The following is a 115,343-nucleotide window of genomic DNA, read 5'->3' on the forward strand; positions in this document are numbered from 1 at the left end:
CTTCACAAGCGCTCGACTGGTAAGTCCTTCTATATCTTGGATGAGCCGACCACGGGTCTGCATTCTGAAGACATTGCCAAGCTCCTTCAAGTGCTATCACGCTTTGTGGACGATGGCAATACAGTACTCGTTATCGAGCACAATCTGGATGTTATCAAGACAGCTGACCATATCATCGACTTAGGACCAGAAGGCGGTGTCGGTGGCGGTACGATTATTGCGACGGGTACACCGGAAGAAGTCGCTGCTAATCCAGCCAGCTATACCGGCCAGTACTTGAAAGGCAAGCTGCATGTAAAATAGTACATCAAATCCCTGTTTGATATTAAAAACAGGGATTTTTCGTGTCAGAGAATGCTCGTTGGATTCTAAGACCTAGATAAGATTTGTCAAAAAATGTCCTATTTGACTGGTTTTTTGATATAATAAGCTTAGTTATTTCATGGAGGTGGCTCATGTTATCAAGAGTTGAAAAGTTTGAAGCAGCATTGGCTCAGACAGAATGCGACGCTGTTTTAGTAACCAATCTGAAAAATATTTACTATCTGACTGGTTTCAGCGGGACAGAAGCGACAGTTTTTATCAGTAAGACTCGTCGAATTTTCCTGACAGATGCGCGCTATACGCTGATTGCCAAGGGAGTTGTCCAAGGTTTTGATATTGTCGAAACCCGCGACGCGATTAGAGAGATTGTCAAGATTATTGCAGACGACAAGCTGCAAAAAATTGGTTTTGACGATGAAATTTCCTATGCCTACTTCAAAATGCTGGAAAGTGTCTTCTCGGCCTACGAACTGGTTCCCATGACAGCCTTTATTGAAAATCTGCGCATGATTAAAGATGAGCACGAAATCGCGACTATTCGCAAGGCCTGTCAGATTTCGGATCAAGCTTTCCTAGATGTGCTGGATTTTATCAAGCCTGGTGAGACGACAGAGCTGGCTGTTATGAACTTTTTAGATGCCCGTATGCGCCAGTTAGGTGCTTCAGGTGCCTCTTTTGACTTCATCATCGCTTCAGGCTACCGCTCTGCAATGCCGCATGGTGTGGCTAGTGACAAGGTCATTCAAAAAGGTGAAACCCTGACCATGGATTTTGGCTGCTACTACAATCACTATGTCAGCGATATGACGCGGACTGTTCATGTGGGGCAGGTGACAGATGAGGAGCGGGAGATTTATGATATTGTCCTGCGCAGCAATCAAGTCCTGATAGAAGCAGCCAAGGCTGGTCTTAGCCGGATTGATTTTGACCGGATTCCGCGCCAGATTATTAACGATGCTGGCTACGGTCCTTACTTTAGCCATGGGATTGGCCACGGTATCGGCCTGGACATCCATGAGATTCCTTACTTTGGCAAGTCAAAAGAGCCGATTGAGGCGGGCATGGTCTTGACTGATGAGCCGGGTATTTATCTGGACGGCAAATACGGCGTTCGCATCGAAGACGATCTCCTCATCACAGAAACAGGCTGCGAAGTCCTAACTCTTGCGCCGAAAGAATTGATTGTTATTTGAGAATTATCAGGCTTTATGATAGAATAAGTAGAAATATAATTTTAAAAAGAGGTAATATAGAATGATTGAAGCAAGTAAGCTGAAAGCTGGGATGACCTTCGAAACAGCTGATGGGAAACTCATCCGCGTTTTGGAAGCGAGCCACCACAAGCCAGGTAAGGGAAATACGATTATGCGTATGAAGCTGCGCGATGTTCGTACTGGATCTACCTTTGATACCAGCTACCGTCCAGAAGAAAAATTTGAACAAGCCATTATTGAAACTGTTCCAGCTCAATACTTGTACCAAATGGATGACACTGCTTATTTCATGAATACTGAGACTTATGATCAATATGAAATTCCAGTAGTCAATGTAGAAGAAGAATTGAAATTCATCCTTGAAAACTCTGATGTGAAAATCCAGTTCTACGGAACAGAAGTGATTGGTGTGACTGTGCCAACAACAGTTGAATTGGTCGTAACAGATACTCAGCCATCTATCAAGGGAGCTACTGTTACCGGATCTGGTAAGCCAGCGACACTAGAGACAGGTCTTGTTGTTAACGTACCAGACTTCATCGAAGTTGGACAAAAATTAATCATCAACACTGCAGAAGGAACTTACGTTTCTCGTGCATAATATAGAAGAGGTAATAACTATGGCAGCTGAACAATTAGGTGAAATCGTCATTGCGCCACGTGTTTTGGAAAAAATCATTGCCATTGCAACGGCAAAGGTAGAAGGTGTTTATTCCTTCGCAAATAAGAGTATGTCAGACAGTCTTTCTATGCGTTCACTCGGTCGTGGAGTATCGCTCCATACAGATGAGACAGGTGATGTGACTGTAGACATCTACCTGTATTTGGAATATGGTGTCAGCGTTCCGACTGTTGCAGTAGCAATCCAGAAGGCAGTAAAAAGCGCTGTTTTTGATATGGCTGAGGTAGAACTGTCTGCTGTCAATATCCATGTGGCAGGCATTGTTCCAGAAAAGGCACCGAAGCCAGACTTGAAAGATCTATTTGATGAGGACTTCCTCAATGACTGATATACTGTTGGAATCCAGAAGAGGTCTGCGCCAGCGGGCTTTTCAGGCCCTGATGAGCCTAGAGTATGAAGGGGATCTTGTAGAAGCTTGTCGCTTTGCCTATTCTTATGATAAGGACGAAGAGGCAGACAAAGTGGCGGAAGCTGATATTCCAGCCTTCTTGCTCAATCTGGTCTCCGGTGTGGTCCAGTCCAAGGACGACTTGGACAAGAAAATTGCCCAGCACCTCAAAAAGGGCTGGACAGTGGATCGTCTGACGCTAGTCGAAAAAAATATCCTGCGCCTGGGTATTTTTGAGATTACAGAGTTTGATACCCCACAGCTGGTAGCAGTCAACGAAGCCATTGAGCTTTCCAAGCAATTCTCTGACGAAAAGTCCAGTAAGTTCATTAATGGGATTTTGAGTCAATTTATCGTTGAATAAAATGAAGGTCGAGATAAGTGTCTTGGCCTTTTTGTTTGCCTATTGTTGTTTGAATCGCAAATAGCTTATCGAATTATTAAAATCCGCTCAGAGAACATGAAATATCCGAGTGAGAAAAACTCTTATTGAAAGCCTTTACAACTTGAAAAAGAATCGGTATAATAAATACAGAAAACGTTTGCATAGATGTTCTCTATAAGAAAAAATAAAGGAGTTTTCTGTTTATGAAAAATAACGATTACCTACAGTCTCGGATGGGCGAAAAGCGTCATTATTTTGGCATCCGTCGCTTAAAAGTAGGAGTAGCCTCTGTTGTCATTGCCTCAGGTTTCCTACTGGGAAATGCCCAATTAGTCCAAGCGGACGAGGCGAGCACAACTACCAGCCCTGCAACAGAAGCAGTCTCTGACGCAAATGCGGCAGACATACCTAAGTCAGCAGATGAAGAAAAAACAGGAGAGGCAGATAGTTCAGGAGCGGGGGCTTCAGAGCAGGCAGCTCCAACTGGTGTGCTAGCAGATCAAGCTCCAGCTAGTGCAGGTTCAGTAGCAGGTCAAGAAACTGCGAATCCAAGTGAAAAAGACAAGCATGAAGTAGTTAGTCAGCCGCAAGCTTCCGCGAAAGATGCTATTGAAGAAGGCAATATTCGCTTTCATTTCAAAACCTTGCCGTCACAAAATCTAGAGAGCTTGGGCCTGTGGACTTGGGATGATGTTGAGACGCCTTCCAGCCAAAAGGGAGCTTGGCCGACTGGAGCGACTGGCTTTGCGACTGCCAAAGAAGATAACTACGGTTATTACCTTGATGTTAAAATGGCTGAGAAAAGAAGCAAAATCAGCCTTCTAATCAATAATACAGCAGGTCAGAATATTACGGGTGACAAGACAGTTGAACTGCTCAGTCCTCAGATGAATGAGGTTTGGTTTGACACAGACTATCAATCTCATACTTATGAGCCTTTGAAAAAAGGGATGGTTCGAATCAACTACTATCGTACAGATGGCCAGTATGATAAGAAGTCGCTCTGGCTCTGGGGAGATGTCCAAAATCCAAGCAAGAATTGGCCTGACGGAGTGGATTTTGAAAATACTGGGAAATACGGCCGCTATGTAGATGTTCCCCTGAAAGATGCTGCTAAGATGATTGGCTTTTTGCTTCTAGACGAAAGCAAATCAGGAGATGATGTGAAGATTCAAAATCAGGATTATAATTTCGCTAATTTGGAGAAAAACAGCCAGATTTTCTTGCGTGATGCGGATCCGACAGTTTATACCAACCCTTACTTTGTCAATGATATTCGTATGACGGGTGCCCAGCATGTAGGATTGGCCGAGATTGAAGCCAGCTTTTCTACCTTAGAAAATGCTAAAAAAGAGGACATTTTAAAGAACTTAAAGATTACAGACAAAGATGGCAATGAAGTTGCTGTTAAAGATGTGGTTCTGGATCCTAAGACTAAAAGCGCTAAATTCATAGGTGATTTTAACCAAGCTCAGTCACCTTATCTTATCAAATATGGCAATGATCAATTCAAAACTAGCATGAACTGGCAACTGAAGGATAGTATTTACAAGTATGATGGTGATTTGGGAGCGCGTGTTTCTCAAGCGGGCAAACAAGTAGATGTAACTTTCTGGTCACCAAGTGCGGACCAAGTCGATTTGGTAGTCTATGACAAAGAAGATCAGAACAAGGTCATTGGACGCCTGGCTATGCAAAAAGGCGAAGCTGGCACATGGACCAGTAGCTTGACACCTGAGAGCGGTCTAGGTATTTCAGACTATCGAGGGTTTTTCTATCATTATGAAATTACTCGCGGTGGCAAAAAGGTTCTTGTGCTGGATCCCTATGCCAAGTCTTTAGCTGCTTGGAACAGTGAAGATGCGGACAAGGGGGATGCCTACAAGATTGCCAAGGCAGCCTTTGTAGATCCAAGTGAATATGGACCGAAAGACCTGACCTATGCTACTATTCCGAACTTTAAGAAGCGGGAAGATGCCTTGATTTATGAGGCGCACGTTCGTGATTTTACTTCTGATCCAGCTATTTCAAAGGATTTGAAATCTCAATTTGGAACTTTCTCAGCTTTCATTGAGAAATTAGATTATTTGAAAGACTTGGGAGTGACCCACGTTCAGCTCTTGCCAGTTCTAAGTTATTACTTTGTAAATGAGCTGAAAAATGCTGAGCGCATGGACAAGTACTCTTCCAGCAACAGCAACTATAACTGGGGCTATGATCCGCAAAACTACTTCTCGCTGACAGGTATGTACTCCAGCGCGCCGAAAGATCCAGCCAAGCGCATTGAGGAATTCAAAAATCTTGTCAACGAAATTCATAAGCGCGGCATGGGCGTTATCCTGGATGTGGTCTATAATCATACGGCTAAGACCTCTATCTTTGAAGACTTGGAGCCCAATTACTACCACTTTATGGATGCGGATGGTACACCGAGATCAAGCTTTGGTGGCGGCCGCTTGGGCACTACTCACTATATGAGCAGACGGGTCTTGGTGGATTCGATCAAGTACCTGACAGACCAGTACAAGGTAGACGGTTTCCGCTTTGATATGATGGGAGATCATGATGCTGAGTCCATTCAAAAAGCCTATGAAGAAGCCAAGAAGCTCAACCCAAATCTCATTATGCTGGGTGAGGGCTGGAAGACTTATGCAGGTGATGAAAATAAAGCTGTCCAGCCTGCTGACCAATCTTGGATGAAGTCAACAGACACGGTAGCGGTCTTCTCAGATGATATTCGCAATACCTTGAAATCGGGTTATCCAAATGAGGGAACACCAGCCTTTATCACGAATGGCAAGCGCAACATAGAAAATGTCTTCAAAAACATCAAGGCGCAGCCAACCAATTTTGAGGCAGATAGTCCAGGGGACGTGATCCAATACATCGCTGCTCATGATAATCTGACACTCTTTGATATCATTGCCCAGTCGATCAAGAAAGATCCGGCACTAGCTGCCAATTATCAGGAGATTCATCGCCGCCTGCGTCTGGGAAATCTGATGATTCTGACTTCGCAAGGGACACCATTTATCCACTCTGGTCAAGAGTACGGCCGGACCAAGCAATTCCGCGATCCTGCCTATAAATATCCGGTATCCGAAGACAAGGTTCCTAATAAAGCGCATTTGTTGACCAATGAAGACGGCACGCCGTTTGACTATCCCTATTTCATTCATGATTCTTATGATTCGAGCGACGCGGTCAACCACTTTGACTGGACCAAAGCGACTGATTCGGAGAAGTTCCCTGAAAATGCTAAGAGTCGTGCCTATATGAAAGGCCTGATTGCCTTGCGGAAATCAACGGATGCCTTTACACGCAGCTCCAAAGATGAAGTGGAGCAAAATGTAACCCTTATCACCCAGCCTGGCAAAGATGGTGTTGAGAAAGAAGACCTGGTCCTTGGCTACCAAGTGGTTGCGTCAAATGGCGATATTTATGCAGTCTTTGTCAATGCAGACACCAAGGAACGACAATTCAACTTTGGTGAAGCTTACAAGCATCTAGCAGGTGCAGAGATTGTGGCAGATGGCAATACGGCAGGAGTGACAGCCATTTCTGATCCGGCAGGTGTCACCAGAAACAGCAATGGTTTAGCCCTGGCTCCGCTAACAGCGACTATTTTGCGACTTCGAAAAGCGAACCCAGCTCAGGAAGAAAAATCCCAAGATCCAACAGCTCAAGAAGAGCAGCTATCTGTCCCTTCTGTATCCAGTGCTCAGCCTCAGGCTTTATCCTTGGATGGGCAAAAACTTCAGGATTCAGCAGTAAAAGAAGCGACTAGCCAAACAGAAAAAGCTTTGCCAAAAACGGGAACAAGCGCTTCCCTACTGGCACTTTTAGGCGGCTTCCTTGCTTTCCTAGCTGGCTTACTAACCTTTAGAAAGAAGCAGTAATCATTTGATGAATGCCCTGTGAGAAATTTTTTAGACTATGGCTAAATAAAGACGACTTCCAATAATGGAGGTCGTCTTTGCTTGTTTATATCTGTGTTAAACACTCTTGCCTGGTAAGAGACTGACTGGCAGGAAATAGCCAGTCGTTTGGACTTCTTGGCCAGCTATTTTTTTGAGGAGCAGGTCCACAGAGAGGCAGGCAATATCTTTCAGTGGCTGCTTGATTGTTGCCAGCTGTGGGTAGTAGTTCTCCACAAAGTAAGTGCCATCGTAGCCGATGATTTTCAAATCTTCGGGAATCTGGATGTCTAGCTCCTGAGCGACTTTCATAATTAAGATGGCTGTCAAATCATCTGAAGCAAAAATAGCATCGGGCTTAGTTTGACTCAGGATTTGCTTGATTTCCATTTCCTTTCGGACTGGAGAAAAATCACTGGACACATTGATAATCGGTGCGTCCGGCAGGACGGAAGCAAATCCAGCATGGCGCAGGCCGGTCGGTGAGTTGGAATTGTCATTGCCAGTAATCATGATGATGTTTTGCGCTCCAGCCTTGACCAAGGTCTGAGCCGCCAGCACTCCGCCGCCATAGTTGTCTGAGGAGACAACTGGGATATCCGGCGAAAGATTGCGGTCAAAGGCAATGATTGGTGCGGTCACACGATTGTAGTCCTCGATGCCTAGATTGTGGCTGCCAGAAATGATGCCGTCCACCTGATTGGCTTCCAGCATCTCAAGGTATTCACGCTCCTTGTCAGAGTCATGTTCACTATTGCAGATAATGGTTTTATAGCCTTGTTTAAAGAGCTCATGCTCCAGCTTGTCAATCAATTCTGCATAAAAGACATTGCTGATATTAGGGAAAATGAGTCCAATTAACTTGGCTGATTTTCCTTGGAGACTGCGCGCCAGATTGTTAGGCTTGTAGGCCAATTCTCGCATGGCTGCCTCAACCTTGGAAATCGTTTTGTCAGACAAGTAGCCTTTTCTGTTGATGACGCGGGAAACAGTTGTGGGGCTGACTCCTGCTAGTTTTGCTACATCAGTTAGCTTTGCGACCATATTCTAATTCATAGTAAGTACCGGTTGGATTGCCCTTAGTAATGGCAATGCCTGTCTGGTCTTCTCTCGGGAAGACACGGCCGGAAAATACTTTTTCTCCTTTATTGATGAAAATTTCAAAAATTGATTTATCTATAAATATACTAGCATTTGTAGTTTCTTTGTCAATATTGCAGCTTCGGCTGGTTCCAAAGTCTAGAGCAAATGGCTCACCCGCTTGACTGCGGTCAACGGTCACTTGACCTACCTTGAGGTCGAAGTTGATGCGTAACCCCTTGCCATCCTTGTCTGCAAAGAGGACGATTTCATGCTCAGTGTCCGCAGCGAGATTCAGTTCTAGTTCATAGCTATTCTTACTGTCTGTCCTAGAGGTGAAAGGCTCTTCTTCTGCTCGCAAATTCTTGATAGCAGGCACTGGGTACTGGTAGAGCTTGCCGTCTTTCAGGGTTAATTCCTTGACGAGGGAGAAGGCCCCTTGATGGTCGAAGCGGTCAGATGGGTATTCCACATCAGGCAAGCCTAGCCAGCTGACAGTCAGTGCACGACCGTCAGGTGCGTTAAAGGCTTGGGTCGCGTAGCACTCAAAGCCGTAGTCCAGATTTTGGATAGGGCTAGGATCAATCATAGCAGCTTTGCTTGTGTCAAACGATTGACCTATTTTATACATGTTTGGATAAATGTTGCCATAATCCAGTAGGTCCTTAGACAAACCTTGAGGGCAATAGAGCAGGACTGGTTGGTCGTTGATAAAGACTAGATTAGGGCACTCCATCATATAGGCTGTCTTGTCATTTCCAAAGTCTAAATCGCCGACGGCTTCCCAGTTGGTATAGTCATTATCAAGAGCCTTGTACAGCTTGACATAGCCTTGTTTGTCTAGATTTTGCCCACCAACAATGGCATAGAATTGCCCTTTGTAGTTGAAAATTTGTGGATCGCGGAAGTGGTCGGTCGCTTCAGCAGGCTGCTCAATCAAGACCTTGTCAATTTTTTCCAGCTTACCTGATTTATCTAACAAGGCACCGATTTGATAGGGGTGACGCACCCAGTTCTCATCACGTACATTGCCAGTATAGAAGAGAAAGAGCTTGTCGTCAAACTGCATGGCAGAGCCCGAGTAGGCGCCGTGGCTGTCCAGAGGAGTATCTGGCAGCACCCGAAGACCAGTTTCCGTGAAGTGAACTAGGTCATCGCTTTCCAACTGTATCCAGCACTTGAGACCGTGAGCTGCTCCGAAAGGAAAGTTTTGGTAGAAAACCACCCACTTGCCGTCAAAATAAGAAAAGCCATTGGGGTCATTGAGCAGACCTGTCTGAGGCTCCACATGGTAGTTAGCCCGCCAAGGAGATTTAGCGATGTTTTCTTTGATCTGCTGTAGCTCTTCCTGAGTCCAGTCTTCATAGCGTTTGTAGCGTTTTTCAGTCGTCCAAGCCAATCTTTTGTCCTCCGAATCATATTATTTCTTATTACTATAGTAAACGTTTTCTGCCGAAAAATCAACATTTAAAAGCAAAAAAATATTTTTTCTGCAAAACGCTTGACATATTTTTGAATCATGGTAAAATAATATTCGTAAAGGTGATAAAATCGCTTTCAAAAGTTAAAAATATTTATAAGGAGATTTTTGCAAATGAATAATACTGAAATTGCAAAAAAAGTCATCGAAGCCCTTGGCGGACGTGAGAATGTCAACAGTGTGGCTCACTGTGCGACTCGCTTGCGCGTCATGGTAAAAGATGAAGGTAAAATCGACAAAAATACTGTCGAAAATCTGGAAAAAGTTCAGGGTGCCTTCTTTAACTCAGGCCAGTACCAGATTATCTTTGGTACCGGTACGGTTAATAAAATCTATGACGAAGTTGTAGCCTTAGGATTGCCAACTTCATCAAAAGATGACATGAAAGCAGAAGCTGCCAAGCAAGGAAATTGGTTCCAACGTGCTATCCGTACGTTTGGTGACGTATTTGTACCAATTCTTCCGGCTATTGTTGCGACAGGACTTTTCATGGGAGTTCGTGGAGCAATTGCTCAGGATCAAGTTTTATCTTTATTTGGTACCACAGCAGATGCATTTAAAGCAACTGATTTCTACACCTATACAGTAGTATTAACTGATACAGCATTCGCTTTCTTCCCAGCTTTGATTTGCTGGTCAGCTTTTAGAGTCTTTGGCGGGAACCCAATCATTGGTTTGGTTCTTGGTCTAATGATGGTTAACTCAGCACTTCCAAATGCTTGGGATGTAGCTGGTCAGGCAACTAAATTTGCTGTTGATCCTTCTAAGGATATTTTAGACAAAATTGCTAATATGGATGTTCTTGGAAGTTTGAAATTCACTAGCGAAGTTACAGCAACAAAAGTCCATCCGATTTATTTCTTTGGTTTTATTCCAGTAGTTGGCTACCAAAACTCTGTGCTTCCAGCCTTCTTTGTAGGTTTGTTTGGTGCTAAATTTGAAAAATGGTTGCACAAGAAAATTCCAGACGTTTTGGATCTTCTTCTTGTTCCATTCCTTACATTCCTTGTAATGTCTATTTTAGGACTTTTTGTTATTGGTCCTGTCTTCCACATTGTTGAGACATATGTTTTGAATGGTACAGAGTTCCTTCTTAGCCTTCCGTTTGGTCTTGCTGGTTTGATTATCGGTGCAGTTCATCAACTGATTGTCGTAACTGGTGTTCATCACATCTTCAACTTACTAGAATCTCAGTTGGTATCTCAAACCGGGAAAGATCCATTTAATGCGATTATCACTGCTGCTATGACAGCTCAGGCTGGTGCGACTTTGGCTGTAGCTGTGAAGACAAAATCTAAAAAACTCAAGGCTCTTGCATTTCCTGCGGCACTATCTGCGGGATTGGGAATTACTGAACCAGCTATCTTCGGGGTTAACTTGCGTTTTGTTAAACCGTTTGTAATTGGACTGGGTGCTGGTGCTGTTGGTGGTTGGTTAGCTTCTATTATGGGGCTTGCAGGTACAAGTTTCGGTATCACAATTATTCCAGGTACACTCCTTTACCTGAATGGTCAATTGTTGCAATATATCTTTATGGTTGTTTTAACAACTGGTTTGAGTTTTGTACTGACTTATATGTTCGGTTATAAAGATGAAGACACTGTTGAAGAAAAAGCTGTAACTGAAAAACTAGTCGAAGAAGAAACAACTGGTAATGTGCCAGCTGCCCTCCAAGACGAAACAATTATTTCTCCAATCGTTGGTCAGGTAGTGGCTTTGAGCGATGTGAATGATCCTGTTTTCTCTAGCGGAGCGATGGGAAGAGGAATTGCCATAAAACCTAGTGAGGGTGTGGTTTATGCACCGGCTGATGCTGAAGTGACGATTGCTTTTGCAACAGGTCACGCTTATGGTTTGAAGACAGCTAATGGTGCTGAAATTCTGATTCACGTCGGAATTGATACAGTATCTATGGGCGGCGAAGGTTTTGACCAAAAGGTTGCTCAAGGCGACAAGGTCAAAGCAGGCGATGTTCTGGGAACATTTGAAGCTGAGAAAATTGCGGCCGCTGGTCTGGATGATACGACTATGGTCATCGTTACCAACACAGCTGACTACGCTTCTGTGACTCCAGTAGCAGAAGGAGCTCTTGCTAAGGGCGACGCAGTTATCGAAGTGAAAGCCTAATGGAATTTAGAAAACGAACAAAAGTTGATTTGTTCGTTTTTTATGTCATAAGTACAGTCTTGTTGAAAAAGATTTAAAAAGACTACTTTTGGCAAGAAGTCTGCAAGAGATATGCTATAATGAATAGAGTAGAAATCAAATTTTAAAAGAGGATTTATAATGACAAAATTGTATGGAAGTTTGGAAGCTGGTGGCACTAAGTTTGTCTGTGCTGTAGGCGATGAACGGTTTGAAGTTGTTGAAAAGACACAGTTTCCAACGACCACGCCTATTGAAACGCTAGACAAGACGATTGAGTTTTTTTCTCATTTTGACAATCTAGCTGGTCTGGCTGTTGGATCTTTTGGGCCAATTGATATTGACCCTAACTCAAAGACTTACGGCTTTATCACGACGACGCCTAAGCCGCATTGGGCTAATGTGGATATTGTCGGAGCTCTGCGCCGGGCCCTCAATGTGCCCATTTACTTCACGACGGATGTCAATAGCTCAGCTTACGGTGAAGTAGTAGCCCGCAACAATGCTGGAGGCCGCATTGAAAATCTGGTCTATTATACGATTGGGACAGGAATCGGTGCCGGTGCTATCCAGCGGGGCGAATTTGTAGGGGGGACAGGTCACCCAGAGATGGGACACTATTATGTAGCTAAACACCCTATGGATGTGGAAAAAGAGTTCAATGGCGTTTGTCCTTTCCACAATGGCTGTTTGGAAGGATTGGCGGCTGGGCCAAGCTTAGAGGCAAGGACTGGAGTTCGTGGGGAAAATATTAAACTCAATAGTTCCGTCTGGGATATTCAAGCTTACTATATCGCTCAGGCGGCTATTCAGGCGACAGTGACTTTCCGTCCGGATGTCATCGTCTTTGGTGGCGGGGTTATGGCTCAGCAGCACATGCTGGATCGGGTTCGTGAGAAATTCACAGTTCTGCTGAACGGCTATTTGCCGGTTCCTGATGTTCGTGACTATATCGTGACACCGGCTGTGGCTGGAAATGGCTCCGCAACGCTGGGGAACTTTGTACTGGCTAAAGAAGTTAGCGAGCGCCACGCAAAATAAGCCTATAGGGTCTGATTTATCAGGCCCTTCTCTATGAGGAAAAGCAATGGAAAAAGCAATTGTCAAAGATATTTTCTTCCTGCAGCAACCATCAGAGCAGGCTAGTAGAGAAGACCTTTATCTGGCTCAAGACTTGCAAGATACTCTGCAGGCAAATCAAGAAAACTGTCTGGGACTCGCAGCCAATATGATTGGGGTGCCTAAGCGGGTCATTATCTTTCTGTATGGCATGGTACCGGTAGTCATGTTTAATCCGGTGCTGCGCTCTAAATCAGAGCCTTATCAGACAGAAGAGGGCTGCCTGTCTTTGACTGGAAGCCGTCCTACCCAACGTTATCAGGAAATTACAATCGATTATCTGGATAAAAATTGGCAGCAGCAGACCATGACCTTGAAAGGGCTACCTGCCCAAATCTGCCAGCACGAATTGGACCATTTGGAAGGAATCTTGATTTAAGGAAGTCATTCAGCCTGAGAAGGGCTGAATTTTTTAATCGAAAAAATGGTTCTCATAGAAACTTTTTTCTTGACATCTTTCTTCCATGTGTTAAAATAGTTCTCATGAAAACTAATTGGTTCTCACGAGAACCAATCTAGGAAGGAAGTTTTGATGGAAAAGCCTTTATTAGAAATGAAGCGTTTTGGACGAAAGATTCATCTCATAGTGGAAAAGCTTGCCAAGGAGCAAGGGATTGAGTCCATGGCTGGGCCGCAGGGGCAGGTCTTGCATATTGTCGCCTGTCGTACGGAAGAGGGGAAGGATACCCTTATTAAGGATATTGAGCAGGAGTTGGATATTTCCAAATCGGTGGCCTCTAACTTAATGAAAAGGATGGAGAAAAATGGCTTTATCCAGCTGGAAATCAGCAAGACAGACAAACGGGCCAAATATATCCGTCTCACTCCGCAGTCGCAGGAAAGAATGAAAAAAATCCGTGACTTTTTTGATGAAATGGATCGTTCTATTTTGAATGGTGTTTCTGAGCAGGAACTACTGATTTTTTCTCAAGTCATGGCCAAGTTTTATCAGAATATCGAAAGTTTAGAAAATGGAGGCAAAGATGTTTAAGTTATTTAAACGGCTGACGGCAAGGGAAGTGAGCATGATTGTTCTCAGTGTGCTCTTTACCTTCCTAACGGTATATTTGGAATTAGAAGTTCCAACCTATATTTCGACGATTACAGAGCTATTGCAAACACCGGGGACAGGCTTGGCGGATCTGTGGGAGCCAGGTTTGAAAATGATTGGCCTATCTTTTGCTAGCTTGCTGTCAGCTATTGTGGTTGGCTTTTTTGCCGCTCGTATAGCAGCCAGCTTTACCCAAAGCTTGCGGAGCGATATTTTCAACCGTGTGCTAGACTATTCACAGACGGAGATTAAGAAATTTTCAATCCCTAGTCTGCTGACTCGGACGACGAATGACATTACCCAGGTACAGACCTTAATTACCATGGGGCTTCAGGTAGTGACCAGGGGACCGATTATGGCGATTTGGGCCATGACCAAGATTATTGGCAAGTCCGAGAACTGGCTAACTGCAGTTCTTATTGCTGTTATAGTCAATATCCTGCTGACAGTAGTTTTGGTGACATTGGCCTTTCCCAAGCAGTCAGTGGCGCAGCGCTTGGTCGATAAGCTAAACAGCGTCACTAGAGAGAGTCTGACTGGGATTCGCGTGGTCCGGGCTTACAATGCTGAGGACTATCAGGATGAGAAGTTTGCGGCGGCCAATGATGAAGTAACCCGACTCAATCTTTTCATCGGTCGTCTGATGGCTATGATGAATCCAGTTATGATGGGGATTTCCAGCGGCTTGACACTGGCGATTTACTGGATTGGTGCTTATTTGATCCAGGAGGCTGGGCTGCAGGAGCGTCTCCCGCTCTTCAGTGATATGGTCGTCTTTATGTCCTATGCTATGCAGATTGTGATTGGATTCTTGCTCATGGGTGCCCTCTTCATCGTCCTGCCTCGGACCATTGTATCCGCTGGCCGGATTAATGAAGTTCTGGACCTGCATTCTTCTATCACCAGTCCGGAACAGCCTAAGGCAGCAGCGGATAGCAAGGGAGAGGTGGTCTTTCGAGACGTGTCCTTCCGCTATTCCAAGAATTCAGAAGCGGTCATTGAGCATGTCAGCTTTACAGCGCAGGCTGGTGATACCGTGGCCTTTATCGGTTCAACTGGTTCAGGGAAATCCACGCTAGTCAATCTCATTCCTCGTTTCTACGATGTAACTGAAGGAGAGATTCTGGTAGATGGTGTCAATGTTCAGGATTACCAGCTGGAAGACCTGCATAATAAGGTCGGCTACATCCCGCAAAAGGCGGTGCTTTTCTCTGGCGATATCGAGAGCAATCTGGACTTGGGTCAAAGCAAAGAAAGCCCGCTGGATGAGCAGAAAATGTGGGAGGCTCTTGACCTAGCACAGGCTAAGCCCTTTGTCCAAGAGAAGGAAAAGGGGCTGAAAGCTGAAGTGGCTCAAAGCGGAACCAACTTCTCTGGTGGCCAGCGTCAGCGTTTGGCCATTGCCAGAGCTTTGGCTCGTAAGCCAGAAATCCTCATCTTTGACGACTCCTTCTCAGCGCTGGACTATAAGACAGACCGCATTTTGCGCAAGGGACTGGCTGAGCGGACGCGGGATATGACCAAGCTGATTGTGGCGCAGCGGATTTCTACTATCATGGATGCGGATCAAATCTTGGTCTTGGATGCTGGTAAGGTGGTTGGTCAAGGTACTCACAGAGAGCTTTTGGCCAGCAACGAAGTCTATCAAGAAATTGCCTACTCACAATTATCCAAGGAGGAATTAGAAAATGGAAAATAAGAAGCCTTCATTATTTAGCCAGATACGGCCTTATCTCAAAGGCTTCCAGCTTCCTCTTGCTTTGGCATTTGTGGGAGCTGTCTTGTCAAATATTATCACGGTCTATGGGCCAAATAAACTAAAAGAAATTACCAATCTCATCTCTGAAGGTTTGGCTACCAATATTGATTTAAAAGCTGTGTCTGAGATTGCCCTTCTGCTGACCGTGCTCTATGCAGTCGGAGCTCTGCTCAACTACGGGCAGTCCTTTATCATCAGTACGGTTATCCAGTATTTCTCCAAGCGGCTGCGGAAGGCCATTGCAGAGAAGATTAACAAGCTGCCGCTGGGCTATTTCGATGGTCATTCTCAGGGGGATACTCTGTCGCGCGTGACTAATGACGTAGATACGGTCGGCCAATCCCTCAACCAGAGTCTGGGGAATGTTATCTCTGCCAGCCTGCTCTTGGTGGCTGTGGTTTTGACCATGTTCTTCATGAACTGGATCTTGGCCTTGGTAACCATCTTGGCTACTGTAGTCGGCTTTGTCTTTGTCGGCTTCATCATGGGCAAGTCTCAGGGCTATTTCACCGCCCAGCAAAACGATCTGGCTGCAGTAAACGGTTATGTGGAGGAGATGTACTCCGGTCATAATGTTGTTACCAGCTATAATGCCATTGATCAGTCTAAGGAGCGCTTTGCAGTTCTCAATCATAATCTCTATAACAGTATTTGGAAGTCTCAATTTATTTCTAGCATGATGATGCCGCTCATGTTCTTTACGGGGAATTTTGCCTATGTGCTGGTTATTTTGGTCGGTGCTGCTCTGGCCATTAATGGCTCTATTAGCATCGGAATTATCGTCGCCTTTATGGTTTATGTGCGGACCTTCTCTCAGCCTTTGTCACAGATTGCCCAAGGTATCGCCGTCTTGCAGCAGGCTGGTGCTGCACTGGTTCGTGTCTTTGAATTTCTAGCTGAGCCTGATATGGAAGACGACCAGCATAAAGAGCAGCAGCTTACTGCTGTCAAGGGAAATGTTGCCTTTGAAGAAGTCTTCTTTGGCTACAAGCCGGACCAGACCATCATCCATGATTTCTCAGCCCAGGCCAAAGCCGGACAGAAGATTGCTATTGTCGGTCCGACGGGTGCCGGTAAGACGACTATCGTTAATCTCCTTATGAAGTTCTATGAAATTGACAAGGGACGTATCAGCATTGATGGTATAGATATTAAGGATATGAAACGCTCCGAGGTTCACGATGCCTTTTCAATGGTCTTGCAGGATACCTGGCTCTTTGAGGGAACTATCCGAGAGAACTTGATTTATAATCAGGAGCATGTGACGGATGAAGCAGTTGTTGCTGCAGCGAAGGCGGTCGGTGTTCATCACTTTATCATGACGCTGCCGCAAGCCTACAATACGGTGCTGGATGATACAGTCAACCTGTCGGTCGGTCAGAAGCAGCTGCTTACCATCGCTCGTGCTCTGCTGAAAGATGCGCCGCTCTTGATCTTGGATGAGGCCACTTCGTCAGTCGATACGCGGACGGAGGAGCTGATTCAAAAGGCGATGGACAAACTCATGGAAGGCCGGACTTCCTTTGTCATTGCCCACCGCCTGTCCACTATCCGAAATGCAGATCTTATCTTGGTCATGCGTGATGGAAATATCATCGAGCAGGGCAACCACGATGAACTCATGGATCAGAATGGCTTCTATGCGGACCTCTATAATAGTCAATTTGTAGAGGAAGATGCAGGTTGATGCTCAAATAAAACATCAGGAATGTTCCTTTTCCTGATGTTTTTTTAAATTTAACAGAATTTTAAAAAATGCTCAGTTTTCAGTAAGGACGCTCTAGAATCTTGACTTTTTTCAGAGGTGCTCTAGGAAAAACTTGACAGCTTTTCTTGTTTATATTAAAATAAATTTAATATACGAACTGAAAACGAACACAACGGCGTGTTTGGACGACATATATGTGAGCAACGGTGCTACAAAAAATAAAACTTCTTTATTTTTTGTAGTACTTTTTTTATCAGCAAATCTGGAGTAAAGTAATGAAGCAATTTATGCTGGCTGGTGTTTCCAGCGGTGTCGGAAAGACAACAGTTACCCTAGGGATTTTGAAAGCTCTGGCAGACAGAGGCTATCAGGTTCAGCCTTATAAGGTAGGACCTGATTATATTGATACGGCTTACCATAGTCGGATTACCAAGCGGCCGTCGCGGAATGTGGACAGCTTTATGATTCCTGATGATCAGAGTTTGGCTTGGTCCTACTATAAATGGCATGGAGACGCGGATGTGGCAGTGGTTGAAGGCGTCATGGGCCTCTTTGATGGTCTGGGTACGGACAAGGACTGTGCGTCCTCTGCTTCTGTTGCTAAGAAGTTGGGTATTCCAGTTGTTCTCATCATCGATGGGAAGGCGACATCCACCTCGGCAGCAGCTATGGTCCATGGCTTTGCGACTTTTGATCCGGATTTGGATATTGCTGGGGTCATTATCAATCGGGTGGCTTCACAGAACCACTATGAACTCATCAAGGGTGCCATAGAGCGGTATACGGATGTTGAAGTTCTGGGTTATCTGCCTAAGAATGCGACAGCAGAGCTGCCATCGCGTCATCTGGGTCTCATCCCTGACGTAGAAATGGATGATTTGGACCGTCGATTTGAGGAATTGGGAGCGGCAGCAGCCAAGCATATTAATCTAGACAGGCTGCTGGAAAAGGCAGAACTTCCCGATAAGCGGATGACCAATCCTTTTCATATCCATAATGATCAGTCCTTGACTTTGGCTTATGCTTTGGATGATGCTTTCCACTTTTACTACGAAGATAATCTAGACTTTTTAAGAGAGCTCAATGTCCAGCTAGTGCCTTTCAGCCCTCTGAAAGATAAGGAACTGCCAGCTGCAGATGCTTATTATTTTGGCGGTGGTTTTCCAGAAGTCTACGCTCAGGAGCTAATGGCAAATGCTGACTTTCGGGCTTCGGTTCAGAAAGCGCACGAGCAGGGCCGGCCAATCTACGCAGAATGCGGTGGCCTCATGTATCTGGGAGAGCTGCTGGAAGTAGAGGGTCAGGTCTATGAAATGGTTGGCATTTTCAAGGGCAAGAGCCTGATGACCCCTGGCTTGAAAAGCTTTGGTTATTGCCAAGCAGAAACGCAGGTAGACAGTCTTTTTGGTCCTAAAGGTACGGCAGTCAGAGGACATGAGTTTCACCATTCAATATTTGAGACGGAGGAAGATACGGTCCTCAAGCTAGAGAAGGTTAGAGACGGTCAGGTCGTAGCTGCCTGGACAGGCGGTTATCAAAAGGACCGGACCTTTGCTAGCTACCTGCATGTTCATTTTTATCAGGATGAGCAGCTGCTGGCCAACTGGCTGAATTATATCAAAGAGGCGAACTGATATGACACTCATTGCAATTTTTTTGGCCGTTTTACTGGACTGGCTGATTGGCGACCCCTATAGCTGGCCTCATCCAGTTAAGTGGATGGGTTCCTATATTTATCTATGTATGCGTTTGCAGGAGAAAAGGCAGTTTTCGCCCTATCTATTTGGCTTTTTCCTCTGGTTGACAACGGTTGGTTTGGCTCTGGTAGTGACCTACGGGCTGCTCTGGCTGGCTGGTCTGGTTCATCCCGTTCTTTATTGGATAGTCTGGATCTACTTGGCCTATGCTAGTCTGGCAGCTAAAAGTCTGGCCTTCGAGGCCCAGAAGGTTTACCAAACCCTCAAGTTTGGTAGTTTGGAAGAAGCTAGAAAGCAAGTTGGCATGATTGTCGGCCGTGAAACTTCCCAGCTGACACCAGAGGAAATCAGCAAGGCGACAATTGAGACGGTGGCTGAAAATACCAGTGACGGGGTTATCGGTCCACTGCTCTGCCTCTTTCTAGGTGGCCCCATCTTAGCCATGACATACAAGGCCATCAATACCTTGGACTCCATGGTGGGCTATAAGACGGAGAAATACCGCAAAATCGGCTTGATATCTGCCAAGATGGATGATCTGGCCAATCTGATTCCTGCGCGTTTGACTTGGCTTTTCTTGATTCTCAGCAGTCAGATTTTACTGCTAGATTTCAAGGGGGCTCTGCGGATTGGCTGGCGGGATCGCTATCAGCATGCCAGTCCCAATAGTGCTTTTTCGGAGGCAGTTGTGGCTGGGGCTTTGGGCATTCAGCTGGGCGGACCGCACGTCTATCACGGAGAGCTGATTGAGAAGCCGACCATTGGAGAGGCTTCCAGAGCGGTTGAGGCGGATGATATTCAGACAGCTATCTCTCTCCTTTATACAAGCACCATGACAGGTTTAATCTTGTTCACTCTTTTTTATTTAGTAAAGCAAGCATATTTCTAGGAGTATACTATGACCTATATCCAAAATCCTTCCTCTATCGAGGAAAAGAGCTTTCAGATTATTCAGTCTACGATTACTGAAAAAGATCCTGATTATGTCTTCCATTCGGAAATGGAAGAATCCATTATCAAGAGGGCTATCCATACGACAGGAGATTTCGATTATCTCTATACCATGCGCTTTGAGCATGACGTCCTTAAAAAAATAGAAGAAGTAATTAGAGCTAAGGGAACCATTCTACTGGACTCTAATATCTCTCTCAATGGGATTAACAAGCGCGTACTTGACCAGCTGGGTGTGAGCTATCGCTGTTTGATAAGCGATGAAGAAGTGGTTGAACTGGCCAAGGAAAAGCAGATTACCAGAGCCATGGCGGCTGTTGAGATAGCAGCCAAGATTGAAGGGCCTAAAGTATTCGCCTTTGGTGGTGCTCCGACTGCCTTGTCTTATCTGATTGAGCTAGCAGAGCAGGGACTGGTAGAACCAGACGCTGTGATTGGGGTTCCGGTCGGTTTTATCAATGTTGAAGAATCTAAAGAAGAGCTGCTTCAGTCAGGTCTTCCTGCCCTTGTCAATGTCGGCAGAAAAGGCGGCAGTACGATTGTTGTAGCCATTATCAATGCCATTATCTACCAGCTGAGAGAAGTGGTGACGGATGACTATGTCCGCTACTCTACGCCATCCAGTAAAGAAGGAGGAAAGAACTAGATGTCCTATCTAAAAGCAGCGCACAAAATTGAAGAAGCTAGTTTCAGCAAGATTCAGGAAATTATTGACCAAGAGCATCCGGATATTCATTTTTCAGATCCTTTTGAAGAGGCAGTGCTCAAGCGGGTTGTCTTTACCAGTGCAGACTTTGACTACCTCTACAATATCAAATTTTCCAATCAGGTTATTGAGAAAATTCTCTACGTCCTCCGAAACAAGGGCACCATTTTTACGGATACGACTATGGTCTTGGGTGGTTTTAATAAAAAACTGCTGGATGACTTAGGTGTTTCCTATCGCTGTCTGGTCAATGAGCCAGCAATCTTTAAGGAAGCTAAGGAGAAAGGAATCACTCGCTCCATGGCTGCTGTGGAATATTCGGCTAAAGTGGATGGTCCAAAGCTATTTGTCTTTGGGAATGCTCCAACGTCCATCTTTAAGGTTTTAGATATGGTCGAAGAGGGAAGCTTGCAGCCGGATGCGGTTGTCGGGGTTCCAGTTGGCTTTGTCGGAGCGGCAGAATCCAAGCTCAAGCTACATGAAAGTTCTGTGCCTTCTATTGCGGCACTGGGTCAAAAGGGCGGCAGTACCATCGCAGCAGCGGTCATCAATGCTATCCTCTACCAGCTCAAGCTCGACACTACAGACTATGAGCGTTACAGTGTTTCAGATAAAAAGCAGGCTCCGGGGAAAGGAGAAGGCTAATGATGGATGAATACGCTTATGTCAATGGAAAGAAATTAAGAAAAGGTTTTACAACTGGCACTTGTGCGACAGCAGCGACTGTTGCAGCCTTGAGCATGATTTTAAATCAGGAAAGAGAAGAAAAGGTTACTGTTCATACGGCTTCAGGTGTGGAAGTGACCATGGATGTTCACAATCCTTCCTTCGGACCAGAAGAAGCGACCGCGGCCATTGAAAAAGATGGCGGCGATGATGCGGATGCGACGCATGGCCTCTTGATTTATTCGACCGTGACTCTTTTGCCAGATCAGACGGAAATCGAGATTGACGGTGGTCAGGGAGTCGGGCGCGTGACTGAGAAAGGACTGGCCTGCGATGTCGGCATGGCAGCCATCAATCCGACTCCTAGACGGATGATTGAGCAGCATGTCCGTGAGATTATCGGTCCCAACTGTGGGGCGCGGATCATCATTTCCGTTCCTGGAGGAGAAGAAACGGCCAAGCTGACCTACAATTCCAGACTAGGTATTGTCGGTGGCATTTCAATTTTGGGAACGACAGGGATTGTCAATCCTATGTCCGAGGATAGCTGGAAGGCGTCCATAACGATCGAGTTAACCATGCTCTATAATCAAGGACATCGCTCAGTCGTCTTGGTGCCAGGGAATTACGGTGAAGATTTTGCTACTAATACTGTGGGAATTCCAGGCGGGCGTATCGTCAATATGAGTAACTTTGTCGGCCATGTCCTCAAAGAAGTGCAGCGGATTGGCTTTACCAAGGTTTTGATGATTGGCCACATGGGCAAGTTTGTCAAAGTGGCGGCTGGGATTTTCTCTACCCACAGTAAGGACTCGGATGCCCGTATGGAAACGCTGGTGGCTAATCTAGCCCTGATGGGGGCGCCCATGGAGCTGTTGGAAAAGGTTGACAAGTGCTTGACGACCGAGGCAGCTGGGACAGCCATTAAAGAATTTTCTTATGAGGGTGTCTATCAGGTCTTGGCGGATAAGATTAAGGCTAGAAGTGAGCGTCTGCTCCGCTATCGTAAGCCAGAAGTCAGTATTGAAGTGGTCGTCTTTGGGACTGAGGAAGGCTATCTGGCATCAACTCAGCCTTTAGAGCAGATAAAGGAGGAATGGACATGATTTATGTTATCGGAATTGGTCCGGGAGATCCGAGCTATGGTCTTCTGGGACAGGAAGCCTATTTTGAAAAGGCTGACCGCATTTTGGGTAGTGAACGCCATCTGGAAATTTTACCGCCGGCTTACCGGGATAAGGGTCTGGTCCCTCCTAAAAAATTAGCTGCGCTGGCGGAGTTGCTGGCGAGCTTTGGTGAGGATGAAGAAATTCTATATCTGGCCTCAGGCGACCCGCTGATTTATGGCTTGGGCAAATGGCTATCAGAGAAGTTTAAGGGACGCGTGGTCATCTCGCCGGGTATCAGCGCTATGCAGTATCTGGCCAGCAGAATTGCCCTCCCCATGAACGATGCTTATCTGACCAGCAGTCACGCTAAGGCACCAAACTTTGACTTGATTATGAGTCTGTCAAAAGTCTTTATGGTGACAGATCAGAAAGTTGGCCCCTACGAGATTGCTCAAGAGGCTGTTAAAAGAGGCTTAGATAAGGTGCTGGTCATCGGTGAGCAGCTGAGTTATGAAGACGAGCGTATTACCATTCTGCCTGCGAATGAGGTAGAAGACAGAGAATATGAAATGAATGTGGTGGTGGTGTTAGATGAGGGATTCGGAATTTATCAGGGCTAAAGTCCCTATGACTAAGGAAGAAGTCAGAGCCATCAGTTTGGATAAGTTGGAGCTGCATCGGGCCAAGCGCATGCTGGATGTCGGCTCTGGAACTGGCAGTGTTACGATTCAGGCAGCCCGAACCTATCCAGAACTGGAAGTGGTGGCAGTGGAGCGAAATGAAGATGCGGTGGCCTTGACGCAGGAGAATATCCAGCACTTTGGCTGCCACAATGTCCGTCTCTATCAAGGACTGGCTCCGATTGAGCTGGAAGGCAGCTTTGATGCCATTTTTGTCGGAGGGACTGGGGGCAATATGCAGGAGATTTTCGACTGGTGTGCCGAACTCATGGAGCCGGGAGGTCGGCTGGTCTTGAACTTTATCCTGCTGGAAAACGCTCTGGAAGCAGCTCAAATAGCAGAACAGATGGACTGGGAGGATTTAGAGATTGTTTCAGTTCAGGCTAGCCGCTGGACAGGTATAGGCAAGGGGCACTACTTTAAGCCTCAGAATCCGACCATTATCGTTTCTTGTAAGAAAAAAGAAAGAGAGGCTAATTGATGTCTAAAGTACATTTTGTTGGAGCCGGACCAGGTGACGTGGAGCTGATTACACTCAAAGGTTACAAGCAGCTGTCTGAGGCTGATGTGGTCATTTACGCAGGATCCTTGGTCAATCCAGACCTTCTGAACTACTGTAAGGAAGGAGCTGAGGTTCATGACAGCGCCAGCATGCACTTGATGGAAATCATCGATGTCATGGAAGCTGGAGTCAAGGCTGGTAAAGATGTAGTCCGCCTGCAGACGGGAGATTTCTCCATTTATGGCTCCATTCGAGAGCAGATTGAAGAGATGAAGAAGCGGGATATAGAGTTTGACTGTACGCCGGGCGTCAGCTCTTTTCTGGGAGCTTCTTCCAGTATCGGGGCAGAGTATACCGTACCAGAGGTTTCTCAAAGCCTCATCATCACTCGGATGGCTGGTCGGACGCCTGTGCCAGACCGGGAATCCCTGAAAAGTTATGCTCAGCATCGGACCTCTATGGCCATTTTCCTGTCGGTTCAAGGTATTGAAAAGGTCGTCAGCGAGCTGATCGAGGGCGGCTATCCTCCAGAAACGCCTGTGGCTGTCATTTACAAGGCTACTTGGCCGGATGAAAAGAAGGTCTTTGGCGATTTGACAAATATTGCTGAGAAGGTCAAGGAAGCTAAGATTAGAAAGACAGCTTTGATTTTGGTCGGTGACTTTTTAGGTCAGGAATTCTACTATTCCAAGCTCTACCATGCGGATTTCCAGCATGAGTTCAGACGGGGGAAGAGCAGCCATGCTAAGTAATTCTCAACCTCGCTACGCAATCGCAACAGTGACAGCAGTCGGCAAGGACTTGGCTCTGACTCTGCGAGAAAAGCTAGGCAAGGAAATTCCTATCTATACGACCCCTCGCTTGGCAGATGACAGGGTCATTGCCATCGAAGGACGAGTGATTGAGGCACTTGGTCAGCTCTTTCAGGAAGTGGATGTTCTCATTTGTATCATGGCTATCGGTGCAGTTGTGCGAGCTATTGCTCCGGTCTTGAAAGACAAGGCGACTGACCCAGCAGTGGTAGTCATGGATGAGAAAGCGACCAATGTCATCAGCCTGCTGAGCGGACATCTAGGCGGAGCCAATCAAGTGACGCTAGACATCGCAGAATTGCTCGGTTCCAATCCTGTTATCACGACAGCAACGGATGTGCAGAATGTAACAGCCTTGGACAATCTGGCTCAGTCGGTCAATGGCTGGCGGCCGGAATTGCGAGAGTTCATCAAACCTTTCAACAGCTATCTAGGCAGCGGCCGAACCGTCTATTTCTATCAGGAAAAGGACTGGGTTACGGACCTTCGCGGTCTGACTCTGGTGGATGAGGAAGGACTTGCGGCTGTTCTCAAGGGAAATGAACCGCTGATTCTATTGACTACTGAAAAAAAGGACATTCAAAGAGAAAACCTGGCTCTCATCTATCCTCAACCTTATATCTTAGGAGTTGGTGCTAGGAAAGATGTGGCTCCTGCTGTCTTCCGAGAAGGCTTTGAGGAATTTTGTCAGCAGCAGGGGATTTCTGCCAGTGAGATTTCCAAAATCGTCAGCATTGATGTCAAGAAGGATGAAGCTGCTATTCTGGCCTTGGCTGAGGAATTGGGCTGTCCCTTTGAGACTTTTAGTAAGGAGGAGCTGTCTGTTGTTGCAGACCGCTATCCTCAGTCAGAATTTGTCAAAAAGACAGTCGGAGTCGGCAGTGTCGCCTTGGCCAGCGCAGATCTGGCTAGTCAGGGTCAAGTCCTGACAGAGCGCTTTGCCAAGAACGGCTGTACCTACGCGCTTGCAAAAGCAATAACCAAAAAGTAAATCAAAAAGAGCAGACGGTCTTATGAACCAACTGCCATTATAGAATTTTATCATACCCATAAAGGAGAAAAAATATATGTTATACGTTATCGGATTAGGCCCAGGTAAAGAAGAATTGATGTCACAAGAAGCATTGGCTGCTATAGCCGATTGTGAAATTATCGTCGGCTACTCAACTTATATGCGGTTGATTCTTGATTTAGTCAAGGACAAGGAGCTCGTAGCGAATGGTATGCGCCAGGAAATCGATCGTTGCCAAAAGGCTATTGATTTGGCTAGAGAGACTGGCAAAAATGTCGGAGTTGTTTCTAGTGGAGATGCCGGAGTTTATGGAATGGCTGGCTTGATTTTAGAATTGCTGGGAGATGCCAGTGATGTAGAAGTTAAGGTGGTTCCAGGTATTACAGCTAGTCTGGGTGCTGCTGCAGTTATGGGAGCTCCCCTCATGAACGACTTTTGTCATATCAGTCTGAGTGACTTGATGACGCCTTGGGAAATGATTGAGAAGCGTCTGCATGCCGCAGCTCAAGGTGACTTTGTAGTCTGCCTCTACAACCCTCGGAGTAAGGGACGTCCAGACCATCTAGCAAAAGCACTTTCTATCATGTCTGAGTACAAGTCAGAGGATACGATTGTCGGTATCGGTAAGGACATTGGCCGTAAGGATGAGGAAATCATCTTGACGACTATCAAAGACTTGGATGAAACTTTGGTAGATATGACGACAATCGTTATCGTTGGTAACAAAGAAACTTATGTTAAAAACGGACGCATGATTACACCTCGAGGATATACTTTATGATGAAATTACTGCTGGGAGGGACATCTGACAGCACCGCTATTTTAGAAGTGCTTGACCGCTTGAAAATCAATGTGACCAGCTCTGTTGTCACAGACTACGGCCGGCACTTGGCTTCCAAATTCGGCCAGCCTGTCATTCAGGGCCGGCTGACAGCCGAGGACATGGTTGCCTTTATCAAAGAGAATGATGTGGATGAAATCATTGATGCAACCCATCCTTTTGCGGACATTGTGTCCAAGGAAGCCATTCGGGCGGCAGAGATGGCCGGTGTGTCTTATCTGCGCTTTGAGCGTCAGGCGACCTTGGATTTGAGCGGAGCCATCGTGGTGCACTCGACCCAAGAAGCAATTGATGAGATTGCCAAGCGCGGCTACAAGACAGTCTATCTGGGAACAGGCAGCAAGACCTTGCCGCTCTTTGTCAAGGGTCTGCCAGAGCAGCGGATTGTTGTTCGCGTTCTGCCGACTTCGGAAGTGCTTCTGGCTTGTGAGCAGCTGGGACTGGTAGCGGATCAGATTGATGCAATCAAGGCTCCATTTTCCAAAGAGTGCAATAAAGAGCTCTTGCTGCGCTCGGGAGCAGACGTCTTTGTTTCCAAGGAAAGCGGTACTGTTGGCGGTATTCGTGAAAAGATTGACGGCTGCCAAGAGCTGGGGATGGACTGCATTATCATCTCTCGGCCAATTGTGTCCTATCCGCAGATGGTTTCTAGTTTAGAAGAGCTAGAAGCTTATCTGACAAAATAGCTAAAAAAAGGAGAAAAAATGTCCGGTTTAGTAACATTACTGGGAGCAGGTCCAGGCGATGCGGAGTTGTTGAGTCTCAAAGGCAAGAGACGGCTTCAAGAAGCAGATGTCTTGGTCTTTGACCGCTTGGTCAATCAAGAGCTCTTTCAGCATCTAAAGTCTGACTGCGAAAAGATAGATGTGGGTAAAAAGCCAGGCCAGCCCTGCATCCGACAGGAAGAAATTGAAAAAATTCTCATCGAAAAAGCCCGTCAGGGCAAGCGGGTAGTCCGCCTCAAGAGCGGTGATCCCTATATCTTTGGCCGAGGCGGAGAAGAAGGAGTCAAGCTGGTGGAAGCTGGTGTGGACTTTGAAGTGGTGCCAGGCATCACTTCTGCTGTGGCTGGTCTGACCTATGCAGGAATTCCTATGACTTATCGGGATGTAGCGACTAGCTTCCATGTCTTTACAGCCCATCTCAAGGATGAGACAGAAATGCTCAACTGGGAAGCAATTTCTAAGCTCAAAGGAACCTTGGTCTTCCTCATGGGCATGAAAAATCTGCCTACCATCGTCCAAGAGCTGACGGCTAGAGGCTATGGCAAGGACAAGCCAGCCGCCATCGTTGAATGGGGAACCCATCCTCAGCAGCGCTCGGTAGACGGAACCTTGGGCAACATAGTCGAACTAGCAGAAGCTAAGGACTTTAAGGCACCGAGTGTCATCGTGGTAGGTGATGTCGTAGCCTATAGACAGCAGCTGAATTTCCATGAGAATCTGCCGCTTTTCGGTCGGAAAATCCTTATCCAACAGTCAGAGACTGGCAGACTTCCTCGCTTGCTCAAGGATGCTGGAGCTGCGCTGACCACTTTCCCAGCTCGAGATTTGGTTGAAGAGTTAGAATTGCCTCTGCCGGATTTGGAGCAGGTAGATGGCCTCCTCTTTGCAGATATGCAGAGCTGGCCGCTCTTCTTGAAAGCCCTCCGCAAGGCAGGCAAAGATTTGCGCAGTCTGCCGCACATCCGCTTTGCAGCTATTGGTCATCATACGGCTAAATCTATCGAAGCGAGCGGCATTGTGCTGGATCGGATGACGCCACAGCAGTCGGATACGGATTTTGCAGCTGCCCTTGAAAAAGAAGGCGGCAACTGGTATATTCTGACTGCTGAGCATAAGAAAGCCAGTCTGGCAGAACTCTATTCGTTGCCGATTATTGCTAGCCACAGGCTGGCCTTTGACAGTCAGATTAGCAGTGACAATTGGTCAGAGATTGAAGTAGTCTGTCTTCCGAACTCTGCTGCAGCCATGAACTTTGTGGCAGCTAGTCAGGAAGCTGGATTTGACTGGAAGGATGTTCCAATCGTTGTCATGGGTGCCAGCACGCGGGCTGTTTTAGCGGAAGCAGGCTTTAGCAAGATTGTTGAGACGGATGAAGCGACTATTGCTTCCATCGTTGACAAATGTCGGGAAATTCTCTGAAAGGAGGTGAATCATGAGTAAAGCTATAGTAGTAGTCAGTTTCGGAACGACCTATCCCGAGACCAGACGCAAAACAATCGAGGCCTGTGAGCAGGCTATTCAGGAGCGTTTTCCAGACTATCCGGTCCACCGAGCTTTTACATCCAATGTCGTTAGACGGCGGATTAAGAAGCAGGAAGGGCTAGATATTCCTACGGTCAAAGAGGTTTTGGAGCAGCTCCTGGAAGCGGGTACTGAAGAGGTCTATATCCAGCCTCTCCATGTCATTTTGGGCAGCGAGTATGAGAAGATTCTTACCCAAGCCAAAGAGTTTGAATCGGCTTTTAAAAAGCTAGTCGTTGCCAAGCCTCTGCTCAACAGTCAGGAAGACTATGAGGCTGTCAAGGATATTCTGCTGGAACGGTATGGCCATGAGGGTCAGGATGCAGCAACAGTTTTGATGGGCCACGGCAGCCAGCATTATGCTTTTACAGCTTATGCAGCCTTGGATCATATGCTGAAGGGAAGCTCAGTCTATGTCGGCTGTGTAGAGAGCTATCCTCCGGTTGAGCTGATTGAGCAGGAACTGAAGAAAGATGGCGTCCGAGAAGTGCATCTGGCACCCTTCATGCTGGTAGCAGGCGACCATGCGACCAATGATATGAGCTCAGATGAGGAAGGTTCTTGGTATCGCTTCTTTAAGGAGCAGGGATATGAGGTCAAGGCCCATCTGGTTGGTCTAGGGGAATACCCTGAAGTTCAGCAGCTCTACATCCAGCATTTAGAAGAAATCATCCAATAGGAGGAAGGAATGGCGAAATTTTACGGAATTGGTGTGGGACCAGGTGATAGCGAGCTAGTAACTGTCAAGGCCAGTCGGCTTTTGGAAGACTTAGATATTCTCTATACACCAGAGGCTAAGAAGGGAAGCAAGAGCTTTGCATTAGGCATTGCGGAGCCCTATCTGAAAGAGCATCTGGAAATCAAGCAGCGGCATTTCCCTATGGTCCGTTCCAATTCGACCAAGGAAGTCCAGTGGCAGGCTATCTCTGCTGAAATCGCAGAGGATGTGAGGTCTGGCAAGAATGTTGGCTTTGTCACATTGGGAGACCCCATGGTCTACAGCACTTACAGCTATCTGCTGGCCCTGTTGGAAAAGGAAATCGACTGTCAGACCATCCCTGGCATTACCTCTTTTTGCAGCATGGCTTCTGAGCTAGGTCAGCCCCTGACCATGGATGAGGAGTCTCTAGCGGTCATGCCGGCTACGGCTTCTGCTGAGAAGATTGAGGCGGCGCTTGAGCTGCATGACTCGATTGTGATCATGAAGGTGGCCAATCACCTGGATACAGTCCTGCCTCTGCTTGAAAAGCTCGGTCTCTTGCAGCAGACTTTCATGGTTAGCAATTCTTCGACAGATAAGCAGCAGACTCTGCTGGGCCTCGATGGAATCACACCAGAAACCAAGCTGCCTTATTTTACTACCTTCCTCGTGAAAAAGAAGATTTTTTAAAATCAGAGTCTATGTTCAAGGATGAAGATTCATTCTTGTGAGCTCAGGCTCTTAGAAAAGGAAAAAAACATGAAACTATTAAAAAATAAAAAAGTAACTTTTGTTGCCTTGCTGGCTATTTTGGCGGTACTGAGTACCCAGTCTGTGTCAGCTATGCATATCATGGAAGGTTATCTTCCACTCTTTTGGTGTATCTTCTGGTTCGCCGTATTCCTGCCTTTCTTTGTAGTAGGCTTGATGCGCATCAAGAAAATCGTTGCAGAGGATCCAAATTCCAAGACTATGCTGGCCTTGTCCGGTGCCTTTATCTTTATTCTGTCTTCTTTGAAGATTCCGTCTGTTACAGGATCTAGTTCGCATCCGACTGGGGTTGGTCTGGGGACAGCTATGTTTGGCCCATCCGTTATCAGCGTTTTGGGAACCATCTGCTTGCTCTTCCAAGCCCTTCTCTTGGCTCACGGCGGCTTGACAACTCTGGGTGCCAATGCATTCTCGATGGCAGTGGTTGGTCCATTTGTTGGTTATTTCGTCTACAAGTTTGCTAAATCCATCAAGCTTTCTACACCGGTTTCTATTTTTATCTGTGCTGTGATTGCGGACTTGGCAACTTATGCGACAACTTCTATCCAGCTCGGTTTGGTCTTCCCAGATGCTAACAGCGGCTTTGTTGGTTCTGCACTGAAATTCATGGGTGTCTTCTTGACTACTCAAATCCCAATCGCTATCGTAGAAGGATTGCTGACAGTTGTCCTCTATAACTTAATCTCAGAAAATGTCAAAGAAAGAGCAGGTCTGTTCAAATGAAAAAATACAAGAATATCATCTTAATCTTGGCTGCAGTAGCAGTCACTCTAGCTGCCTTTATCTTTGCACCTAAGGGTGTGGAATACAGTGGAACAGATGACGCTGCTGAAAAAACCATTAGCTCTATCCAAAAGGACTATGAGCCTTGGTTTTCACCAATTTTTGAGCCAGCAGGTCCGGAAGTAGAAAGTCTGCTCTTCACCCTGCAAGGCAGTATCGGAGCGGGTATCATCTTCTATGTTATTGGCTACCACAAAGGGAAAAAGCAAGGCCAACAAAAGGAAAACTCTGAACATAAATAAAAGCCTTCAACAGTATGAGAGAGCTCTGGTTCTTGATAGCGATTCAGCTTGTTTGGGACCGGAGCTGCTCTGTACTGGGGGTATGGTAAAAACAAAGCTAGAAAGGAGTACCTCCACTTGTTTGCGATTGATAAATACGCCTATCAAAATCGGCTGAAAAATCTACCGGTTGCTTATAAATTTGTCATCTATCTGCTCTTGTTAGCTGTCAGCTTTTCTGGTGTCAGGATTCTGCAGCTAGGACTTATCGTCTTGATGGCGCCTCTGACTTGCTATGTGGCTCGGCTTCCGTGGCTGCGCTATCTGAAGTGGTATCTGCATGCCAGTATCTTTATCCTGATTAGTCTCTTGACCTTTGTCTTGACCTATCAGAACAGTCAGGAGCAGCTCTTGCTGGCCTTGCCTTTGGGTCAGGGCTATCTGGGCATCAGCCAATCCTCTGTCCAGCAGACCATTTTTATCCTCTTGCGCATCTATTCATCCTTGGTTTCGACTTATTTCTTTGTCCTGACGGTGCCTTTTGCTCAGATGCTGCGGCTGTTTAAAGCTATGCATGTTCCACGGGTACTGCTAGACTTGATTGTCCTCATGTATCGCTTCATTTTCCTGGTCTTCTATGAGTTTGTGACCATTCGGGATACCTTGGACTTGAAATTCTCCTTTTACAATAAAAGGAAGCAACACCAAGCTTGGGGCAGATTAGCCAATACTCTTTTTGTTAAATTGCTAGATGATAATCAGCATTTAAATGAAGTACTGACGCTAAGATTTGATGCAGAGCACAGTGAATAATGAAAGCGCATTTACAATAAGACTGCTTTTATACTATAATGGAAAGTAGATAGGAAACATAGATGTTACAAGTAAAGAATATTTCTTTTTCGTATGACGAAAATCCAACGCTGCACGATATTTCTATGGACTTCGAAGAGGGCCGGATTACTGGCATTCTGGGAGTCAACGGTTCAGGTAAGTCTACCATCATGAAAATCATCACCCGACTGCTCCAACCGCAGAAGGGCAGTGTTTTATATGATGGTCAGCCTGTAGGCGACTCTAAGAAGGCCTTGTTCCAGTATCGGCAGCATGTCAATATGGTCTTTCAGAATCCAGAGCAGCAGCTCTTTTATACCATTGTGAAGGACGATATTGGCATGGCCTTGGAAAACTTAGGCTATGAAGAAGACGAGATAACCAGCAGAGTGGCGACGGCTTTAGAGATGATGGACATTTCTCATCTGCAGGACAGACCGCTGCAGTATCTGAGCTATGGCCAGAAAAAGCGGGTGGCTATTGCTGGCATGCTGGCCCTGCAGCCCAAGTATCTGCTGCTTGATGAGCCTACGGCAGGATTGGATCCCAAAGGGCGGGACCAGATGGCAGCGACCATGAAAAAGCTGGTCCAGGCTGGGACCAACATCATCGTATCCAGCCATGACATGGATCTGATGTATGACTGCTGTGACTATGCCTACCTGCTGCAGAAGGGGCATTTGATTGCGGAGGGCAGCAAGTTTGATTTCTTCCAGCAGGGAAATCTGCTAGTAGAGGCAGGCTTGGCTGTGCCTTGGATTGTCAAGCTTCATCAGACTATCCAGACGCCACTGGCAGAAAATGAAGCTGCTTTCTTTGAGCAGCTAGGAGGACATGTAAAATGGTCAAATCATTGATGGTACAGGGAACTGCCTCAGATGCTGGAAAGAGCATTATTGCGGCGGGTCTCTGCCGGATTTTCAAGCAGGATGGCCTGGAAGTGGTGCCTTTTAAGTCGCAGAATATGGCGCTTAATTCCTTTATCACCAAAAAAGGAGATGAAATGGGCCGGGCTCAGGTCGTTCAGGCTGAGGCAGCTGGCAAAGAGCCGGATGTCCGCATGAATCCAGTCCTGCTCAAGCCCACCTCTGACCGCAAGTCCCAGGTTGTTTTTCTAGGCCGGGTACTGCGGGATATGGATGCTGTCGAATACCATGAATACAAGCAGCAGCTCCTGCCTAAGATTAAGGAAGTCTATGATGAGCTAGGTGCTGAGAATGATATCATCGTCATTGAGGGCGCTGGCAGTCCAGCTGAAATCAATCTCAATGACCGAGACATTGTCAATATGGGCATGGCCAAGCTGGTTGATGCGCCAGTGATTTTAGTGGCGGATATTGATAAGGGAGGCGTCTTTGCCTCTATCTACGGAACGATTGAGCTCATGCCGCCTGAGGACCGCAAGCGGATCAAGGGTGTTATTATCAATAAATTCCGTGGCGATGTGGCCCTGCTGCAATCCGGCATTGATATGATTGAGGAGCTGACCCAGGTGCCGGTTATCGGAGTCGTGCCTTATGCCCAGCTGGATATTGACAGCGAAGACAGTGTGGCATTGGTGCAGAAGAGCCGGCGCTTTGATAGCAGAAAGAGTCTGGATATCGCAGTTGTCAGCCTCAAGCGTCTGTCCAACTTTACGGATTTTCATAGTCTAGAAATCCAACCAGATGTTTCTGTCCGCTATGTCCAGCCTGGGGATGCAATCGGTCGGCCAGATCTCTTGATTCTGCCGGGCAGTAAAAACACCATCGAAGACATGAACTATCTGAGAGAGTCTGGTCTTGAAGCCGAGATTCTCGAGTGTCTGGAGCAGGGCGTGCGAATCTTTGGAATCTGCGGCGGCTATCAGCTGCTGGGGCAGAAGATTAGCGACCCGCTGCACCTTGAGTCTGACTTAGAGGAGATTAGCGGGCTGGGTATTTTAGAGACAGAGACGGTGCTTCAGCCGGTCAAACGGACGACACAGGTCAGAGCCCTGCATGAGGGGCAAGAGCTAGAGGGCTACGAGATTCACATGGGAGAAACCCAGCTTGCGGATAGTCTGGATCCATTTTCCATCATCAAGGAGCAAAATGGTGAGGCAACCGAGCGTCCAGATGGAGCTGTGGCTTATGGCGGGCAGGTGCAAGGGACCTACCTTCATGGAGTCTTTGACAATCTAGAATGGACTCGTCAGTACCTGAATGAACTTCGGCTGGCTAAGGGCTTAGAGCCGCTAGAGGACCAGCTTGTCAGTATCAAAGACTTTAAAGATAGAGAGTATGATAAGTTGGCAGACGTCCTGCGCCAGTCTTTGGATATGGAGCAGATTTATCAAATCATCAACAGAGAAGAAAAATGAGAATTTATACGAAATACGGTGACAAGGGCTTTACTCGGCTCTACGGTGGGGACCGAGTATCCAAGACCCATATTCGGGTCGAAGCTTATGGAACGATGGATGAGCTATGCTCTCATCTAGGCTATGTCGTATCTGAGATGCGTGACTATCCCATCTTGGATGACCTGCGTCTGGAATGCGAGGAAATCCAGCAGCATCTCTTTGACTGTGGCAGCGACTTGGCTACACCGAGGGAATTGCGTCCCTACAAGCAAGAGCCAGCCAATGTCAGCTGGCTGGAGGAGCGGATGGATGAGTATATGCACATCCCTCCGAAAATCGACCGCTTTATCATTCCGGGCGGCCATCGGATTGCGAGTCTTCTGCATGTGGCTCGTACCATGACCAGACGCCTGGAGCGCCGGATGGTGGCTGTTATAGAGGCAGAAGAAGCGGTCAATGAGATTGGCTTGATCTATATCAACCGCCTGTCGGATTACTTTTTTGTGCTGGCTCGATTGGTCAATGACCGTCTAGAGGAGCCAGATACAGTCTACAAACGCAGCGCGAAAATCTTTCGGGAAAAGAAATAGGAGAAGCTAGCATGTATCCAGTCATGATTAATATCAGAGAGAAGAAAGTCGTGGTAGTGGGAGGCGGCAAGGTCGCAGCGCGGAAGATTAAGACCCTGCTGGCTGAGCAGGCTGCTGTGACGGTGGTCAGTCCGACTCTGCATGCTGACATTCCGCAGTCGGAGATCCAATGGCTAGCTAGACCCTACCAGACAGGTGATTTGGAAGGCGCAAAGCTAGTCTTTGCCTGTACAGATCAGGCGGAAGTCAACCGCCAGATTATGGAGGATGCGGCACCCAGTCAGCTGGTAAACAATACGGGCGACAAGACCTTTTCTGACTTCTACAATGTAGCCATTGCGAGAAAGAAGGACGTATCTGTTATGATTTCGACCAACGGCCTCTCGCCCAGCCGTTCCAAGGAGATTCGCAAGAAGATAGAAGCAATTTTAGACCAACTTTAAAAGAAGGAAAGAAGCATGCACCTATTATATGTGGGTTTGACCCATCGGGAAACGCCGCTGCCAATTTTGGAAAAAGTACATTTTTCAGATCAGGAGGGGCTGAAAGCTCTGAAGCTCCTGAAAAGAGAAAAAAGTATCTTGGAAAATATCATCCTGTCTACCTGCAATCGGACCGAGCTCTATCTGGTGGTGGACCAGCTGCACACTGGCCGCTACTATTCCAAGCATTTTTTGGCGGACTGGTTTCAGATTCCTGTCAAGGAGCTGGAAGAGTATTTAGTCTTTCGTGAGGGGGATGAGGCCTTGCGGCATCTGCTGCGGGTCTCCATCGGCCTGGAATCCAAGATTGTCGGTGAAAGTCAGGTCTTGGGCCAGCTCAAGCAGGCTTTCTTGACAGCGCAAGATGCTGGTACGACTGGAATTGTCCTCAATCAGGCTTTCAAGCAGGCGCTGACCTTTGCCAAGCGCATGCATGATACTTATCGAATCAATGACCGGCCTATTTCTATCGGCCTGACGGCTATCCAAGAATTGGACCGAATGGGGCTGGATTACAGCACTAAAAAGATAGCTGTTATCGGTTTGGGAGAGATTGGTCAGCTGGTGACCAAGTATGCTCTGCAGCGGCCATTCGAATCAGTCATGCTGCTCAATCGGACGGTCAGCAAGGCTCAAGCATTTCTGACAGAGGACAGGGTGTCTGCCCATGGCTGGGATGAATTGGAAGCGGTGCTGGCGGATGCGGATGTGGTCTTTTCAGCGGTTAAAACGGAAGAATACATTATCTTTCCTTCCATGCTTAAGGCGGATGCAATCGTGTTTGACCTCTGTCTGCCTCGTTCCTGCCATCCGAGCTCGTCTCTCAAGCTCTATAATATCGAAAATCTAACCAATCAACTGGAGCAATACAAAGCGGAGCGGCAGGAGATTGCCGGTCGGATTGCTTTGGAGATTGATGAGGAGCTGGTCAAGTTTGCTGACTGGCGTCAGCAACTGGGCATTATTCCTCTGATTCAGGAAATCAGGGATAAGGCTTTGGAAGCTCAAGCTTCGGCCATGGAAAGCCTTAATCGTAAGTTTCCGGATTTGACCGAGCGGGAGCAGAAGCAGATTTCCAAGCACATGAAGAGTATTATCAACCAAGTCTTGAAGGAGCCAATCTTGCAGCTCAAAGAGCTGTCAGTCGGAGAGCATTCAGACTATGACATTGCCTTGATTGCCAAGATATTTGGCTTGCACAGAGAAAGGGGAAAAGATGAAGGTCATTAAGGTAGGAACCCGCAAGAGTAAGCTGGCTATGACCCAGACCCAGCAGTTAGTGGACCAGCTCAAGGCGATCCATCCAGAGCGGGATTTTGTCCTCGTTCCCTATACCACAAAAGGAGATCGCTTGACCCATGTCAGCCTCCAGGAAATTGGCGGCAAGGGAGTCTTTGTCAAGGAAATCGAACGAGCCCTCTTAGCTGGTGAGATTGATATGGCGGTCCACAGTCTCAAGGACATGCCGGCTAAGCTAGCTGAGGGCTGTGCGCTCGGTGCGATTAGTCAGCGAGAAGATGTTCGAGATTGCTTGATTTTCCGTCAAGCTGGCCAGACGCTGGCTAATCTTCCTGAGGGCGCTCTTATAGGAACCAGCAGCATTCGCCGGCAGGTTCAGCTGCAGGCTCAGAGGCCGGATTTGACTTTCAAGCCACTTCGGGGCAACATTGATACACGCATCAAGAAGCTGGAAGAGGGTGAATACGATGCGATTGTCTTGGCTATGGCCGGTCTTAAACGCTTGGGCTGGCTGGACCAAAGCCGACTTCACATTCAGACTTTAGAGACCAGTCTTTGTCTGCCGGCTATTTCTCAGGGCGCTTTGGCGGTGGAATGCCGGGAAGAGGATGAGGAGCTGCGGAGTCTATTAGCGGCTGTTCAGGATGAGAAGACAGCCGCTGAAGTGGCAGTTGAGCGAGCAGTTTTGGCTCAGATGAATGCAGACTGTACCTTCCCTATCGCTGCTTTTGCCCAGAAAAACGGTCAGGGCTATCAGCTAGAGGCCATGCTGGCTAAGGAGGACGGCCAATGCATCTTTGTCAGCCTTCAAGGGCAGGATGGTCAGGAATTAGCTGAGCAGGCTGTACGCCAGTTAGCCGATAAGGGAGCAGTAGGAATGCCATGGTTAAAAAAATAATCTTTACCAGGGAGCAGGCGCCGGACTCTGCCTGGCTAGAAAAGATCAGACAGGCTGGATTTGAGACGCATCATGTTCCTCTCATTCGCTGTCAGTCTCTGCCCTTGCCAGAAGCTGTCCAAGCAATTCTGTCAGAAGCTGACTGGGTCTTTTTTACCAGTGCTGTCGCAGTGGAGGCTTTCAGTCCCTATCTGAAAGCTGACTACCAGATTGCGACCATTGGGCCGCAGACCAGTCAGGCGCTGGACAAACTAGGCAGAGCCTGTGATTTTCAGGCCAGCAGCCACTATGGTCTTGACTTTATTCAGGAGTGGCTGGATTTGGCTCTGCCAACGCAGAAGATCTTGCTGCCCCAGAGCAGCTTGTCCAATCCCAGTCTGGCTGAGACATTAAAAGAAGCAGGTCATGATGTCTGGGCTTGGCCTATGTACGAAACGACCTCAAATCCTGCTGGTCAGGACCAGCTCCAGACCTATCTGTCCCAGGAGAATGTGATTTGGACCTTTGCCAGTCCATCGGCTTGGCAGAGTTTTTGTGCTATTAAGCCCCATCTAGCATCCAGTCATCAGATCGCAGTGATTGGCCAGACAACGGCTCAGGCGGTTAAGGAGTCTGGCTATGGGGTAGACTACCAGCCCCAGAGTCCTTCTGTTGAGGAAATGGTCAAGGAAATAATCAAGAAAGAAGAGAAGAAGCATGGAATTTTATAGACATCGCAGGCTAAGAAGAAGCAGCGGTCTGCGGCAGCTGGTTCGAGAAACCAAACTGTCTGTGGATGATTTTATCCAACCCTTGTTTGTCAAGGAAGGCTTGACTGAAAAGCAAGAAGTAGCCTCCATGCCGGGAGTTTATCAGTTCTCCCTCGAGGATTTGCTGCCAGAAGTTCAGGAATGTGTAGACTTGGGCATTCGGGCTTTTATCGTCTTTGGCATTCCGTCAGAAAAGGACGAAATAGGCAGTCAGGCTTCAGCTGAAAATGGCATTGTCCAAGAAGCTATCCGTCTAATCAAGAAGCATTTTCCTGAGACGGTCGTCATTGCAGACACCTGTCTCTGTGAGTTTACCAGTCATGGCCATTGCGGTATTTTGCGAGGGGAGGAAGTGGACAATGATCTGTCTCTGACTAGACTGACAGAAGTTGCTGTCAGCCAAGCCAGGGCTGGAGCAGATGTCATTGCGCCTTCCAATGCCATGGACGGTTTTGTGGTGGCTATCCGTCAGGGGCTTGATGCGGCGGGCTTTGAAGACATTCCCATCATGTCCTATGCGATTAAGTTTGCCTCTAGCTTTTATGGACCTTTCCGAGATGCAGGTGAGAGTGCTCCGGCCTTTGGCGACCGCAAGACCTATCAGATGGATCCGGCCAATCGCTTGGAAGCTCTTAGAGAAGCTAAGAGTGATGAGGAGCAGGGAGCAGACTTTCTTATGGTTAAGCCGGCTCTGGCCTTTCTGGATATCCTCAGAGAGCTACGCCAGGAAACCCGGCTGCCTCTGGTGACCTATAATGTCAGTGGAGAATACGCCATGGTCAAGGCAGCAGCTCAGCAGGGCTGGATCAATGAAAAAGCCATTGTCATGGAAACCTTGACCAGTATGAAGCGGGCTGGTGCAGACTTGATTATCACTTATTTTGCCAAAGATGCGGCCGGTTATCTGAAAGAAGGATAGAGACTGCGGAAAATCAGCAGTTTTCTAGATAAGGAGGACGAACTTGAAGAGAGAACATTCCAACCAATATTTCGCAGAGGCTCAACAGCTATTTCCAGGCGGGGTTAATAGTCCTGTCAGGGCTTTTAAGGCTGTGGGCGGCCATCCGCTTTTTATCGAAAAAGCCAGCGGAGCCTATCTGCATGATGTCGATGGCAACCGCTATATTGACTACGTCCTGTCTTGGGGGCCTATGATTTTGGGGCATGCTCCTAAGGATGTGTTACCAGCAGTTGAGGAAGCTATTTGGGAGGGGACCAGCTTTGGTGCTCCGAGTCCCAGAGAGATTGCCCTTGGCCAGCTGGTGCAGGAGCGTCTGCCTTTCATGGAAAGAATGCGGATGGTCAATTCGGGAACGGAAGCGACCATGAGCGCCATTCGGGTAGCGCGTGGAGTGACCAAGCGCTCTAAAATTGTCAAATTTATCGGCTGCTATCATGGCCACAGCGATTCCTTTTTGGTTCAGGCTGGTTCAGGCTTGGCCAGCTTTGGGATTGCTGATTCTGCCGGAGTCATTGCTCAGGTAGCTGGGGAAACTCTGGCTTTGCCTTACAATGATACAGATGCTCTCAAGGCTTGCTTTGAAAAGCATGGAGATGACATCGCCTGTGTCATTTTAGAAGCAGTTGCTGGCAATATGGGCTTGATTCCAGCGGATGCGGACTTTATCAGTACTATTCGCTCCCTCACTCAGGAATACGGCTCTCTCTTTATCGTGGACGAGGTCATGAGTGGTTTCCGAGCTCATTATCAGGGGGCAGTTGGCCTCTATCAGACAGAGCCGGATCTGGTCTGCTTGGGCAAGGTTATCGGTGGCGGCTTCCCAGTCGCAGCCTTTGGCGGCAAGGCCATCTATATGGATCAGGTAGCGCCTCTAGGCAGCATCTATCAGGCCGGCACTTTGTCGGGCAATCCAGTCGCCATGACGGCCGGTTACGAAACGCTGAAACAGCTGACACCGGAGCTCTTTGCTGAGATTGAAGAGAAAACAAGCTACCTCTGTGATGGCTTACGAAGTCTAGCAGACAAGTACAGTATTGATTTGCAAGTCGTATCCAAAGGGACTATGTTTGGTTTCTTCTTCAGCCAGAAGCCAGTCCGCAATTTTGAGGATTCTAAGGCGGCTGACCATGCTCAGTTTGCAAGACTGCACGGTCTCTTGCTGGAAGAGGGCATCTATCTGGCGCCATCTCAGTATGAAACCAACTTTATGTCCAGTGCCCATACTAGAGTGGACCTAGACCAGACCTTGGCGGCCTTTGAGCAGGCATTTCAAGTAATGAAAGAAGAAGCAAATGGCTAAGATTGTGTTAGTGACAGGCGGTGCCAGAAGTGGCAAGTCGGCTTTTGCGGAGGAGAAGTTGGCGGATCGAGAGCGAGTCTGTTACATTGCGACTGGTCTTCCCCGAGGAGAAGATCCAGAATGGCAGGAGCGGATTCGGCTGCACCAAGAGCGGCGGCCGGCTTCCTGGACAACTCAGGAGCAGTATGCTGGGCTGGCGGACTGGCTGCGAGAGCAGTCGCATCCAGTTTATCTGCTGGATTGTGCCACTCTTCTGACCAGCAATCGCCTCTTTGATTTGATTGCCCAGCATTTTCCAGACAAGCTGGAGCTGTCCGAGGAACACTTTCTCAGTCGGCAGGAGCAGTCTTTCCTGCTGCAGCTCTTGGAAGAAGAATGGCAAGAGCTCCTATCTACAATCCGTCAGACAAATGCTGAGTGCTGGATTGTAACGGACGAGGTTGGACTGGGCATTGTGCCAGAGACCAGACTAGGACGCTTTTTCCGTGATGTGCAGGGCAAGATCAACCAACTGATTGCAAAGGAGGCGAGTGAGGCTTATCTGGTCATCTGTGGCCTCGCTCAGCAGTTGAAATGATAAAGGCATTGATTATCTATACCCAATTTTTTAGCCGGATTGTGATTCCAAAGGCAGTGGATATTTCCTATCTGCGACGGGGACTTCCTTTTCTGACCCTCTTTGGTCTCTTGCTGGGTTTGATTTCAGGAGGATTTTATTTCCTGATGAGCCTAGTCTCGCCAGGGATTGTCGCTTGGGTTCTGACACTTGCTTTCGATGTTCTGCTGACAGGTGGTTTTCACTTAGACGCTCTGGCGGATACAGCGGATGGTCTCTTCTCCTCTCGTAAGAAGGAGCGGATGCTGGAGATTATGAAGGACAGTCGGATTGGCAGCAATGGCGTACTGGCACTCATTCTCTACTATGCTCTGATGCTGGTTCTCTACCCTTATCTGCCAGAGCCTCGCTGGTTTATCGTGGCTAGTCTGACCATGATTGGCAAGGCCGGTCTGAGTCTACAGCTTTACCGGATGACCTATGCCAGAGAAGGCGGTGGCTCAGGAAATTTCTTCAGTGGCAGCAAGACGAGTCATATCCTGCTTGCCCAGCTTCTTCCCTTGCTCTTATCTCTGCTGGTTTTCAGTTGGAGAGGTCTCTTGGCTTATGGCTTAGTATTTCTGGGAGCAATCGGCTATCGCCGGTTCGTTTATAATAAAATTGATGGCCACACAGGCGATACGTTAGGAGCCTACGTAGAAATTGCCCAGCTCCTCTATCTCTTGGGATTGGTGGTGCTAGGATGAAAAGATGGTATCTGATGCGGCATGGTCAGACAGACTATAACCGCAGACGCTGTTTCTACGGCAGCCATGATGTCTCTATCAACGAGCAGGGCCAAGAGGATGCTAGGCAGCTGGAGCTTCTGATGCAGGAGCGTACGGTTGATGCAATCTACACCAGTTGTCTCAAGCGGACGCAGGAAACAGCCCAGCTGGCTTTTCCAGAAAGGCAAGTCCAGCCTATAGCCGACTTTGACGAGCGGGGCTTCGGGCAATGGGAAGGCTTGACAGCTGATGAGATTGAAGCGGCTTTTCCAGAAGTCTGGCAGGCTTGGTTGGAGGCCCCCTTTGAGGTCACGCCTCCTGAGGCAGAAGTTTTCTCAGACTTTCAGACCAGAGTCTGGGCAGCAACAGACCGCCTGCTAGATACTACTGATGAGTCAATCGCTTTAGTGGCTCATTTGGGAGTCCTTCGCTTAATTTACCAGCATTTGGTTGACCGAGAGGCTGTTTTTTGGAACATTGATGTCCCCCAAGGACGAGTGCTGCTCTTGGAAGAGCGGGACCAGACTTGGCAGGTGACCTTACTCTAAGGCTCTATTATTTAAAAACAAACGACATGATTTATCTTGGGAAAGAGGTGACCAGATGAATACACAGATTCAGGATGAATTCACTTTTAAAAATGGTCAGGCCATGCGCAATCGCGTTGTCTTGGCTCCTATGACCATCTGCGCTAGTGAGCCGGGTGGCTATGTATCTCAGGCAGATATTGACTTTTTTGCCCGCCGGTCTAGGTCGGTTGGTATGGTCATTACTGGCAGTACCTATGTCCATCCTCTGGGAAAGTCCTTTGCGGAGAGCTTCAGCGGCGCCGAGGACGATAAGATTGAGGGGCTTAGCCGTCTGGCCAAGGCCATCAAGGACCAGGGGGCTCTGGCTATTGTTCAGCTCTATCATGGTGGTCGTATGGTTCTGCCCGATTTGATTGACGGTCAGCCAGTAGCACCCAGCGCTGTCAAGGCTCCGCGCGATTATCTGGCAGAGCCGAGAGCGCTCAAGAACGCTGAAGTGGAGCAGGTGATAGAGGATTTTCTGTCAGCTATCAGACGGGCCATTCAGGCTGGATTTGACGGAGTCGAGCTTCATGGCGCTAATACCTACCTGATCCAGCAGTTTGTCTCTCCCCATTCCAATGTCCGTCAGGACAAGTGGGGCGGCAGTCTTAACAACCGCCTGCGCTTTCCAAAGACCTTGCTGAAAAGAGCCAAGCAACTAGTCAAAGAAGAGGCTGACCGCCCCTTCCTGATTGGCTACCGCTTTTCTCCGGAAGAGATTGAAGAGCCAGGTATCCAGCTTTATGACACCCTGCAGTTGCTGGAGCAGCTCATCTATCATCAAGTGGACTATCTGCATATTTCGACCTCTGATGTCTGGCGATCGTCTATCAGAGATTCTCAGGACTCAGAGCCAGTGATTCAGAAAATTATCAAAAAAATTAATGGTAGAGTGCCCCTGATTGGTGTCGGTCAGATAGAGACCAAGCAGGATGCCCAGCGAGTATTGGATGCGGGGATTCCGCTTTTTGCCCTGGGCAAGGCCCTGCTCTTAGACCCCGACTGGGCAGAAAAGGTTGTCTCCGGCCGAGAGGCAGAAGTTATCCGAACTTATCGCGATGAGTTGCAGGCTGACCTGGCTTTGCCAACTGCCTTTGTCGAAGATGCTAGAAGCTATCTGGAAGGAAAAGATTAAGACAAGCACATCCCCAAGGAGGAAAGAGGATGAGCAATCATTTGTTTTTCACTCGTCTGCTCTCTCATCTTCAGGACATAGAACCACCTTAGACAGAGAGCGAAGCGTATTTAGATTTGACTAGGACAGACCGTCTTAAAGTAGTTTACAAAATAGAAAAGGAAGTTGATTATTTTATGAAACATTTTAAAAAAATTATGGCTCTAGCCTTGGCAGGCCTAGCCCTAGCCTCCTGTGTAAACCCTAGCAAAACCAGTGAGCCTACTGGCGATAGTGGCAGTAAGACTGTAACCATTGGCTACACCCAGTTTCCAGCAAATGTAGACCCAGCAGCGGAATACAATGGCTGGTTCACGGTCCGTTACGGAGTGGGAGAAACCCTCTTTAAGATGGACGACAAACTTGAGGTAAAACCTTGGCTGGCTGAGAAAATCGAAGCAGTCTCAGACCTAGAGTGGAAAATCACCCTCAAGGATAAGGTGACCTTCCAAAATGGTGAAAAAATGACCGGTGAAAAGGTCAAAGCTTCTCTGGAACGCTTGATTAAGACCAGCGAGCGGGCAGCATCAGATATGGGGATTGACAGCATTTCTGCAGAGGGTCAAACCGTGACCATCAAGACAAAGGCTGTTCAGCCGATCATGGCGAATCTCTTGGCAGAGCCCTACTCCGCTATTGTGGATACGACTGGCAAGAGTGCATCTGACAAGGCTCCAGTCGGAACTGGCCCTTACATGGTGACCAAGTACACTCCTGAGAGCGGAGCAGAACTCAAGGCTTATGACGACTACTGGGATGGTAAGCCAAAAGTTGCTAATCTGAAGATTAAATACTTCTCTGATCCGACAGCTATTTCTGCAGCCCTCAAGTCTAAAGAAGTCGATGCTGTCTATGGTCTGCCTTATGCAAATCTAAGTACCTATGCTTCCGATAAGAACTACAAAATTTCTGAAGTAGAAGGTTCCCGCTACCTAGCTTACTACTATAACTTTGAAAATCCTTACGTAGCAGATGACAAGTTCCGTCAGGCTTTAGATACCTTGGTAGACAAGAAGACCTACTCAGAATCCCTCTTTAAAGGCTCAGCTGTACCAGCTGTTGGACCTTTCCCTAAAGGGTTTGCCTTTGCCCTGCAAAAGAGCGTCCATGAATTTAACGTAGACAAGGCTAAGAAACTCTTGGATGAAGCTGGCTACAAGGATACTGACGGCGATGGCTACCGTGAAAAAGACGGTCAAAAAGTCAGCATTGAGCTGCTGTCCTTTACTCGTCTGCCTGAAATGCCGCTGGCTGTAGAAGCAACCCAGCAACAGCTCAAGGAAGTCGGAATCGAAGCGACTATTAAGAAAGTTGAAGTCAGTGCCGTTGCCAGTGAAAAGGACTATGCCTTTACACCTTACGCGGTGGTAGCAGCTCCTATCGGTGATCCATATGCCTTCTTCAACAGTGCTGTCAAGACCAATGGTACAGCCAATATCGGTCACTACAGCAACCCAGAAGCAGACAAGAAAATCGAAGAGCTGGCGACTGAAACTGATCCAGCTAAGCGCAATCAGCTCAGCAAGGAAATCCAAGAAATCATGGATAAGGACTACGGCTTTACCATTATCGGCTTCTTCAAGGTCGCTCTGGTAATGGACAAGTCGGTCTCTGGTTTGGAATCCCATCCAACAGACTACTATCACGTCAGCAACAAACTATCAAAGGAATAAAACATGCTGGAAATGAAAGATCTGCTGGTGCAGTCAGCAGATAAAGTCATTCTCGATCGGGTCTCCCTCTCTCTTGCTGAGGGGGAGTCCCTTTCGATTGTGGGCGAGAGTGGCAGTGGCAAGTCCACCCTGCTCAAGATGCTGCTGGGCCTCCCTCTTAGGGGGCTGACAGTGACAGAGGGCAGTATTACCTTTGAGGGGCAGGAAATTCAGCCCCAGGACCACCGCATTTATCTGCCTTTTGTGGGCCGAGAAGTGGCCTGGATTAGTCAGCATGCCAGTCTCAGCTTCAATAACCGCCGTAAGATCAAAAAGCATTATCAGGACTTGGTGAAAAATCAGGGCCAGAAAGCAGCAAATCTCCGTCCCTTGGAAGAATGCCTAGAGATGGTGGGGCTGCTGCCTGAAAAAGTCGTCAATAAGTATCCTTTCGAGCTCAGTGGCGGTATGATGCAGCTGGTCGGTGTAGCGCTAGCTCTAGCCAGCAGGCCCAAACTATTGCTGGCTGATGAGCCGACTAGCGCTCTGGATGTCCTGTCGAAAATGAAGCTGCTTAATCTCTTGAGCCAGCTTCATCAAGAGGAAAACATGGCCATTCTCTTTGTTACACATGATATCAGTGTGGCTGAGCATCTAGCGCAAAAAGTAGTCGTCATGAAAGAAGGGCAGATTGTCGAAAGTGGTCCAGCCCATCAAGTTCTTCGCCATCCTGAGCAGGCCTACACCCAGAAATTGCTGAAGGCCGTGCCTAAGCTAGCAGCATTTAGAGAAGGGGGGCTGCTATGAATCAAGTATTGGTTGGTCGCCAACTGACCTACGAGTACAGTCAGATAGGCGAGCGGAGAATCGGTGTATTTGATATTGACATTAGCTTGGAAAAGGGACAGGCTTTGGGTCTGGTCGGTGAATCAGGCTCTGGTAAGAGTACCATTGCCAAACTCATCTGCCGCTTTTTAAAGCCGGACCAAGGGGAGCTAACCCTACTGGGCCAGCCAGTCTCTGCCTACAAGGATAGGGACTACTATGGTCGGGTCCAGTACATCGCCCAGCAGCCCCAGTCGACTTTTCATCCCAAGCGCAGCATTCAGCAGAGCCTAGAAGAGGTCTGTCGAAACTTCTCTCTCTATCAGCAGCAGTCAGATAGAAAGCAGGCCATCTGTGACTTGCTGAGATCGGTTGGTCTGACACCTGAGCTTGCTCAGAGGCTGCCACACCAGCTGAGTGGAGGAGAATGTCAGCGGGCAGCTATTGCCCGTGCCCTGCTGATTAATCCTGATGTGCTCATCTGCGATGAAATCACCAGTGCCCTGGATGTGACTGTTCAGTATGAAGTCATGAAGCTACTGGCAGATATCAAGAAGCGTTCGCAGACCTCCTTTCTCTTCATCTCTCATGACATCGCACTGGTCAGCAATTTTGCGGAAGATTTGGTCGTCCTCAAGGACGGAATCGTGCAGGAGAAGGGCAGCATGCGAGAGGTCGTCTCTGCTCCCAAGAGTGACTATACCAAGCTCCTACTCAGTCAGTACAGGGAGGATAAAGATGAGGATTAAGCAACAACTAGACTCTATGGCGCCATGCAGCAGCTATCAGGGCAGTCTGCCCATCACAGATGAGCTGGCTATCCAGTACACTCTGCTCAAAGGACAGGCCTCCCAGCCCTTGCTGACCATCAGTGCTGCAGTCCATGGCTGCGAGTATGTCGGTGTCAAGGCGCTAATGGATTTAGCGCATGAGTGGGACTTTAACTTTCAAGGCTCTGTCCTCCTCCTGCATGCAGTCAATGTCAGCGGCTTCTGGGCTCGGGAGACGACACTTGTACCTGAGGACGGCCTCAATCTGAACAGGATTTTTCAGGATCAAGAGCCAGTTTCCAGCCTCAGCTATCAGATTCGGTCTGTGATTGAGAGTCAGGTCTTTAGCGTCAGTGACTTCCTGATTGACCTGCATAGTGGCAATCGGGAAGAACTGCTGACCCCTCATGGTTACTATTCTCTGCGGGCAAATCCAGAGGTGATGGAAAAGTCCTATCAGATGCTGCAGGCTTCTGGGACACCGATTATCTATCAATCTCAGGACCGCGGCAATCTTTATCACGCTGCCTCAGTGGACTATGGTTTGCCTAGCATCCTGCTGGAACAGGGAGAAAACGGCACCTGTCTGCCAGAGGATGTGCTGGCCATGAAGGAGTCGGTCAAGCAAGTTGCGCGTTATCTTTTTGAAGGGACTATGCCCTATTATAAGCAGGCGCCACTGATCTTTGATGACAGCTACTATCTGACCTGTCAGAGGTCGGGCTGCTGGATGTGCTTTGTCCGTCCCAATCAAACAGTACAGGCTGGTCAGGTCATTGGCGAAATCTGTGATATTTATGGCAATATTTTAGAAAAGGTGACTGCCAAGGAAGACGGTCTGGTCCTCTATCAGAAAGCGACCTTGGTCGTCCACCAAGGCGAAGTTCTGCTGGCCGTTGCCAGCAAGAAGCCTGAAAGCTACCAGACATCTGAAAGGGAGGCGCATGATTAAATTTATTATCAAAACTATTCTGCAATTCGTCCTCATCCTGCTCTGCGTCAGCTTTATCTCCTTTTTGCTGGTTTATCTAGCACCGGGAGATCCGGCTGAGAGTATCCTCAATGCTCAGGGCATTCCTTTTACCAAGGAATTGCTGGAAATCAAGCGGGCAGAGATGGGCTTGAATGGTAGCTTTATGGAGCAATATCTGGCCTGGCTGGACAGGATTGTCCATGGCGACTTTGGTGTGACCTATAATTCCGGAGCTTCGGTCTGGGAGCAGCTGGTTTTCTATTTTCCCAATACAGTCTACCTAGCTTTTTATACCCTGCTAGCAACTCTGGGAATTTCCTTGCCGACAGCTCTCTACACATCCTACCATGCTGGAAAGCCTATCGACCGCTTCCTGATGGCAGGTCTGGCCTTCCTAAATGCCATTCCTAGCTTTGTTATGGGGATTATCCTGATTCTGATTTTTTCTGTTCAGCTTCACTGGTTTCCCATTCAGGCAACGGCCAATGAGCTGGGCTTAGTCCTGCCAGTCATGACACTGTCCATGATCATGTCTACTCGCTATATCCCGCAGCTGCGGACCGCTTTGATAGAAATACTGCATTCACCAGAAGTCGAAGGTGCGCGAGGTCGGGGGATTCGAGAGGGACATATCCTGCTGCATGATGTGATTTACAATGTTCTGCCCTTTCTTCTGACCTTGGTCAGCCTTTCTCTGGGCTCGCTCTTAGGCGGTGTGGCTATTATCGAGCACCTCTTTTCCTGGCCGGGCATCGGTAAGATGCTGATTGGTGTAGTTGCCAAGCGGGATTATCCCCTTGTTCAGGGGGCAGTCCTCTTTATCACAGCTGGGGTCTTGACTGTAAATCTAGTCTTTCAGCTGCTCATGGTTTGGCTCAATCCTCGCGTCCGACTGGCTCAGGAAAATCCCAAACTGCTACCGCGCCTGAAGAAACTAAAAGCAAGCAAGGAGGATTCGTATGGATAAGAAAATCAATCGAAAACTCCTGATTTTAGGCGGCCTTATCATCCTAGCCTTGGCCCTCTCCTCCTTGGCTCCTCGTCTCTTGGGTGACAGTTTGACCAAGGTTAATCTGGGACAAGCCCTGCAAGGACCGAGCAGCATTGAGTGGTTCGGAACGGACGCTCTGGGTCGGTCTGTCTTTGCGCGTGCAGTAAGCGGAGGTGCGGAAACGGTTCTGCCGGCCCTGATGATTTTGATGCTGATTGCGGCGGTGGGTTCCTTTATCGGGGTGACTAGCGCCTTCATCGGCGGGAAATTCGACCAGCTCATCTTGCTGGTAATCACGGCCTTTCAGTCTTTTCCATCTATCATTTTGGTCATTGCCATCGTCAGTATCTTGGGCATCGGTCTCCAGCAGACCCTCATCGCTATCTGCCTGACGGCCTGGACCAAGTACGCCTACCTGATGCGCTCCATGACCTTGCAGCTGAAAAATGAACCTTATATCCAGTCCTCGAAAATGTATGGCAATAGTTTTTGGACTACCCTGAAAAACTATTATTTCCCTAGTCTGTTTCCGCAGATTCTGACGACCATGAGCTTTGACATCAGCACCATTATCATGGAAATCGCTGGTCTCAGCTTTGTAGGATTGGGAGCTCAGGCACCGTCGCCTGAGTGGGGAGCCATGATTAATGACGGCCGGATTTACATTCAGGAAGCCCCTTGGATTGTGGTCTTTCCTTGTATCTTGCTGATTCTGACCATTCTCCTCTTTACCAAGTTCGGGGATGCTCTCAACAGCAAATACAATCGCATGAGTTGATCATCAAAAAAATATAAACTGCAGCCTCTATCTCTTGGGACTGCAATCATAAAAAATATGAATACAAGAAAGTGATTCAATAAAAATGAGAAAAAAACTATTTTTATTAGTTGTCCTCTTGCTGCCTTTATTCTTGGTAGCCTGCCAGCAAAACTCAAATTCTTCCAAACAAGCCAATGAGAAAGACAAACTCACCATGGTCTGGGGAGAGGACTTTGGGGATGTCAATCCTCATCGCTACAATCCAGACCAATTTGTCATTCAGGATATGGTCTATGAAGGCCTAGTCCGCTACGGTGACAATGGGAAAATAGAGCCAGCCCTGGCTGAAAGCTGGGATATCAGCGAAGATGGTAAAACCTATACCTTCAAGCTGAGAAAGGCAAAGTTCTCAGACGACTCTGACTTTAATGCAGAAAATGTCAAACGGAATTTCGATACCGTCTTTTCAGAAGAAAATAAGAAAAACCATACTTGGTTTGACTTCACCAACCAGCTGGAAAGCTATCGAGTTGTAGATGAGCATACCTTTGAGATTAAGCTAAAACAAGCCTATAGTGCGACCCTCTATGATTTATCAATGATTCGTCCAATCCGCTTCATAGCTGATGCTGCCTTCCCTGACGGAGACGACACGACCAAGGACAACCTCAAAAAGCCAATCGGAACCGGTCAATGGGTTGTCAAAGACAAGAAGCAAAACGAGTACATCACCTTTACCCGTAACGAAAATTACTGGGGTGAAAAGCCTAAACTGAAAGAAGTAACAGTCAAGATTATTCCAGACCCACAAACCCGTGCTCTTGAGTTTGAGTCTGGCAATGTTGACTTAATCTATGGAAATGGTGTTATCGGTCTGGATAACTTTGCCAAGTATGCCAAGGATGACAAGTATACGACAGACGTATCTCAGCCAATGTCCAGCCGCCTCATGCTCTTGAATGCCAAGCAAGAAATCTTCAAAGACAAGACTGTCCGTCAGGCTATGAACCATGCGGTTGATAAGAAGTCTATTGCGAAAGACATTTTCCGCGGAACAGAAACACCAGCTGATACCATCTTCTCTAAGTCTACTCCGCACTCTGACGCCAATCTGACTCCCTATGACTACGACATCAAGCTGGCTGAAAAGATGCTGGATCAAGCAGGCTGGAAGAAAGGCTCTGACGGTATCCGTGAAAAAGATGGCAAGAAATTAAGCCTAAATGTTCCTTATATCTCTTCTAAGGCGACAGACAAGGACTTGGTTGAATACTTCCAAGGCGAATGGAAGAAAATCGGAATTGATGTTCAGCTCAAAGCGATGGAAGAAGATGACTACTGGGAAAATATTAAGACTGGCGACTTTGATTTGATGCTGACCTTCTCTTGGGGAGCACCTTGGGATCCGCATGCTTGGATGACTGCCCTGACTTCACCAGCTGACCATGGCCACCCAGAAAATGTTTCCCTAGAAGCTCTGCCATCTAAGTCAGAAATTGATAAAATTATCAAGGCAACTCTGGTCGAACCAGACGAGGCAAAAGTCGATGAAGGTTATAAGAAAGTCCTCACCATGCTCCACGATGAAGCTATCTATATTCCAATCACTTACCAGTCCGTTGTTTCCGTCTACCGCAAGGGAGAACTCGATGGCATGCGCTTTGCTCCAGAAGAAAATGCTTTCCCACTGCGCTATATTGAGAAAAAATAAAAGCTGGCTTCATAACTGCAAATTTTAATATAAAGGGAGTAGTGCTGCTAAGCGAAAAGCTTATCAGCCGCCCCTTTTCTTTTAAGGACTATGAAAAAAGATTTATTTAAAAAAATAGTTTCTTTCTTGGTCGCCCTGTTAATGATATCAGTATTGACCTTTCTCTTGGCCAAGCTATCCTCAGCTGATCAAGCAGAAAACTATTTAAGGGTATCTAAGATTCAAGTGACTCCTCAATCCTTGGAAAAGGCCAGAGATTATCTGGGCCTCAATCAACCTTGGCCCCAGCAGTATCTAGGTTGGCTGACTAAGGCTCTTCGTGGGGATTTTGGAACATCTTATCTATTAAAGGTTCCTGTCCTGCCCTTGGTGCTGGAGCGTTTCCAGTCGACCCTTTCTCTGGGTTTGACATCCTTTGCTCTCATTTTGCTTACGTCCATTCCTTTGGGGATTTTTAGTGCGGTCTACAAGGATTCTCTCTTTGATAAGGTCACTCGCTTTCTATCCTTTTCCAGCGTTTCCATGCCCAGCTTTTGGTTAGGCTACATGCTGATTGTGATTTTTGCTGTTCAGCTTAGATGGCTGCCAGTTTCGGGCAAGCAGGACCTTAGCAGCTTGATTCTTCCTAGTCTGACCCTTAGTATGTCATTGATTGGCCAATATACCGCTTTGATCCGCAAGGCTGTACTGGAGCAGATGAACAGTGTCCATGTCGAAAATGCCCTCCTGCGCGGAGTCAGCAAGTTCTTCCTGGTCAAGAATCATCTCTTGAGAAATTCCCTGCCAGCCATTGCGACAGGCCTGAGCCTGACCTTGGTCTATCTCTTGACAGGATCCTTGATTGTCGAAGAAGTCTTCTCATGGAATGGTGTCGGCTCCCTCTTTGTAGATGCGCTGCAGTCTGTGGACCTGCCCATTATCCAGTGCTGTATGCTTTTATTTGGCCTATTATTCTTGGGAAATAACATTCTAACCCAGCAGCTGCCGCTCTGGATAGACCCTAGAGTCAGAAAAAGGAGGAGCAATGTCTAAACGATTTATTTTTTCAAGTGTCATTTTGCTGTCCCTCTTCATCTGCGCTCTCTTTGCTCCCTATCTATCGAGTTTCGACCCCCAGCATGTGGAGATTTCAAAGAAACTAATGGCACCTGACGCTGTTCATCTGCTGGGAACCGATCAGCTGGGCAGAGATGTCTTGTCTCGTCTGCTGCACGGGGCTCGTTATTCCCTCTTTTTATCCTTGACTATCAGTCTGCTGGAAGTAGTTATCGGTGTCACAGTCGGCTTGCTCATCGGATGGTACCAGGGAAAGGCGGAAGCGACCTTCTTATGGTTTGCAAATGTTATTTCTGCCTTTCCTAGCTTCCTGCTATCGCTAGCTACAGTTGGGATATTAGGCCAAGGAATGACCAATATGATTTTAGCCATTGTCATCATAGAGTGGGTCTACTATGCTCGGGTGACGGCCAATCTAGTCAAGAGTGCCAAGGAGGAAGCCTATGTCATTTCTGCCCAGACTATGGGACTCTCTCAGATTCATATTCTCAAAACCCATATCCTGCCCTTTATCTACAAGCCTATTTTGATTATTGTGCTGATGAATATTGGGAATATCATTCTCATGATTTCTGGCTTTTCTTTTCTGGGAATCGGTGTCCAGCCCAACATTACCGAGTGGGGCATGATGCTGCATGATGCTAGAAGCCATTTTCAAACGGCAACTTGGATGATGCTGGCGCCCGGACTGGCTATCTTTCTGACTGTGGTCACCTTTAATCTATTTGCCGAATGCTTTGAAGAGAAAGGCTGGAAACAGATATGGAAAAAATAGCAGTAAAGCAACTGACAGCCCAGATTGAGGGAAAGACCATACTGCAGGATATCAGCTTTGAAGTGGAGGCGGGTCAATCTATGGTCATTATTGGAGAGAGTGGTTCTGGTAAAACCCTCTTAACCAAGATATTGATTGGCCAGCTGCCTTCATCCTTGAGCATGCAAGGAGAAGTTCTCTATGGCACTATGTCCCTAGAGCGCAACTCTCTCAAGGACTGGCAGCAGCTGCGGGGGAGGAAAGTGGCCTATATGTCACAAAATCCGATGGCTATGTTCAATCCCTTTCAGACCATTCAAAGCCATTTTTGGGAAACCATGCGCAGCCATAGCAAGATTTCAAAAAGCGCTTGTCTGGCTAAGGCCCTAGCCTCTATGAAAGAAGTCAGACTGGGAGAGCCGGAAGAGCTTTTGAAGAAATATCCTTTTGAGCTCAGCGGCGGTATGCTGCAGCGGGTCATGCTGGCCATCTTGCTTTGCCTAGAGCCAGAGACTATCATTTTGGATGAGCCTACTTCGGCGCTAGACATCCACAATCGCGAGCAGATTATCCTTATCTTAAAGGAGCAGTTGGCTAAAGGCAAGACACTCATCACGGTGACCCATGATTATCATTTGGCGCGGGAGCTTGGAGGCAAGATGCTTGTCATGTACCAAGGGGCTATCATGGAGGAAGGGCCGGTTGCTAAGATCCTCGAAAGTCCTTCGCAGGCCTATAGCCAAGACCTTATCTTAGGAAATCCATACGAACGGTTGGTGAGACAAGATGCTGGAATGTAGACATGTATTTAAAAAATTTGATGGCAAAATGGTTGTCAAAGACTGTAACTTCTCCGTCCAGAAAGGTGAAATGATCGGTCTGATGGGCGAGAGCGGCAGTGGCAAGAGCACGCTGGCTAAATTGCTGATTGGTCTAGAAAAGCCCAGTCAAGGCCAGGTCTTACTGGATGGCCAGCCCTACTCAGTCAAAAAGTCTGGCGTGAGAATTCTGCTGGTCTTTCAGGACTCGCTCCATTCAGTAAATCCTAACTTTACAGTCGATCAGGTCTTGACAGAAGCCCTACCAAAAGATGTGGCTAGAGAAGAGATAGAAGCCATTCTAGAAGACGTCGATCTGGATAAAAGCTATCTGAATCAGCCAGCGCGCCAGCTCAGTGGCGGCCAGCTCCAACGGATTTGCATCGCCCGGGGCCTGCTCTTAAAGCCAGATGTTCTTATCTTTGATGAGGCTCTGAGCGGTCTGGATCCCATTGTTCAGGGAAGGTTGTTACGCCTCTTATATGATTTGTGGGAGAAATACCAGCTGACCTATCTTTTCATCTCGCATGATTTCAAGCTGAGCTATGCTCTCTGCCATCGGATTTTGGTCATGGCAGACGGGGAAATCGTTGACGAGATAAAGGACTTTGAGCTTCCTATCCAGGCTCATCACCACGTGACAAAAAAATTGATAGGCGACAAGGGACATTTCAGTTGATGCATGCCCCAGTCAGCTAATCTATTTTAGAATTAAAAATAAAGGAACATATATGAAACGTACTTTTGAAACGAGAAAACTTTACTTCGGCTTTCCAGTCTTCTTTTTAGGCTATAAGGACGATGTGCACGGCTATAATATTTCGACTTCAAGCTCGGTTTATTCCTTGGGCAGCATGATGGTTATTGCCATGCGTACCAAGGGGAATGCCATTACAGAGATTACCAAGAACCAGCAATTCACAGTCAATGTCCCAGAGAAGGATTTGACCAAAGAGTCTGAAATTGCTGGTTTCAACAGCCGCAAGGACAAGTTTGCCCTGACCGGTCTTAGCTACACAATCGGCGAGACTGTGGATGCTCCGCTGGTAGACCAATGCCCTGTATCCATTGAGTGTCAGGTGCTGGATATGGTCGAATGCGGTGCCTTGACCAATGTCATCGCCCGTGTCACTCGGCGCGTGGTTGATGAGGACTTGATTGATGAGAATGACGCTTTCCGCAGCGACCGCTTTTCTCCTATCAGCTACATGGGAGACGGAGATGGCCGGCTTTACCGCTATTTCAGCGACGATTCCGTCAAGATGGGCTCCATTATCAAAGAAATCCGCAAACAAGAAGAAAAATAAAGAAACCGCTGAGATTGAAGAATCTCGGCGGTTTAGTTTTCTATCATAAGTTTTTCTTTTAGGCCAAATTTCTCTAGGAAACGGCCTTGTTCTTCTTGGATTTGAGGGGTCGGATTTTTAATGCCCATGACCAGTTCTATCATTTCTGGATGGACCTCACGCACCAGCTGACTCAGAGCCCAGATAGCTGTAGCGACATGAATCGGATTTTGCCCCTTGTCGATAATTTCCAGCATTTTAGGAATGGCAGAGCGATCATTGGCATTTGCCAGAGCGATAATGGCATTGCGCTGCAGGATGTTTTTCCCCCGCCAGCTGCCGGCTACATGACCGAATTTCTCCTTAAACTGACCGTTGGAAAGCTCCAAGAAAGGCAGGAGCTCGGGATGAGAAAGGTCGGGGTCAATTTCTGTTGCGAGCGGATTGTCCAAGCCTTTATTATAAGGACAGCAGATTTGACAGATATCACAGCCATAGATGACGGTTTTAATCTTCTTGCGAAATTCCAGATCCATGACGCCCTTGTCCTGAGTCTGAAAGGATAGACAACGCTTGGCATTCATGCTGCCATCACCAATCAGGCAGGAAGTAGGACAGGCTGTCACGCAGCGGTTGCAGTCTCCGCAGCCGTAGTCGACAGGCTGATCAGGCTCGATGTCCAGATTGGTGATGAGCTCTCCTAAAAACATATAGGAGCCAAATTCCTTGGAGATGACCAAGCCGTTCTTACCGATAAAGCCGATTCCTGCTCTCTGGGCTACGGCAGTATCGACCAAGGCGCCCGTGTCCACCATGCCCTTGTATTCAAAATCAGCGGTCAGTTCCTCAATTCCCTTGGCAAGCCGGTCCAGCTTGTCCTGCAGGACATAGTGGTAGTCCAGCCCCCAGCTGTTAGGGGTAAATTTCCCTCGCTTATAGGCCGTTTTCTGAGGTTGCTGCTTGAGCTTGTGGGGGTAGGCGACTGCGATAGAGATGATGGTCTTGGCTGAAGCCAGACTCAGCTTGGGCTTGATCCGTTCCTCAATATTCTTGTGCTCAAATCCTGAATTTCGCCCTTCTTCTACAGCCAAGCGCAGCGACTTCTCCAGATAGTCAAAATCATCCGCTGTCGTAAAGCCAATTTTAGAAATCCCAATGTCTTTTGCTAAGTTAATAATTTCTTCTTTGATATTCATCCCTACTATTATAGCGGAAAAATGCCAACTTGGCGAATGATTGAGAAAGGGAATTATCCTATAGAGATATACCTATAGTTTTATAAGACTTCCTTAGCCTATATACTGTATGATATAATGAAATGTGGAATTTTTTTATAGAAAGTTCCGCAAAGTTTAGGGGAAATTTTATAAAGTTAAACAATGGGAGTTTACAAAATGAAAAAGAGATATTATGAATTTTTGAATGTTCTTGTTACGGATTGTAATCCAATCAAAAACTTAGATTTTTATAAGGCTGGTTTAATTGAGTTATTTTTTATCTCACTGGTATTTATCGTTTCTATTTTCTTACGGGGTGAGATGCATCATCTGAGCATGATGGTCATGAATTTTACTATCGTTCACACGCTTATTTTGTTCCTGGCCTTTTTACTCTTCCAAAAGTTTTTTGATACCAAAGCCTTGCAGCTCATTCCGACCAGCTCTTACCTATTTCTGCATTTTGAATTGCTTTTTTGGGGCTCCATCTTTTTTGGTGAGAACTACTTAGCATTTTTTATGATTTTTATCATACTTAGCTTGTCTTATCAGCTGATCAATTTGCTCTATCAGATGGTAATCGTCTCAAAATTGAGATATTTTGAACAGAAACAAAAGATCAACATTTTGCAGATTCATGCTATCGTCCTGTGCTGCCTGTCAGCAGGAGTAGCAGTCATCACTCGCCTGTTTATGCTGTCAGGACTCTATATGATTATTGCCTTGGTAGGCTTGAGCATCGCATTGACGCCCTTGTATCTACTGGGCTATGCACAAGTTTTCACAGGCTGGAGAAATCAAGTGCCTGAAAAATGGTAGAATTGAAGGGGATTGTCGAAGAAACAATTTCCCTTTTTTTATTAAGAGGGAAGCTGGAGATATGAACGTATCCTCTAGAACTGGATTGTTTATCAAGAATGATTTAAAATGGATAAGAGTAATTAATACTGAGAAGCTTAGAAGAAACAAAAATATCAATACAGGAGCTGCGAAATGAAGAAAAAATATTACGACTTTTTAAATATGATTATTATAGATTATAGTCCAATAAATAATTCAGATTTTTACAAATCTTTTCTAATAGAACTAATGGCTTAAACTAGTGGAAGGGTGGTCTCGTTAATGGTAAAGATAAATAGAAAAGATAAAGTAAATATCACTAATATAGAAAAAGAAAGATACCATGGTCCATTGATTACACATGGTGTCAGCTTAGGTTATATTAAATTATATCCATGGATTGGTTTGGCATTAAGCGGTTTTATGTATTTGGTTGGAAGTTATGAAGATTATCTAGGTATCTTTAAAGGGCTTTCTTTGCTTTGCGGTGTTGTGAATATATTGGGTATTATCATTTCTTTTATTCCCTATTTAATAAATGCATGGAAGGTTTTAACATATTATTTAATAGCCCTCACAGTGTTAAGCTTAGTGATAGGTCTAAATTTTATTGGTTTACTAATGGTTATTTCAGACGGTAGTCCTATTGGAGCTAAGGAGATATATCAATCCCCTCTCACTCCATTTTATGTAATATTGATGATGTTCCTTTTTATCTTTGCTTGTGGCCTCTATGCTTGGTACTATCTCCCAAAGAATCAAGGAAAAGTCTGGGCTTTTAATCAAGTAAAAGAGGGAGATAGAAAGAAAACATGGTGGAATAATTTTGCTATAGCTTTTGCGGGGGCAACAATCATTCCCTCCCTCCTAACGGGTTATATTCAGAATGCTTTTGGTGTTTTATTGGGAATTTTGTTGACCTTGACTTTGCCAGCTGTTATGGTAGATGCGGTTTATGCAGCTATTTATATAAGGAAGCATCCGAAAAGTGATGAACTGATTTGAGGTGTTTTTAGTAACTGACAAAAAGTTGAGTGGTGTTCCAAATATCTCCTATGTAGTTAAACAGTTATAGCGTTTATATTCTAAAAGTTTGCTAAGGTAGAGAAATGATTTTTCTCTGCCTTTATTTTTTTACAAATCTGAAAGCGCTTCATTGACAAAGTCTTCCAGATAGTTTATAATATAATAACAGTATAGAAAATGGCAAGGAAGCCTGATTTGATCGCAATGAAGCGAGTGTTTCAGAATCAAAGGGGGTTTCTATGCCATTTTTTTGCGCACTATTATTTTTTATGGAGGATTGTTTCTATGCGGACAAAAGGAATTGTGCTGCTTTGTAGTTTGGCTTTGCTTCTGGGAGCTTGTCAAGCGGGGAATAATAAGACGACGACGGAGTCATCCTCGGCTAAGACGGAGACAACGGATAAGGACAAGGCTAAGACTTTGGATAAGGGCGTTTGGGAAGACAAGCTTTATGCCCGTCTGGCTAAGCTCATCAAGGAAAATGGGAACACCAGCTCTAGCTATGATAAAAATAAAAAACCTTATGCCGTCTTTGACTGGGACAATACGACCGTCATTAACGACATTGGCGAAGCAACCTTTACCTATCAAATTGAAAATCTGGCCTTTAAGATGACGCCGGAAGAATTTGACCAAGCAGTACGGACCAATATACCGAGCGACGATTTTGTTGAGGATTTCCATAATAAAGATGGTGAACCAGTGAACATTGACAAGATTGCGGCTGACTTGCTTTCTGACTACACGGCTATTTACAATAGCTATAAGGGAATGCAAGGAGACAAGTCTCTGGAAGAAGTCAAAAAGACGGATGAATACCAAGACTTCGCTGCTAAACTACGCTATCTTTACGAAGCGATTGGTGATACCTTCAGCTCTGACATCAGCTATCCATGGGTGACCTACCTCTATGCAGGTATGACTTCTGAAGAAGTTCAAGCCCTATCTGAAAAGTCTATTGATCAGGCTCTTCAAGACAAGCTAACTTCTGAAACTTGGGAAAGTCCAGAAGGCTTGAAAGGTGAGTCAGGCCAAATCACTGTGACCTTCAAGCGCGGTGTTCGCTCAGTCAAGGAAATGCAAAATCTCTATAAGACTCTGATGGCTAACGGCATTGATGTCTATATCTGCTCAGCGTCTTATATCGATGTGATTATCCCTTATGCTAGCAATTCTAAGTATGGCTACAATATTCCTAAAGAAAATGTCACTGCTATGCGTCTGAAAAAGGATGATAAGGGTGTGATTCAGCCAGAATACGATACCAACTATGCTCAGACTCAGGGTGAGGGCAAGACAGAGACTATTAAGAAACTGATTGCTGTCAATCATGACAATCAAGAACCAATCCTGATTGCCGGTGACAGTAATGGCGACTATGCTATGCTCAAGGACTTCCCTAAACTGCAAATGGGTATTATCTTCAATCTTTTGAGAGATCCTAGCAAGGGAATCGGTCTTTTGCAAACTAAGGCAATTGAAACTTACGGTCAGGAAGATGCACTTTACTACCTGCAAGGTCGCGATGAAAATAAAGGTGTACTGCTCAACGGCAGGGAAACTATCAAACTAGATAGTAAGGAAGCCCAGCTAAGCAGATAGCAGGCAGTTCCCTGTCATAGAGAGGAATGGATGCAAAATATGAAAAAAATCATGTTTGTCGGTCCAGTCGGAGTGGGTAAGACTACTCTGACCCAGCGACTGAAAGGCTTGGAGCTAAGCTACTTTAAGACTCAGGCTATTGAGTTCTATGATGCCATCATTGACACGCCTGGAGAATTTCTCCAGCATCGTAAGTATTATAATGCTCTGAACGTGACAGCAACGGAGGCTGATGTGATTGGTCTCTTGGTGGCGGCTTCCAATCAGATGCAGACCTTTCCTCAGGGTTTTTCTTCCCTCTTCAATAAAGAAGTGATTGGCATTGTTACCAAGATTGATATGGCTGAACAGCCGGAGCAAATCGAAAAAGCACGGCGGCAGCTGAAAGCGGCTGGAGCCAAGGAAATTTTTGAAATATCAGCGACGGAAAATGAAGGAATTGACCGTCTCCAGGCTTATCTGGAGGCAGACTAGGGACGAAAAGCCGAATATGGTATACTAGATTCTAACAAGGAAACGAGGAAGGAATATCTATTTATGAAAGTAGAGCACGGAGGAAATGCGGCAGCTTTGGCTGAGGAATTTGGTTTTTCTCTAGAAGACTGTCTGGATTTCAGTGCCAATATCAATCCTTTGGGGATTTCTCCGCGGCTGAGAGCTTGTCTGACCGAGTCCATTGACTGGCTGGTTCATTATCCAGACATCAGCTACAGCCGCTCCAGAGAGCTTTTGGCACATCATCATGGCCTAGAAAAGGACAAGGTCCTGTTGGCAAATGGTGCGGTAGAAGTCTTTTACGAGTTGGCCCGCTTCTTGTGTCCAAAGACAGTCCTGACTCTGAGCCCTACTTTCATGGAATATGAGAAAGCCTTCTCGCAAGTGCAGGCCAAGGTGGAGCGCTTTAGCCTTCCTTCTCCATCCTATGAGTGGAATCTAGCTGACATGTTGCCAGCCTTGGATTCACTGACTGCAGGAGACGCTGTACTCATCTGCAATCCCAATAATCCGACGGGTACCCTGATTCGGCGTACTGAGTTAGAAAAGCTAGCTGAGGACCTGCAGGAGCGGCAAATCTTTTTGATACTGGACGAGGCTTTTATGGACTTTCTGGACGATGAGGAGGACTATAGCTTTGTCTCCTGTCTAGCTACCTATCCAAATGCAGTAGTGGTGCGGTCTCTGACTAAGTTTTATGCCATTCCTGGTCTGAGATTGGGCTATGCTCTCAGCTGTCATCCAACTTGCTTTGATGAAATAGAGGGGAGCCGCGCTCCTTGGTCGGTCAATGCTATGGCGGACCAGGCCCTGCCTGTCCTTTTGGAGGATCAGGCTTATCAGCAAGCTACCAAGCAGTGGCTTCGAGTAGAAAGAGATTTCCTTTTTCAAGGGCTGACTGCATTTTCACAGATTCGGCCGGTCAAGCCTAGTGTCAATTATATCTTCTTTGAGTATCTAGGTCGGCTGGACCTGCGTCAGGAGCTTCGGCAGAGAAAGATTTTTATCCGTTCCTGTCAAAATTATCATGATCTGACAGACCGGCATTACCGTATAGCCATCCGCAGCCATCAGGAAAATGAACAGCTTCTGGCTTGTCTGACAGAAGTCTTGGCGAAAGAGGCTCCTTATGACTAAGGGAATCGTGTCTTGTCCAGGTTCCTGCGGTGAGTTATTTCAAGGTTTAGTAGGAGAGCAGGAAGTCCTGCTCTCCTATGGGATTGAGAAGCGCAGTCGAGTGAGATTGGACGGAGCTTCGTCTCTCGCAAGGCAAGTCCAAGGTGAAAAGGTAAGGCGAGCTTTGGAGCTCCTGCCTGAGTCCAATGTTTTCTCTTTTGTTCAGGAGTCAGACCTGCCTATCAGCAAGGGCTATTCTAGCAGCACAGCAGATATGGTTAGCTGCCTGCAGGCAGCTGCTCTGGGGCTGAAGCAGCCTCTGAAGGCAGCGGATTTGACGCGTCTCTGTGCCATGATTGAGCCTACTGACTCGGTCGCTTTTGCGGACTGGACAGTCATTAATCCCCTGACTGGTCAAGTGGTCTGGCAGACAGACTGGCGACCGGAGCTTTATGTCTATATCTTGGAGCCTGTGGAGATGGTGACAACTCTTGACTTGGTTCGGATGAAGGACAGTCCTAGCTATCCGGCTGAGGAGTCCAAGCGCTTGCTTCCTCTCTTTCAGGCGGCTTGTCAGGAGAAGAGTTTGGAAAAACTTGGCCATTTAGCGACCTATAGTGCTTTGTTGAACAACCAACGGCTGCCAAAGCCCTATCTGGAAGAATTACTGAATTTGGTAAAAAAATACCAATGCTTAGGGCTCAATGTTGCCCATAGTGGCACATTAGTTGGTCTGCTGCTGAGCAGGGAACAGCTAGAAGTCTTGCCCAAGCTAGAGGCTGAACTAGCTCGCTCAGCCAGCGGGGCTTATTATCAGACTCGGACCTTGAGCAGGATTATTTTTGAAGGGGTGCAGCCGGTCAGGGAGGAGATAGACTAGTTTGAAAGACTTAGAAAAAATTATTGAGCAGATTCTTCCGATAGACAGAGACAAACTTCAAGAAGGCCAGAGCTACTGTGATCAGCTAGGAAAGCCGCCAGGTTCCTTGGGAAAGCTCGAGACTATCTATGCTCGCTTGCATGCCATGTTTTCTGGTCCCATTGATTTGGAGAAGAAGATTGTCCTCGTCTACGTAGCGGATAATGGCATCGTGGCTGAAGGCGTTTCAGCCAATCCTCAGGAAACGACCTATACTGTTGCTCGTAATATTCTAGCAGGAAAATCTGGCTTATGTGCTATTTCTGAGCATGCTGGTTCAGACATCTGCCTGGTAGACATTGGCTGCAAGAAGGATATTTTTGAGGAAAATAAGGACAAGGTCTGTCATGGGACGCGTAACATGCTCAAGGAGCCGGCCATGGCCCGCGAGCAGGCTATAGCGGCAATTCTAGTCGGCTACAAGAAGACAGAGGCCTTGATCAAAGATGGCTACCGTCTCTTTGGAACAGGAGAAATGGGGATTGGCAACACCACGACCTCAGCTGCTGTCATTGCAGCGGTTCTCGGCCTTAAAGAAGACGTCACAGGCTATGGAGCTGGTCTGACTCAGGATATGAAGGCTCATAAAACGGCTGTTATCCAGCAGTGTTTGGATTGCCACGCTCCTTATGGAGATATTCTGGATCTGACCGCTAAGCTTGGTGGGCTGGATATGCTGGCTATGGCAGGCACTCATCTTGCCTGTGCCCGCTATCAGCTGCCATGTGTAGTGGATGGCCTTATCTCTCTGACGGGGCTTCTGATTGCCCATCAGCTGACTCCTCATGTCTTGGACTATACCTTTGCTTCCCATGCTTCGACGGAGCCTGCTTACAGACTGGTCAGTGACTTTCTAGGACTGGAGCCTATGCTTTTGCTGGATATGCGGCTAGGTGAAGGCTCGGGCTGTCCTTTGGCTTTCTTTCTGCTGGAAAATGCTGTTTACACCATGGAGCACATGCCAACCTTTGAAGAAGGCAGCTTGAAAGAAGAAGATTATGTTGATATTCGCAAAAATGTGACTTAAAGGAGGAAAAATATGCAACTCTATACAAAAACAGGAGACAAGGGCTTGACCAAGCTAGTTGGCGGTCAAAGTGTCGCCAAGGATGCAGAACGGGTTAATGCTTACGGAACTATTGATGAGCTGAACTCTTGGATTGGTTATACTATTACCAAGCTGAACAAGGATGATAAGCTGAGAGATGAGCTACTCCAGCTGCAGCATTATCTCTTTGACTGTGGTTCAGACCTCTCTACTCCTAAGGGAGTTTACCCTTATAAGGTCGATCAGCAGCTGATTGACTGGATTGAGGAGAGGATTGATACTTACGCAGAAATTCCACCGGCTCTGGAAAGGTTTATCCTACCAGGCGGTGACGAGATTGCTTCCATGATTCATGTGGCTCGGACCATTGCAAGACGAGCAGAGCGTCATATCGTAGGGGCTATGTGGACTACGGAAATTAACAATAATGTCCTGATTTTTGTCAATCGTCTATCAGATTATTTCTTTGCCTTGGCTCGAGTAATCAACTTTACTAAAAACCAAGAAGACATCGCCTATGAAAGAGGTGCTAAGGTCTTCCACAATATCACCAAGGCAGATGTTGAGCGTTGGGCAAGCAAACGCCAGTGACAAAAAGAAACAGAAAAAGTTCTGTCTTTCCAAATTGACTCCTACTGAGTCTTGGAAGGACAGAACTTATTTTGATATTCTAAAAAAGAAAGCCGCCTATACATCATCGTATCTTCATGCTAAGCTTCGTTGATTAGCACTAGCTTTCCAATTATTGACTCTGCTCCTTTGCAGAAAGACAAGAGAAACCTCATCTTTAGAAAATTAACGTACTTAAACGTAGAGTCAATAATGGAAACTAAGCTAAAATGTTTGTTCCAAACTGACATCACTACCTTACATCGAGGCATGAAATCTACTAAAATTTAAGAATAAAGACCTGACTTAAAGCTGAAAAGCTTATCACAGTGGCGGGACCGCGCTGGATTTGCACCAGACTTCCATACCCTTAAAAGTACTAAAATCAATTTCCTAGTAACTAGATTGTAACACCTTTCACAGGGAATTACAAGGAAAATGAACTAAATTTTAATAAAAATTTAATTCTTCAAATAAGCTTGGCTTTGCAAGGGGATGCGGCACTAAAAATTTCTTATATTAATGACTTTTTCATTGCCTTGAAAGCGTTTTTGTGTTATAATTCAATATAGTACAAAGGGGTACTGAAGATAAATAAGCAATGAAGCTATATGAAAATGCTGTGACGTGTGTAGGGGAGCAGTCTTATTTTCATATAGCTTCTTTTTGTTTAAAAATAGATACAACAGAAAGGAGAAAAGATGTATAAGATTTCCTATAAGACTGAATTGCATGTGGGCAAGGGCGCTCTGCAGCAATTAAGCCATTATAAAAACGAGCATATTTTAGTCGTTGCCGATCCTTTTTTGAAGACATCTGGCACGCTGGATGCCATTTTAGCCAACTTTGATGACAGCAATGATATTGTTGTTTTCACAGATATTGTGCCTGATCCGCCAATCGAAACAGTTGTGGCTGGTATCAAGAGTGCAGGAGACAAACCAATCAGCATTGTGCTTTCTATTGGTGGCGGCTCTGCCATTGATGCTTCCAAGGCTATGTATTATTTTGCCAAGAAGCAGGGTGCCTTCTCAGAGGCTATTCTCATCGCCATTCCTACAACAAGCGGAACTGGATCTGAAGTAACGTCCTTTTCTGTCATCACGGATGCAGAGAGAGGTACCAAATATCCTTTAGTGACCAAAGAAATCCTTCCGGATGTTGCGATCTTAGATGCGGATTTGGTTCTGTCACTTCCTGGTAACATCACGGCTGACACTGGAATGGATGTACTGACCCATGCCATTGAAGCTTATGTATCGACCAAGGCTACGGACTTCTCTGATGCCTTGGCTGAAAAGGCAATTAAGCTGGTCTTTGAATACCTGCCTAAAGCCTACAAAAATGGTCAGGATGTAGAAGCGCGTGAAAAGATGCATGCAGCATCCACTCTGGCAGGTATGGCCTTTAATACAGCTTCTTTGGGTATCAATCACAGTCTGGCACATGCGGCAGGCGCTAAGTTCCATGTGCCTCATGGTCGTTTAAACAGTATTTTAATGCCCCATGTTATTCAGTATAATGCTGGTATCGAATTCAACAATCGGAACCGGCAGGCGACAGACAAAACTGTAGCAAGCCGCTATCAGGATATTGCCAAACTACTGGGATGCAGTGCTTCAAGCCCTGTGTCAGGAGTGAGACAGCTGGTTGAAGCTATCAAGAAACTGCAAAGAAAGCTGGAGATGCCAACTTCTCTAAGAGAATATGGTGTGAAAGCAGATGCTTTTGCTCAGTACAAGGTAGAAATTTCAGAAGCTGCTCTGCATGATGGTTGTACTCCGACTAACCCTCGCGTCCCTACGGCAGAAGAGCTGCTTAAAGTATTAGAGAAAGCGTTTTAATCCTCTGAATTGCTGTTATGCCAAAATTATTGTATAATGATTAAGAGCATGCAGTACACTTCTGAACGTTTAAAATCATGAAGAAGGTTTACTAAATTGGAAGAAAAACAAAGAATGATACAGGAATACGTTCCTGGGAAACAAGTGACCTTGGCGCACCTTATCGCAAATCCTGATGAAGTCATTTTTGAAAAATTGGGATTGCAGGCAGAAATCAAGGATGCGATTGGAATCTTGACGATCACTCCGAGTGAAGCGGCTATCATTGCGGTTGATATTGCGACCAAGGCTGCGGATGTTCAAGTTGGTTTTGTGGATCGTTTCAGCGGCTCTGTCGTGATGACAGGTGACGTTTCTTCTGTTGAGGCAGCTCTCATTGCCGTTTTACAAGGTCTGGAAGAGATTTTGGGCTTCTCCAGCACTGTCGTAACGCGGACATAAAAAATCAAACTGTCGAGGGGAAGTATGAAAGGCAGAATACTAATTGTTGATGATGATCCAATTGTAAGATTAGATATCCGAAATATATTAGAGGCAGCTGATTATGAAGTGGTGGCTGAGGCATCCGATGGCTTTGAGGCTATTGATTTGTGTCAGAAATATCGTTGTGACTTGGTCATGATGGACATCAAGCTTCCGCTTCTGGATGGCCTGACAGCGGGTAAGAAGATACTCGAAGATGCTTTAGCCTACAGTGTGATTCTACTGTCAGCCTACAGTGATGAACACTATGTTCAAAAAGCTAAAACCAATGGAATTAGTGCTTACTTGGTTAAACCTTTGGATGCCAAGTCCTTGGTTCCAATGGTAGAGGTCTGCATTGAGAAGGGCCGTCAGCTTCAGCAGATGTCCAATGAAATGGTCAAGCTGTCTAAAAAAATAGACGATCGGATTGTGATTGAAAAGGCTAAAGGCTTGCTGATGGCTCGTGATCATTTGTCAGAGCCAGAAGCTTTCAAACGCATTCGGACAATTAGTATGCAAAAGAGAGTGCCGATGATTGAGATTGCCAAATTGCTGGTGCTCCAAGATGATGTGTAATGATGTATAAAGATAAGATAAAGCAGCTTTGTCAGGAACAGACAAATTTGGATGAGGCTGATATCGAGCATCTTGTCCAACAGGCTGATGAATTATTGAAAAACTCAGCTTATGCCAATGAAGATGTCTTCATTGACGTAAAGAATATCTTTTCAGAACATGCCATTGTTATCTTTCACAAAAAACCGGAAAGCAAGCTCAGCTTGTACGAAAACTCGGTCGTAGGTGCTATGGCTTACCTGGAAAATGAGCCAGGTGTTATCCGGACCTTGGAGACGGGCGCTCCTTCGATTGGGCTTTCAGCCAGATCGCAGGAGGGCTTAGCCATCCATCAGACGGTCTTTCCGATAGTGAGAGAAGAGCGCGTCATCGGAACGCTGATTATCGAAAGAAATGCTCCTCAGACTTTACCGGACCACTTTTCTTTAGATAAAGAGGACGGCGGTTTTGAGTTACGGAGCACTCCTGAGATTTCAGCCCAAGAGCAGTTTGTTTTATTTGATCATATAGATGAAGCTTGTCTGGTCTTTGACCAGCAGGGTTATCTCAAGTATTTCAATCAAGCAGCTGCTGATTCTTATCGCCATAAGCTGGGCTATATGGACTCGATTGAGGGAATGCACTACAGCAATCTGGTCTTAGACAGTCTGACTTTTGAAGAAATCCAGCAACTGGGACCGCAAGCCCCTCAAGAAAAACCTCACCAAGTTGAGGTACATTATGGCACTTATTGCTTTTTGGTCAAGCGCTACCTGCTGGCTGAGAGTGAAAATATGGTCATGATCTGTAAGGATATTACAGACATCAAGGAAAAGGAAGCGCAGCTCTTAACCCATACAACTACCATTCGTGAAATGAACCATCGGGTAAAGAATCACTTGCAAACCGTTGTTTCCTTATTGCGACTACAAGCTCAGCAAAGTCCAGGAGCAGACACCAAAAAAGCTCTTAATGACAGTATGAATCGTGTGCTCTCCATAGCGGCAACTCACGAGCTCCTGTCTTCTCAGCAGGATGACAGCATTCAGATTGAGCATCTGCTGAAGAAAGTTATCGAAAATGTTCAGCGCTGTTTTTCCGGGCATAGGGAAATAGCCCTGACCTACAGCTTGGAACCGGAACTCTGTCTTGACAGCAGCCGGGCTACTTCACTGGCGCTAATCGTCAATGAATTATTGCAAAACAGCTATGAACATGCTTTTAAGGACAAAAAATATCCAGAAAAGCCGCAAATCCATTTGCAGGTTGGACTTAAAAATGATATAATAACTTTAAAAGCACTGGATAATGGTAGCGGTTACAATCAAGAGCATGCCTTTGAGAATCATCTGGGTTTACTCTTGGTGGAGCGCTTTGTCCAAGGAAAATTGTTTGGAACCTTGTCTATCCACTCAGACCATGAGGGGACGACAACGACTATTCGTTTTAAAAAATAAATACTACCAGACTAACAATGATGTCAGTCGAAAAAAGCAATGACGCTTGAAGAATGTAAATGAACTCTGTTTGTTTGCATTGCTTTGAGCGTCTTTTTTTGGAGGTTTTTAGTATGTCAGATAAAATTTTGAGTGTGGGGCTTGATATCGGGACAGCCACTACACAGCTGATCCTTTCAGAGCTTACCATCGAGAATATTGCTTCTGTGTTTACTATTCCTCGTGTCTATATTACAGATAAAAAAGTTCTTTATAAAAGTGAAATTATCTTCACACCAATTTCGGATCAACTTTTGATCGAGGTGGATAAGATCAAAAACTTTGTTCTGAATGAGTATGCGAAGGCAGGCATTCAGAAAAAAGATATTCAGATGGGAGCAGTCATCATTACTGGTGAGACGGCTCGCAAGGAAAATGCCAGTCAGGTGCTCCAAGCACTGAGTGGCTACGCTGGTGACTTTGTCGTTGCGACGGCTGGGCCAGACCTTGAGAGTATCATCGCTGGTAAAGGGGCCTGCAGCCATCAGTATTCTCAAGAGCATCATACATCAGTCGTCAATATTGATATTGGTGGGGGGACTTCCAATCTGGCGGTCTTCCGAGAAGGAGATGTGATTGATACAGGGTGTTTTGATATCGGAGGTCGGCTGATAAAGATGGATCCGCAGACCCAGCGGATTAGCTATATTGCTCCAAAACTGCAGACTATCATTGCAGAGCAGGGGCTTCAGCTGGCAGTTGGTGAAACGGTCCATCGGGCTGATTTGGATCGGCTGATTCAAGAAATGGTCTCCGTATTAGAACAGTCTGTAGGAATTGACAATCACAGTCCTTACTATGAGCTCCTACAGACCAACCACGGTCTCAAGTTGAACTATGATCTCCACTGCGTATCCTTTTCTGGTGGTGTAGCTGATGGAATATATTTGGAAACGACCTCGGCGGATGATTTCCGCTATGGGGATATCGGTATCCTGCTTGGCAGGGCGCTGAGAAAATCCAAGATTTTTGATCAAAAGAAAGTCATCCAGTCAGCTGAGACTATTCGGGCAACCGTTGTTGGAGCCGGCAGCCATACGACCGATGTCAGTGGCAGTACCATTACCTACATCTCTGATATCCTCCCTATTAAGAACATTCCAGTTCTCAAACTGGCAGCTTCTGATGAGCATGAGGATAAGGAGGGACTGCAGCAGATTATCAGGGACAAGGTAGCCTGGTTCACACTGGAAAATGAAGTCCAGCAGGTGGCTTTGGCAATCAATGGAGAAAAAAGCCCAAGCTTCGCCCGAGTTTTGGAATACGCAGAGGCTATTGTCAGCGGAATGAGCGAAAGTATTGAAAAGAAAATTCCGCTGCTAGTGGTAGTCAGAGAAGATATGGCCAAGGTTTTAGGTCAATGTCTCTTTGCTCAGTTGCCAAAGGATTATCCATTTGTCTGCATTGACTCAGTGGATGTTCAAAATGGCGACTATATCGATATTGGTAATCCAGTCATTGAAGGCTCGGTCTTACCGATTGTTGTGAAAACATTGGTGTTTAATTAAACTTTTATTTACACAAAGGAGGAAGTAATCCATGATTTTGAAAACAAAATTGTTTGGTCGGCTTTACGAATTTAAATCCGTAAAAGAAGTGCTGGCCAAAGCCAATGAGTACAAATCCGGAGATCAGCTAGCCGGAGTAGCAGCAGAATCTGCTGAAGAGCGTGTCGCTGCTAAGGTTGTACTAGCTCAGCTGAAACTGTCTGATTTGTTCAATAATCCAGTAGTGCCTTATGAAGAAGATGAGGTAACACGGATTATCATTGACGACGTCAATCTTCGTACTTACGAAAAGATTAAGAATTGGACAGTAGAAGAGCTGCGTGAATGGATCTTGGATAACAAGACTAAGAACGTGGACATTCAATGGCTGTCTCGTGGGTTGACTTCGGAAATGGTAGCGGCTGTTGCTAAGTTGATGACCAACTTGGACTTGATTGTGGCTGCTAATAAGATTGTCATTACCAAACATGCGAATACAACGATTGGTATGCCGGGAACATTCTCTTCTCGTCTTCAACCAAACCATACCACAGACGATCCAGACGGTATCATGGCTTCTACTATGGAAGGTTTTGCTTATGGATGTGGGGATGCTCTCTTAGGACTGAACCCAGTTGACGACTCAGTAGAAAGTGTTAAACGGGTCTTGCATAAGTTTAACGACTTCATCGAAGAGTACAAGATTCCAACTCAGCACTGTGTACTGGCTCACGTTACTACTCAGATTGAAGCCATGAATCAAGGTGCTCCGACAGGATTGGTCTTCCAGTCTATCGCTGGTTCTGAAAAAGGAAATGAAGCCTTTGGTTTTGATGCTAAAATCATTCAAGAAGCTTGGGATACAGCCCTGAAAGTAGGAACAGCTGCTGGACCGAATGTCATGTACTTTGAAACAGGTCAAGGTTCTGAACTTTCATCTGACGCTCACCATGGAGCAGACCAAGTGACTATGGAAGCTCGTTGTTATGGTTTCGCTAAACGCTTTGATCCATTCTTGGTAAATACCGTTGTTGGATTCATTGGACCTGAGTATCTCTACGATTCTAAGCAGGTTATCCGTGCTGGTTTGGAAGACCACTTCATGGGCAAACTGACTGGTATCTCAATGGGTTGTGATATCTGCTACACTAACCACATGAAGGCTGACCAAAACGATGCTGAAAATCTCTTGGTTCTTCTCGGAGCAGCTAATGTTAACTACATCATGGCGATTCCTCATGGTGACGATATCATGCTTAACTATCAAACAACTGGTTACCATGAAACAGCAACCATGCGTTCACTTCTCAACAAACGTCCAATCAAGGAATTTGAAGAGTGGATGGAAAAGATGGGCTTGATGGAAGATGGCCACCTGACAGAAATCGGCGGAGACGGCTCCATCTTTATGAGACAAAATTAGCAAGGAGGAAATCATTGTGGATGAATTGCAATTAAAAGAAATGATTCGCTCATTGTTAAATGAGATGGGCGGCGACTCAGCTGCTAAAGAAACAGCAGCGACTGACCAGAATAAAGTTGAAAAATCTGCAGTTTCTCTGCAGGAAGAAGTCAAACAAGACACTTCAGTGATAGAAGATGGCGTCATTCCAGATATAACGGAAGTAGATATCCAGGAACAGTTCTTGATTCCGAATGCCATCAATGAAGAAGCCTACCGGAAGATTAAGAAATTTACTCCGGCACGTCTGGGCTTGTGGCGGGCAGGTGATCGCTACAAGACACAAACTGTTCTGCGTTTCCGAGCAGACCATGCGGCAGCTCAGGATGCGGTCTTCTCCTATGTTTCAGATGACTTTATCAAGGAAATGGGCTTCATTCCTGTACAGACCAAGGCAGCAACTAAGGATGAGTACTTGACACGTCCAGATTTTGGCCGCATCTTCCCTGAAGATCAGCAGGCGATTATCAAAGAAAAATGCAAACCTAATGCCAAGGTTCAGATTGTCGTTGGCGATGGTCTTAGCTCATCAGCTATTGAGGCTAACGTCAAAGACTTTCTGCCAGCTCTGAAGCAAGGTCTGAAAATGTTCGGACTGGACTTTGGTGAAGTACTCTTTATCAAGCATGCTCGGGTTGCAGCTATGGACCAAATCGCAGAATTGACTGGAGCAGAAGTTATCTGTATGCTGGTCGGTGAGCGTCCAGGTCTAGTAACAGCTGAGTCCATGAGTGCTTACTTGGCCTACAAGCCAACAGTTGGTATGCCAGAAGCGAAACGGACCGTTGTTTCCAATATTCATAAAGGCGGAACACCAGCCGTTGAAGCTGGGGCCTATGTAGCAGAAATCATTAAGAAGATTCTTGATAATAAGAAATCAGGAATTGATTTGAAATAATAGGAGGTAGTGGCTTTGAAAAATGATCGATTAGGTGCAAGTGTATTAAGTGCCCTTCTGATTTCGAACGTGGATGCAGGTTTGGCAGCTTCTTTGGAGCTTAAACCACATCACAGAAGCCTGGGAATTATCACTTCTGACTGTGATGATGTCACTTATGTAGCCTTGGATGAAGCAACCAAGGCAGCAGATGTCGAAGTAGTCTATGCTCGCAGTATGTACGCTGGTGCAGGCAACGCTTCAACTAAGCTGGCTGGTGAAGTCATCGGTATCTTGGCTGGTCCAAACCCAGAAGAAGTTCGCAGCGGTCTGGATGTAGCAGTCTATGAAATCGAAAATGGGGCTAGCTTCTACAGTGCCAATGATGATGACAGCATTCCTTATTTTGCTCATTGTATCTCTCGTGCAGGTTCTTACCTGTCAGAGGGAGCTAATGCAGAAGAAGGAACAGCGATTGCTTACTTGATTGCTCCACCGGGTGAAGCTATGGTGGCACTGGATGCGGCTTTGAAAGCGGCAGATGTGCAAGTTGGAGCCTTCTATGGACCACCGAGCGAAACCAACTTTGCCGGCGGCCTTCTGGTCGGATCACAGTCAGCATGCCGAGCTGCCTGCGACGCATTTGCGAATGCAGTCATCGCAGTAGCAAATGATCCTAAAAGTTATTGATTAGGAGTTGATTAAATGGCAGATAGAGCACTAGGTTTAATTGAAGTAAAAGGTTATCTAGGTGCTGTAGTTGCGGCAGATGCGGCTTTGAAGGCTGCCAATGTATCATTGCTTAATATTGAAACGGTCAAAGCTGGTTTGAACACAGTTCAATTAATAGGCGATGTCAGTGCAGTCCGCTCAGCGGTTGATGCGGCAGTTGAGTTGGTACAGGATAAACCTTACTATCTGGCCAGCCATGTAATTTCTAGGTTGGATAACCAGACAGACATTCTCTTTGTACCAAAGAGAAATAGTAAAACAGCTAAAAAAGAGATTGCTTCTACGGCGGAAACAATCCCTTCAGAAAAAATCGAAGAAAAGCCTCAGCCTGTAAAGGAAACTAAGGCTGAACCAGCAAAGAAGCTTGAAGGAGAGACAAGGAGCTACACCAGAGAAGAACTGGAAAAACTAAAAGTCGTCGAACTACGCAGCCTTGCCTATCATCAAGAAGGTATCCGTCTCAGCAAGAAAGAAATAAAATTTGCCAACAAGAAACTTCTCGTTGAGACTTTGATGGAAACAATAGGAGAGGAGTAATTGCGGATGTTTTTAGAAGATAAAGATTTGGTATCGATTCAGGAAGTAAGGAATTTGATTCGGGATGCAAAGAAAGCCCAACAAGAACTTGCTAAAATGAGCCAAGAGCAAATTGATACCATTGTAAAAGTAGTAGCGAAAGCTTGTTATGATGAGCGTGAACGCCTAGCAAAAATGGCGGCTCAGGAAACTGGCTTTGGCCGCTGGGAAGACAAGGTATTGAAAAATGCTCTTGCTTCCAAAGGTATTCTTGAAGAAATTAAGGATATGAAAACTGTTGGGGTTCTCCGCGAAGACAAGGAAAAGAAAGTCTTGGAAGTTGGGGTTCCAGTCGGCGTCATCGCTGGCTTGATTCCATCAACCAACCCGACATCAACAGTTATGTATAAGGCTTTGATCGCTTTGAAGGCAGGAAACAGTATCGTCTTCTCTCCTCACCCAAATGCTCTTAAGAGTATTGAGGAAACAGTGGAAATCATCAAGAAAGCTGCTAAATCAGCTGGCTGTCCGGATGGAGCCATCAGTGCGATTCATCGGGTATCCATCGCAGCTACCAATGAGTTGATGCGACACAAGGATACAAATCTCATTTTGGCGACTGGCGGAAATGCCATGGTCAAAGCAGCATACTCATCTGGTACACCAGCAATCGGTGTAGGTCCTGGTAATGGTCCAGCCTTCATCGAAAGAACAGCAGATGTGCCAAAAGCAGTTCGTCAGATTTTGGATTCTAAAACCTTTGACAATGGTGTGATTTGTGCATCTGAGCAATCTATCATCGTCGAAGAAGATATGAAGGAAAAGGTTGTAGCAGAGTTCAAGAAACAAGGTGCTTACTTTGTTCCAGCAGAAGACGCTAAGAAACTGGGTGCCTTCATTATCCAGCCGAGTGGTGCGATGAATCCGAAGATGGTTGGTAAAACACCGCAAGTGATTGCGGAGTTAGCTGGTATTTCAGTTCCAGCAGATGCTCGGGTCTTGATTGCAGAAGAAACAGGCGTCGGCAAGCAGTATCCATATTCTATGGAAAAACTGGCTCCAGTCTTAGGCTTCTACACTGTCAAGGACTGGTTGGAAGCTTGTGAGCTGAGCATTAAGATTTTGCATCACGAAGGTGCAGGCCACACTCTTGCTATTCACAGTCAAAACGAAGAAATTATTCGTGAATTTGCACTGAAAAAACCAGTATCTCGTCTGCTGATCAATACGCCAGCAGCTCTGGGTGGTGTCGGTGCAACGACTGGTCTCTTCCCAGCCTTTACTTTGGGTTGTGGAGCTGTGGGTGGCAGCGCGACATCTGATAATGTCAGCCCGCTCAATCTCTTCAATATCCGTCGTGTAGCTTACGGAACAGCTGAACTGTCAGACCTGCGACAAGCAGAAAATATGGCAGTGGAAGAACCAAAAGCAGTAGCAGTTGACGGATCAAACGAAGAAGAACTGGTAACCTTGTTGGTTCAACGCGTATTGGAAAAACTAAAATAGTCAATATTAAACATTAAAATTGGAGGATACAATCATGGCAAACGCAAATGCATTAGGAATGGTAGAAACAAGAGGACTTGTCGGCGCAATCGAAGCAGCTGATGCAATGGTCAAAGCCGCTAACGTAACTTTAGTTGGTAAAGAACAAGTCGGTGCTGGATTGGTAACTGTAATGGTTCGTGGTGATGTCGGCGCAGTCAAAGCAGCGACAGATGCTGGAGCAGCTGCAGCTGAAAACGTTGGTGAATTGATTTCAGTTCACGTAATCCCACGTCCACACGCAGAAGTAGAAGTAATCTTGCCTCATCAAGAATAAGATTACAGACTTTCATATAAATCTAAAAACAAGAAAATAATCGGAGGAAATAAACATGGCAAACGCAAATGCATTAGGAATGGTAGAAACAAAAGGACTCGTCGGCGCAATCGAAGCAGCTGATGCAATGGTCAAAGCCGCTAACGTAACTTTGATTGGTAAAGAACAAGTCGGCGCTGGATTGGTAACAGTTTTAGTTCGTGGTGATGTAGGCGCAGTCAAAGCAGCGACAGATGCTGGAGCAGCTGCAGCTGAAAACGTTGGTGAATTGATTTCAGTTCACGTAATTCCACGTCCACATGCTGAAGTGGAAGTTATTCTGCCCAAATAATCTGGGACAGATAAATATTTGCTGAAAGAGCCTGTATTGTAGCGTTTAGGCCTGATACAGGCCCCTGAGGCAAATAGAATACTCAGTGAAAATGAAGCTTATGGGCAGTAGCTCTATACTTAAAAGGAAATATTGGTTTTCGAAGAGTATCAGATTGATTTTCACAGAGTATCAACGGAGTAGAAGGATGTGAATACATGTCAGTTTTTACAGAAGCTAAGATCAGAAAGCTTTATAGAGAATCCGTTCTCGCTGATAACGGTGTCTTTGAATTAAACAAAGATGAAAAACTGACGCCAGCAGCCAGAGGTTTTCTCAATGATCACCATATTCGAATTATCTGTTCAGGTCAGACCAAAGGGAAAACAGCCTCAACTGCTGATGTTATCAGGGTGCCGATTACAAACCTTGAGGACTCTGCTGTGTATCCACGACTATTTAGACTGACTAAACTTTATACTTGCTTTTTGAAGAACCAGAGAGAATTGCATCAGGCTTTTCAGGATGAAAAGTGTGAGCAAGTTGGCCAACTATTGAACATAGTAGAACAAATCGTTGGTCAGCATATTCTGGATGATATTTCTGATTACCAGACAGACCTGCCTAGCAATGCAGAATTGCAGGCCATTCGGGTCAGTCGACAGCTCGATCAAGAAACGGTTATGATGAGTTATCAGGAGCCGACTTGGCAGCTGAATTGCTATGAAACATATATCGAAACGACCCTCCTGCGCAAAGAATTGGAGCAGGCTGCTGATGGTGACAGAGATCAATTTGCTTGTAAGGTTTCTCAATTATTAAAATCAATTGAAGTCTTGCTCTGGTTGATAGCAAGCTAATAACAAGAGAAAGAAGAACAGCAATGACTTTAGAAAATTTGGTAAATAAAGTAATTGATAAAGTTCAGGAAGAATTGCAGGGGTCATTTGAGGTAGAAGCGAGCGGACGTCATGTCCATTTGAGTCAGGAAGATTTGGAAGCCTTGTTTGGTCCCAACTATCAATTAACAAAAGCAAAAGACCTATCACAGCCAGGCCAGTTCGCTAGTCAAGAAAGGCTGACAGTTGTCGGTCCAAAAGGCGCTTTTCACAATGTGGTTATTCTGGGACCTGTTCGCAAACATTCTCAGGTAGAAGTTTCCCTGACCGACTGTTTGCAGCTGGGTACCAAGGCACCCATTCGCGAAAGTGGCGATATCGAAGGGACACCAGGTGTCATCTTGGCTCATGGAGACAAGGCAGTTTGTCTGGATAAGGGCCTGATTGTAGCTAAGCGTCATGTTCATATGACACCGGAAGATGCCGAACGTCTGAATGTAAAAAATCACGAGATTGTACAAGTCAGAGTAGAAGGAGCTCGTCCGCTGATTTTTGATGATGTGGTCATCCGTGTTAGTCCTAAATTTGCGACTTATATGCATATTGACTACGATGAAGCTAATGCCTGTGGTTTCAAAAAAGGAACACGCGGACGGATTATTAAAAAATAAGTCGTATGAGCAAATAAAAGGTAGATAAAGAATGGAAAATCTAGATCATTTAGTAGATTTGATTACAGACCGCCTGATGGAAAAGTTGAAGAAAAAGCCTCAGAAACCCTCAGTATACGTCATTGGAGGCGATAAGATTCCTGATTTATTAGAAGGGGAAGGCTTTCAAGTTGTAAAAGATTCTTGCACAGCAGAGATTGTTGTTGTTGAGACACTTGGTTTTGATGCTTTTCTGAGACTCTCATCCCTTTGCCCTTTAGCGGTGGAGGAAGCAGTCATTTTAAAGAGTCTTTTGAAAGGCAAAAAAGTCCTCGTATCAGACAGCGCCTTTGCTATTCAGCAGTACAAGCAATCTTCTAAAGTGCACTTGTATCAGGAACTGCAGGGACAGCGCGAAAAGCTCGTCCGCTACGGTCTGCAATTTTATAAAGAAGGCCAACTCTTAGCACTCCTAGAAAGCAATCATGCTGAAGAGCCTCGTCCGGCTGAAAAGCGGGCGGTGACAGAAGAAGTCAGCCAGAAGACTAAGGCTCCGAGCAAGCCGGTTTTGCTTACAGAGAAGAGGCTGAGAGAAATGGGCTTACCTGAAAATGGAAGCTTTAAAATAGAAAAAGGAATGATTGTGACAGCCTTGGCGAGAGATTATCTAAAACGTCAAAAAATAGAAATCATAGAATAAAGGAGTGGGTAAAGATGTTTGTTGGTAAAGTAAAAGGAAGCCTTTGGGCGACTAGAAAAGACGAAAATTTAAATGGTTTGAAATTTTTAGTGGTCGAACGGCAGCTAAATGAACATCAAAGTGACCCAGCTCTGCTTATTGTGGCCGACTGCATCGGTGCAGGCGAAGGAGACCAAGTAATGGTAACCACTGGCAGTTCTGCCCGTATGAGCCTGAATAAGGTAAATATACCTGTGGATATGGTTGTTGTGGCTATCATTGACAAGGTTGACTATCACAGTGATGAAGAATATTAGAAACTAAGGTAATGTTATGAGTATCAATGAAATTATCATTTATATCATGGTTCTATTCATGCTGATCGGTGCAGTGGATAAATGTATCGGTGGCAAACTAGGACTAAGTGAAAAATTTGAAGAAGGAATCATGGCTATGGGAGCTTTGGCTCTGTCTATGGCTGGGATTATGGTAATCGCTCCCCTCTTGGCGGATGTCTTGAAACCAATTGTCGTGCCTTTGTATGGCTTGGTGGGCGCTGACCCGTCTATCTTTGCGACAACCTTCATTGCCAATGATATGGGAGGAGCTCCTCTGGCTCTCAGTCTGGCTCAGGATCCAGCAGTAGGAAATTTTGCTGCCTTTGTGCTTGGCTCTATGATGGGACCAACCATCGTCTTTACGATTCCAGTTGCCTTGGGTATTATCGAAAAAGATGACCGTCCGTTTTTGGCTCGCGGAATCTTATACGGTTTGGTAACTGTTCCGATTGGCTGTCTTCTCGGAGGAATTTTCGTGCCAGGTCTGCCTTTTGGAACCTTGGTTGTCAATCTTATCCCGATTATCATTGTATCTGCTCTGATTTTCATAGGATTGCTTTTGGCACCTAATGCCATGATTAAAGGTTTTGAAGTGTTTGGTCAGATTATTGTTATCTTGGCAACGCTTGGTTTGGCCTTTGGTGCAGCTCAGCTTCTGACTGGTAATGAATGGCTCATCAGCCTCTATCCAAAAGGTGCTGAAACATTGAAGGAAGCCTTTGAAGTTGTCGGAACGATTGCCGTAACCTTGGCTGGAGCCTTTGGTCTGGTAGCTGTCTTTACCAAGGTAGCCAACAAACCACTTTCTGCTATCGGAAAATCCCTAGGAATGAACGAAGTTGGTGCAGCTGGTTTGGTAGCTTCTCTGGCTAATAACATTGCCATGTTCCAGATGATGAAGGATATGGACAAACGCGGTAAGATTATCAACGTAGCCTTTGCCGTATCTGCTTCCTTTGTTATCGGAGATCACCTAGGCTTCACAGCTGGTCAAAAACCGGAAATGATTGTGCCGATGATGATTGGTAAATTTGTCGGCGGTATCACAGCGGTATTACTGGCTTTCTTCTTAACGAAGAAGGAAGCTTAGACTTGGAGGTATGAAGTATGGCAGATATTAATCGTTCTGACCTAGAAACATTGGTTCGTAAGATTTTATTGGAAGAATTAGCCACTAAAGATGGTGGGAAGAAAGTCAGCAAGGCAGGCGTAGCTTCTATCGCCCTGCCAGGTCTAGATGTTCGTCCAGAAGATCGCTTGGATACAGGTGATTCCAGCCATCAGGTTTATACACGAGACTTGCTGACCTTAGATGAGAGTCCAAGATTGGGCTTGGGTCTGATGACCATGGAAAAGACAACTTTCCCTTGGCATCTGGACTATGATGAAGTGGACTATGTTATTGAAGGGCGTCTTGATATTATCGTTGGTGACGAAGTCATGACAGCTGGCCCTGGCGAAGTACTCTTTATCCCTAAAGGCAGCGACATTCAGTTCTCTGTCAGAGATAAGGCCCGCTTTATCTATGTGACCTATCCGGCTGACTGGCAAGGCTAGTTTGTTGGAAGATTGAACTATCAGATTTACTAGAATGGCAGGACAGCGGCCTGCTGTCCTGCCATTCTGTAATGATGGAAAATAAAAAAACAGATAGAAGATGAGCAACCCTGCGAAAAGTTTATCATCTGTTATCTGTCTCTGCGATTGTTATTTCTGAAGGGAAAGGCCTGTCAAGTATATTTCTTGTAGGCTTAGCTTGGTATTCCTAAAAAGTTGGTTAGGCTCTTTTTGAGAATGCAGAATTTTTTCCTTTATAAAAAACAACCATATTCATTCTAACAGAAAACCTTAGAATAATCTATTCTTTTGACCCCAAAAAAGTAAAAAAATAGAATCAGAAAGAGGTGCATAGTTATGGTGCTCCCCTTATCTGATTTCCTTATTCCTTGAAAATGTAAGCGCTTCAAAAAATGTGTCAGCGAAAGGAGCTGTCTTATGGAAAACAAATGCAATATTACAGAATTTGTCGGTGTTAATCCGATAGGCGATACAATTGGACTTGTCATTGCCAATGTGGACCAGCAGGTGCTGGATGCTATGAAGCTAGAAAAGAGCTATCGCTCAATTGGTGTAGTCGGTGCTCGTACCGGTGCGGGTCCTCATATTATGGCCGCAGATGAAGCGGTCAAAGCAACCAATACAGAAATAGTTAAAATCGAACTGCCTCGTGATACTAAGGGCGGTGCTGGACACGGAAGTTTGATTATCTTCGGTGGTGAAGATGTATCAGATGTCAGACGAGCTGTGGAAGTAACCTTGAAGGAAGTGGATCGAACCTTTGGCGATGTTTATGCTAATGATGCAGGGCATATTGAACTCCAATATACTGCGCGTGCTAGCTATGCTTGCCAGACTGCCTTTGGTGCTGAATACGGCCGTGCTTTTGGATTGATTGTCGGAGCACCTGCAGCGATTGGTGTTGTCATGGCAGATACAGCTGTCAAGGCTGCCAATGTTACTGTTGTCGGCTATGCTTCTCCAGGAAATGGTGGTACCAGCCACTCAAACGAAGCCATTCTCTTTATCAGTGGAGATTCTGGAGCAGTTAGACAATCAGTTATCTCAGCGCGTGAAGTTGGACTGGCACTTTTAGGTAGTATGGGTGACGAGCCAACCAACTCACAGCCATCTTACATTTAAGAGTGAGAGGGAGGAAACGGTATGAGATCCAAACGTTTTGAAGTATTAAGCAAACGCCCTATCAACCAAGATGGATTTGTAAAAGAATGGGTTGAAGAAGGTTTAGTGGCTATGGAAAGCCCCAATGATCCTAAACCCAGTATCAAGATTCAAAATGGGAAAGTGGTTGAGTTAGACGGCAAACCAAAAGAAGAATTTGACCTGATTGACCAGTTCATTGCTAACTACGGGATTGACCTGAGTCGAGCTGAAGAAGTTATTCAGATGGACTCAAGAGAGATTGCCAATAAAATATTGACACCGAATGTGCCTCGGACAGAAATCATCAAGCTGACCAAGGCCATGACTCCGGCTAAAATCATTGAAGTAGTCAATCAGATGAATGTCGTGGAAATCATGATGTGTCTGCAAAAGATGCGGACCCGTAAGCAAACAGCTACGCAAGCCCACGTCACTAACGTCAATGATAATCCAGTTCAGATTGCTGCAGATGCAGCTGAAGGAGCCCTGCGTGGTTTTGCAGAGCAGGAAACAACGGTTGCCGTAGTGCGTTATGCTCCTTTCAATGCTCTGTCTCTGATGATTGGCTCCCAAGTGGGCCGTCCTGGGGTACTGACTCAGTGCTCCTTGGAAGAAGCGACAGAGCTAGAATTTGGTATGCGTGGCTTTACGGCCTATGCTGAGACCATTTCTGTTTATGGTACAGAAGATGTCTTCACTGATGGAGATGATACACCTTGGTCCAAGGCCTTTCTGGCTTCAGCCTATGCCTCTCGTGGACTTAAGATGCGCTTCACTTCTGGTACAGGGTCTGAAGTGCAGATGGGACAAGCCGAAGGCAAGTCCATGCTCTATCTGGAAGCTCGCTGTCTCTATGTAACAAAAGCAGCTGGGGTTCAAGGAACTCAGAATGGATCAGTAAGCTGTATCGGTATTCCAGCAGCTGTTCCGAGTGGTATTCGGGCGGTCGTTGCTGAAAACTTGATTGCCAGCATGCTGGATTTGGAATGTGCTTCATCAAATGACCAAACCTTTACTCACTCAGACTTACGTCGCTCTGTTCGGACTTTGATGCAGTTTGCGCCAGGTACAGACTTTATCAACTCTGGCTACTCTGCTACACCAAACTATGACAATATGTTTGCCGGATCTAACTGGGATGCGGAAGATTTTGACGACTACAATGTCTTGCAACGTGACCTGCGGGTAGACGGTGGTCTTCGTCCTGTACGAGAAGAGGAAGTTGTAAAGGTTCGGAACAAGGCAGCACGCGTTATGCAAGCTCTTTTCAAGGGCTTGGGTCTGCCGCCGATTACTGACGAAGAAGTCGAAGCAGCTACCTATGCTCATGGCTCTAAAGATATGCCAGAGCGGGATAAGGTTGAAGACATCAAGGCTGCTCAAGGTATTCTGGAACGCGGAGTTCAAGGGGCTGATTTGATCAAAGCCTTGGCTAATAATGGCTTCCCAGAAGTTGCCAATGAGTTGCTCAATTTGTTCAAGCAACGTGTAGCAGGGGATTTCCTGCAAACATCTGCTATCTTTGATCGGGATTGGAATGTTATTTCAGCGGTGAATTCACCGAATGACTATGTTGGTGTCGGTACAGGCCATCGTCTGGTCGGCGAAGAATGGGAAAAAGTCAAAGACATTCCTAAAGCGATTGACCCGCGTGATGTATAGGAGGAGCTAAGATGACAGAGATAAATGAAACTTTACTGCGCTCCATTATTGCAGAAGTGATGAAAGAGATGAGCGCCAATACCAACGAAACAGCTGCTGAAACAAGCGAAAAGCCAGTCACAAAGCCTGTGTCCAATGAAAAAGCTGTCATCCGTACAGTTGGTGTGGCTAAACCTAGCCAGTCAACGGATGAAGTCGTTATTGCAGTTGGACCTGCCTTTGGAGAACAGCAGGTGAAGACGATGGTGGACATTCCTCATACGGAAGTACTGCGTCAGCTGGTGGCTGGTATCGAAGAAGAAGGGCTTAAGGCTCGCATTGTCAAGGTCTATCGTTCTTCTGACGTTGCCTTTGTAGCGGTAGAAGGAGACCACCTGTCTGGTTCTGGCATTTCTATCGGTGTTCAGTCTAAGGGAACAACGGTTATTCACCAACGTGATTTGCCACCGCTCAGTAATCTGGAACTCTTCCCGCAGGCACCTTTGTTAACTCCTGAAACCTATCGTTTGATTGGTAAAAATGCTGCTAAGTATGCTAAGGGTGAAACACCAAATCCGGTGCCAACCCTTAACGACCAAATGGCTCGTCCTAAGTACCAGGCATACTCAGCCTTGCTGCATATCAAGGAAACGAAACTGGTTAAAAGAGGAAAACCAGCTGATGAATGTCAGGTGATTTAATGCATATGATGTCTACAAGGAGAAATCAGAATGAGTGAATCAGTAGAAACATTAGTAAAACAAATATTAGCCGAGCTAAGCGACAGCGGCTCAGCTAGTCAAGGATCAACCAGTCGTCCTGTCAGTTCTGATGAAGCGACAGCGGCTGATTATCCTATTTCTAAAAAACACCCAGACTGGATAAAGGTTGGTCAGGATAAGAAATTCGAAGATATTACACTGGAAAATATCTTGTCTGGCTATGTAACTGCAGAGGATTTGCGGATTAAGCCAGAGATTTTGATCAAGCAAGGTGAAATTGCTAAGAATGCCGGCCGCGAAGCAATCCAGTATAACTTTTCTCGGGCTGCGGAACTGACCAAGGTTCCGGATGCGCGTGTGCTGGAAATCTACAATGCCCTGCGCCCTTACCGGTCTTCCAAACAGGAATTATTGGATATTGCCAATGAATTGGAAAACCAATATGGAGCTGTTATCTGTGCGGGCTTTGTCAGAGAAGCCGCTGAAAATTATGAGCGCCGCAAGAAGTTGAAAGGCGACAACTAATTCGGTTTTACCAAGGCTATTTTGGGTTGGAAGAAGATTATTATCACTACTTTTATAAATACTATTCAAAATAGCCTACTCTTGGTGGAGGTGAAAATGTGAAACGAATCATTGGAGTAGACATAGGAAATTCTTCGACCGAGTCTGCCTTAGCTGAAGTGCAAGATGATGGAAGCATTCACTTTCTTGCCTCAGCCATTGCGGATACAACAGGTATCAAGGGGACCAAGGAAAATGTTCACGGGATTTATCAATCTTTGAGAAAATTGATGGAGCAAACACCGCTTGAGTTGGGACAAGTTGATTTGATTCGGATCAATGAAGCGACGCCTGTTATCGGCGATGTTGCCATGGAAACCATCACTGAGACAGTCATTACTGAGTCTACCATGATTGGTCATAATCCCCGTACTCCAGGAGGACTGGGATTGGGGATTGGACTGACAGTGGATATTCTTGACTTGGTTCATCATCCTCTTGATGGGAAATACATCGTGGTAGTGCCGAAGATTATTGATTTTGACTTGGTTGCCCAGCTGATCAATGCCTATCTAGCTAAGGGTTATCAGATTACTGCTGCCATTCTGCAGGCGGATGATGGGGTTCTGGTCAATAACCGCATTAGCCAGAAGATTCCAATCGTGGATGAGATTCTCTTTATTGACAAGGTTCCTTTGGGAATGCAAGCTGCTGTTGAAGTGGTAGAGCAAGGAAAGGTGATTTCCCAATTATCCAATCCCTATGGGATTGCGACGGTTTTCGGCTTGAGTGCAGAAGAGACGAAAAGCATCGTTCCCATTGCCCGTGCCCTCATTGGCAACCGCTCAGCTGTCGTGATTAAGACACCAGCAGGCGACGTTCAGGCTCGGACGATTCCAGCAGGCAGTATCCAAATTATTGGCAAGGAGCATACCTTAAAGGTGGATATTTCTAAGGGCGCCGATGAGATTATGGAAAAAATCGTCTACGCCGGCGAGATTAGCAATGTTGTCGGAGAAGCGGGGACCAATGTTGGTGGCATGCTGGAGAAGGTTCGTCAAACTATGGCTAACCTGACCGAGAAAGAGCCTTCCGACATTTATATCCGTGACTTACTAGCCGTCAATACTTTTGCTCCGATTTCTGTGCGCGGTGGTGTGGCAGGAGAATTTTCTATGGAGCAGGCTGTCGGCATTGCCTCTATGGTAAATTCCGACAAGCTGCAAATGTCCATCATTGCCCAAGAAGTCGAACGTGAGCTGGGTATTACCGTAGAAATCGGTGGAGCAGAAGCTGAATCAGCTATCCTCGGGGCTCTGACTACACCAGGGACGGATCGCCCCTTGGCTATTTTGGACTTAGGAGCAGGCTCTACAGATGCTTCCATTATCGATAGCAGGGGTCAAATCTTGGCTGTCCATCTAGCCGGTGCTGGTGATATGGTAACCATGCTGATCAATTCGGAGTTGGGACTGGAAAATCATCATCTGGCAGAGGACATCAAACGATATCCTTTGGCTAAGGTAGAAAGTCTTTTCCATATCCGGCATGAAGACGGGACTGTTCAATTTTTTGACAAGCCGTTGTCTGGAGATTTGTTTGCCAGAGTCGTCATCGTCAAGGAAAATGATGAATTTGTTCCTATTGATGATGGAGACTACTCTATCGAAAAAATCAAACTCGTTCGGCAGTCAGCCAAGGAAAGAGTCTTTGTTACCAATGCGGTGCGAGCTCTCAAGCGTGTCAGCCCTACTCAGAATATTCGAGACATTCCTTTCGTTGTCATCGTGGGTGGCTCAGCTTTGGACTTTGAAATACCTCAGCTAGTGACCGAAGCCCTCTCTCAGAATGCCATTGTAGCTGGTCGAGGTAATGTGCGTGGCTTGGTAGGGCCTCGAAATGCAGTAGCGACCGGACTGATTTTGACTTATGTCAGAGAGAAATGGGGGGCCGACTATGGAATTAGCTTATACTAGAAAGCCCACCATTAGGCTTATAGCTACGGACAATGCTCCTGCGGATAAGGTGGCACAAATCGGTTATGGTATCGAAGAGGAAGGTATCCCATTTAGTCTGATCAGCCCAGATGAACTTAGCGATCCTGTATCACTAGCGCATGTGGCTGCAACTCAATCCCAGCTGTTAGTAGGGATTGCCTGTGACGGGCGAGACGCAGTCCTCCATTATCGTAACTTGCCGCTTGAAAAATTTATCTATCGTATCAAAGATTATTCCGCTATACCAGACCACGTCTTGCGCCTGTTTGGCTCAAATGCAGCGCGGCTGGTCAAGGGAGTCCCGTTTAAAAAATCTGACCTGTTAGAAGCATCTTTTTGACTTGTTCTGATCGATTCAAAAAGATGGCCGAGCTAACTACTGAAAAGAGGTGAAGTGGATGGCTAGAGATAGAGAGAAAGACGAGCTCAGCAGTCCAGAACTATCAAGCTGGGAAGGAAACTCAGAATTGCAGGACATCATCATCCAAAAAGTCCTTGCTAGATGCCAAACCTTACTGGATAAAGAGCCTGTTCTTTTCACAAATATCTATCAGGATGCCTGGGAATTGGTAACAAGGGCCAGACGCAAGGCTGAAGAGCTAGGACTAGCTGTCGTGATAACGGTGGTTGATTCAGCAGCACAAGTCGTGATGACCTATCGTATGGAAAATGCCTTGTTAGTGAGTAACGATATGGCTTATAAGAAAGCTTACACAGCTGTTGGCATGAGGATGCAGTCCAAGGATTTAGCACCTTTAACTCAGCCTGGCCAGTGGCTCTACCAGCTGGAAACGATGACTGACAATAAGGTCGTTAGTTTAGCAGGTGGCATTCCTATTTATTGCCAGTCAGAGATGATTGGCGGTATCGGCGTCAGCGGAGGAAGTTCTGAAGAAGACCAGTCCATTGCTGAGTATGCTGTAGGACTGTAGAGAAGCAATCTAGCAAATTAAATAATATCAGAGGAGAGAATACCGCTTGCAATCCATGCTTTGGAGCTAGGGATTTTCTCCTGTTTTACGAGCACATTTCTCTTATACTTTCTTAGAATCCATATTGCGCTGTAGAAGCAATATAGAGGAGAGAGTATAAAGTATTTCGAAATGAAGGAGTATGGAGTATGGAAAAATATCTAGGTGAATTTTTAGGCACCATGGTTCTGATGGTTTTTGGGAATGGAATCGGAGCGTCTATCAGTCTTAATAAGAGTCTCGCAAAAGGTTTCTCTCCCAACTGGTTTACCGTTGTATTTGGCTGGGGCTTGGCAGTAACCTTGGGTGTCTATACGGCAGGATTTTATAATACTGGCGGTCACCTTAACCCAGCTGTCACCATTGCTTTTGCGGTGGGTGGCATCTTCCCCTGGGAGCAAGTAGTGGGCTATATCATCGCTCAGATTCTAGGGGCTTTTGTTGGAGCGGCTATTGTAGTGCTCTTCTATTATCCCCATTTCAAAGAAACCAAGGCAGAAGAAGGAAACTCAGTTGGCGTATTTGCTACTGGACCAGCCATCCAGAATCCAGCATTTAATCTGCTTAGCGAAATCGTTGCGACTTTCTTCTTCATCTTTGCACTTTTGATGATAACGCACGGCGAAATCACGCCTGGACTCACTCCACTCTTAGTTGGCTTCCTCATTATGGCTGTCGGCTTGTCTTTGGGTTCGACGACAGGTTTTGCCCTCAACCCAGCCCGGGACTTCGGCCCACGCCTTGCTTATGCCCTCTTGCCAGTTCCGAATAAAGGAGATGCAAACTGGGCTTATGCTTGGGTGCCAATTGTAGGACCGACTATCGGCGCTGTCTTGGCTGTCTTGGCAGTCAATGCTATGTAATATATAAAATAGTAAATAAGCTAGCCGACCATTTGAAGCTAGCTTATTTATCTAACAAGTAGCAATGGAAAATTTCAGTTTTCAAAAAACGTTATTTGAAAAAATCACTGTTTTCATTGCTCAGGAGAAAAATATGTCTAAAAAAATTTTTGCGATTAATGCGGGCAGTTCGTCATTAAAATTTCAACTGCTCAGTATGCCTGATGAAAACCTTTTGGTGAAAGGAATTTTTGAAAAGATTGGCTTAAAGGAAGGCATTTTTAAGATTGAATTTGAAGGTCAAAAAGAAAAGGAACTGTTGGCCATTCCTTCGCACCAATTTGCTGTGGATTACCTGCTGAACTTTCTTTTGGAGCGGAAGCTGATTGCTTCTCTGGACGAGATAGATGGAGTCGGTCATCGCGTAGCTCATGGCGGAGAATCCTTTGATGATTCTTCTTTGATAGATGAGCAAGTGCTATCCATCATTGAGAAGCTGTCTTTCTTGGCTCCTAGTCATAACCCTGTCAACTTGGTAGGGATTCGAGCTTTCCAAAAGGCTTTGCCGGAGACAGGACAAGTGGCTGTGTTTGATACAGCTTTTCATCAAAGCCTTTCAGAAGCTTATTATCTTTATCCTCTTTCCTGGGATTACTATCATAAATACGGTTTGAGAAAGTATGGTTTCCATGGAACGAGTCACAAGTATATTGCTCAAAAGGTACAGGAGATTTGGGAAGGGCAAGGAGAAGCTGCGGAGCATTTGAAGATTATCAATTGCCATTTGGGCAATGGTGCTAGTATCTGCGCCATTAAAAATGGTCAGTCTGTCAATACTTCGATGGGATTCACCCCCTTGGCTGGCCTGATGATGGGTTCCCGCTCAGGTGATATTGACCCTATGATTCTCCCTTTCCTGCTAGAACAGGAAAAATTATCAGCTCAGCAATTAAGTGATGTCCTCAATAAAGAATCCGGTCTGCTAGCGATCTCCCAGCTTAGCAATGATTTAAGAGATGTTTTGGAGGCTTGTGACAGAGGCGATGAAAAAGCTAGTCTAGCAGTTAATATGTTTGTCAACCGTATCGCTCAGACTATTGCAAGCTACATCACAGATTTAGATGGTCTGGATGCCTTGGTCTTTACCGCTGGAATCGGGGAGAATTCAGCCTTGATCCGCAGCTTGGTCGTTCAAAAGCTCAATTGCTTAGGACTTTCTTTGAATCAGGCAGCTAACGAGCAAGGTCAGCTCTTTATTCAAAATTCCCAGTCTCAGGCTAAAATTCTCATTCTTCCAACCAATGAAGAATTGATGATTGCTCAAGACACCATGCGCTTGCTGGATTTTAAGTAGCCGAAAGAGTGATAGAATGTTCAAGGAGTGATAGGTCTTATCAGAAAAAGGTCTCTTTAGCAAAAAGAACACTTTTTATCTTTGTATTGTTTGGACTCGAAAAGACAGAGTAAAACCTCTGCCTTTTCTTTTTTATCCTCTAATCTCCTGCTATCTCCCGGTTCTGTAAGCACAGTCTGATGGAGCTTTTTTGCTTTTTTCATTCTTGAAAGATATAGGAAAACATGCTATAATGAAAAGAACATTCTAAAAATCAGAAAGATTATTATATAGTAAGGAAAAAAATGGCGAATATTTTAAAGACTATCATTGAAAATGATAAAGGTGAATTAAGAAAATTAGAAAAAATGGCTGACAAGGTCTTGGCTTATGAAGACGAAATGGCAGCCTTGTCTGATGAAGAACTTCAGGCAAAAACAGAAGAATTCAAGAAACGCTATGCTGATGGTGAAACTCTCGATCAGCTCTTATTTGAAGCTTTTGCGGTTGTCCGTGAAGGAGCTAAGCGAGTGTTGGGACTCTTCCCTTATAAGGTTCAGGTTATGGGAGGAATCGTTCTCCATCATGGTGACGTTCCGGAGATGCGTACTGGTGAAGGAAAAACCTTGACTGCGACAATGCCAGTTTACTTAAATGCCCTTGCAGGCAAAGGTGTGCACGTTGTCACAGTCAATGAATACCTGACTGAGCGTGATGCGACCGAAATGGGTGAACTCTACTCTTGGCTGGGCCTTTCTGTCGGTATCAATCTGGCAGCTAAGTCTCCATCTGAGAAGAAAGAAGCGTACGCTTGCGACATTACCTATTCAACAAATGCTGAAATCGGCTTTGACTATCTGCGTGATAACATGGTAGTCCGCGCTGAAAACATGGTACAGCGCCCACTCAATTATGCCTTGGTCGATGAGGTGGACTCAATCCTGATTGACGAAGCGCGGACACCGTTGATTGTATCAGGACCGGTTTCTTCAGATACCAACCAGCTTTATCATATGGCTGACCACTATGTTAAATCGCTAGATAAGGACGACTACATCATCGATGTTCAGTCTAAGACTATTGGTCTGTCTGACTCAGGTATTGACAAGGCAGAAAGCTACTTCAAGCTAGACAATCTCTACGATATTGAAAATGTTGCCCTGACTCACTTTATTGACAATGCTCTGCGAGCTAACTACATCATGCTCCTTGACATTGACTATGTGGTTAGTGAAGATCAGGAAATTCTGATTGTCGATCAGTTTACCGGTCGGACAATGGAGGGACGTCGTTACTCCGACGGTCTCCACCAAGCGATTGAAGCCAAAGAAGGTGTGCCGATTCAGGAAGAAACAAAGACTTCTGCTTCCATTACTTATCAGAACCTCTTCCGTATGTATAAGAAGCTGTCCGGTATGACAGGTACAGCTAAGACAGAGGAAGAAGAGTTCCGTGAAACATACAACATTCGTGTTATCCCGATTCCAACCAACCGTCCGGTGGCACGTATTGACCATTCTGACCTGCTCTACCCAAGTATTGATTCTAAGTTTAAGGCAGTTGTGCAGGATGTTAAAGAGCGTCATGAAAAAGGCCAGCCAGTTCTGGTTGGTACCGTTGCGGTTGAAACCAGTGATTATATTTCTAAGAAATTGGTAGAAGCTGGGGTTCCTCACGAAGTTCTTAATGCGAAAAACCACTATAAAGAGGCGCAAATCATCATGAACGCCGGTCAACGTGGTGCGGTTACCATTGCAACCAATATGGCTGGACGGGGAACCGACATCAAGCTGGGTGAAGGTGTTCGCGAACTGGGTGGTCTCTGCGTTATTGGTACAGAACGCCATGAAAGCCGCCGGATTGATAATCAGCTACGCGGACGTTCTGGTCGTCAGGGTGATCCAGGTGAGTCACAGTTCTATCTATCACTGGAAGATGAGTTGATGCGTCGTTTTGGCTCAGAGCGCATTAAAGCCCTCTTGGATCGGATGAACCTTAGCGACGAAGATTCTGTTATCAAGTCTGGCATGCTGACCCGTCAGGTAGAGGCAGCTCAGAAGCGTGTCGAAGGAAATAACTACGATACGCGGAAACAAGTCTTGCAATATGATGATGTGATGCGTGAGCAGCGGGAAATTATCTATGCCGAGCGCCATGATGTTATTACTGCTGACCGTGACCTCAGTCCTGAAATCCATGCTATGATTAAGCGGACTATCAACCGTATTGTTGATGGCAGCAGCCACTCTGATCAGGATGATAAGATTGAAGCGATTTTAAACTTTGCTAAGTATAACTTAGTTTCAGAAGATTCTATTTCTGATAGCGATTTGGAAGGCAAGTCTGACCAAGAAATCAAAGATTATCTGTTTGAACGTGCATTGGAAGTCTACGACAGTCAGATTGCTAAGCTGCGAGATGAAGAAGCTGTGCGTGAATTCCAGAAGGTCTTGATCCTGCGCGTGGTGGACAGCAAGTGGACTGACCATATTGACGCCCTTGACCAGCTGCGCAATGCTGTTGGACTGCGTGGCTATGCTCAGAACAATCCAGTTGTCGAATATCAAGCAGAAAGCTTCCGTATGTTCAACGACATGATTGGCTCTATTGAGTTTGACGTGACTCGTCTGATGATGAAAGCGCAGATTCATGAGCAAGAGCGCCCTCGGACAGAGCGGGCTATCAATACCACAGCTACCCGCAATATCTCTGCCAAGGCGCCAAATATGCCTGAGAATGTAGACCTATCTAACGTAAAGAGAAATGACCCTTGTCCATGTGGTTCTGGCAAGAAGTTCAAGAACTGTCACGGCCGCAAAAAGTAAAACATAAAAGAAGGAGAATAGATGACCTTTAAAGCAACTAGTCAACCCATTGATGTGGCAGAAGTTCGCCAACTTGCTAAGCTAGAAGGCGACATGTTAGCTCGCAAGGAAAAGCGTGACCGAGAGTTGGAAGCCATTCTGCGTGGCCAAGATGACCGCATTCTCTTGGTTATCGGTCCCTGCTCTTCAGATAACGAAGAAGCGGTGCTAGAGTATGCCAAGCGTCTATCTGCTCTCCAAGAAGAAGTAAAAGACCGCATTTTCATGGTCATGCGGGTTTATACTGCTAAGCCTCGGACGAACGGAGATGGCTACAAAGGGCTTATTCATCAGCCTAATGCGACTGCCGCTCCTAGTCTGATTAACGGTATCAAGGCAGTTCGCAATCTGCACTATCGGGTTATTTCTGAAACGGGCATGACCACAGCTGATGAGATGCTCTATCCAGAAAATCTGCCTCTGGTAGATGATTTGATTTCTTACATGGCTGTAGGAGCTCGCTCGGTCGAAGATCAGCAGCACCGCTTTGTAGCTAGTGGAGCGGATCTGCCTACTGGCTTGAAAAATCCGACTTCTGGCAATCTCAATGTCATGTTTAACGGCATCTATGCAGCTCAGAACAAGCAGAGTTTCCTCTTTTCCGGTAAGGAAGTAGAAACATCTGGGAATCCTTTGGCGCATGCCATCTTGCGCGGTGCTCTGAATGAATACGGCAAGAATATTCCTAACTACTATTATGATAACCTACTGGACACCATTGCCCAGTATGAAAAAATGGGCTTAGAAAATCCCTTTATCATCATTGACACCAATCATGATAACTCTGGTAAGCAGTATCTGGAGCAGGTTCGTATCGTTCGCCAGACTCTGATTAACCGGGACTGGAATGAAAAGATTAAGGCTACAGTACGTGGCTTTATGATTGAGTCTTATCTGGAAGACGGTCGTCAGGACGAGCCAGAAATCTTTGGCAAGTCCATTACTGATCCTTGTCTGGGCTGGGCCAATACAGAACAGCTGGTTCGTGAAATTTATGATACATTAGGAAAATAGTATGGCATTTATAGAAAAAGGTCAGAAGATTGACATTGAGCAGATTAAGTCCAGAACCAGACTGACTGGTCAGGCCTTGACTCATAAAAACAAGCGAGACCAAGAACTAGCTGAGATTCTCAGTGGGGAAGACGAGCGTATTCTCTTGGTGATTGGTCCTTGCTCATCAGACAATGAAGAGGCTGTGCTGGAGTATGCCCGCCGTTTGTCAGAGCTGCAGAAGAAGGTCGCAGACAAGATTTTTATCGTCATGCGCGTCTATACTGCTAAGCCGCGGACCAATGGGGATGGCTATAAGGGCTTGGTTCACCAGCCAGATACTTCTAAAGCTCCTAGTCTTATCAATGGTTTGCAGGCTGTTCGTCAGCTGCACTACCGCGTCATTACAGAGACTGGTCTGACGACGGCTGATGAGATGCTCTATCCGTCCAATCTTGTGCTGGTGGACGACTTGGTAAGCTATCATGCTGTGGGTGCTCGCTCAGTTGAAGACCAGGAGCACCGCTTTGTGGCGTCAGGTATTGACGCTCCAGTCGGCATGAAGAATCCAACTTCTGGTAATCTGGGAGTTATGTTTAACGCTGTCTATGCGGCACAAAATAAGCAGACTTTCCTTTTTCATGGCCAGGAAGTAGAAACCTCTGGAAATCCTTTGGCTCACGTTATTCTGCGTGGGGCAACCAATGAATACGGTAAGAACATTCCAAATTTCTACTATGAAAATATGCTGGATGCCATTTCCTACTATGAAAAGATGGGCTTGGAGAATCCTTTCATCGTCATTGATACCAATCACGATAACTCTGGCAAGCAGTATCTGGAACAGATTAGAATTGTGCGTCAGACCTTGCTTAATCGGGATTGGAACGAAAAGATTAAGAGAACGGTTCGTGGTTTTATGATTGAGTCTTATCTTGAAGATGGCCGGCAAAATGAGCCGGAAGTCTTTGGTAAATCCATCACCGATCCTTGCCTGGGCTGGGACAATACTGTTCAGCTCATTGAAGAAATTTACAACACTTTAGATAAATAAGGAAAATTGAAAGGGACAGTCTTGACCTGTAAAGAGGACTAACTGTCGGGTGAAGACGAACTCAGCTGGCGGCCCAGCTGAGTTTTGTCGCCTTTCCAGAGAATGATATGATAAAAGGACACGGAATTGACATAGAAGAACTGGCTGCCATTGAGCGAGCCTATCTGAAAAATGCCCGCTTTGCAAAGAAAGTCTTGACAAAGGCGGAGCTTTCTCGTTTTGAGGAGTTATCCGGCAAGCGGAAAATAGAATTTCTGGCTGGCCGTTGGGCTGCCAAGGAGGCATTTTCTAAAGCTTGGGGAACCGGCATCGGTAAGCTCAGGTTTCAGGACTTGGAGATTTTAAACGACCGTCAGGGAGCGCCTTATTTCAGTCGTTCACCTTTTACTGGCAAGGTTTGGATTTCGCTCAGCCACGCTGCTGGCTTAGTTACAGCCAGCGTAATTTTGGAGGAAAATGATGAAAGCTAGTCTGCATAGACCCAGCAAGGCAGTGATTGATTTAGCTGCTATTGCTTTTAATATTAGACAATTGAGTGCCCATCTGCCTCAGACGACAGAGAAGTGGGCTGTCGTTAAAGCCAATGCTTATGGCCACGGATCTATTGAGGTTTCTAAGCACATTGACACCCTCGTAGATGGATTTTGTGTGTCTAATATTGATGAAGCCTTGGAGCTTCGCTCAGCTGGCATTGGAAAAAAAATTCTGGTGCTAGGGGTGTCAGATTTGGCTGCGCTTCCGCTAGCTAGAAAGGGAAAGGTGTCTCTGACCGTAGCCAGTCTGGAGTGGTTGGATCTAGCTTTAGCTGCGGAAAAAGACTTAACAGGATTGAACTTTCATATCAAGATTGACTCTGGTATGGGGCGGATTGGATTTCGAGATAGTCAGGAAGCTCAGGAGGCAATCCATCGCTTGCAGGCTGCTGGGGCTGTCGTGGAGGGAATTTTTACCCACTTTGCAACAGCAGATGAAGCGGAGCACCATAAGTTTGAAGCCCAGCTGGCTCGTTTCCATCAGATCTTATCTGAGCTGGACAGTGTTCCTCCTCTCGTTCACGCTAGTAATTCCGCCACCTCTCTCTGGCACAGCGAGACCGTTCTAAATGCTGTCCGGCTGGGTGACATCATTTATGGCCTCAACCCTAGCGGAAGAGTCTTAGAACTTCCTTATGAATTCAAGCCAGCTCTGTCGCTGGTCTCAGAATTGGTGCATGTCAAGGAAGTTGAGGCTGGAGCAGATGTTGGCTATGGAGCCACCTACACCAGCAAGTCTCAAGAGTGGATTGGCACCATTCCTTTGGGTTATGCGGATGGCTGGACACGCGATATGCAGGGCTTTGATGTCTTGATTGATGGTCAGCTCTGCCCTATTGTTGGCCGCGTTTCCATGGACCAAATTACAGTGCGCCTGCCTCAGTCTTATCCCCTTGGCACGCCGGTTGTGTTGATTGGAAATAGCGGAGCGGAGACCATTACGGTGACAGATGTGGCAGAAAAGCGTGGCACCATTAACTATGAGGTGGTTTGCTTGATTAGCGACCGTGTACCGAGGGTATATAAAGACTAAGAAGATTAATGTAGGGAACCGCTTGAAGTATTTGATAATGTTCTAGCTTGAACCCCCTGTCTGCGATATTAGCACCGCAGCAGCATCAGAACTGAAAGAGGAATTATGAATTTACACCAACCTTTGACGGTTCTGCCTGGTGTGGGACCGAAATCAGCAGAAAAATTTGCCAAGCTGGGTCTAGAGACCTTGCAGGATTTGCTGCTTTATTTTCCTTTTCGTTATGAGGATTTTAAGAGTAAGAATGTCCTAGACTTGGAAGATGGAGAAAAGGCGGTTGTTTCTGGTCAGGTCGTAACCCCGGCTAATGTCCAGTATTATGGCTACAAACGCAATCGCCTGCGCTTTACCATCAAGCAAGGGGAAGTCGCTCTGGCAGTTAATTTCTTTAACCAGCCTTATCTGGCGGACAAGATTGAAGTGGGAGCCAATATAGCTGTCTTTGGCAAGTGGGACAAAGCCAAGGCCAGTCTGACTGGAATGAAACTGCTGGCTCAGGTAGAGGACGACTTGCAGCCTGTCTATCGGCTGGCTCAGGGAATTAGTCAGGCTAGTTTGGTCAAGCTGATTAAGACTGCCTTTGACCAAGGATTAGACATGCTCTTAGAGGAAAATCTGCCCCAGCCCCTACTGGAACGCTACCAGCTAGTGAGCAGAGTGGAGGCTGTGCGGGCTATGCATTTTCCAAAGGACTTGGCGGACTACAAGCAGGCTCTTCGGCGGGTTAAATTTGAAGAACTCTTTTATTTTCAAATGCAGCTGCAGGTCTTAAAGAGAGAAACCAAGGCTGTCAGCAATGGATTAAAAATTGATTGGCAGTTGGATGCTGTGGCCGAGAAAAAGCAGAGCTTACCTTTTGAACTGACTTCAGCTCAGGAGCGCAGTCTGACAGAGATTTTGCAGGATTTGCGGTCGCCTGGACATATGAATCGCCTGCTGCAGGGCGATGTGGGAAGCGGAAAGACAGTAGTCGCTGGTCTAGCTATGTATGCTGTTTATACAGCTGGCTTTCAGTCAGCTCTGATGGTTCCAACAGAAATTTTGGCTGAGCAGCATTTTGACAACCTAGCTCAGCTATTTCCAGAATTGAAGCTGGCCCTGCTAACTGGTGGGATGAAAGCAGCTGAACGCCGGGCGATATTATCAGCGATTGAAAACGGTCAGGTGGACATGATTGTCGGAACCCATGCCTTAATTCAGGAAGGGGTGCGTTACCATGCATTGGGCTTGGTCATTATTGACGAGCAGCATCGCTTTGGGGTGGAGCAACGCCGGATTTTACGGGAAAAGGGAGACAATCCTGATGTTCTCATGATGACAGCGACGCCTATTCCCAGAACCCTTGCTATCACAGCATTTGGTGATATGGATGTGTCCATTATTGACCAGATGCCGGCGGGACGCAAACCTATCATCACCCGTTGGGTCAAGCATGAGCAGCTGGAAGTCGTCCTCGACTGGCTGAAAAAAGAGCTCCACAAGGGTGCTCAGGTCTATTTTATTTCTCCTTTGATTGAGGAATCTGAGGCGCTGGATCTTAAGAATGCCATTGCCCTAGAAGAAGAATTGACAGCTTATTTTGGTCAGCAGGTACAAGTGGCCCTGCTTCATGGCAAGATGAAGAGCGAGGAAAAAGAGGCGATTATGCAGGCCTTCAAGGAAGGACGGACTGATATTCTGGTCTCTACTACAGTCATTGAGGTCGGAGTCAATGTCCCCAATGCTACGGTGATGGTCATCATGGACGCAGACCGCTTCGGACTCAGCCAGCTTCATCAGCTGAGAGGCCGCGTTGGCCGGGGGAGCAAGCAGTCTTATGCCGTCCTTGTTGCCAATCCTAAGACGGAGTCGGGCAAGCGCCGCATGAAAATCATGACTGAGACGATTGATGGATTCCTGCTAGCTGAAGAGGATTTGAAAATGCGAGGTTCCGGAGAAATCTTTGGCACTCGGCAGTCTGGTATTCCTGAGTTTCAAGTGGCAGACATCGTAGAAGATTATCCGATTTTAGAAGAAGCCAGAAAGGTTGCCAGCCAGATTACAGCTGATCCGAACTGGCGGACAGATCCTAATTGGCACTTGATTGCTCTTCATTTGGACAAGCGAGATTACCTAGATTAAGAGTTCTTTGGATTAAGTTTCCTGCAAGTTATTTATAAGTAGGCTTTAAGTTTGAGGGATTATACTATTGTCAAATCAAAGAAAGAGGTAAGACCAATGACAATGTAAGCATCCCTTAAAATCCCGTAACCAAAGCTTGAAGACTAGAAGACTTGCGAGGTATGAGCCACTCAAAAAATAAGAATAATTTAGAATTTTTTCATCAACAATCTCCTAACAAATCACAAGCTTCACCCAATCGGTGAAGTTTTTTGTATTTGATTGAAAAGACTTGTTCATTTCAATTAGTAGATAGAGATTGCTGGACTTCTTTGACTATAAGCTTTCCCTAAGAAATCTATAAGAGATTCTTAAGTTTAGGGCTGTATTCTTATATCCAAGTAAGAACAAAAAGATTAGGGACCAAACTTGAAGCCAAACACTCCAAGAGTTTCGTTTTTGCTCTTAAAGAATGAATGATAAGCGAGGTAAAAGCTATGAAAGTTACAATCAAAGTCCACTATCCGAAGACATTTAAGCAAGCTCAGAAAATGGAGGTGACCTATGGTAAGTGATTATATTTTTGAAATTCTAGAGTCTCTGTTTGAGGTTATCTTCTAAGACCAGCGATTCAATGAGGTTTTTCCAGTGTTAGAATATGAAAGAGTCAAAAAAGTGCTAAGTAACCTTAGCACTTTTTGATTTAAAGAAAATAAATAGGGATTTTATTCTCAGCCTTCCATATAATCCCGGAGTTCTTGGTCTTTGAGTCCAGCATTCAGGGCGATGAGCAGTTTGATTCTGGCTTTTTGGGCATTGAGCTCTTTGACAAAGAAGATACCAGCTTGGTGCAGCTGAACGCCGCCTCCTTCATAAGCATAGACTGGTTCAGCGATTCCGTTAAAGCACCGAGAGACCAGAGCAATTGGCAAGCCGGCTGCTATCATATTAGACAGTTTGTCAGCTACTTCCTTGGGGAGGTTGCCAGCACCGAATGCCTCTATGATGAGGCCATCTATCTTGTCTAAATCCAGCATGTCCAGAAGTTCTGTCTTCATACCCGCATAAGCTGGAATAATGGGCACCAGACCAGAGATGCTGTTCAAGTCAAAGCGGACTCGAGGCTCCGCTGTCTTAAAATAGAGAATCTCCTGTTTCATAATCAAGCCAAGCGGTCCGTGAGTCGGTGTCTGGAAGGTGCTGACATTGGTCGTATGGGTCTTGGTTACATACTTGGCAGCATGTGCCTCATCATTCATAACGACAAGCACGCCTTTATCACTGGCTTTTTCATCACTAGCCACCCGCAGGGCTGTCAAGTAGTTATAGACACCGTCGCTCCCCAGCTCATTGGAACTGCGCATAGCTCCGGTCAGAACGACCGGAATCTTCGGCAGCTGCATAGTATCCAGAAAGTAAGCCGTCTCTTCTAAAGTGTCCGTCCCATGAGTAATGACTACTCCATCAAATTGGTCAGCACTGGCTTTGATTTTTTGGTAAAGTTTGAGCATGTGTTGGGGTGTGATATGAGGACTGGGAATATTAAAAAAGTCAATGACTTCCGTCTCTATCCCCTCAAGCGGAACGGTCACATGGTTCATAGGGTTATCAGCATTGGTGACGACAGCCCCAGAGCCGTCAGCCTGCATGGAAATGGTTCCACCTGTGTGCAGGACTAAGATTTTCTTTGTCATAAATCCTTTTTCTCCTTGTAGTTATGATGCAAATTCGAAAACTTACATTATATTTTCATAGATTTTTCAATTCTGTTGTAAAGATATTACTCCAGCTTTTCTTTTCTGCAATTCATGTGATTGTATGCCATTTTTGTGTTATAATTTATTGTATCATAAAAGGAAAGAATGAGAAAATCAATGGAAGTAAAGGCCGTCTTTTTTGATATTGATGGGACACTGGTCAATGACAGTCGAACGGTTTTGAAATCTACAGAAAAGGCTATTCAGAGTTTAAAGGAGCAAGGAATATTGGTCGGTTTGGCAACCGGCCGTGGCCCTTTCTTTGTCAAACCTTTTATGGAGCAATTGGACTTAGACTTTGCTGTGACCTATAATGGCCAGTACATTTTTTCAAGAGACAGAGTGATTTCTGCCAGTCCCATTGACAAGCAGAGTTTGCGGGATTTAATCGCCTATGCTAAGAAGCATCGGAAAGAGATTTCCTTGGGGACGGCTGAGGCTATGCTGGGCTCCAAGATTATGTCCTTCGGCATGAGCCCTTTCTCCCAGTGGACTAGCCGCTTCATCCCTAAGCGAATGGCGCGAACAGTCAGTCATGGATTTAATAAGGTCATCAGCAAGGCCTTGCCCCAGCATGAAAAGGATCTCCTGCAGCTGATTCAGGAGCCGATTTATCAAGCTTTGATTTTAGCCAGTCCAGAAGAAAGCCGTAAGATTGAAGCAGACTTTCCTGATTTGAAATTTACCCGCAGCAGCCCCTATGCAGTCGATATTATCAATAAAGACACGTCTAAGCTAGAGGGGATTCGCCGAGTCGGCAAGGAATATGGTTTTGACATTCATCAGGTCATGGCCTTCGGTGACTCTGACAATGACTTGGAAATGCTATCGGGAGTTGGCCTGTCCATTGCTATGGGAAATGGAACCAGCTCGGTCAAGGAAGTGGCCAAGCACACAACCACCAGCAATAGTCAGGATGGGATTCACAAGGCTCTGGAGCATTTTGGTATCCTAGCTAGGGAAAAGGTCTTTACCAGCAGCGACCATCACTTTAATAAGGTTAAAGAGTTCCATAGTGTCATGGATGAAAGCACTCAAGAAGAACCTATTGCTTGGACGCCTCAGGACGCTCGCTATCGGGCAGGCTTCAAACTGGAAGAGCTGGTCGAGTTTCTGCGTGCGGCTAGTAACTCAGAGGAAGACTTTGACAGTTCTGTAGCCTATCTCCATCAAGCGCTTGACAAGGCTGCCGACAAGGTTCGCTCCAAGAGTCAGGCTGAGGTTTCTCTAGTCGGTCAGGTAGATGCTTTGATTGATACTCTTTATTTCACTTATGGCAGCTTTGTCCTGATGGGAGTCGATCCAGAGAAGCTGTTCGATATTGTGCATCGGGCTAATATGGGCAAAATTTTCCCAGACGGGAAGGCTCACTTCGACCCCGTCACCCATAAAATCCTCAAACCAGATGACTGGGAAGAAAAATACGCTCCCGAAGGAGCTATCAAAGAAGAACTGGAAAGACAAATTCAGGCCTACCAACGTAGCATAGAGCAGAAAGAAGAAAACTAGAGCAGTCAGTGAACTGCTCTAGTTTTTATAACGTTTTTTCTGGATCTCTGACAACCAGCAAGTCAACCTTGGCGTGGCGCAGGATATATTCGGAGGACGATCCGACTAGCAGCCGCTCAAAGGCATTGAGGCCGGTAGCACCAACCATAATTAGATCTACCTTGTGCTCTTCTGGAATATCTGTAGCCAAGAGAGTCTTGGGATTGCCCATCTCAATGACAATGTCAACATACTTGATACCGAATTTTTGAGCCTTTTCTTTTAGCTCTGCTGTCAGCTTTTTGGCATCTTCCTGCAAGTCCTCGTAGACATCTGCATCAAAGGTTGAGACACTTTGCAAAGCCCGAGTGTCAATGACGTGGGCGATGGTGAGACGAGAGCCGTTTCGGAGAGCCACGTTAACGCCTTTTTCAAAGGCTAGTTCGGATTCGTGAGAACCATCTACAGCAACCATAATGTTTTCATATTTCTGAGTCATAGAGCTACCTCCTTTTAAAATGGTCGGCAAAGGACGTCGCATCATTCACAGAATGATTAGGCTGACCGAAAATCAATCAGTCCATAACGTCCGAGTGATTTGCAACTATTTTCTTGTTTCTATTGTAACCCTTTTCAGAAAAAAAGTAAAGATAAAATGGAAATGCTGTCAGAAAATTGCAAGCTGAGAAAGAGTCCGTTACTTTGAGGAATTAGAAGGAGAATGGCGCTTTGTATCCTATGATTCTCTTTTTAATTACATGAAAAGTGAGTTTATTTTTTGTTGTCAATCGCTTTTTCTGGTGGTATAATGATAACATTCTGATGAATAGAGGAAAAATAAGAATGAAAGAATTTGACAAGTCCAGCAAGCTGGAACATGTTGCCTATGATATTCGCGGTCCAGTTTTGGATGAAGCTATGCGCATGCGGGCCAATGGTGAAAAGATTCTCCGCCTCAATACAGGGAATCCGGCTGAATTTGGTTTTACCGCTCCAGATGAGGTCATTCATGATTTGATTATGAATGCGCGTGACAGTGAGGGCTACTCTGACTCCAAGGGAATTTTTTCAGCCCGCAAGGCTATCATGCAGTATTGCCAGCTTAAGAATTTTCCTAATGTAGATATTGATGACATTTATCTGGGAAATGGCGTCAGCGAGCTGATTGTCATGTCCATGCAAGGACTGCTTGATGACGGTGACGAGGTGCTGGTACCGATGCCAGATTACCCGCTCTGGACGGCTGCAGTCAGTCTGGCTGGTGGGAATGCTGTTCACTATGTCTGTGATGAGCAGGCAGAATGGTATCCAGATATTGACGATATCAAGTCAAAAATCACATCTAATACCAAGGCTATCATTATCATCAACCCTAACAATCCAACGGGGGCACTTTATCCTAAGGAACTTCTGCTGGAAATTGTGGAAATTGCTCGCCAGAACAATCTCATTATCTTTGCGGATGAAATCTATGACCGCATGGTGATGGATGGCAATGTCCACACCCCTGTGGCTAGTCTAGCTCCGGATATCTTCTGTGTCAGCATGAATGGTCTTTCTAAGTCGCATCGCATTGCAGGCTTCCGGGTTGGCTGGATGGTGCTATCTGGGCCTAAGCATCATGTTAAGGGTTATATTGAAGGGTTGAACATGCTCTCCAACATGCGCCTGTGCTCTAATGTCTTAGCTCAACAAGTCGTTCAAACCTCACTTGGCGGTCATCAATCTGTGGATGAACTGCTCTTGCCAGGTGGCCGTATCTATGAGCAGCGTAATTTCATCTATCAGGCTATTCAGGATATTCCGGGGCTATCAGCTGTAAAACCTAAAGCTGGTCTCTATATTTTCCCGAAAATTGACCGGAACATGTATCACATCGACGATGATGAGCAGTTTGTGCTCAATTTTCTCAAACAGGAGAAAGTCCTTCTCGTCCATGGACGAGGCTTTAACTGGCAGGAACCAGATCATTTCCGCATCGTTTATCTGCCTCGAGTAGATGAGCTAGCTCAAATCCAAGAGAAAATGACGCGCTTCTTGCGCCAATATCGCCGTTAATAAGCGGATGTTACAAAAAGGCTGGAAAATATTCCGGCCTTTTTCTTATCTATTTTACATATTTTTTAGTTCAATGACTGTCTTTAAATTGCAAAAATAAAAAATTAAGATGCTCTGGAAATCGAATTTGAGGTCGATTGGTAAAAATTATAGGCGGTTTTACCGACATTTTTTAGGAATTTATCCAACATTTTTTATGTATCTGTCCAAAAATGCTTAAAAAAATGTGTTAGCGTCTTCCTTCCAGAAGACAAACATGGTAGAATGTGTTTGTCAATGTTTTTAACAATGATGAAAAAGTGGAGGAGATTATATTGACAATGAAAAAGACACTTAGTGCTTTTTCTGTCAGTGCAGCGGCATTGTCTTTGGTGCTCGCAGAAGGAGTTCAGGCTGATCAATTAGTTGATAATCAGTCTTATTCTGATGCGCCCGTTAGTCAAAGCCAACCACAGGCAGAAAACACACAGAAGGATGAATCTGTTTCGAAAGAACAGGTAGACGCTGCTCAGGCTCTTGTACAAGAAGCCGACAGCAATGTTGCACAAGGGAAAGCTGATTTGGCTCAAGCTCAGGCAAATACTGCTGCAGCTCAAAGTCAGGTCGAGCAAGCACAAGCTGAAGCTAACCGGGCACAGGAGGCAGCTGATAAAGCTGGTCCGGAAGCTATTGAAACAGCTAAGCAAGAAGAGAGCAATCAAAAAGCTCAAGTGGAAAGCAACAAGTCAGAACTGGCTAAAGCTGACCAAGCAACCAAGACGGCTCAAGCTGAGCGCGATGCTCAGGCAGCCAAGACTAAAGAAGCTCAAGAGCAAGCGAAAACTCAAGAAGGACGCCTTGCTAAAGCTCAAAATGACGTGAAGGAAGCTAAGGCCAACCTAAGTGGGGACGCTACAGCTAAAGCAGAAAAAAATGTGAAAGCAGCCCAAGACAAGGTGGCAGCTGACCAGTCTGCTGTTGAAACAGCTCAAGCAAAAGTAGCTACAGCTCGTCAGACTGACAGTCAGAAGCAGGCTGAGGTTGCAAAAGCTCAGACCAACCAGACTCAGGCTAAGACAGCACGTGATGCTTCTCAGAAGAACTTGCAGGACAAAACTGCTGCAGCTGAGAAGACTCAGTCAGACTTGAACCAAGCTCAACAGGCTTTGCAAAAGGCTCAAGTTGGAACAATTACTACTGAAGCTTCTAGCAATAAAAACCGTGTGTCAATGACTCCGGAATACATTGCAGCCTTGAGAGAGTTAATTGCACCGAATTTATCAGAGCAAAAAACTAAAGAGATTCAAAATAGACTTGCTGCACTGAATGCCAGTGCTAAGGCTCTCAATCGTTATGTAGCTGATCCTACAGATAGCAAAGCTTTGATTAATACCAACAATATTCCACAGAATGTTCGTCAGGAACTTTCACAGTTTGCTTCAGAACTCATCAACCAGCTGCGTGCTCAGATGGGAACAGGTGAAGTAGTTGTGACACCATCTTCCATTGAGTTTGCAGATAAGGTAGCAACAGAATACCGCAAGGACAACTGGAACTGGGATTTGATGGAGAAATACCATCACGATGCTAGAGGAATCAACCGCGTAGCACGTGAATATGGTTTAATGACCACAAGTGCTGAGCAAGAAAGCAAAGGTCTTCAGTATTATGAAAACGCTTATATCTGGAGAGAAAATGCTAGTCAAATGAGTGTGGCTGAAATGAAGAGACGGGTCTATGATTCTGTTGTTGAATTCATGTTCAATGGCTACGAATGGCTGCATGCTACATCTATCTCAGGTCTCAATACTGGCCGCCAGAAAAACTATCTGGGAGTTGATTTCTCAATGGAAGGCGACATCACTATGGCTCATTTCACCATGGTGTCAGAAGATCAGATCAAATATGCTAGCAAAAAGAACTTCAATGCCAGCCCTATTACAGGAAAAGCTCCAACAGCAAAAGTAGATCCGCAGGAAGTAGCTCAGGCTCAAACTGCCTATGACGCTGCCTTCAAAGCCAATCAACTGGCTCTGGCATCTAAGGGAGTTGCTCAAACCACTTACAATCGGAAGGCCGCAGCCTTAGAGCAAGCCAATCAGCAACTGGCTCAGGCCCAAGCTCAAGCAGGTGAGTCAGCAACTGCTCAGGCCCAAGCAGCTCTTGCTGCAGCTCAAGAGAAGTTGGCAGCTGATCAAGCGGCTTTGGCAGCAGCACAAGCAGCCCTGCAAAACTCAAACTTGGATGACAAGACTAAAGCAGAAAAATTAACTCAGGCCCAAGAAGCCCTGACTGCTGTTCAAGCGACAGTTGCCGCAGCTCAAGAAGCTCTAAAAACTGAATCAGATAAGTTGGCTCAGCTAGACGCAGCTTTGAATGCAGCAAAAGAAAGAAAGACTAATCTTGAAAAAGCTGTTACAGATGCTGAAGCAGCTTTGCAAATGGCTAAAGAGTCATTGTCAAATCTTGAAAATGCAGAAGAAAACTTGGAACAAGCTAAAACTAAACTAGCCGCAGCTCAGGCTGCTTACCAAGCAGCTCTTACAGCTCAAACAGATCAAGAAGCAAAAGTAGCAGTTTTAACTGCGGTTCAAGCACAAGCTAAGGCGACCTACGACTTGCTAGCTCAAACTTATGCTGAGCAAAATAAGGAAGAAGATATTCGTTATTACCAATCTGTTTTGGCTCACACAGAGGAGCGCTTCGCTCGCTCTCCGCTTACTGGACAAGCTGGAGATCCTCAGCATACAGCTCTTGGAACTACTGGAACTGCTAGCTCTGGAAATCATAAGCAGGCAGCTGCTTCAGGTCATACCTTGCCTAAGACAGGGGAAAACTCTTCTTGGCTCATTCTTGCAGGCCAAATGCTTCTGCTCATGGCTATGAAATTGTTCTACAAGAAACGTTCTCTTGATTAGAAAGAACAAAATCAATCAAAAACAGTCAAATTCTTGACTGTTTTTTGTTTAATATGACTTGACATATCAAGTCATATACTTGAAAAATTCTTTATTTTATAGAATTGTATGTAATTGTTTTTCAATAAAAAATTTTCAGATAATTATTGAAATTTCACTGCTTTTATGTTACAATGAAGCTAATAAATATGAGGTAAAAATATGGCCGATTTACTAGAAAAAACACGAAAAATTACATCTATTCTGAAGCGCTCGGAAGAGCAGATGCAGGAAGATTTGCCCTATAATGCTATTACGCGTCAGTTGGCTGATATTATCCACTGCAATGCTTGCATTATCAATAGCAAGGGACGTCTTCTAGGCTATTTCATGCGCTACAAGACCAATAATGACCGTGTGGAAGCTTTTTTCCAAGATAAGAATTTCCCAGAGGAGTATGTCCAAGAAGCCAATCTGGTTTATGAAACGGAAGCTAATCTGCCGGTGACGCATGATTTGACGATTTTCCCAGTGGAGACCAAGGATGAGTTCCCGGACGGGCTGACTACCATTGCTCCCATTCATGTTTCAGGGATTCGTTTAGGCTCATTGATTATCTGGCGAAATGACAAGGAATTTGCGGACGATGATCTGATTTTGGTTGAGATTGCCAGCACAGTGGTTGGTATCCAGCTGCTTAACTTCCAAAGGGAAGAGGATGAGAAAAATATCCGCCGCCGGACAGCTGTGACCATGGCGGTCAATACTCTGTCTTACTCAGAACTGAGAGCTGTTTCAGCAATTTTGGGAGAGCTCAATGGCAATGAAGGCCAGCTGACAGCATCTGTCATTGCTGACCGTATCGGGATTACCCGCTCAGTGATTGTTAATGCCTTGCGCAAGCTGGAAAGTGCTGGGATTATTGAAAGCCGCTCACTGGGAATGAAGGGAACTTATCTGAAAGTCCTGATTCCGGATGTCTTTGATGAAATTAAAAAGAGGGACTACTAATGGCTAAAGCACTGATTTCCATTGATTATACAGTTGATTTTGTCGCAGATGAGGGCAAGTTGACAGCAGGAGCGCCAGCTCAAGCGATTTCTGAAGCCATTGCTCAAGTAACAAAGGCGGCTTTTGAGCGAGGAGATTATATCTTCTTTGCTATTGATGCTCATGATGAGAATGATGCCTTTCACCCAGAAAGCAAGCTGTTTCCGCCTCACAATATCAAAGGGACCAGCGGTCGCAATTTTTATGGTCCTTTGGCTGATTTTTATGAGAAGCATCAAGCAGACTCTCGGGTCTTTTGGATGGATAAACGCCATTATTCTGCCTTTTCCGGTACGGATTTAGATATCCGCCTGCGGGAAAGAAAGGTAGATACGGTCATTTTGACTGGAGTCTTGACGGATATTTGTGTCTTGCATACAGCGATTGATGCCTATAATCTTGGTTATCAGATTCAGGTGGTAGAGCCGGCTGTGGCTTCTCTGTCAGAGGAAAATCACAAATTTGCCTTAAACCACTTGCAAAATGTCCTGGGTTCGACTATAATAGATACAATTTAAGAGTAAAAGAGAAGCAGAGTAGGCTTGCTGACTTGCACAGAGAGTGCTGATAGCTGAGAGCAGCACCAAGAAAGCAAAAAACGAAGAACATGTTTCGTAATCTTTTGTGTGATTAAGCACAAACGTCGCTCACGTTACGAGCTCAGAGGCTGCCTTTTAGGGCGGCGAATAACAGTGGTACCACGGCTTTCGTCTGTTTTATAGACGGAAGCTTTTTATTTTGCAGTAGGTCAAGTGAAGACGATGGGGAAATATAGCTAATATCCTGAACAATAGGGCGGAGCTACTAATTGATTTGAGAGGGAAAGAACATGAAAGAAATTTTTATCGGAAACTATGGTTTAGAGCAGGTCGGACAGACCATGACCGCAACTGGCTGGGTGGCCAATATCCGCAATCACGGTAAGCTGGCCTTTATTGAATTGCGGGACCGCGAGGGCTTGCTTCAGGTCTTCGTTGGCGGTGAGCTTGAAGATTTTGCTAAGCTGGAAGACATTAGCAAAGAGGATGTTATTTCAGTGACGGGGCAAGTCGTTCAGCGGGAAGAGCGCTTTGTCAATAAGTCCATCAAGTCTGGTCAGGTTGAGCTGAGGGCTGAAAAGATTGAAGTCATTGCTAGCAGCAAGGCCCTGCCTTTTGAACTGGACCAACATGCTCATACAGGGGAAGACCTGCGTCAGAAATACCGCTACCTAGACTTGCGGCGTGAGAAGATGACACATAACCTCAAACTACGTCACCAGGTCACCTCAACCATTCGGGAATATTTGAACGGTTTGGACTTTTTGGAAGTGGAGACGCCTTATCTGACCAAGTCAACACCAGAAGGGGCTAGAGATTTCTTGGTGCCTAGTCGGGTCTTTAAAAATCAGTTCTACGCCTTGCCACAGAGTCCACAGATGCTCAAGCAATTGCTGATGGGGGCTGGCCTCGAGCGCTACTATCAGATTGTTCGTTGTTTCCGTGACGAAGACCTGCGGGGCGATCGTCAGCCAGAATTTACCCAGGTGGACTTGGAGTTGAGTTTTGCAAGCGAAGAAGAAATCCGAGCTCTGGTTGAAGCCATGCTCAAGGCTGTTGTCAAGAAAACTCATGGTTTAGAGTTGACAGAAGCTTTTCCGACTATCAGTTATGAAGAGGCTATGAGCCGCTTTGGTTCTGATAAGCCAGATACACGCTTTGGTCTGGAGCTAAAGAGTTTGACGGATTTGTGTCAGTCCAATGACTCGCTTCTCATCAAGAAAGCCTTGGATAATCAAGAAGAGGTGATGGGGATCTGTGTGCCAGATGCGGCTAGTGCTTTTAGCAAGAAACAACTGAGTCATTACTATCAGGAAATGAAGGAATTTGGCTGCAGTCGTTTCGCCAGTCTAAAGGTTGAAAATGGCCAGTTAGTTGGAGATTTGGCTAGCACCTTTGAGGCTGAGAGTCAGGATTTACTAGCACGTTTTGAGGCCAAGGATGGAGATTTGATTCTGTTAGTCATGGCTAAGAAGCGTCGGGCTCAGGAAGCTTTGGGACATCTGCGCATAGAAATCGCAAAAGCTTTAGACTTGATTGATCCGAGTCTGCTTCATTTTCTTTGGGTTGTGGATTGGCCGCTGCTGGAGTGGAATGAAGACCAAAACCGCTATCAAGCCATGCACCATCCTTTCACCCAGGGAATCTTTGAAGAAGGCCAAGATCCAGCTCAATTCCGCAGCCAGGCTTACGACATCGTCTTAAACGGCTATGAAATTGGCGGTGGGAGTCTGCGGATTCATGACCGGAAGGCTCAGGAGGCTATGTTTGAGCTATTGGGCATGAGCCGAGAAGACTATGAACGGGACTTTGGTTTCTTCCTAGAAGCTTTGGAGTACGGCTTCCCACCACACGGCGGTTTGGCTCTAGGCTTGGATCGCTTGGTTATGATTTTGGCTGGGGAAGAAAATATCCGCCAAGTCATTGCTTTTCCGAAAAATGGTACTGGCTTTGATCCTATGCTGGAAAGCCCGAGTTTGGTTGACCAAAGACAGCTCAAAGAACTGCATTTGGAATTGAAGAATTAGCCTGAAATATGGTAAAATGAAATGATGCGAATTCCTGCAGAATGGCAGGAAGAAGCTGAAGAAAAGAGCTAGCGGATGGTAAATAATTCAGCGTCCCTAGCTTGTCAAAGTAAAGGTGAGCTGAAGCTTGGAAATAAGATGTTATCTAGAAATTGTTATTTTCAGTCGCTAAAGATCACATATCTTATGAAAGGAATCAGAGATGAAGATTACTCAAGAAGAAGTAAGTCACGTAGCAAAGTTGTCAAAACTGGCTTTTTCACCAGAAGAAACTGCTGAGTTTGCGACGACATTAACCAAGATTGTCGACATGGTCGAATTGCTCAATGAAGTGGACACAGAGGGTGTGCCTTTCACTTCCAATGTAGCTGCTAATATCAACTATATGCGAGAAGATGTGGCTCAGCCGGGCTGGAACCGGGAAGAACTTTTCCAAAATGTACCTGAAAAAGAGCGGGGCTACATCAAAGTGCCTGCCATCCTAGATGACGGAGGAGATGCCTAATGACTTTTAATCACAAGACCATTGAAGAACTGCATGATTTGCTGGTCAAGAAAGAAATTTCTGCAGTAGAGTTAACTCAGGCAACTTTGGCAGATATCAAAGAACGTGAAGCGGCTGTGGATAGCTTCATTACTGTCAGCGAAGAGGAGGCTTTGGCTCAGGCTGCGGCTCTGGATGCTAAGGGCATTGATGCGGACAATCTTATGAGCGGAATTCCGCTGGCAGTTAAGGACAATATCTCAACCAAAGGGATTTTGACGACGGCTGCTTCTAAGATACTCTACAATTACAAGCCGATTTTCAATGCGACTAGTGTGGAGAAGCTCTACGGTAAGGACATGATTATCGTCGGAAAGACCAACATGGACGAATTTGCCATGGGGGGCTCTAGCGAAAACTCTTACTTTAAGACGACTAAGAATGCTTGGGACAGCAGCAAGGTTCCTGGTGGTTCATCTGGTGGTTCAGCGACAGCTGTTGCCTCTGGTCAGGTTCGTCTGTCACTGGGTTCAGATACGGGTGGTTCTATTCGCCAGCCGGCTTCCTTTAACGGTGTGGTTGGTCTTAAGCCAACCTACGGACGGGTTTCGCGTTTTGGTCTCATTGCCTTTGGCTCTTCTTTAGACCAGATTGGGCCTTTCTCTCAGACAGTGAAGGAAAATGCTCAACTTCTGAATGTTATTTCTGGTAATGATCCTAAGGACTCTACATCATCACAAGAAGCAGTGCCAGACTTTACCAGCAAGATTGGCCAAGACATCAAGGGGATGAAGATTGCCTTGCCTAAGGAATACATGGGTGAGGGAATTGACAGCAAGGTCAAGGAAACGATTCTGGCAGCAGCCAAGCACTTGGAAAGCCTAGGTGCGATTGTGGAAGAAGTCAGCCTGCCCCACAGCAAGTACGGCGTGGCTGTCTACTATATCATTGCTTCCTCTGAAGCCAGCTCTAACCTGCAGCGTTTTGACGGTATTCGCTATGGTTACCGCGCAGAAGGCATTGAAAATCTAGAAGATGTCTATGTCAAATCTCGCAGCGAAGGCTTTGGTGAAGAGGTGAAACGCCGGATCATGCTGGGAACTTTCAGCCTGTCATCTGGTTACTACGATGCCTACTTCAAAAAAGCTGGTCAGGTTCGGACCTTGATTATGCAAGATTTTGCTAAGGTTTTTGAAAAATATGACTTGATATTAGGCCCAACTGCACCAACGGTTGCATATGACTTGGGCAGTCAAAACCAAGATCCAGTGGCCATGTATCTGGCTGATCTTTTGACTATTCCAGTCAATTTGGCTGGTCTGCCGGGTATTTCAATCCCAGCTGGCTTTGCAGATGGTCTTCCTGTCGGCCTGCAGTTGATTGGTAACCACTTCGATGAAGCGACCATCTATCAGGCAGCCGCAGCGTTTGAAGCAACGACTGACTACCACAAACAGCAGCCAGTTATCTTTGGAGGTGAAAAATAATGAACTTTGAAACAGTTATCGGACTGGAAGTCCATGTTGAATTGAAGACCAATTCAAAAATTTTCTCACCGGCTCCAGCTCACTTCGGTGAAGATCCCAATGCCAACACCAATATCATTGACTGGTCTTTCCCTGGTGTTCTGCCTGTTATGAACAAGGGTGTCATTGACTACGGTATCAAGGCTGCTCTGGCTTTGAACATGGACATTCACCAAAAAATGCACTTTGACCGCAAGAATTACTTCTATCCGGACAATCCAAAAGCTTATCAAATTTCTCAGTTTGATGAGCCGATTGGCTACAATGGTTGGATTGAGATTGAGCTAGAAGACGGCACGACCAAGAAAATCCGTATCGAGCGGGCCCACTTGGAAGAAGATGCCGGAAAGAATACCCACGGCAGTGACGGCTACTCTTATGTGGACCTCAACCGCCAAGGAGTGCCACTGATTGAGATTGTATCCGAAGCGGATATGCGCAGTCCAGAAGAAGCTTATGCCTATCTGACTGCCCTCAAGGAAATCATCCAGTACACGGGTATTTCGGATGTCAAGATGGAAGAGGGTTCTATGCGGGTCGATGCCAATATTTCTATCCGTCCTTATGGCCAGGAAGAATTTGGTACCAAGACTGAGCTGAAAAATCTTAATTCCTTTAACTTTGTTCGTAAGGGTCTGGCATTTGAGGAAAAACGCCAGGCGGAAATTCTACGCAGCGGTGGCCAAATCCGTCAGGAAACCCGTCGTTATGACGAAGCTACTGGCGAAACCTTGCTCATGCGAGTTAAGGAGGGTTCAGCGGACTACCGTTACTTCCCAGAGCCTGATCTGCCTATCTTTGAGATTGAAGATGCTTGGATTGAGCAAGTACGCAGCAGTCTGCCAGCCTTTCCAAAAGAACGCCGGGCTAAGTATGTGGGCGACTACGGTCTGTCTGACTACGATGCCAAGCAGCTGACAGCGACCAAGGCTGTGTCAGACTTCTTTGAAGCAGCTGTTGCGGCAGGCGGTGACGCTAAGGCTGTCTCTAACTGGCTTCAAGGAGAAGTGGCTCAATACCTCAATGCCGAAGGAAAGACCATCTCTGAGATTGAGCTGACACCTGAGAACCTGACTGAGATGATTGCTCTGATTGCAGATGGCACGATTTCCTCTAAGATTGCCAAGAAGGTTTTTGTCCATTTGGCTAAAAACGGTGGCTCTGCTAAAGAGTATGTGCAAAAAGCAGGCCTGATCCAAATCTCAGACCCTGCCCAGCTTCTACCTATTATCCAGCAAGTCTTTGCGGATAATGAAAAAGCTATCAATGACTATAAGGGCGGAAACAAGAATGCGGCCAAGTCCCTGATTGGCCAGCTCATGAAGGCTACTAAGGGCCAAGCCAACCCACAAGTAGCACAAAAACTGCTCAATGAAGAGTTGGAGAAATTATAGAAATAAGTAGAAAACCAGTCGTGAGGCTGGTTTTTTATGTAGAAATCTAAAAAATTCAACTGTATAAAGCGTTGACCAAGTGACAACTTTGGATTATAATTAAGGAGTAAACACAAATAAAATTGTTTTTTAGGGAGGAAGATTATGGAAGGAAAAATTTTGTTGAAGGATATCTTTCAATTTGATGCCTTGTTGGCTAGGCCAGAGTTTAAAGGGCGTCGGATAAAGCTACGCTTTAATAAAAATTGGGGAGATTATAATTTTGTAGTAGATTATATTAATCAATCTGATGATTTTCTGCCTTGGCTTTTGAGTAATGGTAGCGAGAAGAAAAGTAGAAATAGAAATGATGATATTCAATTTCAGTTTATTGAAGTAGAATATCATAAATGGCTATTTGTTGGTGCTTATCTTATAAAGGAAAAAGATAGTCAAATAAAGAAAGTGGCTTATGGCAACCATGATGTGAAATATGCTTTAGCAGAGAGAATTGAAGATTACGATAAATATATAGAAAAATTAGTTGTCGACCATACAAACACAGGGCAATCTTGGTTTTATGTTGACCGTAGGCGAACTGATTTTGTTGAAGTTGCTGAGATAGCCAATCGTTCTTATTTTGAAAAACAATAGATTTTCCCGGTTATGAAAATTTGTCTATGACTTACGAAAAGTTGAAGACAAATTGGAATAATAGAACTTGGAGAGAGCATCTTTCAACTGTTTATGGCGTTTATCTTATTACTGATACAAAAACAGGAAAACTTTATGTAGGCTCTGCTTATGGGGACAATGGAATGTATGGGCGTTGGTCAGCTTATTTGAACGATGGATATGATAAATTAGAGCTGGAAGATAATAAATATCCAAATAAGAGATTGAAAGAGATTGTTGATAAAAAAGGAATTGATTATATAAAAAAATATTTTCAGTATTCTATTTTAGAAATATTTACTAAGAATGAATTGGGAAAACAAAAAGCGCTTAATCGAGAAAAATATTGGAAAAAGGTTCTACAGTCAAGAGAATTTGGCTATAATGCGAATTAGGATAAAAATAAAACGGGGGATAATATGGAAGATTGGGAAAAGAAAAGACTGATTGATGAATCAAATAGTAAAATTGATGAGCATAACCGCCTAATAGATGAAGGGAATAGAGCAAGAGAAGAACATTATCGTAAGATAGAGGCTCAAAGAGAGGAACTTTTACGTTTAGAGAAAAATAGAATAAGAGAAACAGCAGATAGAGAGCAAGAAAAAGAATACAAAGATAAAATTCTTGACTTAAAAAAGCGATGGGCTGAATCGAATGACACTAGTCAACAACAGCGGTATCAAATTTTAATTGCTGAAGCTGAGCAGGAATATAATGATTATTTAGCAGAGAAAGAAAGAATAAGACAAATTGAAGATGAGAAGAGACAGCAATTCTTAAAACAATATGAACAAAAACTTCAGAGAATTGAAGAAGAAAAGCAACAAACAGTTAAGATAGAACGCAGAAAAAGTTTCGTTAAGCGAGTTATCATAGGAAGTGTTTTTGTTATATTTCTTGTAATAGCCTTAACTACTTGGAGGTCAAATAAATTAAGTAGTAAAGGCGTACGTGATCGAGCTTCATCTATGAGTTCTAATGCTAGTTCTTCATCAAAGAAGGATTCAAAAATAGACAAGACAAAAAATATTAGTGCTCCAAGTGTAACTAATCAAAAAACATTTACTATGGAGAACTATGTTGGTCAAACAAGATCAGCCGTGGTTGAAAATCTGAAAACAAACTATAATGTTTCTGAGAAATTGATTGAGATTGTTGAGGAAGAATCAGACGAGTACGAGCCAGGTCAGGTGATTCGTCAGTCACCGGCAGCTGGTTCGACCTATGATTTGTCTTCTAATCATAAGATCAAGCTGACCGTAGCGAAAGAAGTGCCTAGTATGCTTATGCCTGACTTTGGCAGCATGCAGTACACCTATGCCAATGCTCGTAGTTACTTAATTCAAATGGGAGTTTCTTCGTCTCGGATTGAGCGGGTTGTTGATCGAAAGGTTACTTCGACACAAGCGGATTTGGTGACTTCTCAGTCGCCAAAGGCAGGTCAGAAAATTGACCTCAAGTCTAATAAAAAAATCACTCTTTACGTGACAGAAGCAACGACACCATCGTCATCTAGCTCGTCATCATCATCTAGCAGTTCGAAAAATAGCTCATCATCTGATGATGAAAATCATTCTAGTAGTTCTAGTTCTTCCGACTATTGATATTTTTGCTATATCATAATTCCCTTATTTGTAGTCTCAAGTTTTCTATGTTAAAATAATTAAAAAAACAAAGGAGTCTTTATGTCAGAAATTAAGATCAAACGCGAGACAGGTTTTGTAGGGATTATTGGGAAATTTCCAATCTTTATCAATGGTCAGAAAGTTGGCGCAATCAAAAACGGAGAAGAGGCTGTTTTTCCAATCGCAGCTAATGAAGCAGAAGTCCGTGCTGGATCTGCTCCTATGAAAACCAAGCCAGTGACAGTTAAATCAGGGCAGACCTTGCTGATTGAAACAAATTTTACTAATTTTTCTATTTGTTTGGGAACTTTAGTAGTTGCTCTTCTATTTGGTGGATTGCTTCGTGCGATTCTCTTGATTCTTTATATTGTTTTAATGTTCCTTCTTCCTTTCTACTCAGCTAGAATTGCAGAATAAATTTGAGACCAGCTGATGCTGGTTTTTTGTATGTTATTTTTTGAAAATGTAACTAATCTTTTGACAAGATTTTTGAAAGGGTTTACAATAAAACTAACAAATTATAAAGCGAGGTATGTTTATGGCAAAAATGAATGCTGCGCGTTGGTATGGCGCTAAAGATGTTCGTATTGAAGAAGTGGATGTACCGGAAGTCAAACCGC

Annotated in this window: 112 protein-coding genes, 2 pseudogenes and 1 riboswitch (2 of these 115 running past the window's edge); of the genes and pseudogenes, 109 read left to right on the top strand and 5 right to left on the bottom strand. The window is 45.7% G+C overall.

The window, feature by feature from the left end:
* From uvrA to K1J09_RS04700, 6 genes are all read left to right on the top strand, one after another.
* Window positions 1-303: the 3' portion of an excinuclease ABC subunit UvrA gene (gene uvrA / locus K1J09_RS04675; protein WP_223323099.1), read on the top strand. 2,529 nt of this gene lie to the left of the window's left edge; only the last 303 of its 2,832 coding nucleotides appear in the window; its start codon lies off the left edge, out of view; the stop codon is at window positions 301-303.
* Window positions 304-455: 152 nt separating this feature from the next.
* Window positions 456-1,517, top strand: coding sequence for a M24 family metallopeptidase (locus K1J09_RS04680; RefSeq protein WP_061589418.1), 1,062 nt, complete (start codon window positions 456-458; stop codon window positions 1,515-1,517).
* Between the two features lie 61 nt (window positions 1,518-1,578).
* A complete protein-coding gene (gene efp / locus K1J09_RS04685; protein ID WP_002896485.1) occupies window positions 1,579-2,139 on the top strand; it encodes an elongation factor P in 561 nt (186 codons plus the stop codon).
* Window positions 2,140-2,158: 19 nt separating this feature from the next.
* Window positions 2,159-2,548: an Asp23/Gls24 family envelope stress response protein gene (locus K1J09_RS04690; RefSeq protein WP_002896484.1), complete on the top strand. Its 390-nt coding sequence runs from the start codon at window positions 2,159-2,161 to the stop codon at window positions 2,546-2,548.
* Window positions 2,541-2,972, top strand: coding sequence for a transcription antitermination factor NusB (gene nusB / locus K1J09_RS04695; protein WP_002919615.1), 432 nt, complete (start codon window positions 2,541-2,543; stop codon window positions 2,970-2,972). Before K1J09_RS04690 ends, nusB begins: the two co-directional genes overlap by 8 nt.
* A gap of 224 nt (window positions 2,973-3,196) precedes the next feature.
* Window positions 3,197-6,892 carry a pullulanase gene (locus K1J09_RS04700; RefSeq protein WP_223323102.1) on the top strand — a complete coding sequence of 1,232 codons (3,696 nt, stop codon included), beginning with the start codon at window positions 3,197-3,199 and terminating at the stop codon, window positions 6,890-6,892.
* Window positions 6,893-6,988: 96 nt separating this feature from the next.
* Here K1J09_RS04700 and K1J09_RS04705 read toward each other — a convergent pair whose 3' ends face one another.
* Both K1J09_RS04705 and K1J09_RS04710 read right to left on the bottom strand, forming a co-directional pair.
* The gene (locus K1J09_RS04705) at window positions 6,989-7,954 is read right to left on the bottom strand and encodes a LacI family DNA-binding transcriptional regulator (protein ID WP_125331252.1); all 966 of its coding nucleotides are present in this window, start codon (window positions 7,952-7,954) and stop codon (window positions 6,989-6,991) included.
* The gene (locus K1J09_RS04710; protein ID WP_125331251.1) at window positions 7,935-9,389 is read right to left on the bottom strand and encodes a sucrose-6-phosphate hydrolase; all 1,455 of its coding nucleotides are present in this window, start codon (window positions 9,387-9,389) and stop codon (window positions 7,935-7,937) included. The genes K1J09_RS04705 and K1J09_RS04710 overlap by 20 nt, the downstream gene beginning before the upstream one ends.
* Window positions 9,390-9,584: 195 nt before the next feature.
* Between K1J09_RS04710 and K1J09_RS04715 the strand changes: the two genes are divergently transcribed.
* From K1J09_RS04715 to K1J09_RS04950, 48 genes are all read left to right on the top strand, one after another.
* Window positions 9,585-11,597 (top strand): sucrose-specific PTS transporter subunit IIBC, encoded by a 2,013-nt coding sequence (locus tag K1J09_RS04715; protein ID WP_125331250.1) that lies wholly within the window; start codon window positions 9,585-9,587, stop codon window positions 11,595-11,597.
* Window positions 11,598-11,756: 159 nt separating this feature from the next.
* Window positions 11,757-12,656, top strand: coding sequence for a fructokinase ScrK (gene scrK / locus K1J09_RS04720; protein WP_125331249.1), 900 nt, complete (start codon window positions 11,757-11,759; stop codon window positions 12,654-12,656).
* A gap of 46 nt (window positions 12,657-12,702) precedes the next feature.
* Entirely contained in the window at window positions 12,703-13,113 is a 411-nt protein-coding gene (locus K1J09_RS04725; RefSeq protein ID WP_125331248.1) for a peptide deformylase, read from the top strand.
* A 153-nt stretch (window positions 13,114-13,266) separates the two neighbouring features.
* A complete protein-coding gene (locus K1J09_RS04730) occupies window positions 13,267-13,725 on the top strand; it encodes a MarR family winged helix-turn-helix transcriptional regulator (protein ID WP_125331247.1) in 459 nt (152 codons plus the stop codon).
* The gene (locus K1J09_RS04735; RefSeq protein ID WP_125331246.1) at window positions 13,718-15,484 is read left to right on the top strand and encodes an ABC transporter ATP-binding protein; all 1,767 of its coding nucleotides are present in this window, start codon (window positions 13,718-13,720) and stop codon (window positions 15,482-15,484) included. The genes K1J09_RS04730 and K1J09_RS04735 overlap by 8 nt, the downstream gene beginning before the upstream one ends.
* The gene (locus tag K1J09_RS04740) at window positions 15,474-17,231 is read left to right on the top strand and encodes an ABC transporter ATP-binding protein (protein ID WP_126435896.1); all 1,758 of its coding nucleotides are present in this window, start codon (window positions 15,474-15,476) and stop codon (window positions 17,229-17,231) included. Before K1J09_RS04735 ends, K1J09_RS04740 begins: the two co-directional genes overlap by 11 nt.
* Before the next feature lie 296 nt (window positions 17,232-17,527).
* Window positions 17,528-18,886: a cobyrinate a,c-diamide synthase gene (locus K1J09_RS04745; protein WP_223323103.1), complete on the top strand. Its 1,359-nt coding sequence runs from the start codon at window positions 17,528-17,530 to the stop codon at window positions 18,884-18,886.
* 1 nt (window position 18,887) lies between these two features.
* Window positions 18,888-19,838, top strand: coding sequence for an adenosylcobinamide-phosphate synthase CbiB (gene cbiB, locus K1J09_RS04750; RefSeq protein WP_223323104.1), 951 nt, complete (start codon window positions 18,888-18,890; stop codon window positions 19,836-19,838).
* 9 nt (window positions 19,839-19,847) lie between these two features.
* Window positions 19,848-20,546 (top strand): cobalt-precorrin-8 methylmutase, encoded by a 699-nt coding sequence (locus K1J09_RS04755; protein ID WP_223323106.1) that lies wholly within the window; start codon window positions 19,848-19,850, stop codon window positions 20,544-20,546.
* Entirely contained in the window at window positions 20,547-21,251 is a 705-nt protein-coding gene (locus K1J09_RS04760) for a cobalt-precorrin-8 methylmutase (RefSeq protein ID WP_002915894.1), read from the top strand.
* Window positions 21,251-22,378 (top strand): cobalt-precorrin-5B (C(1))-methyltransferase CbiD, encoded by a 1,128-nt coding sequence (cbiD, locus tag K1J09_RS04765; protein ID WP_002915893.1) that lies wholly within the window; start codon window positions 21,251-21,253, stop codon window positions 22,376-22,378. Before K1J09_RS04760 ends, cbiD begins: the two co-directional genes overlap by 1 nt.
* Window positions 22,369-23,001: a cobalt-precorrin-7 (C(5))-methyltransferase gene (locus K1J09_RS04770; protein WP_223323108.1), complete on the top strand. Its 633-nt coding sequence runs from the start codon at window positions 22,369-22,371 to the stop codon at window positions 22,999-23,001. Before cbiD ends, K1J09_RS04770 begins: the two co-directional genes overlap by 10 nt.
* Window positions 22,973-23,542, top strand: a complete 570-nt coding sequence (locus K1J09_RS04775; RefSeq protein ID WP_002915891.1) for a decarboxylating cobalt-precorrin-6B (C(15))-methyltransferase — start codon at window positions 22,973-22,975, stop codon at window positions 23,540-23,542. The genes K1J09_RS04770 and K1J09_RS04775 overlap by 29 nt, the downstream gene beginning before the upstream one ends.
* Window positions 23,542-24,315 (top strand): cobalt-precorrin-4 methyltransferase, encoded by a 774-nt coding sequence (locus K1J09_RS04780; protein ID WP_002915887.1) that lies wholly within the window; start codon window positions 23,542-23,544, stop codon window positions 24,313-24,315. Before K1J09_RS04775 ends, K1J09_RS04780 begins: the two co-directional genes overlap by 1 nt.
* The gene (cbiG, locus tag K1J09_RS04785; RefSeq protein WP_223323110.1) at window positions 24,305-25,366 is read left to right on the top strand and encodes a cobalt-precorrin 5A hydrolase; all 1,062 of its coding nucleotides are present in this window, start codon (window positions 24,305-24,307) and stop codon (window positions 25,364-25,366) included. The genes K1J09_RS04780 and cbiG overlap by 11 nt, the downstream gene beginning before the upstream one ends.
* A 76-nt stretch (window positions 25,367-25,442) precedes the next feature.
* Window positions 25,443-26,168: a precorrin-3B C(17)-methyltransferase gene (cobJ, locus tag K1J09_RS04790; protein ID WP_002917648.1), complete on the top strand. Its 726-nt coding sequence runs from the start codon at window positions 25,443-25,445 to the stop codon at window positions 26,166-26,168.
* Window positions 26,165-26,914, top strand: a complete 750-nt coding sequence (gene cobK, locus K1J09_RS04795) for a precorrin-6A reductase (RefSeq protein WP_223323112.1) — start codon at window positions 26,165-26,167, stop codon at window positions 26,912-26,914. Before cobJ ends, cobK begins: the two co-directional genes overlap by 4 nt.
* A gap of 18 nt (window positions 26,915-26,932) precedes the next feature.
* Complete coding sequence (gene cobA / locus K1J09_RS04800; RefSeq protein WP_223323114.1) at window positions 26,933-28,372, top strand: uroporphyrinogen-III C-methyltransferase; 1,440 nt, start codon at window positions 26,933-26,935, stop codon at window positions 28,370-28,372.
* 13 nt (window positions 28,373-28,385) lie between these two features.
* Window positions 28,386-29,153 (top strand): sirohydrochlorin cobaltochelatase, encoded by a 768-nt coding sequence (locus K1J09_RS04805; protein ID WP_223323116.1) that lies wholly within the window; start codon window positions 28,386-28,388, stop codon window positions 29,151-29,153.
* Window positions 29,154-29,162: 9 nt separating this feature from the next.
* On the top strand, window positions 29,163-29,864 hold the full coding sequence (locus tag K1J09_RS04810) for a cobalt-factor II C(20)-methyltransferase (RefSeq protein WP_223323118.1): 702 nt from the start codon (window positions 29,163-29,165) through the stop codon (window positions 29,862-29,864).
* Window positions 29,865-29,933: 69 nt separating this feature from the next.
* Entirely contained in the window at window positions 29,934-30,668 is a 735-nt protein-coding gene (locus K1J09_RS04815) for an energy-coupling factor ABC transporter permease (protein ID WP_002901131.1), read from the top strand.
* Window positions 30,665-30,970, top strand: a complete 306-nt coding sequence (locus K1J09_RS04820) for an energy-coupling factor ABC transporter substrate-binding protein (protein WP_002896451.1) — start codon at window positions 30,665-30,667, stop codon at window positions 30,968-30,970. Before K1J09_RS04815 ends, K1J09_RS04820 begins: the two co-directional genes overlap by 4 nt.
* Before the next feature lie 117 nt (window positions 30,971-31,087).
* Window positions 31,088-31,762 carry a CbiQ family ECF transporter T component gene (locus K1J09_RS04825; RefSeq protein WP_032914256.1) on the top strand — a complete coding sequence of 225 codons (675 nt, stop codon included), beginning with the start codon at window positions 31,088-31,090 and terminating at the stop codon, window positions 31,760-31,762.
* A gap of 62 nt (window positions 31,763-31,824) precedes the next feature.
* Window positions 31,825-32,640 (top strand): energy-coupling factor ABC transporter ATP-binding protein, encoded by an 816-nt coding sequence (locus K1J09_RS04830; protein ID WP_223310928.1) that lies wholly within the window; start codon window positions 31,825-31,827, stop codon window positions 32,638-32,640.
* Window positions 32,625-34,124 carry a cobyric acid synthase gene (locus K1J09_RS04835; RefSeq protein WP_002896445.1) on the top strand — a complete coding sequence of 500 codons (1,500 nt, stop codon included), beginning with the start codon at window positions 32,625-32,627 and terminating at the stop codon, window positions 34,122-34,124. The genes K1J09_RS04830 and K1J09_RS04835 overlap by 16 nt, the downstream gene beginning before the upstream one ends.
* Window positions 34,121-34,696 (top strand): cob(I)yrinic acid a,c-diamide adenosyltransferase, encoded by a 576-nt coding sequence (locus K1J09_RS04840; RefSeq protein WP_002898252.1) that lies wholly within the window; start codon window positions 34,121-34,123, stop codon window positions 34,694-34,696. Before K1J09_RS04835 ends, K1J09_RS04840 begins: the two co-directional genes overlap by 4 nt.
* 11 nt (window positions 34,697-34,707) lie before the next feature.
* A complete protein-coding gene (locus tag K1J09_RS04845) occupies window positions 34,708-35,139 on the top strand; it encodes a precorrin-2 dehydrogenase/sirohydrochlorin ferrochelatase family protein (protein ID WP_223323120.1) in 432 nt (143 codons plus the stop codon).
* A 15-nt stretch (window positions 35,140-35,154) separates the two neighbouring features.
* The gene (gene hemA / locus K1J09_RS04850; protein ID WP_223323122.1) at window positions 35,155-36,408 is read left to right on the top strand and encodes a glutamyl-tRNA reductase; all 1,254 of its coding nucleotides are present in this window, start codon (window positions 35,155-35,157) and stop codon (window positions 36,406-36,408) included.
* Window positions 36,395-37,315: a hydroxymethylbilane synthase gene (gene hemC / locus K1J09_RS04855; protein ID WP_002896439.1), complete on the top strand. Its 921-nt coding sequence runs from the start codon at window positions 36,395-36,397 to the stop codon at window positions 37,313-37,315. Before hemA ends, hemC begins: the two co-directional genes overlap by 14 nt.
* Window positions 37,300-38,025, top strand: coding sequence for a uroporphyrinogen-III synthase (locus K1J09_RS04860; protein ID WP_002896438.1), 726 nt, complete (start codon window positions 37,300-37,302; stop codon window positions 38,023-38,025). Before hemC ends, K1J09_RS04860 begins: the two co-directional genes overlap by 16 nt.
* The gene (hemB, locus tag K1J09_RS04865; protein WP_002896435.1) at window positions 38,012-38,983 is read left to right on the top strand and encodes a porphobilinogen synthase; all 972 of its coding nucleotides are present in this window, start codon (window positions 38,012-38,014) and stop codon (window positions 38,981-38,983) included. Before K1J09_RS04860 ends, hemB begins: the two co-directional genes overlap by 14 nt.
* A gap of 43 nt (window positions 38,984-39,026) precedes the next feature.
* On the top strand, window positions 39,027-40,325 hold the full coding sequence (gene hemL / locus K1J09_RS04870; protein WP_223323124.1) for a glutamate-1-semialdehyde 2,1-aminomutase: 1,299 nt from the start codon (window positions 39,027-39,029) through the stop codon (window positions 40,323-40,325).
* Window positions 40,318-40,902, top strand: coding sequence for a bifunctional adenosylcobinamide kinase/adenosylcobinamide-phosphate guanylyltransferase (cobU, locus tag K1J09_RS04875; RefSeq protein WP_223323125.1), 585 nt, complete (start codon window positions 40,318-40,320; stop codon window positions 40,900-40,902). The genes hemL and cobU overlap by 8 nt, the downstream gene beginning before the upstream one ends.
* Entirely contained in the window at window positions 40,899-41,627 is a 729-nt protein-coding gene (gene cobS / locus K1J09_RS04880) for an adenosylcobinamide-GDP ribazoletransferase (RefSeq protein ID WP_223323127.1), read from the top strand. Before cobU ends, cobS begins: the two co-directional genes overlap by 4 nt.
* Window positions 41,624-42,196: a histidine phosphatase family protein gene (locus K1J09_RS04885; RefSeq protein WP_125350964.1), complete on the top strand. Its 573-nt coding sequence runs from the start codon at window positions 41,624-41,626 to the stop codon at window positions 42,194-42,196. Before cobS ends, K1J09_RS04885 begins: the two co-directional genes overlap by 4 nt.
* 55 nt (window positions 42,197-42,251) lie before the next feature.
* The gene (locus tag K1J09_RS04890) at window positions 42,252-43,355 is read left to right on the top strand and encodes an NADH-dependent flavin oxidoreductase (protein WP_223323129.1); all 1,104 of its coding nucleotides are present in this window, start codon (window positions 42,252-42,254) and stop codon (window positions 43,353-43,355) included.
* Between the two features lie 116 nt (window positions 43,356-43,471).
* Window positions 43,472-45,067, top strand: coding sequence for an ABC transporter substrate-binding protein (locus tag K1J09_RS04895; RefSeq protein ID WP_223323131.1), 1,596 nt, complete (start codon window positions 43,472-43,474; stop codon window positions 45,065-45,067).
* A gap of 3 nt (window positions 45,068-45,070) precedes the next feature.
* A complete protein-coding gene (locus tag K1J09_RS04900) occupies window positions 45,071-45,853 on the top strand; it encodes an ATP-binding cassette domain-containing protein (protein WP_223323133.1) in 783 nt (260 codons plus the stop codon).
* Window positions 45,850-46,620: an ABC transporter ATP-binding protein gene (locus tag K1J09_RS04905; RefSeq protein WP_223323135.1), complete on the top strand. Its 771-nt coding sequence runs from the start codon at window positions 45,850-45,852 to the stop codon at window positions 46,618-46,620. The genes K1J09_RS04900 and K1J09_RS04905 overlap by 4 nt, the downstream gene beginning before the upstream one ends.
* The gene (locus K1J09_RS04910; protein ID WP_048772472.1) at window positions 46,610-47,593 is read left to right on the top strand and encodes a M14 family metallopeptidase; all 984 of its coding nucleotides are present in this window, start codon (window positions 46,610-46,612) and stop codon (window positions 47,591-47,593) included. Before K1J09_RS04905 ends, K1J09_RS04910 begins: the two co-directional genes overlap by 11 nt.
* Window positions 47,586-48,581 (top strand): ABC transporter permease, encoded by a 996-nt coding sequence (locus tag K1J09_RS04915; protein WP_223323137.1) that lies wholly within the window; start codon window positions 47,586-47,588, stop codon window positions 48,579-48,581. Before K1J09_RS04910 ends, K1J09_RS04915 begins: the two co-directional genes overlap by 8 nt.
* Window positions 48,574-49,383: an ABC transporter permease gene (locus K1J09_RS04920; RefSeq protein ID WP_223323139.1), complete on the top strand. Its 810-nt coding sequence runs from the start codon at window positions 48,574-48,576 to the stop codon at window positions 49,381-49,383. The genes K1J09_RS04915 and K1J09_RS04920 overlap by 8 nt, the downstream gene beginning before the upstream one ends.
* Before the next feature lie 85 nt (window positions 49,384-49,468).
* Entirely contained in the window at window positions 49,469-51,076 is a 1,608-nt protein-coding gene (gene nikA, locus K1J09_RS04925) for a nickel ABC transporter substrate-binding protein (protein ID WP_223323141.1), read from the top strand.
* A 90-nt stretch (window positions 51,077-51,166) separates the two neighbouring features.
* Complete coding sequence (locus tag K1J09_RS04930; protein ID WP_223323143.1) at window positions 51,167-52,108, top strand: ABC transporter permease; 942 nt, start codon at window positions 51,167-51,169, stop codon at window positions 52,106-52,108.
* A complete protein-coding gene (locus K1J09_RS04935) occupies window positions 52,101-52,907 on the top strand; it encodes an ABC transporter permease (protein ID WP_223323144.1) in 807 nt (268 codons plus the stop codon). Before K1J09_RS04930 ends, K1J09_RS04935 begins: the two co-directional genes overlap by 8 nt.
* Window positions 52,895-53,686: an ATP-binding cassette domain-containing protein gene (locus K1J09_RS04940; protein ID WP_223323146.1), complete on the top strand. Its 792-nt coding sequence runs from the start codon at window positions 52,895-52,897 to the stop codon at window positions 53,684-53,686. Before K1J09_RS04935 ends, K1J09_RS04940 begins: the two co-directional genes overlap by 13 nt.
* The gene (locus tag K1J09_RS04945) at window positions 53,673-54,383 is read left to right on the top strand and encodes an ABC transporter ATP-binding protein (protein WP_223323149.1); all 711 of its coding nucleotides are present in this window, start codon (window positions 53,673-53,675) and stop codon (window positions 54,381-54,383) included. The genes K1J09_RS04940 and K1J09_RS04945 overlap by 14 nt, the downstream gene beginning before the upstream one ends.
* Before the next feature lie 52 nt (window positions 54,384-54,435).
* Window positions 54,436-55,011: a flavin reductase family protein gene (locus K1J09_RS04950; protein WP_223323151.1), complete on the top strand. Its 576-nt coding sequence runs from the start codon at window positions 54,436-54,438 to the stop codon at window positions 55,009-55,011.
* 32 nt (window positions 55,012-55,043) lie between these two features.
* Here K1J09_RS04950 and queG read toward each other — a convergent pair whose 3' ends face one another.
* Window positions 55,044-56,186, bottom strand: coding sequence for a tRNA epoxyqueuosine(34) reductase QueG (gene queG / locus K1J09_RS04955; RefSeq protein WP_223323153.1), 1,143 nt, complete (start codon window positions 56,184-56,186; stop codon window positions 55,044-55,046).
* Window positions 56,187-56,369: 183 nt separating this feature from the next.
* Here queG and K1J09_RS04960 point away from each other — a divergent pair, with 183 nt between their 5' ends.
* From K1J09_RS04960 to recG, 41 genes and pseudogenes are all read left to right on the top strand, one after another.
* Window positions 56,370-57,026, top strand: coding sequence for a lantibiotic ABC transporter permease (locus K1J09_RS04960; RefSeq protein ID WP_223323155.1), 657 nt, complete (start codon window positions 56,370-56,372; stop codon window positions 57,024-57,026).
* 303 nt (window positions 57,027-57,329) lie between these two features.
* On the top strand, window positions 57,330-58,052 hold the full coding sequence (locus K1J09_RS04965) for a hypothetical protein (protein WP_223323157.1): 723 nt from the start codon (window positions 57,330-57,332) through the stop codon (window positions 58,050-58,052).
* Between the two features lie 306 nt (window positions 58,053-58,358).
* A complete protein-coding gene (locus K1J09_RS04970) occupies window positions 58,359-59,675 on the top strand; it encodes an HAD family hydrolase (protein WP_223323159.1) in 1,317 nt (438 codons plus the stop codon).
* Between the two features lie 39 nt (window positions 59,676-59,714).
* Entirely contained in the window at window positions 59,715-60,149 is a 435-nt protein-coding gene (locus K1J09_RS04975) for a EutP/PduV family microcompartment system protein (RefSeq protein WP_080555648.1), read from the top strand.
* A gap of 63 nt (window positions 60,150-60,212) precedes the next feature.
* Window positions 60,213-61,307 (top strand): threonine-phosphate decarboxylase CobD, encoded by a 1,095-nt coding sequence (gene cobD, locus K1J09_RS04980; protein WP_223323162.1) that lies wholly within the window; start codon window positions 60,213-60,215, stop codon window positions 61,305-61,307.
* Window positions 61,300-62,166, top strand: a complete 867-nt coding sequence (locus tag K1J09_RS04985) for a GHMP family kinase ATP-binding protein (RefSeq protein ID WP_223323164.1) — start codon at window positions 61,300-61,302, stop codon at window positions 62,164-62,166. Before cobD ends, K1J09_RS04985 begins: the two co-directional genes overlap by 8 nt.
* Before the next feature lies 1 nt (window position 62,167).
* The gene (cobT, locus tag K1J09_RS04990) at window positions 62,168-63,232 is read left to right on the top strand and encodes a nicotinate-nucleotide--dimethylbenzimidazole phosphoribosyltransferase (RefSeq protein ID WP_223340966.1); all 1,065 of its coding nucleotides are present in this window, start codon (window positions 62,168-62,170) and stop codon (window positions 63,230-63,232) included.
* Between the two features lie 12 nt (window positions 63,233-63,244).
* Window positions 63,245-63,844: a cob(I)yrinic acid a,c-diamide adenosyltransferase gene (locus K1J09_RS04995; protein ID WP_002919548.1), complete on the top strand. Its 600-nt coding sequence runs from the start codon at window positions 63,245-63,247 to the stop codon at window positions 63,842-63,844.
* Window positions 63,845-64,104: 260 nt separating this feature from the next.
* Window positions 64,105-64,253: riboswitch (adenosylcobalamin (AdoCbl) riboswitch) on the bottom strand.
* A 310-nt stretch (window positions 64,254-64,563) separates the two neighbouring features.
* A complete protein-coding gene (locus K1J09_RS05000; RefSeq protein ID WP_002896393.1) occupies window positions 64,564-65,706 on the top strand; it encodes a 1-propanol dehydrogenase PduQ in 1,143 nt (380 codons plus the stop codon).
* A gap of 96 nt (window positions 65,707-65,802) precedes the next feature.
* Window positions 65,803-66,147: a BMC domain-containing protein gene (locus K1J09_RS05005; RefSeq protein ID WP_002898216.1), complete on the top strand. Its 345-nt coding sequence runs from the start codon at window positions 65,803-65,805 to the stop codon at window positions 66,145-66,147.
* 24 nt (window positions 66,148-66,171) lie between these two features.
* Complete coding sequence (locus tag K1J09_RS05010; RefSeq protein ID WP_223323168.1) at window positions 66,172-66,747, top strand: ANTAR domain-containing response regulator; 576 nt, start codon at window positions 66,172-66,174, stop codon at window positions 66,745-66,747.
* A complete protein-coding gene (locus tag K1J09_RS05015; RefSeq protein ID WP_223323170.1) occupies window positions 66,747-68,183 on the top strand; it encodes a sensor histidine kinase in 1,437 nt (478 codons plus the stop codon). The genes K1J09_RS05010 and K1J09_RS05015 overlap by 1 nt, the downstream gene beginning before the upstream one ends.
* A gap of 113 nt (window positions 68,184-68,296) precedes the next feature.
* A complete protein-coding gene (gene eutA, locus K1J09_RS05020) occupies window positions 68,297-69,730 on the top strand; it encodes an ethanolamine ammonia-lyase reactivating factor EutA (RefSeq protein ID WP_061592164.1) in 1,434 nt (477 codons plus the stop codon).
* 31 nt (window positions 69,731-69,761) lie between these two features.
* A complete protein-coding gene (locus tag K1J09_RS05025; RefSeq protein WP_002915829.1) occupies window positions 69,762-71,132 on the top strand; it encodes an ethanolamine ammonia-lyase subunit EutB in 1,371 nt (456 codons plus the stop codon).
* 16 nt (window positions 71,133-71,148) lie between these two features.
* Entirely contained in the window at window positions 71,149-72,069 is a 921-nt protein-coding gene (gene eutC, locus K1J09_RS05030; protein ID WP_126435866.1) for an ethanolamine ammonia-lyase subunit EutC, read from the top strand.
* 15 nt (window positions 72,070-72,084) lie between these two features.
* A complete protein-coding gene (eutL, locus tag K1J09_RS05035) occupies window positions 72,085-72,738 on the top strand; it encodes an ethanolamine utilization microcompartment protein EutL (RefSeq protein ID WP_032913438.1) in 654 nt (217 codons plus the stop codon).
* A gap of 15 nt (window positions 72,739-72,753) precedes the next feature.
* The gene (locus tag K1J09_RS05040) at window positions 72,754-73,317 is read left to right on the top strand and encodes a BMC domain-containing protein (protein ID WP_125331207.1); all 564 of its coding nucleotides are present in this window, start codon (window positions 72,754-72,756) and stop codon (window positions 73,315-73,317) included.
* Window positions 73,318-73,323: 6 nt separating this feature from the next.
* Window positions 73,324-74,802, top strand: a complete 1,479-nt coding sequence (locus K1J09_RS05045) for an acetaldehyde dehydrogenase (acetylating) (RefSeq protein WP_125331206.1) — start codon at window positions 73,324-73,326, stop codon at window positions 74,800-74,802.
* A gap of 34 nt (window positions 74,803-74,836) precedes the next feature.
* Window positions 74,837-75,118, top strand: a complete 282-nt coding sequence (pduA, locus tag K1J09_RS05050; RefSeq protein ID WP_223323172.1) for a propanediol utilization microcompartment protein PduA — start codon at window positions 74,837-74,839, stop codon at window positions 75,116-75,118.
* A gap of 55 nt (window positions 75,119-75,173) precedes the next feature.
* Window positions 75,174-75,449, top strand: a complete 276-nt coding sequence (gene pduA, locus K1J09_RS05055; RefSeq protein WP_002929465.1) for a propanediol utilization microcompartment protein PduA — start codon at window positions 75,174-75,176, stop codon at window positions 75,447-75,449.
* Window positions 75,450-75,646: 197 nt separating this feature from the next.
* Window positions 75,647-76,288 carry a hypothetical protein gene (locus K1J09_RS05060; RefSeq protein WP_125331205.1) on the top strand — a complete coding sequence of 214 codons (642 nt, stop codon included), beginning with the start codon at window positions 75,647-75,649 and terminating at the stop codon, window positions 76,286-76,288.
* A gap of 23 nt (window positions 76,289-76,311) precedes the next feature.
* Window positions 76,312-76,938, top strand: a complete 627-nt coding sequence (gene eutD, locus K1J09_RS05065) for an ethanolamine utilization phosphate acetyltransferase EutD (protein ID WP_002896361.1) — start codon at window positions 76,312-76,314, stop codon at window positions 76,936-76,938.
* Between the two features lie 31 nt (window positions 76,939-76,969).
* Window positions 76,970-77,617 carry an ethanolamine utilization protein gene (locus tag K1J09_RS05070; protein ID WP_125331204.1) on the top strand — a complete coding sequence of 216 codons (648 nt, stop codon included), beginning with the start codon at window positions 76,970-76,972 and terminating at the stop codon, window positions 77,615-77,617.
* Between the two features lie 14 nt (window positions 77,618-77,631).
* A complete protein-coding gene (locus tag K1J09_RS05075; RefSeq protein ID WP_011836570.1) occupies window positions 77,632-77,913 on the top strand; it encodes a EutN/CcmL family microcompartment protein in 282 nt (93 codons plus the stop codon).
* 16 nt (window positions 77,914-77,929) lie between these two features.
* Complete coding sequence (locus tag K1J09_RS05080; protein ID WP_125331203.1) at window positions 77,930-79,024, top strand: ethanolamine utilization protein EutH; 1,095 nt, start codon at window positions 77,930-77,932, stop codon at window positions 79,022-79,024.
* A 17-nt stretch (window positions 79,025-79,041) separates the two neighbouring features.
* A complete protein-coding gene (locus K1J09_RS05085; protein WP_002898196.1) occupies window positions 79,042-79,491 on the top strand; it encodes a cupin domain-containing protein in 450 nt (149 codons plus the stop codon).
* Between the two features lie 432 nt (window positions 79,492-79,923).
* Window positions 79,924-80,634: pseudogene (gene pduB, locus K1J09_RS05090) on the top strand (propanediol utilization microcompartment protein PduB); the annotation flags it as partial.
* A gap of 21 nt (window positions 80,635-80,655) precedes the next feature.
* Complete coding sequence (locus tag K1J09_RS05095) at window positions 80,656-82,317, top strand: propanediol/glycerol family dehydratase large subunit (RefSeq protein ID WP_002910470.1); 1,662 nt, start codon at window positions 80,656-80,658, stop codon at window positions 82,315-82,317.
* A gap of 11 nt (window positions 82,318-82,328) precedes the next feature.
* On the top strand, window positions 82,329-82,997 hold the full coding sequence (locus K1J09_RS05100) for a propanediol/glycerol family dehydratase medium subunit (RefSeq protein WP_002896346.1): 669 nt from the start codon (window positions 82,329-82,331) through the stop codon (window positions 82,995-82,997).
* Window positions 82,998-83,027: 30 nt separating this feature from the next.
* Window positions 83,028-83,543, top strand: coding sequence for a diol dehydratase small subunit (locus K1J09_RS05105; protein ID WP_002907134.1), 516 nt, complete (start codon window positions 83,028-83,030; stop codon window positions 83,541-83,543).
* A gap of 98 nt (window positions 83,544-83,641) precedes the next feature.
* A complete protein-coding gene (locus tag K1J09_RS05110) occupies window positions 83,642-85,498 on the top strand; it encodes a diol dehydratase reactivase subunit alpha (protein ID WP_223323175.1) in 1,857 nt (618 codons plus the stop codon).
* Window positions 85,479-85,859, top strand: coding sequence for a glycerol dehydratase reactivase beta/small subunit family protein (locus K1J09_RS05115; RefSeq protein WP_125336471.1), 381 nt, complete (start codon window positions 85,479-85,481; stop codon window positions 85,857-85,859). Before K1J09_RS05110 ends, K1J09_RS05115 begins: the two co-directional genes overlap by 20 nt.
* 58 nt (window positions 85,860-85,917) lie before the next feature.
* Window positions 85,918-86,451 (top strand): GlcG/HbpS family heme-binding protein, encoded by a 534-nt coding sequence (locus tag K1J09_RS05120; protein WP_223323177.1) that lies wholly within the window; start codon window positions 85,918-85,920, stop codon window positions 86,449-86,451.
* Between the two features lie 188 nt (window positions 86,452-86,639).
* A complete protein-coding gene (locus K1J09_RS05125; RefSeq protein WP_002907132.1) occupies window positions 86,640-87,353 on the top strand; it encodes an MIP/aquaporin family protein in 714 nt (237 codons plus the stop codon).
* Window positions 87,354-87,486: 133 nt separating this feature from the next.
* Window positions 87,487-88,686, top strand: a complete 1,200-nt coding sequence (locus K1J09_RS05130; RefSeq protein WP_223323179.1) for an acetate/propionate family kinase — start codon at window positions 87,487-87,489, stop codon at window positions 88,684-88,686.
* Window positions 88,687-88,970: 284 nt separating this feature from the next.
* Window positions 88,971-91,490 carry a preprotein translocase subunit SecA gene (secA, locus tag K1J09_RS05135; RefSeq protein ID WP_125410662.1) on the top strand — a complete coding sequence of 840 codons (2,520 nt, stop codon included), beginning with the start codon at window positions 88,971-88,973 and terminating at the stop codon, window positions 91,488-91,490.
* Window positions 91,491-91,511: 21 nt separating this feature from the next.
* On the top strand, window positions 91,512-92,543 hold the full coding sequence (locus K1J09_RS05140) for a 3-deoxy-7-phosphoheptulonate synthase (protein ID WP_176799394.1): 1,032 nt from the start codon (window positions 91,512-91,514) through the stop codon (window positions 92,541-92,543).
* 1 nt (window position 92,544) lies between these two features.
* Window positions 92,545-93,576 (top strand): 3-deoxy-7-phosphoheptulonate synthase, encoded by a 1,032-nt coding sequence (locus tag K1J09_RS05145; RefSeq protein ID WP_223323181.1) that lies wholly within the window; start codon window positions 92,545-92,547, stop codon window positions 93,574-93,576.
* A gap of 107 nt (window positions 93,577-93,683) precedes the next feature.
* The gene (acpS, locus tag K1J09_RS05150) at window positions 93,684-94,046 is read left to right on the top strand and encodes a holo-ACP synthase (RefSeq protein WP_072073511.1); all 363 of its coding nucleotides are present in this window, start codon (window positions 93,684-93,686) and stop codon (window positions 94,044-94,046) included.
* The gene (gene alr, locus K1J09_RS05155) at window positions 94,036-95,142 is read left to right on the top strand and encodes an alanine racemase (protein ID WP_317627841.1); all 1,107 of its coding nucleotides are present in this window, start codon (window positions 94,036-94,038) and stop codon (window positions 95,140-95,142) included. The genes acpS and alr overlap by 11 nt, the downstream gene beginning before the upstream one ends.
* 105 nt (window positions 95,143-95,247) lie before the next feature.
* Window positions 95,248-97,263: an ATP-dependent DNA helicase RecG gene (recG, locus tag K1J09_RS05160; RefSeq protein WP_223323185.1), complete on the top strand. Its 2,016-nt coding sequence runs from the start codon at window positions 95,248-95,250 to the stop codon at window positions 97,261-97,263.
* 710 nt (window positions 97,264-97,973) lie between these two features.
* Here the strand turns inward: recG and K1J09_RS05165 are convergent.
* Window positions 97,974-98,936 (bottom strand): asparaginase, encoded by a 963-nt coding sequence (locus tag K1J09_RS05165; RefSeq protein WP_223323187.1) that lies wholly within the window; start codon window positions 98,934-98,936, stop codon window positions 97,974-97,976.
* Between the two features lie 180 nt (window positions 98,937-99,116).
* Between K1J09_RS05165 and K1J09_RS05170 the strand changes: the two genes are divergently transcribed.
* Window positions 99,117-100,508, top strand: coding sequence for a Cof-type HAD-IIB family hydrolase (locus K1J09_RS05170; RefSeq protein WP_317627842.1), 1,392 nt, complete (start codon window positions 99,117-99,119; stop codon window positions 100,506-100,508).
* Between the two features lie 25 nt (window positions 100,509-100,533).
* Here the strand turns inward: K1J09_RS05170 and K1J09_RS05175 are convergent, their stop codons facing one another.
* Window positions 100,534-100,986: a universal stress protein gene (locus K1J09_RS05175; RefSeq protein WP_223323191.1), complete on the bottom strand. Its 453-nt coding sequence runs from the start codon at window positions 100,984-100,986 to the stop codon at window positions 100,534-100,536.
* A 344-nt stretch (window positions 100,987-101,330) separates the two neighbouring features.
* Here K1J09_RS05175 and K1J09_RS05180 point away from each other — a divergent pair, with 344 nt between their 5' ends.
* The 13 genes and pseudogenes from K1J09_RS05180 to K1J09_RS05240 all read left to right on the top strand — a co-directional run.
* Entirely contained in the window at window positions 101,331-102,545 is a 1,215-nt protein-coding gene (locus K1J09_RS05180; protein WP_223323192.1) for a pyridoxal phosphate-dependent aminotransferase, read from the top strand.
* Between the two features lie 320 nt (window positions 102,546-102,865).
* Window positions 102,866-105,442, top strand: a complete 2,577-nt coding sequence (locus K1J09_RS05185) for an SEC10/PgrA surface exclusion domain-containing protein (protein WP_223323194.1) — start codon at window positions 102,866-102,868, stop codon at window positions 105,440-105,442.
* Between the two features lie 201 nt (window positions 105,443-105,643).
* Entirely contained in the window at window positions 105,644-106,432 is a 789-nt protein-coding gene (gene codY, locus K1J09_RS05190; protein WP_223323196.1) for a GTP-sensing pleiotropic transcriptional regulator CodY, read from the top strand.
* Window positions 106,432-106,989: a cysteine hydrolase family protein gene (locus K1J09_RS05195; protein ID WP_223323198.1), complete on the top strand. Its 558-nt coding sequence runs from the start codon at window positions 106,432-106,434 to the stop codon at window positions 106,987-106,989. Before codY ends, K1J09_RS05195 begins: the two co-directional genes overlap by 1 nt.
* 311 nt (window positions 106,990-107,300) lie before the next feature.
* The gene (aspS, locus tag K1J09_RS05200) at window positions 107,301-109,037 is read left to right on the top strand and encodes an aspartate--tRNA ligase (RefSeq protein ID WP_223323200.1); all 1,737 of its coding nucleotides are present in this window, start codon (window positions 107,301-107,303) and stop codon (window positions 109,035-109,037) included.
* 202 nt (window positions 109,038-109,239) lie between these two features.
* Window positions 109,240-109,542, top strand: a complete 303-nt coding sequence (gatC, locus tag K1J09_RS05205) for an Asp-tRNA(Asn)/Glu-tRNA(Gln) amidotransferase subunit GatC (RefSeq protein WP_002896305.1) — start codon at window positions 109,240-109,242, stop codon at window positions 109,540-109,542.
* On the top strand, window positions 109,542-111,008 hold the full coding sequence (gatA, locus tag K1J09_RS05210) for an Asp-tRNA(Asn)/Glu-tRNA(Gln) amidotransferase subunit GatA (protein WP_002896304.1): 1,467 nt from the start codon (window positions 109,542-109,544) through the stop codon (window positions 111,006-111,008). Before gatC ends, gatA begins: the two co-directional genes overlap by 1 nt.
* Window positions 111,008-112,441, top strand: coding sequence for an Asp-tRNA(Asn)/Glu-tRNA(Gln) amidotransferase subunit GatB (gene gatB, locus K1J09_RS05215; protein WP_125371155.1), 1,434 nt, complete (start codon window positions 111,008-111,010; stop codon window positions 112,439-112,441). Before gatA ends, gatB begins: the two co-directional genes overlap by 1 nt.
* Before the next feature lie 144 nt (window positions 112,442-112,585).
* Window positions 112,586-113,074 (top strand): hypothetical protein, encoded by a 489-nt coding sequence (locus tag K1J09_RS05220; RefSeq protein ID WP_223323202.1) that lies wholly within the window; start codon window positions 112,586-112,588, stop codon window positions 113,072-113,074.
* 26 nt (window positions 113,075-113,100) lie between these two features.
* On the top strand, window positions 113,101-113,490 hold the full coding sequence (locus K1J09_RS05225; protein WP_223323204.1) for a GIY-YIG nuclease family protein: 390 nt from the start codon (window positions 113,101-113,103) through the stop codon (window positions 113,488-113,490).
* Between the two features lie 588 nt (window positions 113,491-114,078).
* Window positions 114,079-114,702: pseudogene (locus K1J09_RS05230) on the top strand (PASTA domain-containing protein); the annotation flags it as partial.
* 81 nt (window positions 114,703-114,783) lie between these two features.
* Complete coding sequence (locus K1J09_RS05235; RefSeq protein WP_223323205.1) at window positions 114,784-115,140, top strand: hypothetical protein; 357 nt, start codon at window positions 114,784-114,786, stop codon at window positions 115,138-115,140.
* A 121-nt stretch (window positions 115,141-115,261) separates the two neighbouring features.
* A protein-coding gene (locus K1J09_RS05240) for a 2,3-butanediol dehydrogenase (protein ID WP_223323207.1) crosses the window boundary here: on the top strand, window positions 115,262-115,343 show its start. 965 nt of this gene lie beyond the right edge of the window; the window shows 82 of its 1,047 coding nt (coding positions 1-82); its start codon is at window positions 115,262-115,264; its stop codon lies off the right edge, out of view.

The organism is Streptococcus sanguinis, assembly GCF_019928825.1.
Lineage (GTDB): Bacteria > Bacillota > Bacilli > Lactobacillales > Streptococcaceae > Streptococcus > Streptococcus sanguinis_L.

Coding starts and splice junctions, on each gene's coding strand:
- aspS (WP_223323200.1), top strand. CDS start 107,301: ATGAAAGAAATTTTTATCGGAAACTATGGTTTAGAGCAGGTCGGACAG.
- K1J09_RS05025 (WP_002915829.1), top strand. CDS start 69,762: ATGATTTTGAAAACAAAATTGTTTGGTCGGCTTTACGAATTTAAATCC.
- cobJ (WP_002917648.1), top strand. CDS start 25,443: ATGTTATACGTTATCGGATTAGGCCCAGGTAAAGAAGAATTGATGTCA.
- K1J09_RS05075 (WP_011836570.1), top strand. CDS start 77,632: ATGTTTGTTGGTAAAGTAAAAGGAAGCCTTTGGGCGACTAGAAAAGAC.
- K1J09_RS04860 (WP_002896438.1), top strand. CDS start 37,300: ATGGTTAAAAAAATAATCTTTACCAGGGAGCAGGCGCCGGACTCTGCC.
- K1J09_RS04950 (WP_223323151.1), top strand. CDS start 54,436: ATGAAACGTACTTTTGAAACGAGAAAACTTTACTTCGGCTTTCCAGTC.
- K1J09_RS04690 (WP_002896484.1), top strand. CDS start 2,159: ATGGCAGCTGAACAATTAGGTGAAATCGTCATTGCGCCACGTGTTTTG.
- secA (WP_125410662.1), top strand. CDS start 88,971: ATGGCGAATATTTTAAAGACTATCATTGAAAATGATAAAGGTGAATTA.
- K1J09_RS04700 (WP_223323102.1), top strand. CDS start 3,197: ATGAAAAATAACGATTACCTACAGTCTCGGATGGGCGAAAAGCGTCAT.
- K1J09_RS04730 (WP_125331247.1), top strand. CDS start 13,267: ATGGAAAAGCCTTTATTAGAAATGAAGCGTTTTGGACGAAAGATTCAT.
- K1J09_RS05100 (WP_002896346.1), top strand. CDS start 82,329: ATGACAGAGATAAATGAAACTTTACTGCGCTCCATTATTGCAGAAGTG.
- efp (WP_002896485.1), top strand. CDS start 1,579: ATGATTGAAGCAAGTAAGCTGAAAGCTGGGATGACCTTCGAAACAGCT.
- K1J09_RS05060 (WP_125331205.1), top strand. CDS start 75,647: ATGTCAGTTTTTACAGAAGCTAAGATCAGAAAGCTTTATAGAGAATCC.
- K1J09_RS05070 (WP_125331204.1), top strand. CDS start 76,970: ATGGAAAATCTAGATCATTTAGTAGATTTGATTACAGACCGCCTGATG.
- K1J09_RS04755 (WP_223323106.1), top strand. CDS start 19,848: ATGACCTATATCCAAAATCCTTCCTCTATCGAGGAAAAGAGCTTTCAG.
- K1J09_RS04815 (WP_002901131.1), top strand. CDS start 29,934: ATGAAACTATTAAAAAATAAAAAAGTAACTTTTGTTGCCTTGCTGGCT.
- K1J09_RS04770 (WP_223323108.1), top strand. CDS start 22,369: ATGGACATGATTTATGTTATCGGAATTGGTCCGGGAGATCCGAGCTAT.
- eutD (WP_002896361.1), top strand. CDS start 76,312: ATGACTTTAGAAAATTTGGTAAATAAAGTAATTGATAAAGTTCAGGAA.
- queG (WP_223323153.1), bottom strand. CDS start 56,186: ATGAATATCAAAGAAGAAATTATTAACTTAGCAAAAGACATTGGGATT.
- nusB (WP_002919615.1), top strand. CDS start 2,541: ATGACTGATATACTGTTGGAATCCAGAAGAGGTCTGCGCCAGCGGGCT.
- K1J09_RS05235 (WP_223323205.1), top strand. CDS start 114,784: ATGTCAGAAATTAAGATCAAACGCGAGACAGGTTTTGTAGGGATTATT.
- cbiG (WP_223323110.1), top strand. CDS start 24,305: ATGCTAAGTAATTCTCAACCTCGCTACGCAATCGCAACAGTGACAGCA.
- K1J09_RS04905 (WP_223323135.1), top strand. CDS start 45,850: ATGAATCAAGTATTGGTTGGTCGCCAACTGACCTACGAGTACAGTCAG.
- K1J09_RS04960 (WP_223323155.1), top strand. CDS start 56,370: ATGGGAGTTTACAAAATGAAAAAGAGATATTATGAATTTTTGAATGTT.
- K1J09_RS04725 (WP_125331248.1), top strand. CDS start 12,703: ATGGAAAAAGCAATTGTCAAAGATATTTTCTTCCTGCAGCAACCATCA.
- K1J09_RS05145 (WP_223323181.1), top strand. CDS start 92,545: ATGGCATTTATAGAAAAAGGTCAGAAGATTGACATTGAGCAGATTAAG.
- K1J09_RS04820 (WP_002896451.1), top strand. CDS start 30,665: ATGAAAAAATACAAGAATATCATCTTAATCTTGGCTGCAGTAGCAGTC.
- scrK (WP_125331249.1), top strand. CDS start 11,757: ATGACAAAATTGTATGGAAGTTTGGAAGCTGGTGGCACTAAGTTTGTC.
- K1J09_RS05125 (WP_002907132.1), top strand. CDS start 86,640: ATGGAAAAATATCTAGGTGAATTTTTAGGCACCATGGTTCTGATGGTT.
- K1J09_RS04705 (WP_125331252.1), bottom strand. CDS start 7,954: ATGGTCGCAAAGCTAACTGATGTAGCAAAACTAGCAGGAGTCAGCCCC.
- K1J09_RS04940 (WP_223323146.1), top strand. CDS start 52,895: ATGGAAAAAATAGCAGTAAAGCAACTGACAGCCCAGATTGAGGGAAAG.
- gatA (WP_002896304.1), top strand. CDS start 109,542: ATGACTTTTAATCACAAGACCATTGAAGAACTGCATGATTTGCTGGTC.
- K1J09_RS04945 (WP_223323149.1), top strand. CDS start 53,673: ATGCTGGAATGTAGACATGTATTTAAAAAATTTGATGGCAAAATGGTT.
- cbiD (WP_002915893.1), top strand. CDS start 21,251: ATGATGGATGAATACGCTTATGTCAATGGAAAGAAATTAAGAAAAGGT.
- K1J09_RS05185 (WP_223323194.1), top strand. CDS start 102,866: ATGAAAAAGACACTTAGTGCTTTTTCTGTCAGTGCAGCGGCATTGTCT.
- cbiB (WP_223323104.1), top strand. CDS start 18,888: ATGACACTCATTGCAATTTTTTTGGCCGTTTTACTGGACTGGCTGATT.
- K1J09_RS04965 (WP_223323157.1), top strand. CDS start 57,330: ATGGTAAAGATAAATAGAAAAGATAAAGTAAATATCACTAATATAGAA.
- gatC (WP_002896305.1), top strand. CDS start 109,240: ATGAAGATTACTCAAGAAGAAGTAAGTCACGTAGCAAAGTTGTCAAAA.
- hemC (WP_002896439.1), top strand. CDS start 36,395: ATGAAGGTCATTAAGGTAGGAACCCGCAAGAGTAAGCTGGCTATGACC.
- cobK (WP_223323112.1), top strand. CDS start 26,165: ATGATGAAATTACTGCTGGGAGGGACATCTGACAGCACCGCTATTTTA.
- K1J09_RS04995 (WP_002919548.1), top strand. CDS start 63,245: ATGCAACTCTATACAAAAACAGGAGACAAGGGCTTGACCAAGCTAGTT.
- K1J09_RS04835 (WP_002896445.1), top strand. CDS start 32,625: ATGGTCAAATCATTGATGGTACAGGGAACTGCCTCAGATGCTGGAAAG.
- K1J09_RS05015 (WP_223323170.1), top strand. CDS start 66,747: ATGATGTATAAAGATAAGATAAAGCAGCTTTGTCAGGAACAGACAAAT.
- K1J09_RS04920 (WP_223323139.1), top strand. CDS start 48,574: ATGGATAAGAAAATCAATCGAAAACTCCTGATTTTAGGCGGCCTTATC.
- gatB (WP_125371155.1), top strand. CDS start 111,008: ATGAACTTTGAAACAGTTATCGGACTGGAAGTCCATGTTGAATTGAAG.
- K1J09_RS04900 (WP_223323133.1), top strand. CDS start 45,071: ATGCTGGAAATGAAAGATCTGCTGGTGCAGTCAGCAGATAAAGTCATT.
- K1J09_RS04735 (WP_125331246.1), top strand. CDS start 13,718: ATGTTTAAGTTATTTAAACGGCTGACGGCAAGGGAAGTGAGCATGATT.
- K1J09_RS05010 (WP_223323168.1), top strand. CDS start 66,172: ATGAAAGGCAGAATACTAATTGTTGATGATGATCCAATTGTAAGATTA.
- K1J09_RS04970 (WP_223323159.1), top strand. CDS start 58,359: ATGCGGACAAAAGGAATTGTGCTGCTTTGTAGTTTGGCTTTGCTTCTG.
- K1J09_RS04715 (WP_125331250.1), top strand. CDS start 9,585: ATGAATAATACTGAAATTGCAAAAAAAGTCATCGAAGCCCTTGGCGGA.
- cobS (WP_223323127.1), top strand. CDS start 40,899: ATGATAAAGGCATTGATTATCTATACCCAATTTTTTAGCCGGATTGTG.
- K1J09_RS05170 (WP_317627842.1), top strand. CDS start 99,117: ATGGAAGTAAAGGCCGTCTTTTTTGATATTGATGGGACACTGGTCAAT.
- K1J09_RS04885 (WP_125350964.1), top strand. CDS start 41,624: ATGAAAAGATGGTATCTGATGCGGCATGGTCAGACAGACTATAACCGC.
- K1J09_RS04775 (WP_002915891.1), top strand. CDS start 22,973: ATGAGGGATTCGGAATTTATCAGGGCTAAAGTCCCTATGACTAAGGAA.
- K1J09_RS04915 (WP_223323137.1), top strand. CDS start 47,586: ATGATTAAATTTATTATCAAAACTATTCTGCAATTCGTCCTCATCCTG.
- K1J09_RS05195 (WP_223323198.1), top strand. CDS start 106,432: ATGGCTAAAGCACTGATTTCCATTGATTATACAGTTGATTTTGTCGCA.
- K1J09_RS05105 (WP_002907134.1), top strand. CDS start 83,028: ATGAGTGAATCAGTAGAAACATTAGTAAAACAAATATTAGCCGAGCTA.
- K1J09_RS04930 (WP_223323143.1), top strand. CDS start 51,167: ATGAAAAAAGATTTATTTAAAAAAATAGTTTCTTTCTTGGTCGCCCTG.
- hemB (WP_002896435.1), top strand. CDS start 38,012: ATGGAATTTTATAGACATCGCAGGCTAAGAAGAAGCAGCGGTCTGCGG.
- K1J09_RS04890 (WP_223323129.1), top strand. CDS start 42,252: ATGAATACACAGATTCAGGATGAATTCACTTTTAAAAATGGTCAGGCC.
- acpS (WP_072073511.1), top strand. CDS start 93,684: ATGATAAAAGGACACGGAATTGACATAGAAGAACTGGCTGCCATTGAG.
- K1J09_RS05115 (WP_125336471.1), top strand. CDS start 85,479: ATGGAATTAGCTTATACTAGAAAGCCCACCATTAGGCTTATAGCTACG.
- K1J09_RS05085 (WP_002898196.1), top strand. CDS start 79,042: ATGGCAGATATTAATCGTTCTGACCTAGAAACATTGGTTCGTAAGATT.
- K1J09_RS04810 (WP_223323118.1), top strand. CDS start 29,163: ATGGCGAAATTTTACGGAATTGGTGTGGGACCAGGTGATAGCGAGCTA.
- cobA (WP_223323114.1), top strand. CDS start 26,933: ATGTCCGGTTTAGTAACATTACTGGGAGCAGGTCCAGGCGATGCGGAG.
- K1J09_RS04830 (WP_223310928.1), top strand. CDS start 31,825: ATGTTACAAGTAAAGAATATTTCTTTTTCGTATGACGAAAATCCAACG.
- K1J09_RS04840 (WP_002898252.1), top strand. CDS start 34,121: ATGAGAATTTATACGAAATACGGTGACAAGGGCTTTACTCGGCTCTAC.
- K1J09_RS04845 (WP_223323120.1), top strand. CDS start 34,708: ATGTATCCAGTCATGATTAATATCAGAGAGAAGAAAGTCGTGGTAGTG.
- K1J09_RS04740 (WP_126435896.1), top strand. CDS start 15,474: ATGGAAAATAAGAAGCCTTCATTATTTAGCCAGATACGGCCTTATCTC.
- K1J09_RS05165 (WP_223323187.1), bottom strand. CDS start 98,936: ATGACAAAGAAAATCTTAGTCCTGCACACAGGTGGAACCATTTCCATG.
- K1J09_RS05080 (WP_125331203.1), top strand. CDS start 77,930: ATGAGTATCAATGAAATTATCATTTATATCATGGTTCTATTCATGCTG.
- cobD (WP_223323162.1), top strand. CDS start 60,213: ATGAAAGTAGAGCACGGAGGAAATGCGGCAGCTTTGGCTGAGGAATTT.
- K1J09_RS04780 (WP_002915887.1), top strand. CDS start 23,542: ATGTCTAAAGTACATTTTGTTGGAGCCGGACCAGGTGACGTGGAGCTG.
- K1J09_RS04985 (WP_223323164.1), top strand. CDS start 61,300: ATGACTAAGGGAATCGTGTCTTGTCCAGGTTCCTGCGGTGAGTTATTT.
- K1J09_RS05175 (WP_223323191.1), bottom strand. CDS start 100,986: ATGACTCAGAAATATGAAAACATTATGGTTGCTGTAGATGGTTCTCAC.
- K1J09_RS05220 (WP_223323202.1), top strand. CDS start 112,586: ATGGAAGGAAAAATTTTGTTGAAGGATATCTTTCAATTTGATGCCTTG.
- alr (WP_317627841.1), top strand. CDS start 94,036: ATGAAAGCTAGTCTGCATAGACCCAGCAAGGCAGTGATTGATTTAGCT.
- recG (WP_223323185.1), top strand. CDS start 95,248: ATGAATTTACACCAACCTTTGACGGTTCTGCCTGGTGTGGGACCGAAA.
- K1J09_RS04805 (WP_223323116.1), top strand. CDS start 28,386: ATGAGTAAAGCTATAGTAGTAGTCAGTTTCGGAACGACCTATCCCGAG.
- K1J09_RS04910 (WP_048772472.1), top strand. CDS start 46,610: ATGAGGATTAAGCAACAACTAGACTCTATGGCGCCATGCAGCAGCTAT.
- pduA (WP_223323172.1), top strand. CDS start 74,837: ATGGCAAACGCAAATGCATTAGGAATGGTAGAAACAAGAGGACTTGTC.
- K1J09_RS05130 (WP_223323179.1), top strand. CDS start 87,487: ATGTCTAAAAAAATTTTTGCGATTAATGCGGGCAGTTCGTCATTAAAA.
- K1J09_RS04745 (WP_223323103.1), top strand. CDS start 17,528: ATGAAGCAATTTATGCTGGCTGGTGTTTCCAGCGGTGTCGGAAAGACA.
- K1J09_RS04935 (WP_223323144.1), top strand. CDS start 52,101: ATGTCTAAACGATTTATTTTTTCAAGTGTCATTTTGCTGTCCCTCTTC.
- nikA (WP_223323141.1), top strand. CDS start 49,469: ATGAGAAAAAAACTATTTTTATTAGTTGTCCTCTTGCTGCCTTTATTC.
- cobU (WP_223323125.1), top strand. CDS start 40,318: ATGGCTAAGATTGTGTTAGTGACAGGCGGTGCCAGAAGTGGCAAGTCG.
- K1J09_RS04760 (WP_002915894.1), top strand. CDS start 20,547: ATGTCCTATCTAAAAGCAGCGCACAAAATTGAAGAAGCTAGTTTCAGC.
- K1J09_RS05095 (WP_002910470.1), top strand. CDS start 80,656: ATGAGATCCAAACGTTTTGAAGTATTAAGCAAACGCCCTATCAACCAA.
- K1J09_RS05180 (WP_223323192.1), top strand. CDS start 101,331: ATGAAAGAATTTGACAAGTCCAGCAAGCTGGAACATGTTGCCTATGAT.
- K1J09_RS05225 (WP_223323204.1), top strand. CDS start 113,101: ATGACTTACGAAAAGTTGAAGACAAATTGGAATAATAGAACTTGGAGA.
- K1J09_RS04975 (WP_080555648.1), top strand. CDS start 59,715: ATGAAAAAAATCATGTTTGTCGGTCCAGTCGGAGTGGGTAAGACTACT.
- K1J09_RS05120 (WP_223323177.1), top strand. CDS start 85,918: ATGGCTAGAGATAGAGAGAAAGACGAGCTCAGCAGTCCAGAACTATCA.
- pduA (WP_002929465.1), top strand. CDS start 75,174: ATGGCAAACGCAAATGCATTAGGAATGGTAGAAACAAAAGGACTCGTC.
- K1J09_RS04680 (WP_061589418.1), top strand. CDS start 456: ATGTTATCAAGAGTTGAAAAGTTTGAAGCAGCATTGGCTCAGACAGAA.
- K1J09_RS05040 (WP_125331207.1), top strand. CDS start 72,754: ATGGCAGATAGAGCACTAGGTTTAATTGAAGTAAAAGGTTATCTAGGT.
- K1J09_RS05045 (WP_125331206.1), top strand. CDS start 73,324: ATGTTTTTAGAAGATAAAGATTTGGTATCGATTCAGGAAGTAAGGAAT.
- hemA (WP_223323122.1), top strand. CDS start 35,155: ATGCACCTATTATATGTGGGTTTGACCCATCGGGAAACGCCGCTGCCA.
- K1J09_RS05000 (WP_002896393.1), top strand. CDS start 64,564: ATGTATAAGATTTCCTATAAGACTGAATTGCATGTGGGCAAGGGCGCT.
- K1J09_RS05140 (WP_176799394.1), top strand. CDS start 91,512: ATGACCTTTAAAGCAACTAGTCAACCCATTGATGTGGCAGAAGTTCGC.
- codY (WP_223323196.1), top strand. CDS start 105,644: ATGGCCGATTTACTAGAAAAAACACGAAAAATTACATCTATTCTGAAG.
- eutA (WP_061592164.1), top strand. CDS start 68,297: ATGTCAGATAAAATTTTGAGTGTGGGGCTTGATATCGGGACAGCCACT.